Below are 115,343 nucleotides of genomic sequence, written 5' to 3'. Positions count from 1 at the left end.
CGCGCGCTTGCCGGACTCGATGCCGAGGACCGCGCCCTTCTCGCCGAGGCGGTCGGCGAGGGCTCCGGCGAAGAGGCCCACCCCACAGTAGAGGTCCAGCGCCATCTCGCCCTTGCGCGGGAGCAGACCCTGCATCACCGCGGTGACCAGGGTGTCGGCCGCCTTCGGGTGGACCTGCCAGAAGCCGCCGCTGCCGACCCGGTGGGTGCGGCCGTCGGCGCGCTCGCGGACGAACGCGCGGCCGTGGACGCGGTGGATGCCGCCGTCGTGCTCGTCCACGCGCATGACCGACACGGGCCTGTCGAGTTCGACCAGGGGGAGGCGGGCGCCCGGGCGCGGTTCCAGGATGACCATGCGGTCCTGGGAGCCCGTCGCGGCGATCGCCTCCACCGACGCCATGCCCGACCAGTCCCGCTCCTCGATGCCCAGCTCGCTGACGCCCGGCGCCGCGATCATGCAGTGCTCGATCGGCTCCACCTCGTGCGAGCGGTGCCGGCGCAGTCCCGCGTTGCCGTCGGCGTCGACGGCGTACTGCACCCGGGTCCGCCACTGCGGTACCTCGCCCGCCGGCAGCTTGTCGCCCTCGGCGGGCATCACCGTGCCGTCCCAGCCGGCCTCCTCGGGAGTGAGGCCCGCGAGCCGCTGGAGCTGTTCGGCGATCACCTCGCCCTTGAGGCGGCGCTGGACCCCCGGCTTGGCGTGCTGCCAGTCGCAGCCACCGCAGCGGCCGGGACCGGCGTAGGGGCAGGGTGCTGCGACGCGGTCCTTGGACGCGTCCAGGATGTCCACCGCGTCCGCGCGCAGGAAGCGGGCGCCCTCCTCGCCCTCGGTCACCCTCGCCACGACCCGCTCGCCGGGCAGCGCGTGCCGGACGAACAGCACCTGGCCCTCGGCGGTCCTGGCGATGCAGTGCCCGCCGTGCGCGACCGGTCCGACCTCGACCTCGTACTCCGTCCCCACCAGCGATTTCTTCGGTTCTGCCTGCATGGCGGGGTGACTCCAGATCAAGGGGGAGGGAAACGGCCCGAGCTGAGGGCCGACGACAGCCCACCAGTCTACGGGGTCGCCGGCACTCCCCCTCCCCCTCAGCTCCCGCTGTGCTCCTTGGGCCGGTGCTCCGCCGGACCACGCCGCACCGCACCCGGCGCGTTCCACTCCTGGCGCTTGCGGGCCCGGTTCTTGGCCGCCTCCGAGGACGCCAGCTGGTAGGGCACGGACGTCACCATCACGCCGGGCGTGAACAGCAGCCGGCCCTTCAGCCGCAGCGCGCTCTGGTTGTGCAGGATGTGCTCGTACCAGCGGCCGACCACGTACTCCGGGATGATCACGGAGACCGCGTCGCGCGGCGACTGGGCGCGCAGGCTCTTGACGTACTCGATGATCGGCCGGGTGATCTCGCGGTAGGGCGAGTCGAGGACCTTCAGCGGCACGTCTATGCCCCGGCGCTCCCACTCCTCGCGCAGCGCCTTCGTCTCGGCCGGGTCGACGTTGACGGTGAGCGCCTCCAGGGTGTCCGAGCGCATCAGCTTGGCGTAGGCGAGGGCGCGCAGGGTGGGGCGGTGGATCTTGGAGATCAGGACGACGGAGTGCACCCGGGAGGGGCGTACCAGGTCGTCGTCCGGTTCCTCGGGGGCGACGATCTCCTCGGCGACCCGGTCGTAGTGCTTTCGGATCGCGGTCATCGTGGCGTAGAAGATGCACATGCCGAGCAGCGCCACCCAGGCGCCGTGGGTGAACTTCGTGACCAGGACGACGACCAGCACCAGGCCGGTGAAGAAGGCGCCGAAGGCGTTGATCGCGCGGGAGCGCATCATGTGGCTGCGCTTGGCCGGGTCCTGCTCGCCGGCCAGGTGGCGGTTCCAGTGCCGGACCATGCCGGTCTGGCTGAGCGTGAAGGACACGAACACGCCGACGATGTACAGCTGGATGAGCCGGGTCGAGTCGGCGCCGTAGATGACCACCAGCATCGCGGCGGCGCCGGCGAGCAGCACGATGCCGTTGGAGAAGGCGAGCCGGTCGCCGCGGGTGTGCAGCTGGCGCGGCAGGTAGCGGTCCTGGGCGAGGATCGAGCCGAGCAGCGGGAAGCCGTTGTAGGCGGTGTTGGCGGCCAGGAAGAGGACGAGGGCGGTGGCGGCGGCGAGCAGTACGAACAGGAAGCTGCCCTTGCCGAAGACGGCCTCGGCGACCTGGGAGATCACCGGGTTCTGGACGTAGCCGGAGCCGATCGGCACGCCGTTGTGGATCAGGTCGGTGGCCGGGTTCTCGGCCATCCGGACCTTGGTGACGGCGGCGAGCGCGATGATGCCGCAGAACATCGTGACCGCCAGCAGGCCCATCATGGCCAGCGTGGTCGCCGCGTTCTTCGACTTCGGCTTGCGGAAGGCCGGGACGCCGTTGGAGATCGCCTCGACACCGGTGAGCGCGGCACAGCCGGAGGAGAACGCGCGCAGGAGCAGGAAGACCAGGGCGAAGCCCGCCAGGCCCTGGTGCTCGGCCTTGATGTGGTAGTCCGCGGTCGGGGCGCGCATCGTGTCCCCGAGGACCAGCCCCCGGAACGCTCCCCACGCGATCATGACGAAGACGCCGCCGACGAACACGTACGTCGGGATCGCGAAGAGCTTTCCGGACTCCTTCACGCCGCGCAGGTTCATCAGAGTCAGCAGCACGATCACGGTGACCGCGCAGAACACCTTGTGCTCGACGACGAAGGGGATCGCGGAGCCGAGGTTCTCGATGCCGGAGGCGATGGAGACGGCGACGGTCAGGACGTAGTCGACGAGCAGGGCGCTGGCCACGGTGAGGCCCGCCTTGGCGCCGAGGTTGGTGGTGGCGACCTCGTAGTCACCGCCGCCGCTCGGGTAGGCGTGCACGTTCTGCCGGTAGGAGGCGACCACCGTGAACATCAGCACGACGACCGCGACGGCGATCCAGGGGCTGAAGTGGTACGCCGACACGCCCGCGATGGACAGGACCAGCAGGACCTCCCCCGGCGCGTAGGCGACGGAGGACAGCGGGTCGGAAGCGAAGACGGGGAGTGCGATGCGCTTCGGCAGGAGCGTTTCGCCCAACCGGTCGCTGCGCAGTGCGCGCCCGATCAGGATCCGTTTGGGCACGTCGGTCAGTTTGGACACGAGAGAGGATCGTAGGCCTTCCACCTGGCAGGTCTCCAGCCGCGGGGCCGGATCTGCCTCACGGGTGAAAAAGGAGACGTAGGGAACTACGGATTCCGCAGCCTACGCCGGATCCGTGCCTAGATGGCAGACCCCGCCCGTCATCGCACTTCGGAGGTCATATGCCTGCTACCGCTGAGCTGATCGGCGCCACGCTCGCCCTCGTCGGCCTCGGAATCCTCACCGCCTGGAGCGTGCGCAGCATCACTCGCCGATGAGCCCGCCCGAGGGGTGCCCGGCCGGGACGGTGCATGTGTAGCTTGGGGCTCGGTCTGAGACCCTGATGGGGCTGAGCAGTAACTTTTGAACACTGGAAGGACGGTCGTGCACATCGTCATCATGGGCTGCGGAAGAGTGGGTTCCGCTCTCGCCCAGACCCTGGAGCAACAGGGGCACACGGTCGCCGTGATCGACCAGGACCCCACCGCCTTCCGCAGGCTCGGCCCGGGCTTCGGCGGCCGCCGGGTCACCGGAGTCGGCTTCGACCAGGACACCCTGCGCGAGGCGGGCATCGAGGAGGCCGGCGCCTTCGCCGCCGTCTCCAGCGGCGACAACTCGAACATCATCTCCGCGCGGGTCGCCCGCGAGATGTTCGGCGTGGAGAACGTCGCGGCCCGGATCTACGATCCCCGCCGTGCCGAGGTCTACCAGCGCCTCGGCATCCCGACCGTGGCCACGGTCCGCTGGACCGCCGACCAGATGCTGCGCCGGCTGCTGCCCTCGGGCGCCGAACCGCTGTGGCGCGACCCCACCGGCGGTGTGCAGCTCGCCGAGGTGCACGCCTCCCCGAAGTGGGTGGGCCACAAGATCAGCAAGCTCCAGGAGGAGACCGGTGTCCGGGTCGCGTTCCTGACCCGGCTCGGCGAGGCGATGCTGCCCACCTCGCAGACGGTCCTGCAGGAGGGCGACCTGGTGCACGTGATGATGCGGACGGACGACGTCGACAAGGTCGAGGCCGCCTTCGCCGGGGGCCCGGAAGAGGAGAGCGGTCACTGATGAGGGTCGCCATTGCCGGGGCCGGTGCCGTCGGTCGCTCCATCGCGGGCGAGCTGCTGGAGAACGGCCACGAGGTCCTGCTGATCGACAAGGCTCCGACCGCCATCTCGGTCGAGCGGGTCCCCCAGGCGGAGTGGCTGCTGGCCGACGCCTGCGAGATCACCTCCCTCGACGAGGCGGCGCTGCAGCGCTGCAACGTCGTGATCGCCGCGACCGGCGACGACAAGGTGAACCTGGTCGTCTCGCTGCTCGCGAAGACGGAGTACGGCGTTCCGCGCGTCGTCGCCCGGGTGAACAACCCCAAGAACGAGTGGCTGTTCAACGAGTCCTGGGGCGTGGACGTCGCCGTCTCGACGCCGCGCCTGATGTCGGCCCTGGTGGAGGAGGCGGTGTCGGTCGGCGACCTGGTCCGGCTGCTGCGCTTCAGCCACGGCGACGCCAACCTGGTGGAGCTGACACTGCCCGAGGAGTCGGCCCTGGCCGGCACCCAGGTCGGTGACGTGGAGTGGCCGGAGGACACCTCCCTGGTCACGATCATCCGCGGCACCCGGGTGCTCACCCCCTCCCGCGAGGACTCCCTGGAGGCGGGCGACGAACTCCTCTTCGTGGCCGCCCAGGCCCGTGAGGAGCAGCTGGAGGACCTGCTGTCGGTACGGCGGGAAGACAGCTGACGACACACACGGGAGAAGGGGGCCCTCCGCAGCGGAGGGCCCCCTTCTCCCGTGACCGGACTACTTGCGGTGGCGGCCGCCGGAGGCGTCACCGCTCTCCGCGGCCGGTGCCGCCTTGCGCTCCTCCTCGGCCTTCTCGGCCGCCTCCATCTCCGCGAACACGTCGATCGGCGCCGGCGCCTTCGCCAGGAAGACCCAGGTGAGCCAGACCGCGAGCAGGAACGGCGGGATCTTCAACGCGACGAGCACCCAGCCGAGCTGGGCGGTGTTGGCCCACCAGTACAGCGGGAAGAGGATCGCGCACTTGGCGAGCAGGATCAGGCCCCATGCCCAACTGGCCTTGGCGTACGCCTTCTTGCGGCCGGGGTTGCGGGTGCGCCAGGAGAGGTTCTCCTTGAAGACCGGGCCGAGGATCAGGCCGATCAGCGGGACCCCGCACAGGGTCGTGATGATGTACGCCAGCGCCAGGCCCAGCGTGTAGAGCATGCCGGGCAGGTAGAAGTCCTTGGCGTTGCCGGTCATCATCGCGAAGACGACACCGAAGGCGACGCCGAAGACCCCGCTGAAGGCGTGCTTGACGGTGTCCTTCATGGCGAGGCGGACCACGACCAGCACCACGGAGACCGCGAGGGCGGCGATCGCCGACCAGTGCAGGTCCTTGTTGATGGTGAAGATCGTGACGAAGAGCAGGCCGGGCAGGACCGTCTCGACCATGCCGCGGACACCGCCGAACGCCTCGAAGAGCGCGGCCTCGGTCACCGCCCGAGCGTCTTCCGGCCGGGCGTCCGCCGCCTGTGTGTCTTCGGTCGGCTTGTCGAGCGACGTCACCGGCTACTCCCTACCGAGGGGTCTCAGTTCGTACTTGGGATTGAACAGCACCCGGCGGCCCCGGCTCAGCGAGATCCGGCCCGATGCGATCAGCCTGCGCCCCGGTTCTATGCCCACGATGGAACGCCTGCCGAGCCACACCACGTCCAGCGCGGCGGAGCCGTCGAACAGCTCGGCCTCCAGGGCCGGGACTCCGGCACGCGGCCGCAGGGTTACCGTGCGCAAGGTACCAGTAACGGTGACGATCTGCCGGTCCTGGCAGTCGCCGATCCGGATGCAGCCCGTCGTGTCGGCGTCCTCGCGCAGCTCCTCGGACTCCAGGTCCTCCTGCGACGAGGAGAGCCGGTCGAGCATCCGCCGGAACCGGCCGACCGGCTTTTCGGAACGAGGGACAGCACTCATATCTGAAGCGTACCGGGGCCCGCCGACACCGCCGTAGCCCAGCCCACTCCACGACCCGAGTCACTTCCCGAACCGGCTCATACCTCGACCCGAGTCACTTCCCGAACCGGCTCACACCTCGAACCGGTACCCCGTCCCCCGGCTCCGTGATGCTCCATCCCCCCCGGGGGCAACCCCCGGACCCCCGGCCGAACCCGCGGCTCACTTCTCGAACCGGTAGCCCATCCCCGGCTCCGTGATGCTCCATCCCCCCGGGGGCAACCCCCGGACCCCCGGCCGAACCCGCGGCTCACTTCTCGAACCGGTAGCCCATCCCCGGCTCCGTGATGAAGTGCTTCGGGTGTGACGGGTCCGTCTCCAGTTTCCGGCGCAGTTGTGCCATGTACACGCGCAGGTAGTTGGTCTCCGTCCCGTACGACGGCCCCCACACCTCCTGCAGCAGCTGCTTCTGGCTGACCAGCCGGCCGGTGTTGCGGACCAGCACCTCCAGCAGGTGCCACTCGGTGGGGGTGAGTCTGACGTCCCGGCCGGCCCGGTTGACCTTCTTCGCGGCCAGGTCGACGGTGAAGCCCTCGGTCTCCACCAGGACGTCGTCCTCGTCGCCCCCGGCGACCGGCTCGGCGCGCCGCACCGAGGCCCGCAGCCGGGCCAGCAGCTCGTCCATGCCGAAGGGCTTGGTGACGTAGTCGTCGGCGCCCGCGTCGAGCGCCTCGACCTTCTCGTCGGAGGAGTGGCGGGCGGAGAGGACCAGGATCGGCACCCGGGTCCAGCCGCGCAGCCCCTTGATCACCTCGACGCCGTCCATGTCCGGCAGGCCGAGGTCGAGGACGACCACGTCCGGGTGGCGGGAGGCGGCCAGTTCGAGGGCGGTACGGCCGTCGGGAGCCGCGTCGACCTCGTACTTGCGTGCCTTGAGGTTGATCACGAGGGCACGCACGATCTGCGGCTCGTCGTCGACCACGAGCACACGCGTGGGGGGCTGGGGGGCACCCCCAGTCGGGCTCAGCATGAGGCCTGCCTTTCCGGTTCTGCTACGGATGCCGCTGCCGCGGTGGTGACCGATCCTGCCGCGCGGAGGCTGAGGACCATGGTGAGCCCGCCGCCGGGCGTGTCCTCGGCGTTCAGGGTGCCGCCCATCGCCTCCGCGAAGCCCCGGGCGACCGCGAGCCCCAGTCCCACCCCGGCGCCGCGCGGAGCGTCACCGTAGCGCTGGAAGGGCTCGAATATGCGTTCCTTGGCCTCGTCCGGCACGCCGGGCCCGCGGTCCACGATCCGTACCTCCACCCGGTCCGCGATGACGCTGGCGGAGACCAGCACGGACCGGTCGGGCGGGCTGTACTTGACGGCGTTCTCGACCAGGTTGGCCACCGACCTCTCCAGCAGCCCGGCGTCGGCCTCGACCATCGGCAGGGTCTCGGGGACGTCCAGGTCCACGCTGCCGTCCGGTACCCCGACCAGCGCCATCGGGACCACCTCGTCGAGGTCGGTCTCGCGGACGATCGGGGTGACGGTGCCGGTCTGCAGGCGGGACATGTCGAGCAGGTTGCCGACGAGGTGGTCCAGCCGGTCGGCGCCCTCCTCGATACCCTCCAGCAGCTCCGCCCGGTCCTCCTCGGACCAGTCCACGTCGTCCGAGCGCAGCGACGACACCGCCGCCTTGATCCCGGCCAGCGGAGTGCGCAGATCGTGGCTGACGGCGGCCAGCAGGGCCGTACGGATCCGGTTGCCCTCGGCGAGCGCGCGGGCCTGCTCGGCCTCCTCCTGGAGGCGCCTGCGGTCCAGGACGACGACCGCCTGGGCGGCGAAGGCGGCGAGCACCCGGCGGTCCTCGGCGGGCAGCACCCGGCCGGTCAGCGCGAGGGCCATGTGGTCGCCTATCGGCATGTCGACGTCGGCGTCCTCGGGGCGCTCCAGGGCGGGCCCGAATCCGGCGCGGCCCGCACAGGTCCACGGCTCGACGTCGCCCGCCCGCTCCAGGAGGGCGGCGGACTCCATGCCGAAGGTCTCCCGGACCCGTTCCAGGAGCTCCTCCAGGCTCGTCTCCCCGCGCAGCACGTTGCCCGCGAGGAAGGAGAGGATCTCCGACTCGGCGCGCAGCCGGGCCGCCTGGTGGGTGCGGCGGGCCGCGAGGTCCACGACCGAGGCGACGGCCAGCGCGACCCCGAAGAAGATCACGATGGCCACGATGTTCTTCGGGTCGGCGACGGTCAGCCGGTGCAGGGGCGGGGTGAAGAAGTAGTTCAGCAGCAGCGAGCCGAAGGCCGCCGAGGCCAGCGCCGGGAAGAGCCCGCCGAGCAGCGCCGCCGCGACCGTGAAGGTCAGGAACAGCAGCATGTCGTTGGCGAGGCCCAGGTTGACGGTGTTCAGCAGCACCGCCATGAAGACCGGGCCGGCCAGGCCGACCAGCCAGCCCGCGATGATCCGGCCCCGCCCGAGCCGGGCGCCCCGGGCCACCGGCAGCCCGCGGCCCTTGCCGGCCTCGCCGTGGGTGACGATGTGGACGTCCAGGTCGGGTCCCGACTCGCGGGCGACCGTGGCGCCGACACCGGGTCCGAGGACGTACTGCCAGGCCTTGCGGCGCGAGGAGCCGAGCACGATCTGGGTGGCGTTGACGCCGCGCGCGAAGTCGAGCAGGGCCGCGGGGATGTCCTCGCCGACGACGTGGTGGAAGGTGCCGCCGAGGTCCTCGACCAGGGTGCGCTGGACGGCGAGTTCCTTCGGGGAGGCCGAGGTGAGGCCGTCGCTGCGGGAGATGTAGACGGCGAGCACCTCGCCGCCGGCGCCCTTCTCGGCGAGCCGGGCGGCCCGCCGGATCAGCGTCCGCCCCTCCGGCCCACCGGTCAGGCCGACCACGATCCGCTCCCGTGACCCCCAGATCGCCGAGACCTGGTGCTCGCTGCGGTACTGCTTCAGGTACTCGTCGACCCGGTCGGCCACCCACAGCAGCGCCAGTTCGCGCAGGGCGGTGAGGTTGCCCGGCCGGAAGTAGTTGGACAGGGCCGCGTCGACCTTGTCCGACTGGTAGATGTTGCCGTGCGCCATCCGCCGGCGCAGCGCCTGGGGTGACATGTCGACCAGCTCGATCTGGTCCGCGCGCCGTACCACCTCGTCGGGCACCGTCTCGCGCTGGCGCACCCCCGTGATGGACTCGACGACGTCGCCGAGCGATTCGAAGTGCTGGATGTTGACGGTGGAGATCACGTCGATCCCGGCGGCCAGCAGTTCCTCGACGTCCTGCCAGCGCTTGGCGTTGCGGGAGCCGGGGATGTTGGTGTGGGCGAGTTCGTCCACCAGGGCGACGGCGGGGGCCCGGCGCAGTACGGCGTCCACGTCCATCTCCGTGAACAGGGCGCCCCGGTACTCCAGCTCCTTGCGCCGGCTCTGCTCCAGGCCGTGCAGCATCACCTCGGTCCGCGGCCGGTCGTGGTGCTCGACGAAGGCGACCACGCAGTCGGTGCCCCGCTCCACCCGCCGGTGCGCCTCGGAGAGCATGGCGTAGGTCTTGCCCACGCCCGGTGCCGCACCGAGATAGATCCGAAGCTTGCCGCGTGCCATGGTCCTATTGTCTTCCTGCAACTGCCGCCTACGCAGCGTCGACCTTACGGCCAACAATCCAGGCGAACGGGGCAGGGACCGCGGCGGCGGGCATCCTTGACACAACTCTGACGGGCGCCGGTGCCGCGGCGCCGGCGCCCGTGGCCTTCCCGTCCGCTCAGTTGGGATTGTCGCCGTGGGTGAGGGTCTCCCAGGCCACGAACAGGTTGTTGGTGCCCGCGGGGCGGTTGTCCAGGGTGAGCGCCTGGGTGTTGGTCATGGCGATGCCGAGGCGGTTGTGAAGGGCGTTGTAGCCGACCTCGGTGACGGGCCCGAGCCCCAGGTTCAGGGAGCCGCCGCAGAGCCAGCTCGGGACGGCGGTGCCCAGCTGGTACCTGGCCTGGAAGCCCAGCGCCTGCCGCAGCCGCTCGCCGACGTCCGTGCCGTACAGGTCCTGGCCCTGGATCCGGCTGGTCTCGGCGACGTGCGAGATCGCGGAGATGCCGTACCCGGTGTGCGTGAAGTCCCGGCACGTCTCCTGGGTGAGGCCGGTGACGAAGGTGGACTGGCCCTGCCAGTAGGAGACGATCTTGGCGGTGGTGTCCAGGTTCTGGCTGGGCACGGTCTTCGGCACCGATCCGTCGGAGGCCAGGTAGACGTAGGCGGCCGTGCGGGTGCGGAACTTCGCCATGGCCGTGTCGTACGACGTCCGGTCCTCCAGGAAGACGGAGATGCCGACGGCGGCCTCCATCATCGACAGCTCCCAGTTGCCGTTGGAGTTGGAGCCTTTGATGACCACCGGCAGATAGACATTGCGGAGCATGGTGGCGAAGCGGGCCTCGTTCGCCCAGGTGCCGGTGTACGTGTACCTGATGATCTCGGCGGCCCTGGGCCAGGAGGAGCCGGCCCAGCCCGTCTGCAGCGGCGCGTTGCTGTTGGTGTGGCTCGTGAGGGTGGCCGACCAGGCGTCCATGATCTGGATGGCCTTCTGGGCGTAACGGGCGTCCTTGGTGATGTACCAGGCGAGCGCGTCGGTGTAGGCGGCGATCGCGTCCTCGCGCTCGTCGGTGCAGCCGAGGTTCGGGTTCGAGTACGAGCCGCACTCGACCGTCGCCCAGGGGGTCGGCGTGCGGTTCAGGTCGGCGTACTTGCTCGCCATCATCTGGTCGTAGGCGGCCTTCCAGGGCTGGGCTCCGGCCAGCACCTCGGTGCGGGCGAAGTCCAGCTGGGCCCTGGAGACGGTGACTCCGGGGTGCGCGAAGGTGCTGGGGGCGGAGTGGGCGGCGGGGGCCGTCAGGGCGCCCAGGAGCAGGGCTCCCGCGGCCGCGAGCAGGGGGATGCGACGCACAGCGACTCCGTTCTCGTACGTTCTCGTATGTGAACGTGGAGCGCCTCTGTGAACATAGGCGTGATCCGAGACCGTAGGTACGGACCAGGCTTCCGTCAAGGTGTGAAGTAAGCGGGAGTCGTTCACACCGGAGCCCGCGCGCATGTGAAAGGGCCGCATCCCGCGCGGGATGCGGCCCTCGTCGCCTTACTGTTCTGCTACCGGACCTCGGTGATCTCCGGTCCGCGCTGGAGCTGGCCCATGCCGCCGGAGAAGCGTGAGGACTCCTCCTGCTGCTGGACACCCTCGGGAACCATCTGGGCGTCGTTGGGCAGCTTCAGGACGATCGGGTCACGGGGCGCCATCGGGCCCTCGCCACGGACCACCACGGTGTCCCGGAAGATCTGCTCAAGGAGCCCGGCCGCCTGCGGCTGCACCGCGCCCTGCCCCGAGATCACCCCGCGCAGGAACCAGCGCGGACCGTCCACACCGACGAACCGCACGACCTGGAAGCCGCCCGTGCCGTCCGGCAGTTGCACCGGCACCTGGGCGCGCAGCTCCCAGCCCAGCGGACCCTCGACCTCGTCGACGATGCCGCCCTGCTGGGTGATGCCGGTCGCGATCTCCTCGCGGACCTCGCCCCAGATGCCCTCGCGCTTGGGCGCGGCGAAGGCCTGCAGCTGGATGGCGCTGTCGCGCAGCACGACGGTCGCCGCGACGATCGCGTCGCCCGCGACCTCGACCCGCAGCTCCATGCCGTCCACACCGGGCACGAACAGACCGCCCAGGTCCACCCGGCCCTCGCCGGGCTCGCGCACCTCGGTGTCGTCCCACGGCCCGTCGGGCCGGGGCTCCGGCTCCAGACGAATGCGCTCGCGCTCGCCCTCTTCCTCGTCCGCCTCGGTGTCGACGCTGTCGACGACCTGCTCGGCCTCGCCGGCCGCGTCCTCGGCGGCACCCTTCTTCTTGCGACGTCCGAACACGTCACTGTCCTTCCCGGTCGGATACGACCGAAGCGTATCGATTCCCACCCGTCCGACCGCCCTCGGCGGCCTGACCGCTTGTGCCGCTCACGTCGCCCACCGCGGCATGACCGCCGGTGGACCCGAAGCCCCCCTCGGCCCGCGCCGAGCCGGGAAGTTCCGCCACCTCCTGGAAGCGGACCCTCTCGACCTGCTGGACGACCAGTTGGGCGATCCGGTCGAAGCGCTCGAACCGCACCGCCCGGCGCGGGTCGAGGTTCACCACGATCACCTTGATCTCCCCACGGTACCCGGCATCAATCGTCCCCGGGGCATTCACGAGAGCCACACCGCATCGGGCGGCGAGCCCCGAACGAGGGTGCACGAAGGCCGCGTACCCCTCGGGGAGGGCGATCGACACTCCGGTGGGCAGTACGGCCCGTTCACCGGGCTCCAGTTCGCGCGCCTCGGTGGTACGAAGATCGGCCCCCGCATCGCCGGGGTGCTCGTACGCCGGAAGCGGTACGTCGGGGTCGACGCGGCGGACGAGGACGCCGAGCGGGGTCGCCGTACGGGCCGGGGCCACGGGGTTTTCGGGGTTCACGGGTTCACCTCGAAGGCGCGGGTCCGCCGGGCCTGGTCCGGGTCCTTCATGGCGGCCTGGATCTCTTCCTCGCGGCCGTTGTCGACGAAGTGCTCGACCGGGACCTCGACGAAGAGGGCATCGGCGCGGACGGCGACGGGTCCCGCGGGGCCGTCCATGCGTCCGGTGGCGGTCGAGTAGATCTTCCGGCCGGCCACGGCCACCACCTCGGCCGCCAGGTGGAGTGTGGTGCCGACGGGCACGGGCCGTACGAAGTCGGTCTCCAGGCGGCCCGTCACGGCGATCTTCCGCAGCAGCCAGTTGAGCGAGCCCAGCGTCTCGTCGAGGGCGGTGGCGAGCACTCCGCCGTGCGCGAGGCCCGGGGCGCCCTGGTGGGCCGGGCGCACGGTGAACTCGGCGGTGAGGGAGACACCCTCGCCCGCCCGTGCCTCCAGGTGCAGCCCATGGGGCTGCTCATGGCCACACCCGAAACAGTGTTCGTAGTGTGCACCGATGAGCTCTCCGGGCGCGGGCGCGTCGGGGTGCCGCTCCGGTTTCCGGGCACTGGCGGGGGGCTGAAGAGCTGCGGAACTACCACTCACAGCCGCAGACCTTACCCGCGCGTCCGGTGAATCAGGACACCGTGCCAAGCTTGGCTCCATGCAGCTCTCCGCCACCCCGTACGAAGAACGCCTCACCGCCCCCCGGTCGTGGTGGTTCGTCAGCTTCCTCGTCGGCGTCTCGTTCGCTCTGATCCTGCTGCCGTTCGGCACCCTGCCGATGCTGGGCGGCCTGGTCGGCGGCACCGCGGCGGCGGCCGTGGTGGCCAGCTCGTACGGCTCCCCGCGCATCCGCGTGGTCGGCGACTCGCTGATCGCGGGCGAGGCGAAGATCCCGGTCTCGGCCCTGGGTTCGGCGGAGATCCTGGACCCGGAGGAGGCGCGCGCCTGGCGCACGTACAAGGCCGACGTCCGCGCCTTCCTGCTGCTGCGCTCGTACATCCCGAGGGCCCTGCGCGTGGAGGTCACGGACCCCGAGGACCCGACGCCGTACCTGTACCTGTCGACACGGGAGCCGGAAGCCCTGGCCGCGGCGATCGAGGCGGCGAAGGCCCCGCAGGGCTGAGCACGCGGCCGGAAGAGCCGCGACGCGCAGTGGTCCACCTGACCGGCGACGCGGGCGTCAGCCCCCGAAGTCCTCCGGTAGCTCCGCGATCGGCAGCGGTTCGGCCGGCTTCTCCAGCGGCGGCAGCTCCGGCAGTTCCTCCCAGGGCACCTGGATCCGTCTCAGGTCCGCCCGGATCCGCGCCGCGAGTTTTCTGGTGTCCCGGCGGTTCATGACCGCCCCGACCGCGGCGCCCACCATGAACGGCATCAGGTTGGGCAGGTCCCGCACCATCCGCTTCATGATCTGCTGGCGCAGCTCGCGCTTCATCTGGCCCCCGAGGGCCGTGTTGACAGTCGACGGCTTCATCACGTCGATCCCGCGCTCCCCCGACCAGGAGGACAGATACGCGGTGCTGCGGGCCTTCAGGTTCCCCGGCGGCCGCACGCCGTACACCTCGTGGAGCTCGGCGATCAGCTTCAGCTCGATCGCCGCGACCCCGGTGATCTCCGCGGCCAGCTCGGTCGGCATCGCCGGCGGCACCGGCAGCATCGCCGCCGCCCCGACACCGGCCCCGACCGCCGAGGTCGCGCCCGCCGCGCCCGCCACCAGTTTGTCGGCGAGCTGCTCGGGCCCGAGGCCCGGGAACTGCAGGCGCAGGGTCGCGAGGTCACGTACGGGGACACGCGGGGCGATCTCGATGATCCGGTCCGCGAGGTACGCCAGCCCCGCTTTCGCCCGGCTGCCGCCCCTACGGGCGCCTTCCCGGGCCATGTCCACGGCCTTGTCACGGATGACCGCGACCCGCCGCCTGGCGACGGGCGCGGGCCCGTCCGCCGCCGGGAGGTCGTCCCGGTCGGCCGCCGGTTCGAGCGAGGCTCCCGGATCGGATGAGCCCCGCTCGTCGTCGTCACGCGCGCCTGGGCCGTCGGACGGCCCCGAGTCCGCTCCCGGCAAGGGGAAGCGGCGCTTCCGAGGTGGGGTCGAGCCGGTCATGCCCGACCCGTCCTCAGTCGCAGTCGCGGCAGATCGGCTGACCGTTCTTCTCGCGGGCCAGCTGGCTGCGGTGGTGCACCAGGAAGCAGCTCATGCAGGTGAACTCGTCCTGCTGCTTGGGCAGCACCCGGACGGCCAGCTCCTCGTTCGAGAGGTCCGCGCCGGGCAGCTCCAGGCCTTCGGCGGCCTCGAACTCGTCGACGTCCACCGAGGACGTTGACTTGTCGTTCCTCCTGGCCTTCAGCTCTTCAAGGCTGTCCGAGTCGACGTCGTCGTCGGTCTTGCGTGGAGTGTCGTAATCGGTTGCCATGTCGCTCTCCCCCTCTGGGTGTCTGCGGTGTCTCCAGCGCACGTAACGCGTGAGAGGCCGGACTTGTGCCCGACCCGAGGCGGAGATTTTGCCTCACATCAAGGTCTGTTACTCAATCGACACCCAACCGGATCCCTCAAGAGTGATCAGGTTGAATGGCGATGGGGACCGTACACGGTTCTGTCGAGGCACTTCAAAGGCGCCTCACCCTGTACTTCCCGTGATCAAGACCCCTGAAAACAGGGATTTTCCCGCCTTTATTCCCCCAGTCATGATCACAGAGAGTAGATGGCCTGAATTCCGCCCTTGTGATCGATCACACAGAGGGGAATGTGCCACGCCGCCGGAAAATTCAGCGCAAAGCGAACATCCCCCGCGTGTGTCGCGATCTTGTAACGGCATCAGACCGGCAGTGTGACCCGCATCACTAGCCCACCGCCCTCCCGGGGCTGGGCCGCGATGTGCCCGCCGTGCGCCCGGGCCACGGACCGCACGATGGACAGGCCGAGGCCCACACCCTTGTCGCTGCCCGTGCGCTCGGTACGGAGCCGCCTGAAGGGCTCGAAGAGGTTGTCGATCTCGTACGCCGGCACCACCGGCCCGGTGTTCGCGACATAGAGCACCGCCTGCCCGTGCTGGATCTCGGTGTTGACCTCCACCCAGCCGTCCTCGGGCACGTTGTAGCGCACCGCGTTCTGCACCAGGTTAAGGGCGATCCGCTCCAGCAGCACGCCGTTGCCCTGGACCACGGCCGGTTTGCGCGCGCCCCGGATCGTCACGCCCTTGGCCTCCGCCTCGGACAGCACCTGGTCGACGGCCTGGGAGGCCACCTCGGCCAGGTCGACCGGTTTGCGCTCGACAATCTGGTTGTCGCTGCGGGCGAGCAGCAGCAGGCCCTCCACGAGCTGCTCACTGCGCTCGTTGGTGGCCAGCAGGGTCTTGCCGAGCTGCTGCAGTTCCACGGGCGCGCCCGGGTCCGAGAGGTGCACCTCCAGGAGCGTGCGGTTGATCGCCAGGGGCGTGCGCAGCTCGTGCGAGGCGTTGCCGACGAAGCGCTGCTGGGCGGTGAAGGCCCGCTGGAGCCGCTCCAGCATGTCGTCGAAGGTGTCCGCGAGCTCCTTGAGCTCGTCGTCCGGGCCGTCCAGCTCGATCCGGCGGGACAGGTCCGAGCCGGCCACCGCGCGGGCGGTGCGGGTGATCCGGCCGAGCGGGGACAGCACCCGGCCGGCCATCGCGTAACCGAACGCGAAGGCGATCACGGCCAGGCCCAGCAGGGCGAGCAGCGAGCGGCTGAGCAGGTTGTCGAGGGCCGCCTGGCGCTGGTGGTCCACGCACTGGGCGATCGCGTTGTTGAAGTCCTGCAGCGGCACGGAGCTGGCCGTGCTGGCCATGTTGATCGCGGGACAGTTGTCGCTGGAGACCTGCAGCTCCTGGAACTTCACGATCTTGAACAGCGGCTGGTTGCCGGTGCTGATCGCCTGGGCGGCGAGCAGGTAGATGATCGACAGCAGCAGAATGCCGGCGATCAGGAACATGCCGCCGTACAGCAGGGTGAGCCGTATCCGGATGGTCGGGCGCAGCCACGGGAAGGCAGGCTGCGGCCTTCTGGGGTCCCAAGTGGGCTTCGGGGGTGCCTGCGGGGGTGCGGGAGTGGTGGCCACGGTCATCAGATCCGGTAACCCGAGCCGGGGACGGTGACGATCACCGGGGGCTCGCCCAGCTTGCGGCGCAGGGTCATCACGGTCACCCGCACGACGTTGGTGAACGGGTCGGTGTTCTCGTCCCACGCCTTCTCAAGGAGCTGCTCGGCGGAGACCACCGCGCCCTCGCTGCGCATCAGCACCTCCAGCACCGCGAACTCCTTGGGCGCGAGCTGGACCTCCTTGCCGTCGCGGAAGACCTCGCGGCGGTTCGGGTCGAGCTTGATGCCGGCGCGCTCCAGGACGGGCGGCAGCGGCACGCTGGTACGGCGGCCGAGGGCGCGAACGCGGGCGATGAGCTCGCTGAACGCGAAGGGCTTGGGGAGATAGTCGTCGGCGCCGATCTCCAGGCCCTCCACGCGGTCGCTGACGTCGCCGGACGCGGTCAGCATCAGCACACGGGTGGGCATGCCGAGCTCGACGATCTTGCGGCAGACGTCGTCGCCGTGCACGAGGGGGAGGTCACGGTCGAGGACGACCACGTCGTAGTCGTTGACGCCGATGCGCTCCAGGGCGGCCGCACCGTCGTACACGACGTCGACGGCCATGGCCTCCCGGCGCAGTCCGGTGGCCACCGCATCGGCGAGCAGTTGCTCGTCCTCGACGACGAGTACGCGCACGTCGCTTGTCCTTCCTCTGTCCACTCGCGTAGCGCGCACCGGCGCACACGGGCAGGGGGCTGCATGGGGTGTGTGACCTCCATCCTGCCCTTTTCGGCCATAAGTCGGCAGTAAGACAGGGGCCGGGCAGCGAGATCGGAGGCCGCCGGGCGGGAATGCGAGATTTTCTCCTGCGGTTGAGGTTTCCACGGAGGGGAGCGGGGGGAGGACGGCATGTACACCCCGCGATCACGCTCTGCATGTGCCGCAGCACCATGCGGTACGTACACCGCCGCTACAGCAGAGTGGACGTTGGGGGTGTCCGGCACCGTCGCCGCCCAGCAGGGCAGCGCTGGGCACCCGCGAGAGACGTGATCGCCCCTTCCCGACGGCACACCCCCGTGCCACCGACCCACGACCCAGGACGAGGGGGCGCAGCATGGACGCATTCACTGCAGGACTTCTGCAGCGCATAAAGACGACCGAGTCCGACCTCACGAGGGCTCGTGACGAGGGTGACGACTTCCTCGTCGAAGTGGAGCAGGCCGAGCTCGACGACCTGCGCCGCCTCGCAGCCGAACACGGTGTGGAAGTCGCGACCAGCGTCTGACAGTCCCGCAGCACAGCAGCACACCACCGCGAGAACAGGGCCCCGGCGAATCCAGCGCCGGGGCCCTGCTCGTACCTGATCCCTTCCCTCGCCACGGCGTTCGAGTCCTCTCGGCGGCGGAGAAGAGATCTCTTTCGCGGCAGCACGCCGGCCGCTCGGGACGACGGCACCCGGTCTCCCGGGCAGGGGTCCGAAGCTCCCGGGGAGGCCGCGGAGAGGTGTTCGCGAGGCGCCCGGAGCCCGGCCCTCCACCCCAGCGGTCGCCCTCCCGGTTCCGCCCTCCGACCGGGCTCCCCCGCCGATCTCTTCCCGCCGCAACGGCGCTCGGCCGTCACGGCCGTGACCGGCGGTGCCCGTCCACCCCACCACGCACTCCTGCCGACTCCGCCACCGCCGAATCGGGCTCCTCCACCGGCGATCACCTCACGCCGCAACGGCGCTCAGCCGTCACGGCCGTGACCGGCGGTGCCCGTCCACCCCACCACGCACTCCTGCCGACTCCGCCACCGCCGAATCGGGCTCCTCCACCGGCGATCACCTCACGCCGCAACGGCGCTCAGCCCTCGCGGCGGTGACCGGCGGTTCCGGACCTCCTCAGCCCCCGCGTGCGGCGCCCCTCAGTCGTGCCACGCTCCGAAGTCCTCCAGGAGGCGCTGGAGGGGTTCGAAGACGCCGGGTGTCCCGGCGACCGTGAGGTCGCGTGAGAGGGCTTCTCCGGGGCGGCCACCGGTGCGGGCGCCGGCCTCGCGGGCGATCAGGTCCCCCGCTCCCCAGTCCCACGCGTTCAGTCCGCGCTCGTAGTACCCGTCCAGCCGGCCGCAGGCCACGTCGCACAGGTCGACCGCCGCCGACCCGCTGCGCCGTATGTCGCGGAGCAGCGGGATCAGCCGGGCCGCGACCTCGGCCTGGTGGGCGCGGACGCCGGAGACGTAGTTGAAGCCGGTCGACACCAGCGCCTGGTCCAGCGGCGGCGCCGGGCGGCAGCGCAGCTCGCGCTCGCCGTCCCAGGCCCCGGTCGCCCAGGCCCCGCCGCCGCGCACCGCGTGGTACGTCTCGCCGCGCATCGGCGCCGCCACGACGCCGACCACGGTCTCCCCGTCCTGCTCGGCCGCGATGGAGACCGCCCAGGTCGGCAGGCCGTACAGGTAGTTGACCGTGCCGTCGAGCGGGTCGATCACCCAGCGGATGCCGCTCGTGCCCTCCGTGGACGCGCCCTCCTCGCCGAGGAAGCCGTCGTCCGGGCGGTGACCGGCGATCAGGTCGGTGATCAGCTTCTCCGCCGCGATGTCCATCTCGGTGACGACGTCGATCGGGCTGGACTTGGTCCGGGCCACGGCGAGGTCGGCCGGGCGCCCGTCCCTCAGCAGCTCGCCCGCGCGTGCGGCCGCTTCCCGGGCGAGGTCGAGCAGGTCCGTGTGCAGGGCGTCGGTCACGGGGCTCCTCACGCGTAGGGGCTGTCGGCGCCGGCCGCGGCGGGCCGGGGTGCGCGGGCCGGGCAGCAGCCGGCCGGACAGAGGTGGTGGCTCGCGCCGAGCGTGCCGAGGGCGCACGGTGTGACCTGCCGCCCGCTCTCCACGGCAGCCCGCTCCAGGATCAGGTCGCGGATCGCGGCGGCGAACCTGGGGTCGTCCCCGACGGTCGCGGACCGCCGTACCGGAAGGCCCAGCTCCGCGGCCTTGGCCGTGGCCTCCGTGTCGAGGTCGTAGAGGACCTCCATGTGGTCGGAGACGAAGCCGATGGGGGCCATCACGACGGCCGGGACGCCGGCGCCGTGCAGCTCCTCCAGGTGGTCGCAGATGTCGGGCTCCAGCCAGGGGATGTGCGGGGCGCCGGAGCGGGACTGGTAGACGAGCCGCCAGGGGTGGTCGACGCCGGTGCGCTCGCGGACCGCGTCGGCGATCAGCTGGGCCACGTCCAGGTGCTCCTCGACGTAGGCGCCGCCCTCGCCGTGCGTCTCGACGGGGCCGGACGTGTCGGCGGACGCGGTCGGGATGGAGTGGGTGGTGAAGGCGATGTGGGCGCCCGCGCGGACGTCCTCGGGGAGTTCGGCGAGGGATGCCAGCACGCCGTCGATCATCGGTTCGAGGAAGCCGGGGTGGTTGAAGTAGTGCCGCAGCTTGTCGACCTTCGGCCCTTCGAGGCCCTCGGCCGCCAGCGCGGCCAGCGAGTCGGCGAGGTTCTCGCGGTACTGGCGGCAGCCCGAGTAGGAGGCGTAGGCGCTGGTGGCGAGCACCAGGACGCGGCGGCGGCCGTCGGCGACCATCTCGCGCAGGGTGTCCGTCAGGTACGGCGCCCAGTTGCGGTTGCCCCAGTAGATCGGCAGGTCGAGGCCGTGCTCGGCGAAGTCCTTGCGCAGGGCGTCCAGCAGGCCGCGGTTCTGGTCGTTGATCGGGCTGACCCCGCCGAACAGGAAGTAGTGCTGCCCGACCTCCTTGAGGCGTTCCTTCGGGATACCGCGCCCGCGGGTCACGTTCTCCAGGAACGGGACCACGTCGTCCGGGCCTTCCGGGCCGCCGAAGGAGAGCAGGAGCAGGGCGTCGTAGGGGGTGGCATCGAGCGCGTCTGGCATGAGCCGATCCTGCCACCCGGCACTGACGGCCCGGAAACAGGAGCGTGAAGAGTCGGATTCGGGAGGTTTATCCCTGGTGCCGGGCGGGTGCACCCGGGCCCTCTCGCTCGTAAGCTGTATCAGCCGCAGTCACGCCTTACCCAGTACAGCCGTCGGAGACCCCGTGCCCAGCCCTTATCGCGCCCTTTTCGCCGCCCCCGGCACCAAGGGCTTCTCCGCCGCCGGCTTCGTCGGCCGGATGCCGCTGTCCATGATGGGCATCGGCGTGGTCACGATGATCTCCCAGCTCAGCGGTCGGTACGGGCTCGCGGGCGCACTGTCGGCCACCATCGCGCTGTCCGCCGCGGCGATCGGGCCGCAGGTGTCCCGGCTGGTCGACCAGCACGGCCAGCGCCGGGTCCTGCGCCCCGCCACCCTGCTCGCGCTCGCCGCGGCGGCCGCGCTGCTGTTCTCCGCGCACTACGGGTGGCCGGACTGGGTGCTGTTCGTGTGCGCCGCGGGGATCGGCGCGGTGCCGAGCCTGGGCGCGATGATCCGGGCCCGCTGGGCCGCCCTCTACCGGGGCACCCCGCAGTTGCACACCGCCTACTCGTTCGAGTCGGTCGTCGACGAGGTGTGCTTCATCTTCGGGCCGATCCTCTCCATCGGCCTGTCCACGACCTGGTTCCCGGAGGCGGGCCCGCTGCTGGCCGCCGGTTTCCTCGCGGCCGGCGTCTTCTGGCTGACCGCCCAGCGCGACACCGAGCCCGAGCCGCACCCGCGCGGGCACCACGGCGACGGTTCGGCGCTGCGCGCACCCGGCCTCCAGGTGCTGGTGGCGACCTTCGTCGCCACCGGAGCCATCTTCGGGGCGGTGGACGTGGTGACTGTCGCCTTCGCCGACGAACGCGGCCACAAGGGCGCCTCCAGCGTCGTCCTGGCGCTGTACGCGGCGGGTTCCTGCGCGGCCGGCGCCGTCTTCGGGCTCATGCGGTTCGCGGGGAGAGCGGAGCGCAGGTGGCTGCTGGGCATATGTGCGATGGCCGTGAGTATGATCCCCCTCCTACTGGTCGGAAACTTGCCGCTTCTGGCCGTGGCGCTGTTCGTTGCGGGCCTGTCCATCGCACCGACGATGATCACGACGATGTCCCTCATCGAAAAGCACGTACCTCGCGCGAAACTCACCGAGGGCATGACCTGGGTGAGCACCGGCCTCGCGGTCGGGGTGGCGCTCGGCTCCTCGGTCGCCGGCTGGGTGATCGACGCGGCCGGCGCCCGTGCCGGGTACGGGGTTCCGGCCGTGTCCGGGGCCGTCGCGGTCGCGGTCGGTTTCCTCGGGTACCGCCGGCTCAGCAGGCCGGTCACGGGTCGGGGAGGCACCGTTGGGCAGCACAGCGAGCGGGAAGAGCGGCACGTGGCGTAACTGGGGAGGGAATGTCACCGTCCGTCCCGCGCGGGAGGTCACGCCCGCCTCCGTGGACGAACTCGCGGCGGCCGTACGGCAGGCGGCGGAGGACGGCCTGAAGGTGAAGGCGGTTGGCAGCGGCCACTCCTTCACGGCGATCGCCGCGACCGACGGTGTCTCGATCCGCCCTCAACTGCTGACGGGCATCCGCAACATCGACCGCAGGGCCATGACCGTCACGGTCGAGGCCGGTACCCCGCTCAAGAGGCTCAATGTGGCGCTGGCCCGCGAGGGCCTGTCGCTGACCAACATGGGCGACATCATGGAGCAGACGGTCTCCGGGGCCACCAGCACCGGCACCCACGGCACCGGCCGGGAGTCCGCCTCGCTCGCCGCCCAGATCAAGGAACTTGAGCTCGTCACCGCCGACGGCTCGGTGCTCACCTGCTCCGAGAAGGAGAATCCGGAGGTCTTCACGGCTGCCCGGCTCGGCCTGGGCGCCCTCGGTATCGTCACCGCGATCACCTTCGCGGTGGAGCCGGTCTTCCTGCTCGCCGCGCGCGAGGAGCCGATGCCCCTGGACCGGGTCCTCGCCGAGTTCGACCAGCTCCGCACCGAGAACGAGCACTTCGAGTTCTACTGGTTCCCGCACACCGGCAACACCAACACCAAGCGCAACAACCGCAGCGCGGGGCCGCCGCAGCCGGTGAGCCGGCTGGCCGGCTGGTTCGAGGACGAGTTCCTCTCCAACGGCGTCTTCCACGGCGCCCAGCTGCTCGGCCGTGCGGCGCCCGCCGTCGTGCCGACGATCGCCCGGATCTCCAGCACAGCACTGTCCGCGCGGACCTATACGGACATCCCGTACAAGGTCTTCACATCCCCGCGCCGGGTGCGCTTCGTGGAGATGGAGTACGCCGTTCCGCGCGAGGCGCTGGTGGACACGCTGCGGGAACTGAAGGCGATGGTCGAGCGTTCCGGTCTCAAGGTCAATTTCCCGGTCGAGGTCCGCACCGCCCCGGCCGACGACATCGCCCTGTCCACCGCCTCCGCCCGGGACAGCGCGTACATCGCCGTGCACATGTTCCGGGGCACGCCGTACCAGGCGTACTTCACCGCCGCCGAGCGCATCTTCGTCGCGCACGAGGGGCGCCCGCACTGGGGCAAGGTGCACACGAGGGACGCGGAGTACTTCGCGAAGGCCTACCCCCGCTTCGGCGAGTTCACGGCGCTGCGGGATCGGCTCGATCCGAACCGGCTGTTCCAGAACGACTATCTGCGGAGGGTCCTGGGCCAGTAGCCGGGGACCGGGCGGGCGCGGGGGGCGTCCTCGGCTCCCCGCTCACGGATGCGCCCGGAGGAGCGTGAACCCACCGGGCACCGGGGGCGCTTGCACCCTCCCCGCCCCACGCCGACCGCGCCCCGGGCGCGTTGAGGCCGACCCGCCCCGGGCCCTCCCCCGCGCCGGTCTCGTCACCGGAACCAGGCCTTTCGTGCGTTCCCGAACCTCGCCCACTCTTCCCGCACTTGTTCGATCGGCGGCGGAAGAAGGGGACGTACGAACGAAACCATTGGTTCCGTTTCTGAGGATTGCGTGAAGTGTGCCACGTTCAAGATCGCCCCCGGCGGGCAAACTACGGCCGGGAGGCGGTTGTTGCCAGAAGTTGGGCGGCGCGCCAATCCACGCACGTGGCCCGAATGGAGTACTGTTGCGAGCCCTGGGTCCGGTCTCCCGCCAGGGCGTCCGAGGCCTTGCAGGACCGCCGGGAGGGGGCTAGTTGCACAGGGTGATGGAGTTGGTCACTTAGCGTTGCGAATAGGTAACCGTGCCATAACGGCGGTCCAGGGCCCGTGCCCGACACGCCGGGCAACTCGGCAAGGTTGTGGCAGGCTGCACCCGGGCAGGCCACACTCGACTAGCGGAAGCAGCGACGCACGTGACGTCGGCAGGCACCACCCGGGAGGTCCCCATGCCCGAACTGCGTGTCGTGGCCGTCTCCAATGACGGCACACGGCTGGTGCTCAAGGCTGCCGACTCTACGGAGTACACCCTTCCGATCGACGAACGGCTCCGTGCCGCCGTGCGCGGCGACCGGCCCCGGCTCGGTCAGATCGAGATCGAGGTCGAGAGCCATCTCCGACCCCGAGACATCCAGGCGCGGATACGGGCGGGCGCGACGGCGGAAGAGGTCGCGCAGCTCGCCGGGATCCCCGTCGACCGGGTGCGGCGCTTCGAGGGTCCGGTACTGGCCGAGCGCGCCTTCATGGCCGAGCGGGCTCGCAAGACGCCCGTCCGCCGGCCCGGCGAGAATTCCGGGCCCCTGCTCGGCGAGGCCGTGCAGGAGCGACTGGTACTGCGCGGCGCCGAGAAGGACACCGTGCAGTGGGACTCCTGGCGCCGCGACGACGGCACCTGGGAGGTCCTGCTCGTCTACCGGGTCGCGGGCGAACCGCACTCGGCGAGCTGGACCTACGACCCGCCCCGGCGGCTCGTTCAGGCGGTCGACGACGAGGCACGCTCGCTGATCGGCGAGTCCGACGACCTCGCCGTACCGGAGCCCAGCTTTCCGTTCGTACCGCGCATCGCGCGGCTGCCGCGCGACCGTCCGCTGGACCGTCCCGGCGACCGGGACCGCGAGCGGCCGGCCCTGCCCGCACAGTCGTCCGAACCGGCCGAGGAGACGACCGGCGAACGCGACTCGCTGACCAGCCTCCTGGAGGCGGTGCCGAGCTTCCGGGGCGACATGGTGGTCCCGGAGCGCCCCGTGGAGATCCCGGAGGAGCCCGCTCCGGAACCCGCACAGGAGGAGCCTCCGGCCCCGGCGGCCTCGGCCGGCTCCGCCTACGCGGACGTCCTCATGCCCCGCTCCGTCGGCAGCCACCGCGACCGGCTGATCGGCGCCACCGACCGCCAGGCCGAGGCCGACGGCGTCCGCCCCGGCCGCCGGGCCGCGGTGCCGAGCTGGGACGAGATCGTCTTCGGGACACGGCGCAAGAAGCAGGAGTAAGCAAGCGGGATCAGGAACGGGTCGTACGGCCGTACGAAGAGGGGGCACGCGTGCGTGCCCCCTCTTCCCGTTCCGCTACTGCGGGTCGGGGCCGACCGCCACCGGGCGGGACGGGTCGGCGGACCATTCCGACCACGAACCGACGTACAGCGCCGCCTCGATGCCCGCGACGGCCAGCGCCAGCACCTCGTGGGCGCCGGAGACACCCGAGCCGCAGTACACGCCCACCTCGGCCCCCTCGGAGGCGCCCAGGCCCTTGAAGCGGTCGCGGAGTTCGGCGGCGGGCAGGAAGCGGCCGTCCGCGCCGACGTTCTCGGTGGTCGGCGCCGACACCGCGCCCGGGATGTGACCGCCGACCCGGTCGATGGGCTCCACCTCACCCCGGTACCGCTCCCCCGCGCGGGCGTCGAACAGCACCCCCGAGCGGGCCAGCGCCGCCGCCCCGTCCGCGTCGAGCAACTGCCTCGCACCCGGGACAGGTTCGAAGTCACCTTCGACCGGCGAGATCACGTCTGTCGAAAGAGCGCCCTCCCAGGACGGCAACCCGCCGTCGAGGACCCGCACGTCCGGGTGACCCGTCCAGCGCAGCAGCCACCAGGCGCGCGCGGCCGCCCAGCCCTGTCCGCCGTCGTAGACCACGACCGGCCGGCCCGCCGACACCCCCGCGCGGCGCATCGCCGCGCCGAAGACGGCCAGGTCGGGCAGCGGATGCCGGCCGTTCGCGCCGGGCGGCGCGGCGAGTTCGCCGTCCAGGCGCACATGAACGGCGCCCGGCAGATGCCCGGCCGCGTAGGCCGCCCGGCCGTCGAAGGGCGGCGTGCCGGGCGCGGTCAGCTGCCAGCGGACGTCCAGCAGTACGGGCGGGTTCGGCCCGGTCAGGTCGTCGGCGAGTTCGGTTGCGGTGATGATGGCTTCCATGGCCCCATCCTTACGCCAGGGGTGGCCGCATCGTCCAGGTACGACTACTCTGCTCGGCCGGACAGGCTCGATCACCGGGCGTACGGGATCGGGCACATGCTGTACAGCTGATGGACACCCGGCGGCAATCGACCGGAAACGGGCGAGAAACGGCAGATCAGGCATCCTCGCGGCGAAGCCGCCCCACGGCCGTGGACGCACGGCGCCACGGAGGGTGCGAGCATCGGCACGGGGCGTGTCCGCGACTGCGGCACAACCGGTCCGGACAGCGGAAGCGACACGGCCACCGCGAGGGGCCGAGGAGAGAGTGACGATGACCGAGGTACGGGGAGCGGCCGGTCCGAACGGCGACACGCACGCTCGGCGCGCGCCCGGCACCCCCTGCTGGGTGAGTCTGATGGTGCACGGCTTGACGGCGACCGAGGAGTTCTACGGAGCCCTGTTCGGCTGGGAGTTCGAGCCCGGACCCCAGCAGCTCGGCCCCTGTGTGCGGGCCCTGCTCGACGGCCGGGAGGTCGCGGGCATCGGGCAGCTCCCGCCGGACCTGCATCTGCCGATCGCCTGGACGCCCTACTTCGCCTCGGACGACGTGGATCTGACGGCGGAGACGGCCCGGCTGTGCGGGGGAACGGTGGGTGTCGGCCCGCTCGACGCGGCCGAGGCCGGGCGGATGGCCATCGCCTGCGACCCCTCGGGCGCGGTGTTCGGCATCTGGCAGGCCTCGGCCCACCTCGGCACCTCCCTGACCGGCGTCCCGGGCACACCCGTCTGGGACGAGTTGCTCACCTTCGAGACGTCGAGTATCGCCAAGTTCTACGAGACGGTGTTCGGATACGAGGAGGAGCCGGTGGTGTCCGCCGACTTCGACTACGTGACCCTGCACGTCGGGGGCCGCCCGGTGGCCGGCCTCCACGGCGTCGGCCTCTCGCTGCCCCGGGACCGGGGGCCGCACTGGCTGACGTACTTCGAGGTGGCCGACGCGGACGCGACCCTGCGGGACGTCCCCGAACTGGGCGGCCAGGTGCTGAAACCGGCCCGGGACAGCGCACACGGACGGGTCGCGACGGTGGCCGACCCGGAGGGCGCGGTCTTCTCGGTGATCCAGAGTCCGCGCTGAGCCGGCGCTACGGGACCGGCAGTACGTCGGGGGACAGTGCCGCGGCGCGGGCCGTGGCGCTGGTCATGCGCCTGCGGTGGTGGCGACGGCACAGGACCTCGTAACCGACCTTTCCGGCCGACCCGTTGACATCCCCCACGACCACCTGGGCGCCCTCGACGACCATCTCGCCGTCGACCGTGCGGGCGTTGTGGGTGGCGCGGGCGCCGCACCAGCACAGGGCCTCCACCTGGAGCACCTCGACCCGGTCGGCCAGTTCCACCAGCCGCTGGGAGCCGGGGAACAGCTTGGAGCGGAAGTCGGTGGTGATGCCGAACGCGTAGACGTCCAGGCCCAGATCGTCGACCACGCGCGCGAGCTGGTCGATCTGCTCCGGCGCCAGGAACTGCGCCTCGTCGGCGATGACGTAGTCCGCTCGGCCGCCCTGCGAGAGGTGGTCGACCAGGTACGCGTACAGGTCCTGGCCGTCCTCGACCTCCACGGCGTCGGTGACCAGCCCGAGGCGGGAGGAGAGCTTGCCGTGGCCCGCGCGGTCGTCGCGGCTGAAGATCATGCCGACGAGGCCGCGCGCCGACCGGTTGTGCTCGATCTGCAGAGCCAGCGTCGACTTCCCGCAGTCCATCGTTCCGGAGAAGAACACCAGCTCGGGCATGGGGAGTTGAGCACCTTTCGGTCAGTGGTGGGCCAGGGTGTCAGGAGCGTACTTCGAGCAGCGGCACAAGCTGCTCGGCGGGGGTCATGGAGCCGTGGTTGCCGACCATCGCCGACTCCTTGGGCTCCCGCTCGGAGGCGATGATCAGGACGTCGTCGTGCGCGGCCGCGACGACGTCGCCGATCCGCTCGTACACCCGCTCGTCGAACCGGTCCGGCGGGCCGAACCAGCCCGCCGTGATCGCCTCGTCCCGGGAGGCCACCCAGAACTGCTCGCCGAGCACCTCGCGCCAGCAGGTCAGGACGTCGCCCGCGGCACCGGGCACCGCGTAGACGTGCCGGGCCCGCCCCTCGCCGCCGAGCAGGGCGACGCCGGCGCGCAGCTCCCAGTCCTCGTCGAAGTCGATGCGGTGCTGCTCGTCGAACGGGATGTCGACCATGCCGTGGTCGGCGGTGACGTACAGCGCGCTGCGCGCCGGGAGCTGTTCGGCGAGCCGCTGGACGAGCCGGTCGACGTGCATGAGCTGGCCGCGCCAGGTGTCGGAGTCGACGCCGTAGCGGTGCCCCGCTCCGTCCAGTTCGGCGTAGTAGGTGTACACCAGGGAGCGGTCGGCGGCGGCGAGCTGGTCCGCCGCGAGGTCCATGCGCTCCTCGCCGGTCAGCCGTCCGTGGAACGTTCCGCCGCTGAGCGCGACCTTGGTGAGCGGGGTGCGCTCGAAGGCCGGGGAGGACACCTGGGCCGCGTGCACGCCGGCGTCCTGGGCGAGCTGGAAGACGGTGGGGTACGGCTGCCAGGCGGCCGGGTCGGTCCAGGGCTGCCAGCGCAGCTGGTTCATCAGCTGCTGGGTCTGCGGGTTGCGGACCGTGTAGCCCGGCAGGCCGTGGGCGCCGGGCGGCAGGCCGGTGCCGACGGAGGCGAGGGAGGTCGCGGTGGTCGCCGGGTAGCCGGCGGTGATCGGCCGGCCCGTGCCGCCGCGCGAGCTGCCGAGCAGCGCGGTGAGGAAGGGCGCCTCGTCCGGGTGGGCCCTGATCTGCTCCCAGCCGAGTCCGTCGATCAGGAAGACGCAGTTGCGGTCGGCGGGCGTCAGCTCCGTGATCGACGCGGTCATTCCGGGTACGGCCATGCCCGCGGCCAGGGTGGGCAGCAGGTCGGCGAGGGAACCGCTGCCGTACTCGGGCAGCGGTGCGGAGCCGAGGGCGAGCGGTTCGGGATGGTCCCAGGCGGCGTACGCCATCAGCGGGTGACGTCCGCGGTCGCCTCGGAGATGGCCTGCGCGAAGGCGAGCGCCTGGCGCACCGTCTCCGGGCCGTCCCCGGCCTCGCTGACCCGCAGGCTGAGGTCGTCCGCCGTGGAGCTGCCGGTGTAGCCGTGGTCGGCCTCGCAGTTGGGGTCGCCGCAGGCGGCGGGCTCCAGGTCGATGCGGGAGACGGCGCCCCAGCCGATGGTCAGCACGATCTCGCGGGGCAGGGTGCCCGGCGTGTACTGCTCCGGGTTGGCCACCACCCGGCTGACCACGACCGACGAGATCCGGCCGAGCTTGACCGACTCGGTGGAGGTGGTGGCGTACGGGGTCGGGGAGGTGCTGTCGGCGGCCTGCTCGTCGGTGTGGCTGACGATGAAACGGTTGCCGGTGAGGACGAGCACCGTCACATGCCGCCGCACCTCGTTCTGGTCGAACGTCGTCTCCTGGTGGACCAGGTACGACCGGATCGGCTCGCCGCCCACTGCGGCCTCCACCGCCTCGGCCACGAGGGCCGGGTAGTAGCCGCTGCGCTCGATCGCGACGCGCAGCCCCTGGGTCGTCGTACTGGTCTTGGCCATGGCGTCCATCCTAATCCGTGGTCAAGGGGACCCGGGCCAGTCGCGCACGACCGCGTCCGACGCCGCGCCCGTCGCGCGCGGCCGCGTCGAACGCCGCCGACGGGTAGGGGCGTTCCTCCCGGCCGGCGGGCGGTTCGGGGTCGGTTCAGTAGGCGGGCAGGGTGCGCGGGCCCAGATCGTCGCGGGCCGGCGGTGGCGCGAGGCGCACGGTGGCTCCCAGGACGCTCACGCCCTCCCGCGCGACCACGACCGGTTCCAGAGTGACCGCGACCACCTCGGGGTGGTCGTCGACCAGCCGGGAGACCCTGAGCAGCAGCTCCTCCAGGGCGGGGGTGTCGACGGGGGCCGAGCCGCGCCAGCCGAACAGCAGGGGCGCGGTCCGGATCGAACGCACCAGCGAGGTCGCGTCCCGGTCGGTGACCGGAACCAGCCGGTGTGCCATGTCCCCGAGCAGCTGCGAGGCGGCCCCGGCGAGGCCGAAGGAGACCACGGCCCCGGCAGCCGGGTCGATCACGGCCCGTACGACGGTGTCGACGCCCCGGGGCGCCATCCGCTGCACCACCGGCCGCAGCTCCTCGGGCGGCCCGAACAGCTGGCTCAACTCGTCGTACGCCCGGCGCAGTTGCTCCTCGTCCGCCAGGTCGAGCCGCACTCCGCCCAGGTCGGCGCGGTGGCGCAGGTGGGGGGCGGTGGCCTTGAGGGCGACGGGACAGCCGAGGGTACGGGCGGCTTCGACGGCGGCCTCGGGGGTGGGGGCGGGCAGCGCGCGGTGCACGCCGATGCCGTACGTGCCCAGGAGCCGGCAGGTCTCCTCTGCGCCGATGGTGAGCCCCTCCCCCCGCTCCAGCAGCGCGCCGATCAGCTCGGCGGCGCCTCTCTCGTCGATGTCGTCGTACTCGGGCACCTTCCCGGGCTCGGCGGCCGCCCGCCGCCACTGCCCGTACCTCACGGCCTCGGCGAGAGCACGCACGGCGCGTTCGGCGGCGGGGTAGGCGGGGATGAGGCGGGAGTAGGGGTGGGGGGCAGGGGGCTTCGCCGGTGCCACGGCGGGCAGGCGTTCCCCTCCCGCGGCGGGCAGGCGTTCCGCCCCCGCGGCGGGCCCTCGTTCCGCCCCCGCGGTAGGCAGGCGTTCCCCTCCCGCGACGGGCAGGCGTTCCGCTCCCCCGGCGGGCCCTCGTTCCGATCCCGCGGTAGGCAGGCGTTCCCCTCCCGCGGTAGGCAGGCGTTCCCCTCCCGCGGTAGGCAGGCGTTCCCCTCCCGCGGTAGGCAGGCGTTCCCCTCCCGCGGTAGGCAGGCGTTCCCCTCCCGCGGTGGGCAGGCGTTCCGCAGGGCGGAACGGGTGGGCACCGCCACCAGTGCCGGGTGCCATCGCACCGGCGGTGGGTGCGGTACGGCCCGCGGCCGAAAGCGCCTCCGCAAGCCCCCCGAGCTCCACGTGCACCACCAGCACAGGCTTCCCGGGAACCTCCTCGGCCGCCGACCGCAGCGCCTCCGCCAGCTCCGCGTCCCCGACCGTCCCCTCCCCGATCGTCGGAATCGCCGTGACGACCACCGCGTCGCACGACTGGTCCGCCAGCGCCCGCGACAGCGCCCGGTGGAAGTCCGCCGCGGTCGCCCCGGTCGTCAGGTCCAGCGGCCGGGCCGGGCGCAGCCCCTCCGCCAGGCAACGGTCGTACGTCAGCAGCCCGAGCGATTCCGAGTTCCCGAGAATCGCCACCCGCGGTCCCGCCGGCAGCGGCTGCCGCGCGAGCAGCAGCCCCGCGTCGACCAGCTCGGTGATCGTGTCGACGCGGATCACCCCGGCCTGCCTCAGCAGCGCGGACACCGTCGCGTGCGGCAGCCGCGTCGCCCGTACCGCGTGGCCCGGCGGGGCCTGCCCCGCGCCCTGGACCACGACCAGTGGCTTCGCGGTCCCCGTCCGCCGGGCGAGGCGGGTGAACTTGCGCGGGTTGCCGATGGACTCCAGGTACATGAGGACGACGTCGGTCTCGGGGTCGTCGTACCAGTACTGGAGGACGTCGTTGCCGGAGACGTCCGCGCGGTTGCCGGACGACACGAAGGTGGAGACGCCCGTGGTGCCGGTGACACCGCCGCCCCGCCGGTGCAGCCGGGACAGCAGGGCGATGCCGATGGCGCCGGACTGCGCGAACAGGCCGATGCGGCCCGGGCGGGGCATCTCGGGTGCGAGGGAGGCGTTCAGCCTGACGGCGTCCGCGGTGTTGATGATCCCGAAGGCGTTGGGGCCGATGATGCGCATGCCGTACGTGCGCGCCTGCCGGACGAGCGCGCGCTGGCGCTCGCGGCCGTCGGGGCCGCTCTCCGCGTAGCCGGCCGCGAGGACGACGAGTCCCTGGACGCCGTGTTCGCCGCACTCGGTGACGGCCTCGGGCACGCGCTCGGCGGGCACGGCGACCACCGCGAGGTCGACAGGGCCGTCGATGTCCCGCACCGAGCGGTGCGCGGGCACCCCGTCGACCTCCTTGAGGTCGTCCGGGAAGGCCTGGTTCACGGCGTGCAGGCGGCCGGTGTAGCCGGCGTCCCGGAGGTTGCCGAGGACGCTGCGGCCGACCCCGCCGGGCGCGCGGCCGACGCCGATCACGGCCACGGAACCGGGCGCCAGCAGCCGTCGTACCGAACGGGCCTCCGCACGCTGCTCCCGGGCGCGCTGCACGGCGAGGGAGCGGTCGGTGGGCTCCAGGTCGAACTCCAGGCGGACGACGCCGTCCTCGAAGCTGCGCTTCTGGGTGTAGCCGGCGTCCGTGAACACCTTGATCATCTTGCTGTTGGCGGGCAGCACCTCGGCGGCGAAGCGCCGGATCCCGCGCTCGCGCGCGACGGCCGCGATGTGCTCAAGGAGGGCGGAGGCCACACCCCGCCCCTGGTGGGCGTCCTGGACGAGGAAGGCGACCTCGGCCTCGTCGGCGGGCGCGGTGGCGGGCGTCCCGTCGGCGCCAATGCGGTCATAGCGTACGGTTGCGATGAACTCGCCGCCGATGGTGGCCGCGAGTCCCACCCTGTCCACAAAGTCGTGGTGCGTGAAGCGGTGGACGTCCTTGGCGGAGAGCCTGGGGTAGGGCGCGAAGAAGCGGTAGTACTTCGACTCGTCCGAGACCTGCTCGTAGAAGCTGACCAGGCGGTCGGCGTCATCAACGGTGATGGGCCGGATGCGTGTGGTACCGCCGTCGCGCAGCACCACGTCGGCCTCCCAGTGGGACGGGTACTCGTGCCGGTCCTGCGGGTCCGCCGGGGTCTGCATGGGCCCCAGAGTACGGCTCGCGTCCGACAACGGCGCGAGGCAGTCTGTGGAGGACGGAAGCCGGACCGAGGCCGCGGTCCGGCGACACACCCGGAGGGGCTCACACCCGCTCCGGGGATGCTTCACGATATGGAAAACTGGTCTAGACAACCCTGAACACCGAAGGGCAGCATCACATGGCTGAGCGCCGCGTCAACGTCGGCTGGGCCGAGGGCCTCCACGCCCGCCCCGCTTCCATCTTCGTCCGAGCCGCCACGGCCGCAGGCGTCCCGGTCACGATCGCCAAGGCCGGGGGCAACCCCGTCAACGCGGCCTCCATGCTGGCTGTCCTGGGGCTGGGCGCCCAGGGCGGCGAGGAAGTCGTCCTCGCCTCCGAGGCCGAGGGCGCGGACGTCGCCCTCGACCGCCTGGCCAAGCTGGTCGCCGAAGGTCTTGAGGAGCTCCCCGAGACCGTCTGAGCATCCAGCACCCGCACGTCCGGGGCCGCGCCGACTCCCACGGGGTCGGCGCGGCCCCGTCGTCCGCCCGGACCTGCGCCGCGATTCCCTGGCAGCCGGCCACGGCTTCACGACGGGGCGGCACACGGCTCCACGAAGTCCCCGAGCGTTTGTGAAGGCCCCGCCCAGTAGTTTGTGAAGGCCCCGGACCCGGCTTACGCCCGGCTTTACCGCGGGCACACGAAAGAGGCGCGAGCGTTAATTCCCGGCGCGCACGAATTCGGGCACAGAAAACAGACCCCCACCGAATAACACCTCTTTGTATACGGCGCGCTTGTTAATGCCGCAGGCCCGACATGTTTACGGGGTGTTGCGAAGTCCTCACACCGTTCGCCCGTTCGGTGGGGCCGGGGAAGCGGAGCCGGTGGGAGGCCGTCGAGCGCTCGGTGTGCAGTGCCGTGATCGCCCGGGCGCGCTCGCCGTCGCCGCGCGCCACCGCGTCCACGATGGCGCCGTGCTCCGTCCATGACTCCACGGGGTTGGCGGGTGTCTCCACCGTGTACATCCAGGTGATCTTGTGCCGCAGCTGGGTCAGCGTCGAGGTCAGGGCGTGGCTGCCGGAGGCCTGGGCGAGCGTCTCGTGGAACCAGCCGCCCAGGGAGCGCAGGTCCTCGCTGTTACCGCGCCTGGCCCGCTCCTGGCCCAGCCTGACCAGTCCGCGCAGCACCTTGAGGTGGGCCTCGGAGCGGCGCTGGGCGGCCCGAAAGGCGCCGAGCGGCTCCAGGAGCGTGCGCATCTCCAGCAGGTCGGCGGCCTCCTGCTCGCTCGGTTCGGCGACGCACGCGCCCGCGTGCCGGCGCGTCACCACGAAGCCCTCGGCCTCCAGGGTGCGCAGGGCCTCGCGGACCGGGACGCGCGAGACGCCGTAGCGGCGGGCCAGGAGTTCCTCGGTGAGCCGGCTGCCCCGCTCGTGGACCCCCGCGACGATGTCGTCCCGGATCGCCGTGCATACCGAGTGCGCCGGAATACGCATGACCGACCTCCGCCTTAATCCCCGTGAAACGCCGCCGAGTGGCGTCCGTTCCGTGACTCTATTGCAATGAGCGGGAATTTCCGACGGCGGGCCGGAATCCAGGGATATATTTTGGACAGCCGGGGCACGAAAACGACGAAAGCCCCGGCGCGGGGGTCGGGGCTTCGGAACATCTCACGAGTCGTTGTCGCCGGACTGGCAGCGGTTCGCCTCGCTGGTCGGGTACGGGTGCGTGGGGGTTGCTCGCGCAGTTCCCCGCGCCCCTTTCGGGGCGCGTCACGCGCAGCGCCCCGAAAGGGGCGCGGGGAACTGCGCAACCAGCCACGACGCATCCGCACGCATCGCGACCACGTCGGCCCAGGCGCGGCGCCCCTGTCCGGCTCCCGTCAGACGTTCACGCCGTGCTTGCGGAGATAGGCGACCGGGTCGACGTCGGAGCCGTAGTCCGGGGTGGTGCGGGCCTCGAAGTGGAGGTGGGGGCCGGTGGTGTTGCCGGTCGCGCCGGAGAGGCCGATCTGCTGGCCGGGGGTGACCTTCTGGCCCACCGAGACGCCGATGGAGGAGAGATGGCCGTACTGGGTGTACATGCCGTCGGCCATCTTGATGACGATCTCGTTGCCGTACGCCCCGCCCCAGCCGGTGGAGACGACCGTGCCGGTTCCGACCGCGTGCACCACGGTGCCGCTCGCGGCGTGGAAGTCGATGCCGGTGTGGGCGCCGGAGGACCACAGGGAGCCGCCGGTCTTGTAGCCGGTGGAGACGTAGGAGTCGCTGATCGGCGCGACGAAGGTGTTCAGGCGCTTGCGCTCGGCCGCACGGGCGGCGCGTGCCTTGGCCGCGCGCTCCTTCCTGGCCTGCTCGGCGGCCTTCTCGCGGGCGGCCTCCTCGGCCGCCTTGCGTTCGGCGACGGCCTTCTGGGCCGCGGCCTGGGCGTCGATCTGCTCGGCGACGGAGTCGCTGATCGTGATGACCGGGGTGAGGCCGGTCTGCTCGACGGAGTTCTCGGCGGCGAGCGCCGGGGCGGCGGAGACGGTGCCGATGACACCCGTGGTGGTGAGGGCCGCGATACCGGCGGCCTGCGCGGTGGTGCGCTTCACCCGGCCGGGACGACGGTGCTTCCCGGAGGCGCACATGAACGCCATGTAGAGGCTGGTCCTTTCCTTCCCTCTCGCCTACCGGGTTAGCTGACGGGTTCGGAGCAGGAAGGTCTCCTACGGGCCCCCTCGCGACACGCGCGGGCGCCCGATTCACCCCAGGGACTGCGTGGGTCCCCGGCTCCCCTGGCTCGCGCCGTACGGGGACTCGGCGATGGCTGTCCGGTGCCGCGGGCGCGGCGTACTGCCTGACGGACAGCCCGGAAGAACCTATGAGGGGCTGCTTTCAATACCCAAACGGATCACGGTTTTTGTAGCGCATCCCACAGGGCAGACAGGCAACCTCCGCCCCAATTCGGACATACGAGAGCCCTGGTGACCGACGGTCACCAGGGCTCCGCACGCGCGCGTGGAACCGCGTGGGGCTACTCCGCCGCGACGACCGTGACTTCGCCGATCCCGAGCGCCTCGACTGGCTCCTTGATCTGTGCCGCGTCCCCGACGAGGACGGTCACCAGACGGTCCACCGGGAAGGCGTTCACGACCGCCGCGGTGGCCTCCACCGTGCCGGTGGTGGCGAGTTGCCGGTAGAGCGTGGCCTGGAAGTCATCCGGCAGGTGCTGCTCGACCTGGTCGGCCAGGGTGCCGGCGACGGCCGCCGCCGTCTCGTACTTGAGCGGCGCCACCCCGACGAGGTTCTGCACGGCCACGTCGCGCTCGGCGTCCGTGAGGCCCTCGGCCGCGAGCGTGCGCAGCACCGTCCACAGGTCCATCAGTGCCGGGCCGGTGTTCGGGGTGTCCACGGAGCCGCTGATGGCGAGCATCGAGGCGCCGGTGCCGTCGGGGGCGGAACGCAGGACCTGCCCGAAGGAGCGGACGCCGTAGGTGTAGCCCTTCTCCTCGCGCAGGACGCGGTCCAGGCGGGAGGTGAGGGTGCCCCCCAGGCAGTAGGTGCCGAGCACCTGGGCGGGCCAGACGCGGTCGTGCCGGTCGGGGCCGACGCGGCCGATGAGCAGCTGGGTCTGGACGGCGCCTGGCCGGTCCACGATGACGACCCGGCCGGTGTCGTCGGCGGTGACCGGCGGGACCGGCCGGGGCTGGGCGGTGGAGCCGCGCCAGGCGCCCAGGGTCTCGCCGAGCAGCTCGTCCAGGTCGATGCCGGTCAGGTCGCCGACGACGACCACGGTGGCCGTGGCGGGTCGGACGTGCCGGTCGTAGAACGCGCGGACGGCAGCCGCGTCGATCTTCTCGACGGTGTCCTCGGTGCCCTGGCGCGGACGGGACATCCGCGCGGTCGACGGGAACAGCTCCTTGTAGAGCTCCTTGGCGGCCCGGCGGCTGGGGTTGGCCAGCTCGTGCGGGATCTCGTCCAGGCGGTTGCGGACCAGCCGCTCGACCTCGCTCTCGGCGAAGGCGGGCGCCCTCAGGGCGTCGGAGAGCAGCCCGAGACCCTTGGCCAGCCGGGAGGCCGGGACCTCCAGGCTGACGCGGACGCCGGGGTGGTCGGCGTGCGCGTCGAGGGTGGCGCCGGCCCGCTCCAGCTCGGCGGCGTACTCCTCGGCGGCGTGCTTGTCGGTGCCCTCGGAGAAAGCGCGCGCCATGATCGTGGCGACGCCGTCCAGGCCGGCCGGCTCGGCGTCCAGGGGCGCGTCCAGGAGCACCTCGACGGCGACGACCTGCTGGCCGGGGCGGTGGCAGCGCAGCACGGTCAGGCCGTTGTCCAGGGTGCCGCGCTCGGGGGCGGGGAAGGCCCAGGGCCTGGCCTCGCCCGGCTGCGGCTGGGGGTGGAAGTCCATGGTGGCGAGCTCGGTCACTTGGCCGTCTCCTCGTCGTTGTCGCCGGCTTCGACCGTGGCTTCGGCCTCGGGGTCCTCGGGTACGTCGGCGTCCTCCACCGCCTCCGGGGACTTGGGTTCGTAGACGAGCACCGCGCGGTTGTCGGGACGCAGGCGGGCCTTGGCGACCTCCTGGACCTCCTCGGGGGTGATCTGGAGAACGCGCTGGACGGCGGTCAGGGCGAGCTGCGGGTCGCCGAACAGGACGGCGAACCGGCACAGTTCGTCGGCGCGGCCCGCGACGGTGCCGAGCCGGTCCAGCCACTCGCGCTCCAACTGGGCCTGAGCGCGCTCCATTTCCTCGGGCGTGGGGCCCTCCGCGGCGAACCGGGCGAGCTCCTCGTCGATGGCGGCCTCGATGACCGGCACCTCGACGTCACCGGAGGTCTTCACGTCGAGCCAGCCCAGGGAGGGCGCCCCGGCGAGCCGCAGCAGCCCGAAGCCGGCGGCGACGGCCGTACGGTCGCGCCGCACCAGGCGGTTGTAGAGGCGGGAGGACTCGCCGCCGCCGAGGACGGTGAGGGCCAGATCGGCCGCGTCGGACGCGCGCGTGCCGTCCTCCGGGAGCCGGTAGGCGGCCATCAACGCGCGCGCGGGCACCTCCTCCACGACGACCTCGCGCAGCTGCTCGCCGATGACGTCGGGCAGCGAGCCGTCGCGCGGGGTGGGCTTGCCGTCGTGCGCCGCGATGGAACCGAAGTACTTCTCGATCCAGGCGAGTGTCTGCTCCGGGTCGATGTCGCCGACGACCGACAGGACGGCGTTGTTGGGCGCGTAGTAGGTGCGGAAGAACGCGCGCGCGTCCTCCAGGGTGGCCGCGTCCAGGTCCGCCATCGAGCCGATCGGCGTGTGGTGGTAGGGGTGGCCCTCCGGGTAGGCGAGCGCGGTCAGCTTCTCGAAGGCGGTGCCGTAGGGGACGTTGTCGTAGCGCTGGCGGCGCTCGTTCTTGACGACGTCCCGCTGGTTCTCCATCGACTCGTCGTCGAGGGCGGCGAGCAGGGAGCCCATGCGGTCGGCCTCCAGCCAGAGGGCGAGCTCCAGCTGGTGGGTGGGCATGGTCTCGAAGTAGTTGGTGCGCTCGAAGCTCGTGGTGCCGTTGAGCGAGCCGCCGGCGCCCTGGACGAGCTCGAAGTGGCCGTTGCCCGTCACCTGGGCGGAGCCCTGGAACATCAAGTGCTCGAAAAGGTGAGCCAGGCCGGTACGGCCCTTGACTTCGTGCCGGGAACCGACGTCGTACCAGAGGCAGACCGCCGCGACCGGGGTCAGGTGGTCCTCGGAGAGCACCACGCGCAGACCGTTGGCCAAGCGGTGCTCGGTCGCTGCCAGGCCTCCGGAGCCTGTCTCGGCCGTGGTCGTGTGACCCATGGGCATGTACGTCCCTTCGCTCGCGGACGCGGTCTCGAACCGCGGTTTTTCTGCCGGTCCTGCCACTGTATGCAAGCGTGCGGGGACCCGGCGAAGTTCCCGCACGACGTACGCCCACAGCGGATCGTGCGCGCGGATCGCGTAGCCTGCGTCCCACCCGCCCTGTGACGGCTTCCGACACCGGGGCGGTCCGCGGCGCCCGGGCTCTGGCCCGGGTTGTCAGTGCCGCGGTCCACAATGGTCTGCGTCAGATCCGTTCACGCATGAGCAAGGAGCCGGCAGCGATGGCCCGCCGCAGCACGAAGACCCCGCCGCCCGACGACGCGTTCGAGGAGAGGATCCTCGACATCGACGTCGTGGACGAGATGCGCGGCTCCTACCTTGAGTACGCGTACTCGGTCATCTACTCGCGCGCCCTGCCGGACGCCCGCGACGGCCTCAAGCCGGTGCACCGGCGGATCGTCTACCAGATGAACGAGATGGGGCTGCGCCCCGAGCGCGGCTATGTGAAGTGCGCGCGCGTGGTCGGCGAGGTGATGGGCAAGCTGCACCCGCACGGCGACTCGTCGATCTACGACGCGCTGGTGCGCATGGCCCAGCCGTTCTCGATGCGCGTCCCGCTGGTCGACGGCCACGGCAACTTCGGCTCGCTGGGCAACGACGACCCGCCGGCCGCCATGCGGTACACCGAGTGCCGGATGGCCGAGGCGACCAGCCTGATGACCGAGTCGATCGACGAGGACACGGTCGACTTCGCGCCCAACTACGACGGCCAGGAGCAGGAGCCGGTGGCGCTGCCCGCCGCCTTCCCGAACCTGCTGGTCAACGGCTCGTCGGGCATCGCGGTCGGCATGGCGACCAACATGCCGCCGCACAACCTCGGCGAGGTGATCGCGGCCGCCCGCCACCTGATCCGCTACCCGAACGCGGACCTGGACACGCTGATGAAGCACGTCCCGGGCCCCGACCTGCCCACCGGCGGCCGGATCGTCGGCCTGGAGGGCGTCCGGGACGCGTACGAGACGGGCCGCGGCACCTTCAAGATCCGGGCCACGGTGGCGGTGGAGACGGTGACGGCCCGCCGCAAGGGCCTGGTCATCACCGAACTGCCGTTCACGGTCGGCCCCGAGAAGGTCATCGGCAAGATCAAGGACCTGGTCAACGCCAAGAAGCTGCAGGGCATCGCCGACGTCAAGGACCTCACCGACCGCGAGCACGGGCTGCGCCTGGTCGTCGAGATCAAGAACGGTTTCGTGCCGGAGGCGGTCCTGGAGCAGCTCTACAAGCTGACGCCGATGGAGGAGTCCTTCGGTATCAACAACGTGGCGCTGGTGGACGGCCAGCCGCTCACGCTGGGCCTGAAGGAGCTTCTTGAGGTCTACCTCGACCACCGCTTCGACGTGGTCCGCCGGCGCAGCGAGTTCCGCCGCGGCAAGCGTCGCGACCGGCTGCACCTGGTGGAGGGCCTGCTCACCGCCCTCGTCGACATCGACGAGGTCATCCGGCTGATCCGCTCCAGCGAGAACAGCGCGGAGGCCAAGCAGCGGCTGATGGAGCGGTTCTCGCTGTCGGAGATCCAGACGCAGTACATCCTCGACACGCCCCTGCGCCGCCTGACCAAGTACGACCGCATCGAGCTGGAGGCGGAGAAGGACAAGCTCACGGCGGAGATCGCCGAGCTGACCCGGATCCTGGACTCGGACGCGGAGCTGCGCAAGCTGGTCTCGGCGGAACTGGCCGCGGTGGCCAAGAAGTTCGGCACCGAGCGGCGCACGGTCCTGCTGGAGGCGTCGGGCGCCGCGGCGGCCGTGGTGCCGCTCCAGGTGGCCGACGACCCGTGCCGGGTGCTGCTGTCCTCGACGGGCCTGCTGGCGCGCACGATGAACGGCGAGCCGTTCCCGGAGGACACCGACGGCAGGCGCGCCAAGCACGACGTCATCGTCTCGGCGGTTCCCGCGACCGCGCGCGGCGAGGTCGGGGCGGTGACCTCGACGGGCCGCCTGCTGCGCATCAACGTCGTGGACCTCCCCCAGCTCCCGGAGACCGCGACCGCCCCCAACCTCGCGGGCGGCGCGCCGCTCTCCGAGTTCCTCTCGATTCAGGACGGCGAGTCGGTGGTCTGCCTGACCACGCTTGACGAGTCCTCGCCGGGTCTCGCCCTCGGCACCGAACAGGGCGTGGTCAAGCGTGTGGTCCCCGACTACCCGTCCAACAAGGGCGAGTTGGAGGTCATCACCCTCAAGGAGGGCGACCGGATCGTCGGCGCGGTGGAGCTGCGCACCGGCGAGGAGGACCTGGTCTTCATCACGGACGACGCACAACTGCTGCGTTACCAGGCCTCCCAGGTGCGCCCGCAGGGCCGCCCGGCGGGCGGTGTGGCGGGCATCAAGCTCACGGAGGGCGCGAAGGTCATCTCCTTCACGGCCGTCGACCCGGCGGCCGACGCGGTCGTCTTCACGGTGGCCGGCTCGCGCGGCACGCTCGACGACTCGGTGCAGACCACGGCCAAGCTGACCCCGTTCGACCAGTACCCGCGCAAGGGCCGGGCCACCGGTGGCGTGCGCTGCCAGCGGTTCCTGAAGGGCGAGGACTGCCTGTCCTTCGCCTGGGCGGGCCCGGTCCCGGCGAAGGCGGCCCAGAAGACCGGCACCCCGGCCGACCTCCCGGAGATCGACCCCCGCCGCGACGGCTCCGGCGTGTCGCTCGCGAAGACGGTGTCGGTGGTGGCGGGTCCGGTCTAGGCCTCGTCCCCGTCGTCGGGGCCTTCCGCCAGGCCCTGTACATACCGCAGGACGCCCCACATGCCGTGTTCGTCGGCGTGTGGGGCGTCGTTCGTGCACGCCTCCAGCTCCTTGCGCAGCGCGGCCGCGTCGATGCCGGAGCCGATCAGTACGAGTTGCGTGAGCCGCTCCTCGCCGGGTCCCCAGGCTTCGGGGTAGAACCGCAGAAACCGGCCCACGGCATGCACGGCGTACCGGTTGCGCGTGTCGTACGGCCCGAAGTCGACGTACCCCTTGATCCGGTAGAGCCCCTCGGGCCGGCCGTCGAGGAAGGTCATCAGCCCACGGGGGTCGAGGGGCAGCTCGGAGGCGAAGGACAGGCTGTCGTAGGCGGTGTGCAGGTGTCCCTCGTGGGTGCCGTCGTCGTCGTGGCCGTGGCGGTCGTGCAGGTCGTCGAAGGACAGCTGTCCGATGCGCTCCTCGCCGGGGCGGCAGTCGAACAGGAACTCGGGGTCGATCCGGCCGTAGGTCGCCGGGACGACGGCGGCCCCGCGGTCGCTGAGCGACCGCACGAGCCCGAGGACGCGCTCGCCGCCCGCCGCGGCCTGGTCGAGCTTGTTGACGACGACCAGGTCGGCGAGAGCCAGATGCCGGTCGATCTCGGGGTGCTTCGCGCGCGTGCCGTCGAACTCGGCGGCGTCGACGACCTCGACCAGGCCGCCGTAGACGATCCCGGGATGCTCGCTGGCGAGCAGCATCCGGACGAGTTCCTGGGGTTCGGCGAGACCGCTGGCCTCGATCACGATGACGTCGACACCGGTGGCGGGGCGCGCAAGGCGCTCCAGGTAGACGTCCAGTTCACCGGGGTCGACGGCACAGCACAGGCACCCGTTGCCGAGGGAGACGGTCGAGTCGCCGAGGGCCCCGGCCACGGCCATCGCGTCGATCTCGATGGCCCCGAAGTCATTGACGATCGCCCCGATCCGGCTGCCCCCGCTGCGATGCAGCAGGTGGTTGAGGAGCGTGGTCTTCCCGGACCCCAGGAATCCGGCGAGGACGACTACCGGGATCTGCCGGGAGGTGGGGCGCTGCTCCAACGGGGGGCCTCTTTCGCGTGGGCGGTGGTGGCGGGCCTCCAGGATAGGAAACGGCCGGGCCACGCCCGTGCCCCGTTCCGGCCGGCGGTGGCGGCGTCCGTCGAGCTCGTCGTCGCCGAGGGTGCCGAGCAGCACGAGGCCGGACGCCGTGGCGTGGGCGGGCAGCCGCGAGCCGATGCCGCCACCGATGGTCATGACACGTTTGGTGTGGACCCTGGCGATGTAGACGATGTCCGGCAGATCGAGGGTGGCCATGGAACAGGACTCGTCGGCCTCGTCGACCAGATCGCGCATCAGGGGCTTCGCGATCTCGTCGACTCCGAGGGACTCGAAGTAGCTCCATCCCAGTTCGAGGATGCGCGGGGTGAGCGAGAAGTGCCGGCCGTCGGTGCGCATGTAGCCGAGTGCCTTGAACGTCAGAAGGATGCGCCGGACGGACGCACGCGTGGAGTCGGTGAGCTGCGCGACCTCGCTCACCGTGAGACGCGGACGCTCCCGCCGAAGACGCGCAGGACAGCGATGGCCCGCTCCAGCTGCTCCAGGCGCGGCTCGTCGGACTCGGTGCTCATGGCTGAAGCGTAGGCGACCGACCGGGCCCCCAGCGCCCAGGTGTTCGCCACGGGCCCACTCGCGGCCGTCCGCGGCAGACCGGGACCTGCCGCGGACCCCCGTCATCCTCGGCCGTCGGCGGGGGCGAGGACGATGTCGAAGCGGACCTGTGTCCAACTGCCGTCGACGGCGCGTCCGTCCGGTGCCGGGGTGCCCGCCGGTCGGCGCTCGAAGTCCTTGACCAGGGACTCCTTGACGCCGAAGACGCTGTCGGAGTCGAGCAGTTCGTCGCCCCGCACGAAGATGTGGGTCACCAGGGTCCGCCGCCCTGGTGCCTCGACCATGAAGTGGAGGTGCGAGGCCCGCATCGGCGAGCGACCGGTCGCCTCCAGCATCCTGCCCACGGGGCCGTCGTGCGGGATCGGGTACGGCGTCGGCGTGACGCCCCAGAAGCGGTAGCCCCCGTCGGCCTCCGTGAACAGGTGCGCCCGGGCCGCCACCCGGTCGTCGTCGTACTGGACGTCGTAGAAGCCGTCCTCGTCCGCCTCCCAGACCTCGATCTTCGCTCCGGGGACCGGGGTGCCGTCGATGTCCCGGACGGTCCCCTCGACCAGGCACGGTTCGCCGGCGGCCCCCAAGGACATGTCCCCGCCGGGCTCGATCCTCGGGGACCCCTCGACGAAGAAGGGACCGAAGACGGTGGCCTCGGTGGCGTCGCCGTAGGCCTCGTTGTTGATGGCGATGGTCTGCATGGACGCCCCGAGGGTGTCGGAGAGCAGGATGAACTCCTGGCGCTTGTCATCGGTGAGCCGGCCGGCGGCGGTGAGGAACTCGATGCCCTTGCTCCACTCCTCCTCGCTGGGGCGGACCTCGCGCAGGAACGCGTGGAGGTGCTTGACGATCCCCTGCATCAGCTCCTTCAGGCGGGGGTTCTCGCAGCCGTCGAAGGAGCGTTGCACCCGCGCGATCAGGTCTTCCTCGCGGGCCGCCTGCTCCGGCGGGACGTCGTGGGCGGGGGTGGTCGGGAGGGTCATGCGGGGTCACTTCCTTCCCAGGCCGCGCGCAGCAGCGCGGTGAGGTTCTCCGCGGTGACGGGAGTGGGGTTGCCGGCGGGGACGGCGGCGAGGACGGGCGCCACCGCTCGGGCGATGCCGTCCTCGGGCATGCCGTGGTCGCGCAGCGCGCGGGGGGCGTGGAGCGTCTCGCGCAGTGCGGCGAGCCCCGCCACCGCGGTGGGGCTGCCGAAGGCCTCGGCGATGCGCCGCTCGGCCTCCGGCACGGACGGGGCGTTGAAGGCGAGGACGTGCGGCAGAACCACCGCGTGGGTCTGGGCGTGCGGCAGGTTGAACATGCCGCCCAGCACATGGCAGATCTTGTGGTGCAGGCCCGAGCCGGCCGAGGCGAAGGCGACGGCGGCCAGGTAGGCGCCGTACAGGGTCTGTTCCCGTCCCTCCAGTCCGGTCGGGTCGGCGGCCACGGCGGGCAGACCCCGGGCCAGGCCCCGGATGCCCTCCGTCGCCAGGGCCCGGTCGATCGGGTCGACGCGTGGGCCCCACATGGAGTCGACGCAGTGGGCCAGGGCGTTGAGGCCGCTGGCCACGGAGAGCTCGACCGGCAGGCTGAGGAGCAGCGAGGCGTCGTAGACGATCGAGCGCGGCAGGACCCGCGGGTCCACGCCGGTGGTCTTCACGTCGCCCTCGGTCAGGCCCCAGACGTTCGTCGCCTCCGAGCCGGCGTACGTGGTGGGGACGGCCACCACGGGCAGGCCGGTGGTCAGCGCGACCGCCTTGGCCAGGCCGGTCGTGGAGCCGCCGCCGACGCACACCAGCGCGTCCACGGCACTCTCCGCGGCGGACCTGCGGGCCCGTTCGGCCACGTCGACCGGCACGTGCATGACGACCTCGTCGTGGCGCACCGCGACCGGCAGGTCCGCGCCGACACGGTCGGCGTGGGACGCCTCCGCGGGGGCGGCGATGAGCATCACCTTCGACGCCTTCAGCGCCGCCACCTCGGCCGCAACCGCGGCCGGTGCGTCGCCCGGGGCGAAGACGACCCGCTGGGGCAGGGTCTCGTGGCGGAATCGCACTGGTCAGGCCTTCCCGAGGAGCTGGGTGAGGGCGTCGCGCAGCGCCGCCTCGGGGTCGTCGGCGAGGCTCGTCGAGCGCCAGGCGACGTGCTTGTCGGGGCGCACCAGGATCGCGCCGGACTCCTCGACCTCGCGCAGCTTGGCCCAGTCGTAGTAGAGGTCCGTCACCTCACGGCCGGGGCCGATCACCACGGTGCCGAGCGGGATGCCGAGGTCCTGCGCGACCTTGCCGGCCGCGGCGGCCCAGTCCTCGCCGGCGATGCCGGTGAGCAGGGTCCAGCGGGTGTACGGCGCCAGGTCCATCAGGGCGAGCTTGGTGACGTGGTCGCCGACCCAGGCGTGCGGGAGGTGCGCGCCGGGGCTGGTGGACATGACGTGGTAGAGGTCCTCGTCCCGGCTGGGGGCGGGGCGGCTGCCGTCGGAGACGACGGCGGCGGACTCGTAGAACTGGCCGAGTTCGACACCGTGCGCGTTGAACTCGTAGTTCTTGGTCTCCATCGCCGTCACGAGGGCGGCCCGCTTGGCCGCGCCCTCGGGGGTGTTGGCCTTCCGCTCCTCGATCAGGACCCGCATCTCGTCCTCGTCCTTGGCGTCGAGGACGCCGAGGGCCTGGAAGATGTCGATGAACTCGCGGCTGGACTTGTTGGCCCGGGTGACGATCCGCTTCGCGACGGGCGCCCGCTCCGCCGAGTACGTCTCCAGCAGCGACGGGTCGGCGTGTCCGCGCAGTACGGCGGCGAGCTTCCAGGCCAGGTTGTAGGAGTCCTGGACGCTGGTGTTCGAACCCAGGCCGTTGCTCGGCGGGTGGCGGTGGACCGCGTCACCGGCGCAGAAGACGCGGCCCTTGTGGAGGTGGGTGGCGTACATCTCGTTGTTGCCCCAGAGGCTGGTGCCGGTGATCTCGACTTCTAGGTCCGGGATGCCCAGCAACTGGCGCACGATCCGGATCGCCTCGGCCTCGTCGACCACCGGGGGCTCGGAGTCGATGTCGTAGCCCCACACGATGAGCCACTCGTCCCAGGGGCGGACCATCCGGACCAGGCCGGCGCCGATGCCGCCGACCTCGGCGCCCGGCTGGATCACCCAGTACAGGACGGAGGGCCGGTGGCCGACGTAGGACGCGATGTCGGCCCTGAAGGTGATGTTCATCGAACCGGCGATGTCCATCGCGCCCTCGTAGGGCAGGCCGATGTCCTCGGCGACCCGGGAGCGGGCGCCGTCGGCGCCGATCAGGTACTTCGCCCGGATGTCGTACTCCTGGCCGGTGAGCCGGTCGCGGACCCGGACCGTGACGCCCGTGTCGTCCTGCGTGTGCGAGAGGTACTCGGTGGAGAAGCGGGTCTGGGTGCCGCGGACGGTGGCGTTCTTGACGAGGATCGGTTCGAGATACGTCTGCGGGATGTCGACGGTGAGGCAGGGCGAGGCCAGCCGGTAGTCCGCCTCCCGGTCGGGGCGGGTGCCCCAGGTGTGGATACGGCCGATCTCCTCGCCCGCGATGGAGGTGCAGAAGACGGTGTCACCGACGAGAGCGTGCTCGGTGGCGTCGGCCAGCACCTGGTCCTCGATGCCCATGTCGCGGAAGATCTCCATCGCCCGCTGGTTGGTGATGTGCGCCCGAGGCGTGTTCGCGGTCCACCGGTACTTGGTGATCACGATGTTGGCGACACCCAGGGTCGACAGGAACAGGGCCGCCGAGGCGCCGGCCGGGCCGGAGCCGACGATCAGGACATCGGTCTCCACGTGCGACGATGCCGGAAGTTCGGTCTCGCGCTGACCGTCGTTGAAGTCGGGCATGGGCCCTCACCTTCTTCTCGCGGGGTTCTGAGGGCAGCGTGCGCCCGGTCCCGGTCGGCTACGGCGGAAGAGGGTGGCGGACGGCCGAAATCGGTATGCCGCGGGTCTTCAGCCGCGCTTCGCGGCCGTACGGCGCAACTCGCCGGCGGTGATGCCGAAGCGGGCGTGGAAGGTCTGCGAGAAGTGGGCGACCGAGCTGAAACCGCAGGTGGTCGCCACGGTCGCGGTGCGGGCCGCACCGGCGCCGGCGCCGGTGAGCAGGGCGTAGGCCAGTTCGAGGCGCCGTCCGAGCACGTAGCGCGGGAACGTCGTGCCGGCGTCCGCGAAGACGCGGGTGAGCTGACGGACGCTGATGCCGATCGCGTCCGCGACCTCGGAGGCGGACAGGCGCGGATCGTGCAACCGGTCCTCGACGCGGGCACAGGCCAGCGCCCGGTGGACGACGGGTGGCCGGGTGGTTCCGTCGCCCACGAGTGCGGAGGCGAGATCGACGATCGTCTGCTCGTCGGGCCGGGTCGGGGTCTCCACGCCGACGGCGCGTCCGACGAGACGGGTGATCGCGCGACCGTAGGGGTTCCGCTCGGCGCGCCGGACGATGAGCGGTTCCCCGGCCCGCACGCCGTCCGGCAGCGCGCGGCGGTCCACACGCACCGCCAACTCGTCCAGACCGTGGCCGAATCCGCGCACGAAGCTTCCGTCCGCGTCGCAGACCAGAACGTCGCCGGGCCGGATGACCCGCCATCTGCCGGCCTGCTGGAACTGCGCTTCCCCGCGCAGCGAGACGTAGATGGCGACGGATCCCGTGGGCCGCCGTTCGATGAGGTCGGCGGAGCGCTCGACGACGTGGGCCGTGGTGCGGACCCGCGCCAGATGGACCCGCCCGAGGTCGAGGTTGTCCTCGCGCGCCTGGAAGTCCTCGCCGCCCGGAGTGCGGCACTTCAGGGCGATCAGAGCGGCGGCGTTGTGCTCCTCCCAGGCCCGCAGCCGCTCCGCCGACGGCACGTGCGCCGTCGAGAAGGCTTGCGCCGGGCGGGGTGCCGCGGGTGCTGGGTGCATGGCTCCCAGGGTAGGACCGGTTCCTCAGGCGAAGAAGGCGATGAAGCGCCGCGGAACGGCGTCCGGCCCGGCGTCGGGGTTCTGGATCGCGGTGCGCATCACGTGGCGCGGGGGCACTGTCACGGCCGGGAGCATCTGAGTGACCATCGCGACACCCGTGCGCTGAACGCATGAGCGTGCGGCCATCGCACGAGCTGGGCCGGGTTGTGTCGAGACCTCTCGACCGGGGACCGCCGCACCCGCGCCCGACGCGTCGGCCGGTCCGTCAGGACCTGAGCATCCGGCGGATGACGTCGACGGTCCGGCCCAGGTGCGGCTCCGTCCGGTCCGACCGGTGGGCGACGGAGAGGTCGACGGTGGCGGCCGGACGGACCAGCGGCCGGTAGGCGACACCTGCCAGGGCGAGCGCGGTCACCGGCTCCGGTACGACCGCGAGGCCGAGCCCGCCTGCCACGAGGGTGACCAGCGTGGAGGTCTCGCCGACCTCGTGCCGGATGCGCGGGGCGACACCGGCGTCCCGGAGCAGCCCGAGCACCACGCCGTACATCACGGAGCGCCGGTCGGCGGAGTGCACGATGAGGTCGGTACGCCCCAGCTCCGCCACCCGGATCTGTCTGCGCCGCGCCAGCGGGTGGTCGACGGGCAGCGCCACCACCAGCCGGTCGCGCCGCAGCAGGGTCACCGTCAGCGAGATGTCGGCGACCGGCGGCCGCAGCAGGGCGATGTCGATCGCGCCCGCGCGCAGCGCCTCGACCTGGTCGGGTGCGAGCATCTCGCCCCTGAAGGCGAAGTCCACGCCGGGCAGCTCGGCCGCGAGATGACGGGACAGCGTCGGGAGCAGGCTGTACGTCGCCGAACCGACACAGCCGATCGCGAGGTGCCCGACCGCCCCGGCCGCGACCCGGCGGGCCTCATGGCCCGCCTCGTCGACGTCGGCGAGGATCGCGCGCGCCCGGGCGAGGTAGGCGCGGCCGGCCTCGGTCAGGCCGACCCGGCGGGTGGTGCGGTGGAACAGCTCGACGCCGAGTTCGGCCTCCAGCCGCCGGATCGCCTGTGAGAGCGGCGGCTGCGCCATGTGCAGCCGCTCGGCGGCACGGCCGAAATGGCCCTCCTCGGCGACGGCGACGAAGTAGGCGAAGTGACGCAGGTTCACCATTGATACTTCCTGCATCTCAATTGGGTCGAATATCGATCCTTCACGGTATCAAGGCGTGCGCCTACCGTGATGGCCATGACTGCATTCGTCTATGCCGCCGCCCGCACGCCGTTCGGGCGTTTCAACGGCGCCCTCGCGGACGTCCGCCCCGACGATCTGGCGGCGAGCGCGATCAACGGCGTACTCGCCAAGACCCCCGGCCTCGATCCCGCCACGATCGGCGAGGTCGTGTGGGGCAACGCCAACCAGGCGGGCGAGGACAACCGCAACGTCGGCCGGATGGCCGCCCTGCTGGCCGGGCTCCCGGTCTCCGTGCCCGCCACCACCGTCAACCGGCTGTGCGGCTCCTCGCTCGACGCCGCGATCATCGGGTCGCGGACCATCGAGGTGGGAGACGCCGACGTCGTGCTCGTCGGTGGAGTGGAGTCGATGACCCGGGCGCCGTGGGTGCTGCCCAAGCCGGATCGCGCCTTCCCCGCCGGCAACGTCACCGCGGTCTCCACCACCCTGGGCTGGCGCCTCGTCAACTCCCGTATGCCGCAGGAGTGGACGGTCTCGCTGGGCGAGTGCAACGAGCAGCTGCGGGAGCGCTTCGGCATCCCGCGCGAGCGCCAGGACGCGTTCGCCGTCCGCTCCCACCAGCGGGCCGCCGCGGCCTGGGACGAGGGGTTCTACGACGACCTGGTGGTGCCCGTCGAGGGTGCCGGACTCGCCCGCGACGAGGGGATCCGGGCCGGTTCCACGGTCGAGAAGCTGGCCGCGCTGAAACCGTCGTTCCGCAAGGACGGCACGATCACCGCGGGCAACGCCTCCCCGCTCAACGACGGCGCATCCGCCGTGCTGCTGGGCTCCGAGGCGGCGGCGGACGCCGTCGGGCGGGCGCCGCTGGCCAGGATCGCCGGCCGGGGCGCGAGCGCGCTGGAGCCACAGGCGTTCGGGTTCGCGCCGGTAGCGGCCGCGGAGCGGGCGCTCGCACGGGCCGGGATCAAGTGGGACCAGGTCGGCGCGGTGGAGCTCAACGAGGCGTTCGCGGTGCAGTCCCTCGCCTGTGTCGACGCCTGGGGCATCGACCCGGAGATCGTCAATGTCAAGGGCGGTGCCATCGCGATCGGGCATCCGCTGGGCGCCTCCGGGGGCCGCATCCTCGGGACGCTCGCGAAGGTGCTGGCCGAGCGCGGCGAGCGGTACGGCGTGGCGGCGATCTGCATCGGCGTCGGGCAGGCGCTGGCCGTGGTGCTGGAGAACGTCGAGACCGCGGCGGTGGGCCGATGAGCCGGGCCGAGGTGCTGGAGAACGTCGACGAGGCGGTGGCCGGAATCAAGGACGGCTCGACCGTCCTGGTGGGCGGCTTCGGCATGGCCGGCATGCCCTTCGACCTCGTCGACGGGCTCATCCGGCAGGGTGCGAAGGACCTGACGATCGTCAGCAACAACGCCGGCAACGGCGAGGTCGGCCTGGCGGCGCTGCTCAAGGCCGGGCGGGTACGGAAGGTGATCTGCTCCTTCCCCCGGCAGAGCGACTCCTACGTCTTCGACGAGCTCTACCGCGCGGGCAGGATCGAGCTGGAGGTCGTCCCGCAGGGCAACCTGGCCGAGCGGCTGCGCGCGGCCGGCGCGGGCATCGGCGCGTTCTACTGCCCGACGGCCGTGGGCACGCCGCTGGCCGAGGGCAAGGAGGTCCGCACCATCGACGGACGCGACCACGTCCTGGAGTACCCGGTCAAGGGCGACGTCGCCCTCATCGGGGCCCACCGCGCCGACGGGATGGGCAACCTCGTCTACCGCAAGACCGCACGCAACTTCGGTCCCGTCATGGCCACCGCCGCCGCCCTGACGATCGTCCAGGTCACCGAGGTCGTGCCTGTCGGCACCCTGGACCCCGAGGCCGTCGTGACACCGGGCATCTACGTCGACCGGGTCGTGCCCGTCCAGCCGCGTCAGTACCTGACCCGAGGAGCCCGCTGATGGCACTCACCCCCGACGAGCTCGCCGCCGTCGTCGCCCGCGACATTCCGGCCGGTTCCTACGTCAACCTGGGCATCGGCCATCCGACCAAGGTCGCCGACCACCTGCCGGCGGACTCCGGCGTCGTGCTGCACACCGAGAACGGCATGCTCAACATGGGCCGGGCCGCCCGGGGCGACGAGGTCGACCCGGACCTGACCAACGCCGGAAAGGTACCGGTGACCGAGCTGCCGGGCGCGTCGTACTTCCACCACGCCGACTCCTTCGCGATGATGCGCGGCGGCCATCTCGACGTCTGCGTGCTCGGCGCCTACCAGGTCGCCTTCAACGGGGACCTGGCCAACTGGCACACCGGGCGCGCCGGCGACATCCCGGCTGTGGGCGGCGCGATGGACCTGGCCATCGGCGCCAAGGACGTCTACGTGATGATGACGCTCTTCGCCAAGAACGGCTCCCCCAAGCTGGTGCCGGCCTGCACCTACCCGCTCACCGGGCGGGCCTGCGTGAGCCGGGTCTACACCGACCACGGGATCTTCGACCTCGCCGGCGGCGAGGTGAGGATCCTGGAGACGTACGGCACCACTCCCGAAGATCTCTCGGCTCGTCTCGGGCTCAAGCGCGTCGCCTGACACACGAGCCGTCCGGGGCCGACTCGGGGCCGGTCCCGGTCCCCGGCCACGGCCCCTACGCGGGAGTACCGCCCCCCGTGCGCGCCCGCCGCGCGGGGCCGGACACCGTAACGACCCGGCGAGAGAATGCCATGGGGGTCGAACCGGTCCGTACCGGAGCCTTCCGGCCGTCACCTGGGAAAGCCGCTCTTCGGCGCGTCAGGTCCAGGGCGCCGCGAGGACGAAGGAGCGGCTGGCCCGGTACGCGGCGGTGTTCTCGGAAGGGTCGAGCCACAGTTGGAGGTCGTCCCGGTGGCGGAGGTAGCGGCCGGGATAGTTGTACGACTCCAGGGAGACCGAACCGGCGGCGGAGCCGGAACGCGCGCAGAAGGTGGCGTCCTTCTGGAAGAGGGCGGATCCGTCGTTGGCGTCCAGGCGGATACGGAAGGCGTAATGCCGTACGTAACGGCCCGTGGCGTCCCTGAGGGAGTAGCAGCGCGGATCGGCCAGACCGGGAACGAAGGTGAAGGTGGCTGCCTGCCGGGTGGTCACGGCGCTGTCGGCGCCGACCGGCCCCAGGATGCCGAACCGGCCGGACTGGCTCACGTAGTCGCCGGGGTCGTCGACCGAGCGCAGGGCGTGCAGCCCGTCGAACAGAGCCTCGACCGTCGTCGCCGGGGCTGGCGTCGGCGTCGGTTTCGGCGTCGGTGTCGGTGTCGGCGTCGTCGAGGCGGACGTTCCCTGCGACGGCGGCTCGGACGAGGCGGCGGGTGACGGCGAGACCGCGGCGGCGGGGCTTCCGGTCGGCTCCTGGGATCGTACGACCATGTACCAGGCCACTCCGGCGGCCGCGAGGACCGCGGTGCACACGGTCGCTGCCACGGGCTTGGCGGCCAGCTTGCCGATCGTGTGCGCCGTACGGCCCGGCCCCTTCGCCGTCCGCGCGCCCGCGCCGGCGGTCGCCCCGCCCGGGTCCGCCGCCGGCGCCCTGTTCTGCACCAGGCCGGCCAGGCCGATGGGCACCGGCACCAGCGCGAGGCCGCCCAACAGCCCCTCCGGCGGTATCAGGTCGGACGCGCCGGCCAGACACCGGGGACAGTCCCGGACGTGACGTGCCAGCCGCTTGCGCCACAGCGCGGACGGCCGGCCGTCCCATGAGGCGAGCACGGGTGCCAGGTCCGTACAGCGTGGCGAGGCGGTCAGGGCTCGTACCACGGTCCGCGCGGTCTGCAGCCGCTCCTTGACCCGCTGGACCCGCACCGCGGCATGCTGCGGGGTGAGACCGCAGGCCGCCGAGAGCTCACCGCGAGTGAGTTCACCGGCGGCCTCCATCCACCACAGGGCGAGCACCTCGCGTTCCTCGTCCTCAAGCCATCGGGTCGCCTCCACGGCTTCCCGCCGCTGGCCCGAGAGCGCCAGCCGAAGAATCGCCAGATCGGCGAAGTCGGCCTGCGGGGCCGCCTCGTGGGCGGTCTCGTCCAAGGATTCCGGCTGGTTACAGGTCCGCCCCCGGCGCCACCGGTCACGGATCTGCCGCACGGTGATGGCGACGAGCCAGGACCGGAACCGATCCGGTTGCTCCAGTCCGGGCAACCCGTCCAGGACCCGCATCATCGTGTCCTGGACCACGTCGTCGACATCGCTGTGTCCGTTCAGCGCCCGCCCGACGATGTTGTAGACCAACGGCAGACAGTCCCGCACGAGTTGTTCCGAAGCCTGCCGGTCCCCGGCCCGCGCCGCCAGGACGACGGCGAGCTCCGGCCGTTCCTGCCTGCCCTGCGAACGCACCCGCCCCACCTGTCCTGTTCGCCGCGCCGATGTGTCAAGGCTCGACAGTGTGTCAGGGCCGGATCAGGAGGATCCCCGTGGGTCGATGGGACCTCGCCATGTTTGATCTACACGCCGCCCACGCGCTCCTCACCGACCCCGACGTCACCGCCCTCACCGCCCTCACCGCCCAGGCACGTGAGACACACGTACAGCGCAGCACCCGTGGGGTGTCGGCACCGGCACCCCTCCCGTTCCCTCTTCTTCTCTTGTCCCTCTTGCAGAAGGGCTGGCTCTGCCACATTTCGTCGTCCACGAGTCGTTCGAGGCCCCAGGGGCTTACGAGGACTGGGCCCGCGCCCGGGGCCACGAGATCGGGTCCTTCCCCGTCTCCCTCACCGTCGAGGGCCGCCGGCACCCCTTCCTCGCCGGCCTCGGCGCGAAGGCTGCCCCCGCCAGTCGTCGCCTACAGCCGGTACGTGTACGGCTTCCAGTGCCACCTGGAGTTCACCCCGGACCGAGATGAACGCCAGGCTCATGACGTTCGTCGACCGCCTCGCCGCGGACTACGCCGGCCGCTGACCGGAACGGGCGCGGCCCGGCGCCCGGAGCAGAGAACACATGGCGCCCTCCGCGGCCTCCGTCAACATTGATCGAGTCAACCTATGCGGAAACGGCTACGGTGACGGCCATGCGCGATCAACACCCCGTTCCCGGCAGTCCCGCGCGGCGGCTGAGCACCAAGGAGACCGCCGAGCTGCTCGGCGTGAAGCCCGAGACCGTGTACGCCTACGTGAGCCGGGGCCAGCTCAGCAGCAGACGCGAGCCCGGGGGCCGCGCCAGCACCTTCGACGCCCGGGAGGTGGAGGCGCTCGCCCGGCGCCACAGGCGGGAGGCAGCCGGGAGTCCGGGCTCCGGCGGCGATCTGTCGGTGCGCACCCGGATCACGCTGATCGACAGGGACCGGTACTTCTTCCGTGGCGTCGACGCCACGGAGCTCGCCGCGCACCACTCCTACGAGGAGGTGGCGGAGTGGCTGTGGACGGGCCGCATGACGCGGGGCGCGACCCTCACCGCGCCGGAGGCCGGCGTCGCGGTCGCCCGCCGGGCTGTCGACGCGCTGTCCGAGCACACCTCGCCCACCGACCGGCTGCGCGTCGCCACGATCGCCGCGGCCGCCGAGGACCCGCTGCGCTTCGACCTGTCCGAGGAGTCCGTCCTCGGCACCGCGCGCGTGCTGATCCCCACGCTCGTCGCCGCGCTTCCCGTGCAGCGCCGGGCAGGGCATGACGACGGCCCGCTGGCCCACCGCCTGTGGCGCCGACTGACCGGCATCGAACCCGGCGACGCCGCGCTGCGCGTCCTGGACACGGCGCTCGCGCTGCTCGCCGACCACGACCTGGCCGCCTCCACTCTCGCGGTCCGGGTCGCCGCCTCCGCGCGCGCCCACGCGTACGCGGCCGTGTCAGCGGGGCTCGGCGTACTCGAAGGCGCCCTGCACGGCGCCTCCAGCGGCCTCGCCCACCGGATGCTGCTCGACGTCCTCGACCAGGGCAGCGCCGTCACGGTGATCGCGGACGAACTCCGCGCGGGCCGCCGTATCCCCGGCCTCGGCCACCGCCTCTACCAGGGCGAGGACCCCCGCGCGCGTGCCCTGTTCGCACTGCTGGAGGAGGTCCCCCGCGCGGAGCCCGCCCTGCTCGCGGCCAGGGACATCGTCGCCACGACCGCCCGGCACGCCCCGCTGCACGCCAACGTCGACCTGGCGCTCGCCGTGTTCACGGCCTCCTGCGGCATGCCCGCCACCGCCGGCGAGACGATCTTCGCCGTCGCCCGGACGGCGGGCTGGATCGCCCACGCCCTGGAGGAGTACGGCGAACGCCCGCTGCGCATGCGCCCCAGCGGCCACTACATCGGCCCGAAACCGCCCCAGCCCCTGCCGGAATAACCCCTTCGGCCACCCCTTCGGAGGCGCGAACGGGCGGGCCGGAAGCCACTCCGGGGAAAGTCAGGTTAGGCTCACCTCTGTGAGTAGGTGCGCAACCGTCTCCCGGATGCTCGACGAGCCTGTTTCCGGTACCGCCGCCACCGCGACGACGTGGCTGCTCCTGGAACAACCCGGCCCGTGGGGTCCCAAGGCGCTCACTTCGAGCCATCTGGACCCCGCGCTGGGCCGCGCCCTGGAGGCCGCCGCCGAGGGGACCGGCGTACGGATCGCGCTGATCCGCCGCCCCGGCCGCCACGCCGACCCCGGCACCCCCGCGCCACGGCAGGTGTACGTCGCCCACACGGTCCCCGGGAACGTCTGGCTGCACAGCGCCACCACCCGCGACCCGCACCGGCTGCTCGGTCTCGACCTCGCCGCGCTCGGCGCGGGCGACCACCGTTCGTTCGGCGCGGCGCTCGACGGCCGGCCGCACCGGGGCAGCCCGCTCGCGCTCGTCTGCACCAACGGCAAGCGGGACCGCTGCTGTGCCCTGCTGGGCCGCCCGCTCGCCGCCGAGCTGGCCGCGTCCGGGGTACCGGGCACCTGGGAGGTCACCCATCTGGGTGGTCATCGCTTCTCGCCGACGGTGCTCGTCCTGCCGTACGGCTATGCGTACGGCCGCGCCGAGGCTCATTCCGTCAAGGAGGTCCTGCACGGCATTCAGGAGGGCCGTGTGGTGACGGAGGGGTGCCGCGGCTGCTCCGCCTGGGAACGGCCCGGACAGGCGGCCGAACTGGCCGTGCGGGAGGCGGTCGGCGAGTACACCGCGGGCGTGCTGAGCGTCGTACGGACCGAGGGCGCGGCCCCGCGCTGGGAGGTCACCGTCGCCCACGCCGACACCCGCCGCTGGCGGGTCTGCGTGGCCCAGGGCGCCTCGCTGCCGCCGCGCGCGGAGAGCTGCGGGGCGTCGGTGCTGGGGTCGCCGGCCCGGATGGACGTGGTGTCGCTGCGGGAGCTGCGGACGACGACGGCGCTGGCGAGCTGACCCGGACTCTCCCAAGAACTGGTCAAGAGATCCATGCCACACCCCCTTAAGTCCGGCGCACCCGCGCACGTACCGTCATGGGTATGAGCCCCACACCCCCTGTGCGCCGTCTGCGTCCCCGGCTGCCCCGGAAGGTGTTCTCACAGATCCTGTTGATGCAGCTGGCGATCGCCGCAGGGGTCGCCGTGCTCGCGACCGGGCTCTTCCTGGCGCCCCTGAGCAAGCAGTTGGACCAGGAGGCGATGCGCAGGGCGCTGGCGATCGCCGAGACCACCGCCCAGGACCCGCAGATCGCCGAGGGCGTGCTGACCACCAGGCCGAGCACGAGCGGGCCGGTGCAGCGGGAGGCCGAGAGGATCCGTAAGGCCACCCACGCCGAGTACATCGTGGTGATGGACCGGCGGGGCGTGCGCTGGTCGCACACCACCCTCTCGGAGATCGGCGGGCATGTCTCGACCGACCCCAGCGAGGCGCTGGCCGGCAAGGAGGTCATGCAGATCGACAACGGCACCCTGGGCCGCTCCGCGCGCGGCAAGGTGCCGCTCTACGACTCGAAGCACCGGATCATCGGGGCGGTCTCGGTCGGCATCGCCTACGACAGCGTGCGGGCGCGCCTGCTCAGCACGATCCCCGGGCTGTTCGCCTACGCCGGCGGTGCCCTCGCAGCCGGCGCGCTGGCCGCCTGGCTGATCTCCCGGAGGGTCCAGCGGCAGACCCGCGACCTGGCCTTCTCCGACATCTCGGCGCTGCTCGCGGAGCGCGAGGCGATGCTGCACGGCATCCGGGAAGGCGTCGTCGCCCTCGACGCGGCGGCCGCGTCCGGCTGCTCAACGACGAGGCGAGACGGCTCCTGGGCATCGGTGACGAAGCCGTCGGCCGGTCCCCCGACGAGGCGCTCGGCGCGGGCCGCACGACCGATGTGCTGGCCGGCCGGGTGACCGGCACGGACCTGCTCACCGTGCGCGGCCAGCGGGTCCTGGTCGCCAACCGCATGCCCACGGACGACGGCGGCGCCGTCGCCACCCTGCGCGACCGCACCGAACTGGAACAGCTCGGCCGTGAACTCGACTCCACGCGCGGTCTGATCGACGCCCTGCGCGCCCAGGACCACGAGCACGCCAACCGCATGCACACCTTGCTCGGGCTGCTGGAGCTGGAGATGTACGACGACGCGGTGGAGTTCGTCGGCGAGGTGGTCGGCGACCACCGGGTCACCGCGGAGCAGGTCACGGAGAAGATCCAGGACCCGCTGCTGGCTGCCCTGCTGGTCGGCAAGGCGACCGTCGCGGCCGAACGCGGCGTCGCCCTGTGGGTGTCGGACCGCACCTGGCTCCCGGACCGCCTGATCGACCCCAGGGGCCTGGTCACGGTCGTGGGCAACCTGGTGGACAACGCGCTGGACGCGGTCGCCGGTACACCGCACGCGCGCGTGGAGGTCGAGTTGTGCGCGGAAGGCCGGGCGATCGTCCTCAGGGTGCGTGACACGGGGCCCGGGATCCCGGCGGCACAGCGGGAGCTGGTCTTCACGGAGGGCTGGTCGACCAAGAAGCCGCCCGCACACGGCAAGCGCGGCATCGGGCTCCCTCTGGTGCGCCGGCTCGCCGAACGGCAGGGCGGCAGCGCGACCGTGGGCGAACCGGAGGGTGGGGGCGCCCAGTTCACGGTCGTGCTCCCCGAGGCCCTGACCGAACCGGGGCTGGAGCCGGCACCGGCGCTCGCACCGGCCGACGAGGAGGCCCGATGATCGAGGTCCTGGTCGTGGACGACGACACCCGGGTGGCCCGGGTCAACGCCGCCTACGTCGAGAAGGTGCCCGGCTTCCATGTGGCCGGCGCGGCCCACAGCGCGGCACAGGCGCTGCGTCAGCTGGAGGCCCTGCCCCGTCTCGACCTCGTCCTGATGGACCACTACCTGCCCGACGACACGGGCCTCGCGGTGGTCCGGGAGATGCGCCGGCGCGGCCACCAGACCGACGTGATCATGGTGACGGCGGCCCGGGACGTGTCGACCGTGCAGGCCGCGATGCGGCAGGGCGCGCTGCAGTACCTGGTCAAGCCGTTCGCGTTCGCGGGGCTGCGCGCCAAGCTGGAGGCGTACGCGCGGTTGCGGCGCACCCTGGACGGCGGCGGCGAGGCCGAACAGGCCGAGGTGGACCGCATCTTCGGCGCCCTGTCCGCGCCCTCCGAGCCGGGGCTGCCCAAGGGGCACTCCCCCACCACCGCCGAACTGGTGCGCCAGTCCCTGATGAGCGCCGAGGGCCCGCTGTCGGCCCAGGAGATCGCCGAGCGGACGGGGGTCAGCCGCCAGACCGCCCAGCGCTATCTGAAGCTCCTGGAGCGCACGGGACGGGCGCGGCTGACCCTCAAGTACGGCGACGCGGGCCGCCCCGAACACCGTTACGTGTGGGCGACCCGCGGCTGAGGCGTGTTACTTGGCGGCCTCGACGAACTCCGTGGTGTACGTCTTGCTGAGGTCGACATCGGCGTTCTGGATGTTCGTGTTGAAGGCCTTGAGCACCTTCTCCACGGTCTCCGGACCGTTCTCCGGCATGACTCCGTCGTCGGTGAACATCGGCAGAGTGCTCTCGATGGACTGCGTGTAGAGAGCCTTGTCGCCCTGGGCGTAGTCGGCGGGCATCTTGGCCGCGATCTCGGAAGCGCTGTGCGTGGACATCCACTTGAGCGTCTTGACGAATGCGTTGACCATCTTCTGGACGGTGTCCTTGTGACCGTTGACCCAGTCCGTCTGCATGTACAGGCTCGACGACGGGTACGGCCCGCCGAGCGCCTTCTGGGACCCCTCCGGCGTCCGCATGTCCACCAGGACCTTGCCCGCCTTCTTGTCCAGGATCGTCGCGACGGTCGGGTCGGTGGTCATGCCACCGTCGATGGAACCCTGCTGGAGCGCCGAGATGAAGGTCGCGCCCGCGCCGACGGCGACCGGAGAGAAGTCGCTGACCTTCACCCCGTTCTTGACGGCGAGGTACTTGGTGAGGAAGTCGGTCGACGACCCGAGGCTGGTGATGCCCAGCTTCTTGCCCTTGAAGTCCTTGGGCGAGGTGATGTCACCGGCCGCCTTGGTGGAGACGACCTCCACCTCGCCGGGAGCGCGGGAGAACTGCACGACGGACTCCACCGCCTTGCCCTTGGTCTGCAGGTCCAGCGTGTGGTCGTAGAAGCCCACCGTCCCCTGGACCTGGCCGGCGACGAGCGCCGTCTCGGCCTGCACACCGGCCGGCTCGGTCAGCAGTTCCACATTGAGGCCCTCGGCGTCGAAGTAGCCGAGCCGCTGGGTGAGCATCGCGGGCAGGTAGATGACCTTGTCCAGGCCACCCACCATGATCTTGACCTTCGTGCCCTTGCCCGAGCCGGTGGAGGCCGTGCTCGCCGCGTCGTTGGCGCAGGCGGTGAGGGAGGAGAGGGCGAGCAGGCCGGCGGCGGCCAGGGTGCTGTATCTGGCGGACTTGCGCATGACGGTTCACGTCCTTGTGAGAGGTGGTGCGGAGCGGAGAAGAGGGGTGCGGGCTCAGTCGTCGGAACCCGACGGCCTCCACCGGAAGATGCGGCGCTCGGCGAAGGTGAGGAGTCCTTCGGCGGCGAGCGCGACGACGGCGAGGATGGTCATCGCGGCATACACACCGGCCGCGTTGAAGGTGCCCTGCGACTGCGCGACGAGCAGGCCGATCCCCTTGGTGGCACCGATGTACTCGCCGACGATGGCGCCGATGAGGGCGAAGCCGAAGCTGACGTGGAGGCTGGTGAAGATCCACGAGGTGGCCGACGGGATGACGACCTGGAGGGTCACCCTGCGGTCGCTCGCGCCGAGGATCCGCGCGTTGGCGACCAGGTTGCGGTCGACCTCACGGGCGCCCTGGAAGGCGTTGAAGAACACCGGGAAGAACACCAGCACGACGGCCGAGGCGACCTTGGAGGACGCGCCGAGGCCGAACCAGATCACGAAGATCGGGGCGAGCACGATCCTGGGGATCGAGTTGAGCACCTTGATGTATGGACCAAGGACATCGGCGAGGAAGCTGATCCGTCCCAGCGCGATACCGAAGACCACACCGGCGATGACACCGATGACCCAGCCGAGCAGAGCCTCGTAGAGCGTGTACCAGATCTGCTCGCCCAGGGGACCGAGGGCGGTGCCATGGGTCACCCAGGTCCAGATCTGGTCCCAGATCTTCGACGGCATCGAGAAGTTGAACGGGTCGATGACCTTGGCTCGGGACAGGACCTCCCACAGGCCGAGGACGGCCACCAGGAGCAGGACGCGCACGGCGAGCACGATCGCCTTGCGTCTGCGGGCGGCCTGGGCCCGCGACCTGGCGCGGTCCGGCGCCGCCTTGGCCGTCTCGACGACCGGTGTGCTGAGGGTGTCAGGCGACATGAGCGGCGCCCCTCTCACGGGTGATGCGGACCTCTTCGCCGAGGGACTCCCAGATCTCGCGGTAGATCTCGATGAACCGCGGCTCCAGACGCACCGACTCGACCTTGCGGGGGCGGGGCAGGTCGATCTCGAAGACCCGCTTCACGGTCGCGGGCCCGGCGGTCATGACGACGACCTTGTCGGCCAGCGCGATGGACTCCTCCAGGTCGTGGGTGACGAAGACCACCGAGGCGCCCGTGCCCTCCCACAGCTCAAGCAGCTCGTCCGACATCAGGGCCCGGGTCTGCACGTCGAGCGCGGAGAACGGCTCGTCCATGAGCAGGATCTCGGGGTCGTTGACGAAGGTCGCGGCGAGCGCAACGCGCTTGCGCTGACCACCGGAGAGCTGGTGCGGGTAACGGTCCTCGAAGGCGGCCAGCCCGACCTTGGCCAGCCAGGCGCGGGCCTTCTCCTTGGCCTCCGCCTTGGGCACGCCCCGGAAGCGGGGGCCGGCCATCACGTTGGAGAGGACGGTCCGCCAGGGGAAGGTGGCGTCCTGCTGGAAGACGAAACCGACCTTGTCACCGACGCCGGCGACCGGCTCGCCGGCCACCAGCACCTCGCCCTCACTGGGCTCCTCCAGCCCGCTGACCAGGGTCAGCGTGGTGGACTTGCCGCACCCCGTCGGCCCTACGACGGCCACGAACTCGCCGCGCCCCACGGTGAGGTCGAGGTCGCGGACGGCCGTGTGCAGACCCCCCGACGGGGTCTTGAAGATCTTGCTCGCACCCCGCAGCTCGATGGCGGGGCTGGTGTCTGCGCTCATGGGCCGGGACGGTAGGTGTGGCCCGCACCACGGCAGCAGTCTTCTGGGCGCAAGCCGTTCTTTTGCTCGCAAGCACCTGTTGTGCTCTTTTTGCTCGCGCTACAACTGCGGAGCCGAAACACGGGCTTAACGCTCGCCGGCCTTGAAGGAGAGGCCTGATGATTGACGTCCTGGTGGTCGACGACGACTTCCGCGTCGCTGAGATAAACGCCAAGTACGTGGGGAAGGTTCCCGGCTTCCGGGTGGCCGCCCGCGCGCACAGCGCTGCCCAGGCCCTGGCCGCAGTGGGCCGCGGCACCATCGACCTGGTCCTGCTGGACCACTACCTGCCGGACCAGACCGGCCTCGAACTCGTCCACCAGATGCGGGAACAGGGCCACGGCACCGACGTCATCATGATCACGGCGGCCAGCGATGTGACGACCGTCCAGAAGGCGATGCGCCTGGGCGCCCTGCACTACCTGGTCAAGCCGTTCACCTTCGCCGCCCTGCGCGCCCGCCTGGACTCCTACGCGGCCCTGCGCCGTACCGTCGACCGGGTAGGCGGCCGGGGCCTGACCGGCCAGGAGCAGGTCGACCGGATCTTCGGCGCCCTGCGCACCTCACCGGCGCCGTCCGCGCCCGGCCTGCCCAGCGGCCACTCCGAGCCCACGACGGACCTCATCTGCGGCGTCCTGCACCGCGCCGGCCATCCGCTCTCCGCCCACGAGGTGGCTGCCGAGACCGGCCTCAGCCGCTCCACCGCCCAGCGCTACCTCCGCCATCTGGAACAGGCCGGCCGCCTCCGGCTCTCCCTGAAATACGGCGACACGGGCCGCCCCGAACACCGCTACGCCTGGGTCGCGCCGTAGCTCTTCCGGGGCGCTCTAGACGGCCCCTGCCCCTGTCAGCGACCGCACCTCGGTCTCCGCGTGCCGGGCCTCGTCCGGAACCTCGTCCGAGGTGACCGTGCCGAGCCAGCCGGCCAGGAAACCGAGCGGAACGGAGACGATCCCCGGGTTCTGCAACGGGAAGTACTGGAAGTCCACCCCGGGGAACAGCGCGCCCGGGCTCCCGGACACCACCGGAGACAGCACGACCAGCCCCAGCGCGGGTACCAGGCCGCCGTATACGGCCCATACGGCGCCGCGTGTCGTGAAGTTCCGCCAGAACAGCGAGTACACCAGCGCCGGCAGGTTCGCCGAGGCCGCCACCGCGAAGGCGAGCCCCACCAGGAAGGCGACGTTCATGTCCCGGGCCAGCAGGCCGAGGGCGATCGCCACGACACCGATACCGACCGCCGCCGTGCGCGCCACCGCGACCTCGCTGCGCTGCCTGGCGTGCGGCCTGCGCAGCGTGGCGTACAGGTCGTGGGCGACGGACGCCGAGGAGGCGAGGGTGATCCCGGCGACCACGGCGAGGATCGTCGCGAAGGCGACGGCGGCGACCACCGCGAACAGAACCGTTCCGCCTGTGGAGCCCGCACCACCGCCCAGGTCGAGCGCCAGCAGCGGAACCGCCGTGTTCCCCGACGCGCTCGACGCCCGCACCGCGTCCGGCCCGACCAGGGCCGCCGCCCCGAAGCCGAGCACGATCGTCATCAGGTAGAAGCTCCCGATCAGCCCGATCGACCAGACCGCCGAACGCCGTGCCGCCCGCGCGGTCGGCACCGTGTAGAAGCGGGACAGGATGTGCGGCAGGCCCGCCGTGCCCAGCACCAGCGCCAGTCCCAGGCTGATGAAGTCCAGCCGGGCGCTCCAGCTCCCGCCGTACCTGAGCCCCGGCACCAGGAACTCCTTTCCGTGCCCGCTGCGCTCGGCGGCCGTGAGCAGCAGCCGGTCGACGTCTCCGTGGAAGCGCAGCAGCACCAGCACGGTCAACGCCACAGTCCCGCTCAGCAGCAGGACCGCCTTCACGATCTGGATCCATGTCGTGGCCCGCATGCCTCCCAGCGACACATAGATCACCATCAACGCGCCGACGCCGATGACCGTCCACGCCTGCGCCGCCTCGCTGGTCCGCCCGAGCAGCAGCGCGACCAGGCTGCCCGCTCCCACCATTTGCGCCACCAGGTAGAGAACGGACACGGTGACCGATGACGTTCCCACCGCGATCCGCACCGGCCGCTCGCTCATCCGCGCCGCGATCACATCGGCCAGCGTGAACCGCCCGCAGTTGCGCACCAACTCAGCCACCAGGAACAGCACGACCAGCCACGCCACCAGGAAGCCGACCACATACAGCAGCCCGTCGTAGCCGAAGAGCGTGATGAGCCCGGTCACCCCGAGGAAGGAGGCCGCCGACATGTAGTCGCCCGCGATGGCAAAACCATTCTCCATCGGCGAGAAGAGCCGACCGCCGGCATAGAACTCCTCCGCCGAGCCGTGCCGCCTCCGGCTCACCCACGTCGTGATCCCGAGCGTCACGGCGACAAACGCGCTGAACAGCAGCAGCGCCAGGGTCTGATGGTGGCCGGTCATGCCGCACCGCCCCGCGCGCCCCTGGTCAGCTCCTGGGTGTCCCAGCGCAGCTCCAGCGCGGCACGGTCCCTGCGCAGCCGCGCGTGCCGGGCGTAGGCCCAGGTGAACAGGAACGTGGTGAGGAACTGCCCGAGCCCCGCGACCATCGCCACGTTCACCGCTCCGGCGACGGGCCGCGCCATCAGCCCCGGCGCCGTCGTCGCGGTCACCACATATCCCACGTACCAGGTGAGGAAGACGGCGGTCCCCGGCACCACGAACCTCCGGTACCGGCTGCGCACCTCCTGGAAGGCCGCGCTGCGCTGCACCTCCAGATACACGTCACGGGCGTGAACCGCCGCAGCGTCCCGCTCCGTTCGCGCGCCCGGTACCGCGGGAGTCTGCCTCCCGGTGCCGTCCAGCTCGCCCCAGCCGGAGGCCAGCGCGTCGTACCAGGGGTCCTCGTACCTGACTTCTCGGGAGGCCGCGTCGTACTCGCCCTGGTTTTCGTACCGCCCGGCCGAACCCTCGGAGCCGTCCCCGCCGTCGCGGTGACGCCCGTTGCTTGACTGCATGCCCAAGGATGGACAGATCGGGAAGATCCCCGACTCTTCTTCCCCTGGCTCTTCACCCCATCAGGTGACTCAATCCGCTGGTGGCCGCACCAATCCCTTCCCGTAGGCGTAACGCACCGCCTGGGCCCGGTCCTTGAGCCCCGTCTTGGCGAACAGGTTGTTGATGTGCGTCTTCACGGTCGCGGTGGAGACGTGCAGGCTCCGGGCGATCTCCTGGTTGGTGAACCCCTCGGCGATCAGCACCAGGACCTCGGTCTCCCGCGCGGTGAGCCCGTCCGGCGCCTCCATGGCCACGGGTGCCGGTTCGGGCTGCGACAGCCGCTCCAGCAGCCGCCGTTGGATGCTCGGCGACAGTCCCGCGTCCCCCGAGAGCACGCTCTCCACGGCGCGCACGATCTCGTCGCCGCCCGCGTCCTTGGTCAGGTAACCACGGGCACCGGCCCGCAACGCCGGGAACAGCGACTCGTCGTCCGCGAACGTGGTCAGCACCACGACCTGGGTCCCCGGGTACTCCGACCGGATCCGCCGGGTCGCCTCCACACCGTCGCAGCGCGGCATCCTCAGGTCCATCAGCACCACGTCCGGGGCCAGTTCGGCGACCAGCCGGACCGCCTCCTCCCCGTCACCCGCCGCTCCGACCACCTCCACGCCGGGCAGCAGACCGAGGAGCATCACGATCCCCTCCCTGACCACGGTCTGGTCATCGGCGACCACGACCCGTGCGGGCTTCTTCTCCCCCTCCGTCTCCGTCATACGGGCACCCTCAACCTCACCTCGAACCCCTCGTCGTCCCGCCCTGCCTCCAGCGACCCGCCCAGCAGCTCGGCCCGCTCACGCATACCCAGCAGACCGTACCCGCTGCCGGAGCCGGTGAGTTCGCCAGGACGACCGCCCGAGTCCCGCACCTTCAGCATCACTTCATGATCGCTGTAAGCCAGCCGTACCTGGACCTTGGCGCCGTGGGCGTGCTTGCGGACATTCGTCAACGCCTCCTGGGCGACACGTCGTACGGTCTGCGACGCCTCAGCGGGCAGGGACCTGCGATCACCCGTGACGGTGACCTCGGCGCCGTCGGTCGAACCGGCGAGTTCGGTCAGGAACTCCTCCAGCGGGGTGAGCTCGCCACGCAGGGCGGACAGGGCCTGGCGGGTCTCGGCGAGCCCGTCGCGGGCCATTCCGCGGGCGGCCACCACCCGTTCCAGGATCTGCTCCCGGTCGGCTCCGCGCTCGATCAGCAGCCGCGCGGCCTCCAGGTGCACCATCTGGGCGGAAAGGCTGTGCGCCAGCACATCATGGATCTCCCTGGCGATCCTGGCCCGCTCCGCCAGTGCCGCCGACTCGGCCTCGGCCGCTCTCGCGGCGCGCTCCTGGGCGAGCAGCCGCTGGGCGTGGCCCCTGGCCTCTGCGTCGAGTCTCATGACGTAACCGGCGAGAGCCATGCCGGCGACCGTGGCCGCGGTGGTCAGCCATACGTCGTTGTTGAACGCGGAGTACGAGGCCAGGGCCACCGATGCGACGGGCAGGGCGATCGCGACCGGCAGCCGCTCCAGGGCGGAGATGCCGCAGCCGCACCAGATCACGAGGGCCGGTCCCCGGAAGCCGGTGGTCTCCGCCACGACCGCGACGCCCAGGAGCACAGTAATGAGCACCAGGGAGGGGAGGAGCCGGTGGGCGTAGGTGGTCCGGAAGAACCCCCAGGACACCACGGCGGTCACGGCGACCCCCGCCACCGCCGCGGCCACACCCCAGCCGTGGACGTGCGACTGGTTGAAGGCGCTCCACACCAGCAGGGCGAGGACGAGCAGTCTCACGCCCCAGGCGAGGGAGCGCCTGGGGCGGGAGACACCCTCCCGGCTCAGCGCTTCTCGCGGGGGCCAGCGCGTCCAGGCGTTCTCCGTCACACGCCTTCCCTCCTGGTGACCCGGGCCATGCCGTCACCGTACGCCCGGGTGGGGCCGCTCGCGGACGCGGTGGAGGGGAGCGACTGGGCACGCCAGACGAGGATGCCGGCGCGGACCAGCAGGGTGACCGCCAGTCCGAGCATGAGAGCCGCGCTGTCCTGATGGACGCCGATGGCGGCTCCGACGGCGTAGAGACCGACGCGCACAGCTATGCCGGCGAACCAGACGAGCCCGCTCGCCTTGGTGCTCCTGGTCCACACGGCGCCGTCGGTTTCCGTCCACACCCGGGTGGTCCAGGCCCACGCTGCGCCCATGACCAGTCCCACCAGCATCTCGGTGGCGAGCAGGAGGGCGGACGCGGTGCGGTGGTGGGCGTCGAGTATGCCGGGTTCGCGCAGCGCCACGACCGCGAGGATCACGGGCACCAGCCACCAGCGCCGGCCTGTGCTGATCGGGCGGGCGCGAAACTGCCGCGCGATCACCACGACGACGACGGCCACGATCAGCAACGCGTTGACGAGCCCGGACATCAGAGCCTCCGTGAGCGGGAAGGGGCGGTGCCGGGAGCGGGAGCTGCCGACGCCTTCGACGCTACGGAAATGCGCAGGTCAGCAGATCGGAGCGGGGGTGGATCACGGGTGGATTCCAGCGCGTGGGATCTCTCCACCCCCGGGTGGAGACCCCCCACGGAACTGCGCGGGCCCCGCCGGCCCGCGGGGCAGACCTCCGGAGAGCCGACGGGCCTCGGACTGGCCGACAGGGCTCGGCGGGCCGACAGGCCTCGGACTGGCCGACAGGTTCGGCGGGCCGCAGGGCAGACCTCCGGCGAGCCGACAGGCCTCGGACTAGCCGACTGGCTCGGCGAGCCGACAGGCCTCGGATTGGCCGACAGGGCTCGGCGGGCCGACGGTGGGCATGGCATCCCGCAGAATCGACCGATCGGCGCCCGGCCGGACGGCCGACGAGGTCCTGCGGCCCCGGCGGACAGGCCGGAAGGCCCGGCCGGACAGCGGACACCCGCCGCCGCCCGGCCCACCGCCCTGCCCTGCCCTGCCCTGCCAGCCGCCGGCCTACCGCAGCGAGGCGCACCGGCCGCCACGTCGGCCAGAGCCGAGCGCAGCGGCTACGCGTCGATCCGGGACCGGTCCAGCGTCGCCGCCGAGCTGGAGATGAACTCCTTGCGCGGAGCAACGTCGTTGCCCATCAGAAGGTCGAAGACCTGCTCGGCCGCATCGAGGTCGGAGAGGTTGATGCGGCGCAGGGTGCGGTGGCGCGGGTCCATCGTCGTCTCCGCCAGCTGGTCGGCGTCCATCTCGCCGAGACCCTTGTAGCGCTGGATGGAGTCCTTGTACCGGACGCCCTTGGTCTGGAACTCCATCAGCTTGTCGCGCAGCTCGCGGTCCGAGTACGTGTACACGTACTTGTCCTGGCCCTTCTTGGGCTGGACGATCTCGATCCGGTGCAGCGGCGGGACCGCGGCGAAGACCCGGCCGGCCTCGACCATGGGCCGCATGTACCGCTGGAACAGCGTCAGCAGCAGGCAGCGGATGTGGGACCCGTCGACGTCGGCGTCGGTCATCATGATGATCTTGCCGTAGCGGGCGGCGTCGATGTCGAAGGTGCGCCCGGAGCCCGCCCCTATGACCTGGATGATCGCCCCGCACTCGGCGTTCTTGAGCATGTCCGTCACCGAGGACCGCTGGACGTTGAGGATCTTGCCGCGGATCGGCAGCAGCGCCTGGAACTCGGAGTTCCGGGCGAGCTTGGCGGTACCGAGCGCGGAGTCGCCCTCGACGATGAAGAGCTCGCTGCGCTCGACGTCGTCGCTGCGGCAGTCGGCGAGCTTGGCGGGCAGGGACGAGGACTCCAGGGCCGTCTTGCGGCGCTGCGCGTCCTTGTGCTGGCGGGCCGCGATGCGGGTCCGGGCTGCGGCGACCACCTTTTCCATGACCACGCGGGCCTGGGCGGCGGCGTCCCGCTTGGTGGAGGTGAGGAACGCCTTCAGTTCCTTCGAGATCACGCTGTTCACGATCCGGCGGGCCGCCGAGGTGCCGAGGACCTCCTTGGTCTGGCCCTCGAACTGCGGCTCCGCGAGCCGGACGGTGACGACCGCCGTGAGGCCCTCCAGGGCGTCGTCCTTGACGATGTCGTCCTCGGCGACGCGCAGCAGCTTCTTGGCGCGCAGCGCCTCGTTCAGGGTCTCGCGGATGGCCTGCTCGAAGCCGGCCACGTGGGTGCCGCCCTTGGGCGTGGCGATGATGTTGACGAACGACCTCACGGTCTGGTCGTAACCGGTGCCCCAGCGCAGCGCCACGTCGACGCCGAGTTCGCGGGTGACCTCGGTGGGGGTCATCTGGCCGTGTTCGTCGAGAACCGGGACGGTCTCCTTGAAGGTGCCCTGTCCGGAGAAGCGGAGGACGTCACAGACCGGCTTGTCGGTGGCCAGGTACTCGCAGAACTCGCTGATACCGCCGTCGAAGCGGAACGACTCCTCACCCTTGCTGCCGCCCTCGCCGAGGCCGTACTCGTCGCGGACGACGATGGTCAGGCCGGGCACCAGGAACGCGGTCTGGCGGGCACGCTGGTGAAGCGTGTCCAGGGCGAGCCTGGCGTCCTTGAGGAAGATCTGGCGGTCGGCCCAATAGCGCACACGCGTGCCGGTGCGCGTCTTGGGCACCCTCTTGGTCTTGCGCAGTCCGCTCTTGGCCTCGAACTTGGCGTCCGGACCGTCGCCGGCGAAGGCACCCGGCACACCGCGGCGGAAACTGATGGCGTGCACCTGACCGCCGCGGTCGACCTCGACGTCGAGCCGCGCGGAGAGCGCGTTGACCACGGATGCGCCGACGCCGTGCAGACCGCCGGAGGCCGCGTAGGAGCCGCCGCCGAACTTGCCGCCGGCGTGCAGCTTGGTCATGACGACCTCGACGCCGGACAGGCCGGTCTTGGGCTCGACGTCCACGGGGATGCCGCGGCCGTTGTCCCGGACCTCGACGGAGCCGTCGTCGTGGAGGATGACGTCGATGTGGTCGCAGTAGCCGCCGAGAGCCTCGTCCACGGCGTTGTCGATGATCTCCCACAGGCAGTGCATCAGACCGCGACTGTCGGTCGATCCGATGTACATGCCGGGACGCTTGCGCACGGCTTCAAGGCCCTCAAGGACGAGCAGGTGCCGCGCGGTGTAGTTGGAGCCGTCCCGGTCTGCTCCTGTCAGCAGCGCTGTGGACGGCACGGACGTATCGGCGGTCACGCGGTTCGCTCCTCGCTGAATTTCGATGGGGCCCCTTTTGGGTAAGGGCCGGCTTCGGTCGCCGCTCAGAGGGTACCGAGGCCTGGTAGAGCCGTTGTAACGCCACCCTCGTCATGAACTCACACTAGTCCAAGGTCGTATACGTGTTCGATCCCTCGATGGAGTGAAGTACATATCACGTTCCCTTCGAGGCATGAACCATTTAGGCTCCGGGCACGTCCTCACAAACAACCGGCAACCCGGCCGGGAGGATGAGACCGATGAACCGCGCGAACCCGTAAGCACCGAAGACGACGCAATACGGCACATTCGCCGCCAACCGGCAGCAGACGGCCACCTCGAAAGATTTTTTTTCGAGGAGAAGCCCCGAGCGGGAACGTTTTCGGGCTGGTTGGATGTTGACCCTGGTACGACAGCTCGTCGAGCTAGAGAAGAGGCGACGTGACTACTGTTCTGACCCCCGCGAGCCACCTGACGGCCGCCGATCGCTGCGACCGCTGCGGCGCCCAGGCATACCTGCGCGTCGTGCTGCTCAGCGGCGGAGAACTGCTCTTCTGCGCCCACCACGGTCGCAAGTTCGAGCCGGAACTCAAGAAGATCGCCGCTGAGATACAGGACGAGACGGAGCGGCTGACCTCCGCTCCGGCCGCCGCTTCCGAAGATGAGCGCTGACCTCTCGCATCCACGACGAGCCAGCTCCGGCAAGGCCGGTGAAGGGCGGCCGCTTCCCTGGGGAGCGGCCGCCCTCGTCGTATGCGCACAGAGGCTCTCAGGAGCGCTTCTGAGCCCCGCGTGAGCCGCCGAGGGCACCTCCGGGACCGAGCGCCCGTACGACCTCCGAGACGCGCGTGTAGACGCCAGGGCTCCCCCGTCTGCCGCAGCCGCTCCCCCATGACACAAGCCCGATCAGCTTCTTGCCGGCGACCAGCGGCCCTCCGCTGTCGCCCTGGCAGGCGTCCGGGCCACCGCGGGTCTCGCCCGCACACACCATCGAGTCCGCCCGGTAGGTGCCGTCGGCGCCGCCGGGATAGGCACGCTCGCATGTCTCGTCGGGCAGCACATGGAGCCGCGCCGCGTACAGCCGGCGCGAGTAGTCTCCACCGCCCGTGATGTCCCCCCACCCCGAGACCAGGGCGCTGGTGCCGGGTGCGTAGGCGGTGTCCCCGTCGGGAGCCATCGTGATCACCGCGTCGCCCGGCAGGGGCTCGGCAAGGGTGAGGACGGCGAAGTCACCGGTGTTGGCGTCGGGGTCGTAGCCGGGATTGACCCGGGCGACGGTGACGGGGATCTCCTGGCCCTGCGACGCGAGCAGATCCGTCCGGCCCGCGATGACCTTGAGGTCGCGGACCGGGTCGGACGCTCCGCCGATGACCTCGTCGGCGAGGCAGTGGGCGGCGGTCAGCACCGTGGTCCGAGCGATCGCCACCCCGCCGCAGAACTGACCGGCCCGCGTACCCCCGAACCGGTCACGGCTGGACAGTGCGACCGTCCAGGGGGCCTGGGAGACGTCGACGGGGAAGCCGCCGACCACGATGCTGTCGGCGACGGCGGGAGGCGTGGTGGCCAGCGGTATGGCCGTGGCTACGGCCGCCAGGATCAGCGGCCGGATCAGGGCCGGGGCAACAGAACGGCGCATGCACGCTCCTCACTCTGGGTGGGACTGGGACACCCAGAGTCATCCAGCGCACCGCGACCCGCAGCACGAAGGCCCGGCCTCCGCGGCGGGAGACCGGGCCTTCGACGCCGTACGACGGCGACCTAGTCGAGGTAGTCGCGCAGCACCTGGGAGCGCGACGGGTGGCGCAGCTTCGACATGGTCTTGGACTCGATCTGACGGATGCGCTCACGCGTGACGCCGTAGACCTTGCCGATCTCGTCGAGGGTCTTCGGCTGACCGTCGGTGAGACCGAACCGCATGGAGACGACACCGGCCTCGCGCTCGGACAGGGTGTCCAGCACCGAGTGCAGCTGCTCCTGGAGGAGCGTGAAGCTGACGGCGTCCGCGGGGACGACCGCTTCGGAGTCCTCGATGAGGTCACCGAACTCGCTGTCGCCGTCCTCACCCAGGGGGGTGTGCAGGGAGATGGGCTCACGGCCGTACTTCTGGACCTCGATGACCTTCTCCGGGGTCATGTCGAGCTCCTTGGCCAGCTCCTCCGGGGTGGGCTCACGGCCCAGGTCCTGGAGCATCTGGCGCTGCACGCGCGCGAGCTTGTTGATGACCTCGACCATGTGCACCGGGATACGGATGGTGCGGGCCTGGTCGGCCATGGCGCGGGTGATCGCCTGACGGATCCACCAGGTGGCGTACGTGGAGAACTTGTAGCCCTTGGTGTAGTCGAACTTCTCGACCGCGCGGATCAGACCGAGGTTGCCCTCCTGGATGAGGTCCAGGAAGAGCATGCCGCGGCCGGTGTAGCGCTTGGCCAGGGAGACCACCAGACGGAGGTTGGCCTCCAGGAGGTGGTTCTTGGCGCGGCGGCCGTCCTCGGCGATGATCTCCAGCTCGCGCTTGAGCTTGGGGGCCAGCTTGTCGGCGTTGGACAGCTTGTCCTCGGCGAACAGACCGGCCTCGATGCGCTTGGCGAGCTCGACCTCCTGCTCGGCGTTGAGCAGGGGGACCTTGCCGATCTGCTTGAGGTAGTCCTTGACCGGGTCGGCGGTGGCACCGGCCGCCGCGACCTGCTGCGCCGGCGCGTCGTCCTCGTCCTCGTCGGACAGGACGAAGCCCGCGCTCTCGGCGCCCTCGGGCTCCTCGGTGCCCGCCTTCGCCTCCTCAAGGACCTCGTCCTCAAGGATCTCGGCGTCGTCCTTCTTGGCGGCGGTCTTCTTGGCCACCGTCTTCTTGGCGGCGGCGGTCGCGGTCTTCTTCGCGGCCACCTTCTTGGCGGTGGGGGCGGCTTTCTTGGCGACGGCCTTCTTCATGGGCGCCGCCTCCTCGGCCGGATCGTCGGCGACGGCGGTGGGCGCCACGGCCGGGGCGGCCGGGGCAGTGGCCTTCCTGGTGGTCACCGTCTTCGCCGCGACCGTCTTGGTGGCGGTGCGCTTGGCCGGACTCTTCGCTGCGACGCTCTTACGGGTGCGCTTGGGCTCCGCGGCACTGACCATCAGCGTCACACCCTCTTCCTCAAGGATCTGGTTGAGGCTGCGCAGTACGTTCTTCCACTGAGTGGCCGGAATCTGGTCAGCTTCGAAGGCCCGACGCACATCGTCGCCGGCGATCTGCCCCTCAGCCTTTCCCCGCTCAATGAGAGCCATGACAGAGACGGACTCGGCGATCTCCGGCGGGAGCGTACGGGATGTGCTGGCCGACACGAACAACCTCTCGGAACGTTGGAAAACGGCTTCCGGCCCCGTCCGGGACGGACTGGAGCCGACCGCCGGCTTGGGGATGGGCCGACGGCGCGGGCGGGGGCCGGGAAGATGCACAGCGCCATGAATGGCGTCCGTATTCCCTCCGCGGCTGTCACCTCTTAGGTCATCGCGTTGTCCGCAAGAGCGTTACGCCCAATCTACGTGGCCCGAGTCACACCCCGTAAGCGCTCAAAAACGGTCAGACGTGGGCAGAAGTAGTCGTTGATGATCTCTCCGGGCCGTTCGGGCCGATGCCGAGCCTGTTCACACGGCCGGTCACCGCCCACCACGTCGGCCCCGCCTAGCCCACCGCCGGACCCCGCCGGAGCCCTGAGGGATCCGGCGGGGTCCGGCGGCGGCCGGCGGAAGCGGGTTCCCGGACCGACGACGCCCCGAGAACACGGCACTGACGGAGAGCACCGCTCTTGACGCGGGTCAGTGCTCGCGCGGGGCGGGCACCACGCGCTCCACCTCGGGGTGGATGGCCAGCAGCTGTCGCATCGCCGACTCCGCCGCGGTTCCGTCGCCGGCGCCGAGCGCGTCGACGATCCGCGCGTGCTGGGCCAGGGACGTCTCGTTCGGCCGGTCACAGCCGGTGACCGGGCCGCCGGACACCTGGAGGGCCGCCGACACGATGCCGGAGAGGTGCTCCAGCATGCGGTTGCCGGCGACCTGGATGAGCAGCGAGTGGAATTCGGCGTCGGCGCGCGAGAAGGTCAGCGCGTCACCCTGTGCCATGGCGTGGCTCATGATCTCGACCATGTCGCACAGGCGCTGCTGGACATCCTCGCGGCCGTGCCCGGCGGCGAGGCGGGCGGCGAGCGGCTCGATCGTCCAGCGCAGCTCGCTGAGCTCACGGCGCTGGTCGTCGCGCTGCGGCCCGAAGGCCCGCCATTCGATGATGTCCGGGTCGAGGAGGTTCCAGTCACTGACGGGACGCACGCGCGTGCCGACGTTCGGGCGGGCGCTGACCAGCCCCTTGGCCTCCAGGACCCGGAGGGACTCGCGGACGACGGTGCGGGAGACCTCGAATCGCTGGCCGATCTCCTCGGGGACCAGGGGGCGGTCCGCACCCAGGTCGCCCGAGACGATCATCTGACCCAGCTGCTGGACGAGTTGACCGTGCAGTCCGCGACCGCGGCTGCCCGCGGCGCGTCGGCCCACACGGCCCAGCTCCGGATCCGCGCCCTCCCAGGACGGCGTACCGACACGGTCGGTGGCGGGGACCTCCGCATAGGGGTAGCGGTCGAGTTCGCCCGGGCCGACCAGACCAGAGTCTGCGGAGCGGGCGGCGGTCATCATGGTGTGCGCAAGGGTACTCACGGATCCTTTGTCGGCGCTGCCTCCAACTCCCTTGAGGTCTTTGGTGAAAAGCACACGAAAGGGTGATCGCTCACCGCGTCGCAATTGACGCCTTATCGGAAAGAAACGGCCTTTCTGCGGGGAGTTGTGCGCAGGGTGGGATCGCAAGCGTCCGGTCCCCGGTCATCGGAGCCTGGCCCGCAGGGCGCTGAACAGATACGCGCAGAGCAGCGCGGCCAGCGACAACGCCAGTGCACCGCCCACCGGTTGGACCAGCACCCGGACCGCTCCGACCAGATAGCGCTCTCCCCCGAAGGGCCACTTCAGCAGGAACATCTCCCGCAACCTCATCGGGAGTCCGGCGGCCACCCGTACCCCCGTACCCTGTACAGCCTCGTGTACGACGGGCACGACGAGCACGGGCACGGCGAGCACCGCGGCGAGACCCCCCGTGGTGGACCGGAAGACGCCTGCCGCCAGTACACCGGCCCAGGCACAGCCGACGATCAGCCCGAACCAACTCGTGGTCAGCAGGAGCCAGTCGGCGGGAACCTGTGCGAGCTCCCGACCGTAGACGAGGTAGAGCACCTCGGCGTCGCAACCCACGGTGAGGAACGAGAGCAGCACCGCGGTACCCCCGGAGACCAGCAGTTTCGCGGTGAGCAGCCCCAGTCGGCGGGGCACGGTGCCGCGGTCCGCCGCCAGCGCGGGGTGGCGGAACTCGTCTCCGAAGGCCAGCGCGCCGATCAGTCCCGCTCCAAGTGCCGCCGGGGGCAGCGGCAGCTCCCGCGGCCAGGCCGCGAAGAGCCGGGCCTGCGGGGTGTGCCCGGCCCTGGCCAGCAGTACGGCGGTGAGGGCGGACACGAGCAGTACGGCACCACAGGTGAAGAAGCCGGCACCGATCCCGGCAGCCCGGCGGAGTTCGTAGCGCAGGGGGCGCAGGGGGCTGGGCGCCGGGCGGACGGAGATGGGGGGCGGAAGCGGGGACGGCGCGCCCAGGTCGTCAGCGGCCCCGTCCTGGAGCGGGGGCCCCACCGGGGCCGGGGCGGACTCGTCGTCGGCTGCCCGGACCCTATGCGGCTCCGGCTGCCGATGACCGCCGGACAGCCGGGCGCCGGGTGTTTCGCCGGGTCCGGAGCGAGTGGGCGGTCGTGTTGCGCGCACCTCGGCGGATACGTCGCGGTGCGGCGGCTCATCGGCGGCGGCTTCGACGGAAACGGCCTGCGTCGGCGACTGCGGGGCCGGAGCTTCGAGGGGTAGCCCGCGGGCGGCGGGCTGGGTGGTGGCGGCTTCGGTGGGTACCGCGTGGGTCGGTGACTTGGCCGTCAGGGCGTCGACGGACATGGCGGTCTCGACGGACACCGTACGGGGCAGCGGCTGGGCGGAAGTGCCGGCCGGTGGCTGGGCCGGGACGGCGGGCGCCGTCCTGGTGACCCCCGCAGGACCGGAGGCCTCGGTGGAGCCGAGGGAGGCCGACGGCTTGGCGAGCCCGGGAGCCGTCGAAGCTTTGGCGAGCCCGGGGGCGGTCGAAGGCTTGGCGGCCGCCGGAGCGGACAACTGGTCGGCGGGACGCACGGGAGTGGAGAACTCCCCGTCCGGGGTCGCGGGCACGGCCGTGACGGCCGGGTCGTCGGTGAGCCCCGTGGCGGTGACACAGGGCTGCGGTTCAGCCGCGCCAAGGGGTTCCGCGGCGGCAGTCGGCCGGCTTCGACTCGGCTCCTGGTCGGCGGTGCGCAGCCGCTGCGCGAGGCTCGGGGCGACCGCGGGCTGCGGGCCGCCCCGCTCCGCCCTCGACTGCGGGGCGACCGCGGGTGTGTCCGTGTCCGTGCGCCGGTCCGCGCGCGGCGCGCCCTGCCGACCGTCGACAGGCGCCTCTCCGACGGCTCGCTGGGGATACGCCGGGCGGGCACCGTCCACCGCGCTCCGCTCACCCAGGCTCACACCATGGGGCCGCTCGCGGGTAGACCCGTCCTCGTCCGTGGCGGTCGGCTCCCGACGCTCCGGCCCCTGCCGCGCGTCCTCCGGCACCTCGTGGGTCGACAGCTCCGCCGCGGCGGCGCCCGGCCCCATGTCACCTGTCTCGTCCGCCAGTTGGTGGACCAGGATGCCGTGACGGAAGGCGGCCTCACCGACTTCGGCGGTCGTACTGCCGTACACGGAGAGGCGGTTGCCGCCTTCCCTCACGACCTCCACCGAGCGGTGGGCGGTGCGGGCCTCCTTGCCGAGCACGGCGGCGAGCCGGTCGGCATGCGGGCTGCGGACGGCCACGCGTGGGCGGAGCCGGGTGCGGGCGAACTCCCTGGCCTCCTGGTCCGCCACGAGCCTGCCCGCCTTCAGGGTGACGACCCGGTCGGCGGCGCGGGCGGCCTCCTTCGGGTCGGCGGTGGTGAACAGCACCGTGCCGCCCTGCACCGCGTGGGCCCGGAGCATGCGGTGCAGCCAGTGGGCCTCACGGGTGGACAGGCCGTCCGCGGGCTCGTCCAGGACGAGGGTGTGCGGGTCGGGGAGGAGAGCGCAGGCCAGGCCGAGCCGGCGGTCCATGCCGTGCGACAGCGTGCCCAGGCGCTCCTCGCTCAGGCTGACGAGCCCGACCGCTTCGAGCACGTCGTCGGCGCGCCGGGCCGGTACCCCGGTCGCCGCGCACAGCATCCGCAGGTGACCGCGGACGGAACGGGACGGATGACCGGGGACGTCACCGAGGAGTACGCCGACCTCGCGCGAGGGGTGGGCGATGCGGTGCAGGGGGCGACCCCTGAAGTAGGTCAGCCCACGCCCCTGTTGGAGTTCGAGCATCAGTCTGAGCACCGTGGTCTTGCCCGCGTTCGCCTCACCCAGGAGTGCGGTGACGCGGCCCGCGCCCGCTTCGAAGGTCACGTCGTCGACGGCGGGCGGGTGCGCCTTGCGGGGGTTGCTGGTCAGTCCGAAGGCCTGGATCACCTTAGGGAAGATAGCGCGGAATGACCGTTTTTCCGGGTATAGAAGGGTTTAACCTTTACCGAGTTCGCGCTGTCGGACGGTCACACCTCGGGCCGCAGCATCGGCGGATTGAGCAGGGTGGCCCCGCCGGCCCGGAAAAGCTGGGCCGGGCGGCCGCCCTGGCGGGTGGTCGTACCGCCGGTGGGGACGAGGAAGCCGGGGGTACCGGTCACCTTGCGGTGGAAGTTGCGCGGGTCGAGCGCCACGCCCCACACCGCCTCGTAGACGCGACGCAGCTCGCCGACCGTGAACTCGGGCGAACAGAACGCGGTGGCGAGGGACGAGTATTCGATCTTGGAACGGGCCCGCTCCACACCGTCGGACAGAATCTGGGCGTGGTCGAAGGCGAGCGGCGCGACCGGCTCGCCGTCCCGGCCGTAGCCGCCCTGCGCGAGCAGTTCCTCCACCGGGGCCCAGCGCGCGTTGCTGGCGTCGCCGCCCGCGCGCGGCGCGGGCAGGTCGGGGGCCAGGGCGAGGTGGGCCACGCTGACCACCCGCATCCGAGGGTCACGCTTGGGGTCACCGTAGGTCGCCAGCTGCTCCAGGTGGGCTCCGCCCTCCTGGGCGGGGGCGTCGGGGTCGTGGGCCCGCAGCCCGGTCTCCTCCGCGAGTTCCCGCGCCGCCGCCTGTGAAAGATCCTCGTCGGCCCGCACGAAGCCGCCCGGCAGCGCCCAGCGCCCCTGGAAAGGCGACTCCCCTCTGCGCACGGCCAACGCGCACAGGGCATGGCGACGCACGGTCAGCACGACCAGATCCACGGTGACGGCGAACGGCGGAAAGGCTGACGGGTCGTAGGGCATGCGGTGATCATAGTCGTCTGCCTGACGATAAACACTCCCTTCGGTGGCCACTCCGACGGCTGATCCACTTCGCTCCGGTATGCGCCCCGAATCATTCCGGCGCGCGTTCTCCACTCGGTCGTCCTTTCGCCACGGCCGTGACGTCGTACCGGCTCGTCCTTCTCCGGGCAGCTCACACTCCTAGCTGCAGGCCGGCCGCGGCCTCCTCGACCATGGCCAGGCCGAGCCGGCTGACCCGCACCGAGAAGGGCGCACCGGCGACCCGCAGTCCGGTCAGGCCGAGCTCGCCCAGGGGCGCGCTGTGGGCCGGGCGGAGGGTGACGGTCCCTGCCGGGGCGTCGGGGCGGATACCGGCGAGCGCGGTGAGGAGGAGAACCCCGGCAGCGGCGGCGGTGGCCGCCGGACGGCAGGCCGCGGGATGCGGAAGAGGGGCGCTCCCCTCGGAACGCTGCTCGCCGGCGAACATCTCCGGCAGCCGGTGACCGAAGTGCTCGGCCGCCGCAAAGAGACCGCGCAGCAGCCCGCCCGCCTCCTTCTCGTAGCCCGCAGCGACCAGTCCGGCGACGGCGAGCGCCGTCTCCTGGACGCGGACGGCACCGGACCGATGGCCGAACGGACTGTGTCCCGCCTCCTTGGCCCCCAGGCCGCGCAGCCCCCACCCCGAGTCCATGGCCGGTCCGCCGAGCAGTCGCGCGAGCTGTTCGGTCTGCACCCTGTCGAGCAGTCCGACGGCGTGTTGGCCCGCGCCGAGCAGGCCGGTGTCGAGAAGGTGCACGGCGGTGGCGCCGAGGTGGGTCAGAGGGCGGCCGTCCGGGGTCAGGGCCGCGGCAGGACGCCCGCCTCCTCGGTCCTCGACCCAGAAGTCCGCCCGGAAAGCCTTCCTCAGCTCCGCCGCCCACTCCCGCAGCCCGGCACCACCTGGCCGGTCGCAGGCGTCCAGGAGATCGGCACCCAGCAGGGCGGCCCGGTGGGCATGGGCCTGGGTCTCGCCGCGCGCGGGGCCGCCGGGCTGCGGGTCGCAGAGGTAGGTCCGATCCTCCGCCATGGTGCGCAGCCAGGTCAGACAGCGCTCGGCGGCGGGCAGCAGTTCCCGTGTCTCCTGCTCCGGGAGCCCCCAGCGACGGGCCTCCGCCAGCAGGACGGGGAAGAGCAGGGTGGCCTCCGTACCCGTGCAGCCCGGCGGCAGGTGAGCTCCGGCGTCGCGGCGCGGGCCGGGGATCATGCCCGTCTGCGGCCCCGGGCCGCCGAGTTGGGTGCGGGCCAGGGTACGCAGCGTGCCTGCGGCGAGGCGGGTACCGAGGGGCAGGGTCATCCGGGCGGCGGCGAGAGCCTCGGCCGGGGCCAGACCGCAGCGCCAGGGCGCCCCGGCGGCGAGGTAGCTGTCAAAGGGGTGCGCGGGGTCGCGGAGCAGCAGCGCCTGAAGGTCGTCGATGCTCGTCCTGAGCAGCGACGTGGCCCTCGGGTCGTCGCCCGTGGCCCTGGCCGGTGCCAGCGGGCTGGTCGCGGCACGTCCCACGGCACGCAGGGGGGCCGCGCCGTCCGTTCGCACTCGCAGCTCCACGCTCGCCGTGGCACCCGGCGGCAGCTCGAACTCCCAGCGCAGCAGTCCCGCCGAGGCCAGCGCGTCTGCGGGCGGCGGGTCGGCCGTGACCGACGCGTTGCCGGTGGGGGTGGTCCAGCGGAGGCCGGAGTCGTGGACGCTGGCCGGGAGTTCGGGCCCCGGAATGCCGGAGGCGACGGCGCTCAGATCGGCCAGATCCGTGCCGAGGGCCACCTCCAGCGGCAGGCGCAGGGGGTGGAGTGCGCAGTTGCGCAAGGTGATGCGCTCCGTGCCGTCGGCGTGCCGGATTCGTTCCACGACGACGTCCGGATCCGGTCCCGCCGCCGGGGAGACCCGGACCGTGCCGACGAAGCGGGCGGAGTCCGCTCCCTTCATCCGGGCCTGGACGGCGAGTGGTTCGCGGCCCGCGACACGGACCTGGCAGCGCGCGAGAAGCCGCCGGCCCGCGCGGTAGAACCCCTCCAGGCCCTGGCCGGTCAACTGACCGTGTTCCGTGGAGAGGGCGAGGCAGGGCAGCGCGACGCAGATCAGGGCGGTGTGCGTGGGCGGCAGCCCGCCGACGCGTCCCGCGACCGGAGGAACCGGTCGGGCAGGGGCGGGCCGGGGATCGCGGCCCCGTGGCTGCGCGGGGCCGCCTTCCGGCGACGGGGGCCAGGGCGGCCCGTCCCGCAGTCGTCGGTTGTCGGCGGCGGTGGAGGGCGAAGTCGGCTGATGCATGGGGAGGCTTCTTCTGCGCGCTGTGCGCCTGCGATGTGCCGGGCGCCGGACTGAGGGCTCCAGGGGGACAGGGGACGGGCGGCGGTACGGCCCGTCCAGGCGTTCCGCCACTCAGGTGAACGGAGACGGACTCCTCCTGGTCACGCCCCCGCCCGCCGAAGCCGATCGGATGCCGGCGCGGTGCTGAGTCGTTTACACCGGTCGGCCTGCCGCTGCGGCAGCGAACACCCAGGCCCGGCAGGCCGATCCGGTGCCCGCCGGAGGTCGGTCGGTCAGAGCGCCACTCGCCTCCGATGCGGCCCCGGGCCCAGCCGCGCACAACACCGGCCCAGATCCGCCCGACCACCGTCCACGGCCGTCCCCCGTTCATCCGTCCCCCTCGTTGCGGCCGTTCCCGGATCGCCTGCCCTCCTGTGCGGCTCGGCCGTCCGCGGTCGCACTGCGCTCCGCTTGCTCCGCCGCTCGCGTGCGTGTGCGTCCCGCGCCTGGCGTGGACGAACCAGGGCGGCTGTGCTCCGAGTGCACCTGTCGCGGCCTGGTGCTCGCTGGCCTCGACCGTCGGTGGTCGGCGGGGCCTGCCGTGCGCGGAGGGCGGGGACGGGAGGCCGCGGCCGACGCTCGGTCACTTTCAGCTTCGGCTTTGGTTTCGGCGTCGGTTTCGGCTTCGGTTTCGGATTCGGTTTCGGATTCGGGGTGAAGCGGGTCGGCGTCATCGACCGCTGCTGTGCCGTCCACCCGCGCGGGGTCCGTGCGGCCCATGCGTTCCGTGCGCAGGCAGCGGCGGATCGACTCCGGATCCAGACCCTCGTTGCAGGCCTGGTGGAGCAGGCGGGCGAAGAGGTAGTCGGGGTCCGCGCCCAGGGCCATCGCCAGGGCCTCCCGTGCCTCCAGGTCGTCACCGGTCGACCAGGCGACCCAGCCGGCAAGGGTGAGGGGAGCGGCGGCATGTTCGCCGTACGGGCCGACGCAGCGGCGGGCCAGGGCTCGCCACAGGCGCAGGGCCGGTCCGGCCTCGTCGCCTTCCATCCAGGCGGCCGCGCGGTCGCGGGTCGTGCGGTCCTGCAGGCCGAGAATGAGCGTCGCCGCCTCGTCGTGGGAGACGAGGGCGTCGTCGCTGAGGTCCGCCTGGTGGCTGCCGGACACGGGGGCGGCAGCGGCGTAGCGGTGGATGACCCGCTCGGCGAGGGCCAGGGTCTCCTCGGCCACGTCCGCGCGGAGGGCTCCGTCGAGGATGCGGGGCACCAGTGCCATTCCGGCGCTGTCGAGGGCGACCTCCTGCTCCAGCACGGCGCCGGTCTCCCAGGGGAGCAGCCGGGCCCGGAGCTCGCGCAGGCTGCCGCGCACCTGGATCCCGGCGTAGGTGGCGGCGGCCGCGAGCACGGAGGTGCCGGGCAGGCCCATGGGGGCGCCCTCGGGCGGACAGCATTTTTCCGTCGGACAGCAGTACGACCAGAAGCGGCCGTCCGAGACGCACAGTGCCTCGATCACGGGCACGTCGAGCCGACCGCACTCGGTGCGCAGCAGCTGGGCCAGCGGCGTGAGCCGGCGCATCACGTCCCGGCCCGATTCGCCGGGCGCCGGTTCCTGGCAGACGTAGGCGACCATCTGCTCGGGCCGGGCTCCCCGGCGCTCGCCGCCGGTCACCAGGCCCTGTGCGAGCTGGCGTGCGGCCGACTCCCAGTCGTCCTTGCCGGCAGGGATGCCGAGCCGGGCCCGTCCGCCGAAGCGGCCGCGGCCGGCGCGGTCGTGCAGGGCCACCAGCACCATGCTGTCTTCGGGGCGGTACCCCAGTAGATAGGGCAGCGCGTCGGCCAGTTCGGCCGGGGTGCGCAGGGTGACCTGGGTGTCGTGGGCGGATCGCCCGAGAGGGACCGCGCCTCGGGTGATGTCGCCGTTTTCGGAGGGTCCGGTGGTTTCGCCGTGATTCGTCATGCGCAGACGATCTCGCGGATCTTGTGATTCCGGTTGGCCTGTGGATAAGTCAAATCAGGGACACGACAAAGCCATCTCCAGTATCCACAGGCTCGCCCGGCTGTCGGTCCCGTCCTGTTGTATGGGACGCATGGAGCACACGAGCAACGCGGAACTCCGGGCTCGGGCGGACGCCGTCCTCGCCCGTCTCGTCGGGGACGACACGGGCGCCGCCCGGCTGCGCGAGGACCAGTGGCGGGCGATCGAGGCGCTGGTCGCGGACCGGCGTCGGGCCCTGGTCGTCCAGCGCACGGGCTGGGGCAAGTCCGCGGTGTACTTCGTGGCGACCTCGCTGCTGCGAGCCTCGGGCAGCGGCCCGACAGTGATCGTCTCCCCGTTGCTCGCGCTCATGCGCAACCAGGTGGAGGCCGCGGCCCGGGCCGGTATCCACGCCCGCACCATCAACTCCTCCAACACGGAGGAGTGGGAGTCGGTCCAGGCGGAGATCGCGGCCGGCGAGGTCGACGTCCTGCTCGTGTCCCCGGAGCGGCTCAACAACCCGGACTTCCGCGACCAGGTTCTGCCCGAGCTCGCCGCGGCGACCGGACTGCTCGTCGTGGACGAGGCCCACTGCATCTCGGACTGGGGCCACGACTTCCGCCCCGACTACCGGCGGCTGCGCACCATGCTGGCCGACCTGCCGCCGGGTGTGCCGGTGCTGGCGACCACCGCCACGGCCAACGCGCGCGTGACCGCCGACGTGGCCGAACAGCTCGGGACCGGTGCCGCCTCGGACGCTCTGGTACTGCGCGGTCCACTGGACCGGGAGAGCCTCAGCCTGAACGTGCTGCGGCTGCCGGACGCCGCGCACCGAATGGCCTGGCTCGCGGACCATTTGCACGAACTGCCGGGTTCCGGCATCGTCTACACGCTCACCGTGGCCGCCGCCGAGGAGGTCACCGCGTTCCTGCGGCAGCGCGGGCACACCGTGGCGTCGTACACGGGGAAGACGGAGAACGCCGACCGGCAGCAGGCCGAGGACGACCTGCTCGGCAACCGGGTCAAGGCGCTGATCGCCACCTCCGCGCTCGGCATGGGCTTCGACAAGCCCGACCTCGGGTTCGTGGTGCACCTCGGCTCCCCCTCTTCCCCCATCGCCTACTACCAGCAGGTGGGCCGTGCGGGCCGCGGTGTCGAGCACGCCGAGGTGCTGCTGCTGCCGGGCCGGGAGGACGAGGCGATCTGGGACTACTTCGCCTCGCTCGCCTTCCCGGCGGAGGACTTGGTGCGCCGCACCCTGGACGTCCTCTCCCGGGCCGGCGGCCCCATGTCGCTGCCCGCGCTGGAGCCGCTGGTGGAGCTGCGCCGCTCCCGACTGGAGTCCATGCTGAAGGTGCTCGACGTGGACGGCGCGGTCAGGCGGGTCAAGGGCGGGTGGGTCGCGACCGGGCAGCCGTGGGCGTACGACGCGCAGCGGTACGCCTGGGTGGCCCGGCAGCGCCAGGCCGAGCAGCAGGCGATGCGCGAGTACGCGGCCACGCCGGACTGTCGGATGGAGTTCCTGCAGCGCCAGCTGGACGACGAGGGCGCGAAGCCCTGCGGCCGCTGTGACAACTGCGCGCGGCCCCGCTTCACGGCCGACACCTCCGTCGCCGCGCTGGATGCCGCACGGGTCGACCTGGGCCGCGCGGGTGTCGAGGTGGAGCCCCGCCGGATGTGGCCGACCGGCCTGCCGGCGATCGGCATCGATCTCAAGGGGCGCATTCCGGCCGGTGAACAGGCTTCGTCGGGACGGGCCTTGGGACGGCTGTCGGACATCGGCTGGGGCAATCGGCTACGACCGCTGCTCGCCCCCCAGGCCCCCGACGCGGCCGTGCCGGACGATGTCGCCCGTGCCGTGGTGGAGGTGCTGGCCGACTGGGCGAAGGGGCCCGGCGGTTGGGCCCCGGGTGCGGCCGAGGCACAGCCGCGTCCCGTGGGCGTCGTCACCGTCGCCTCGCGCTCCAGGCCCCTGCTGATCCACTCCCTGGGCGCGCGCATCGCGGAGGTCGGCAGACTGCCCCTGCTGGGTTCCGTGGAGTACGCGGGCGAGGCGCCACGGGTCCCGCGCAGCAACAGTGCCCAGCGTCTGAAGGCCCTCGACGGTGGGCTGACCGTGCCGTCGGGCCTCGCCACCGCTCTCGCCGAGATCCAGGGACCGGTCCTGTTGGTGGACGACTTCACCGAGACGGGCTGGACCCTGGCGGTCGCGGCACGCATGCTCCGCAGGTCCGGGGCGCGGGGGGTGTTGCCGCTGGTCCTCGCTGTTCAGGGCTGACCGGACGCCATTGTTCGCATCCGGCGCGGGGCGCGGCGTACGAACGTGCCGCGCTCGAACGTCCCAGGGGTCGCCGGGTGCCTCATCGGGTAGGGATATAAGCCACACACCCTCAGATAACAGTCGGTGGCCCCATTTGCTCGTTGCCGCATCCAAGTTCGACAGGAAGAATTGAGGTCCGCTCCCCGCACGGCTCGTCCGTGATCCGGTTGGGCTTTGCTGCGGTGCGCGCGGCCCCGAATCAGATCTCGCCCGCTGTGTGGGCGCGTAGCCGAAGGGAGGAACGTGACCTTCGGATTCGCTCCGTCCTCGGCGGCCTCGTTGTCGACGTCCGCGTCCGCCGCGTCCGCCAGTCGTCTGCTTGAGCCCGCGGAGTGGGCCGACGCCGGAATACCGCTGCTGCGCAATCCCCGCGAAGTCGTCAGCGGACTACATGCCCGGCATCGCCCCCGTCCGGGCACCGCGGTCGTCGCCGTCCTCGATCCGGAGGAACGGCTGTGCGCCAGTGCCTCCTTCGGCCGGCGCTCGGCCCCGGCCGACGGCTGGATGTTCCGCAACGCGCTCCTGGCCCAGTTGCGCAGGGTCATCCCACACGATCTGCGCCGCCGCACCCCGGTGCGGACCGCCGTACTGCTCTACTGCCGCGACGGGGACGCGCGTTGGACGGAGGAGGACGGTGCCTGGATGTGGGGGCTGCGGGACGCCTGCACACTGCACGGGCTGCGCTGCGGGGCGTACATCACGCTGACGCGCGACGGCTGGCAGGTGCTCGGCGAGGGCCGCGGCGGGCGGCGACCCAACGCCGACTCGCCCCCCGAACCCTTCGCACTGTCGGAGGCCCCACCGATGTCGCCGCGTACGGGAGGCGCCGTCTCCGAGGTACTGCGCCGCGCGGCCGCCCGCTGAACCCCGGCCCCCGCAAGGGGGCGCCCTGGCCGGGCGCGCTCCGCCGGGCACAGCGTCACGGACATCGCGTCACGGCAGGCTCGGCGGCCGCGCTCGGTTCCACGCCGCAGCGGCCCTCCCGCCGCCCCGTGGCCAGTCACCTGACTGATCCGGCCCGGTGCCCGCGCACCGGATCGTCTCGTCTGCCGGACGGCCGCTCCGCGACGGGCAGCGGGCCTCGCCCGTCGCCCGGGCATGCCAAAGGCACCACTGTGCGAGTCACCGCCGCGGCTCCTTCGGTACTTCCGGAGTCCAGAGGCGCCGGAGACAGCTCAGACGCCCGCGCCGAGCACCGAGTTGATGCGCTGCGGGTCGCCGCAGACGATCAGCAGGGCGCCCGCCCGGGAGAGAGCCAGCGGCAGGGCGGTGGCGGCGACGGTGTCGGGGCCGCCGTTGACGGCGACGACGACCACGGAGCGGGTCGCGGCACGGGAAGCGACGGCGGAGTCCGCGTAGAAGACGTCGTCGCCCGCGTCGTGCTGGGCCCAGTAGGAGGCTTCGCCGAAGGACAGCTCGTGATCGGCCCACGGGTGCTGCGCGCCGGTGGTGATCACCAGCACGTCGCCGGGGGCACGACCCGATTCGAGGAGCAGGTCCACTGCTTCTTCGGCCGCGTCGAGAGCGCTCTCGACCGAGGCCGGGATCAGCTGGATCTGCGGGGCCGCCGCTGCCGCGGCGGGGACGGCCGGACCGGACTGGCCTGGCTTGGCCACGTCACGCGGCGTGCGCTGTACCGGCGCCGTGGGCCGCAGAGGGCCGGGACGACCGGGACGCGACGGAGCCGCGGGGCGGGGGCCGGGAACGGGACGAGGGGTCGGCGCGGTACGGCCACTGGCCGGAGTGGCGCGGGGACCCTGGGCACTCTCGTGAATCTGAGGCTCCTCGGGAATGAGAGGCATGAGCTGATATTTATCAAACGTTGGTACAGGTCACGTGAACCGGGTGGCACAACAGTGCGACTGGAACGTCAAAAATCGAAGCCGAGCTGACCCTCGATCTCCGGAACGCTTCCCTCCGCCCAGCTGCGGACCTTCTTGAGGTGCCGCCACTGGGGCAGCGCATCAAGATACGCCCACGACAACCGGTGGTACGGGGTGGGGCCCCGCTCCTCCAGTGCGGCCTTGTGCACGGGCGACGGGTACCCGGCGTTGTCCGCAAATCCGAAGTCTGCATGGTCGATACCCAGTTCGGCCATCATTTTGTCGCGCTGAACTTTGGCGATCACCGAGGCCGCGGCCACGGCGACACACGATCGGTCACCCTTGATGACCGTGCGCACCTGCCACGGGGCACCGAGGTAGTTGTGCTTGCCGTCGAGGATGACCGCGTCGGGACGGACCGGAAGGGTCTCCAGGGCACGGACCGCCGCCAGCCGCAGCGCGGCCGTCATCCCGAGGTCGTCGATCTCCTCCGGCGAGGCGTGCCCCAGGGCATAGGCAGTGACCCACCCTCGCAGCGTTCCGGCGAGTTCCGTGCGCCGCTTGATGGTCAGCAGCTTGGAGTCGGTGAGGCCCTCGGGCGGTCGGCGAAGACCGGTGACCGCGGCGCAGACGGTGACGGGACCGGCCCAGGCACCGCGCCCCACCTCGTCGACACCGGCAATGACCTTGGCTCCGGTCGTGGCGCGAAGGGAGCGCTCGACGGTGTGAGTAGGTGGTTCGTACGGCATGGCGCCCTTAGGGTACGCCGCACCGATCCCCGAGCGACACCCCGGCTTCCCGGACTGCGCCGAAGACCGCCTGAGCCGCCGCTCACGCCCCGCGCGACAGCAGCAGCGGAAGCATGAACCGGTCGATCATCTCTTCGATCTCCTGGTCGCTCCATTCGCTTCCAGAAATCTTGTTGCGGTACATCATCATCGCCGGAATGGCGTCGATGACATAGCCGTTGGCCGCGTCGGCGCGCACCTCCCCCCGCTCGATACCACGGGTGACGATGTCACCGATCAGCCGGATCGTCGGCCCCACGACCCCGTCGAAGATCACGCCATGGAACCGCTCGACCTGCAGGGGATCGCATTCGTGAATCACCGACCGCAGCGCGAAGCCAGGGCGCGAGAACATCGCGTCCCGAGCCTGCCGGCACAGGGCCAGCAGGTCTTCGCGCACACTTCCACGGTCGGGGGCCTCCTCCAGACGCGGCAGACCCGCCTGCAGCGCGTCGGCGACCAGCTCCTCCTTGGAGGGCCAGCGGCGATAGACCGCCGCCTTCCCGGTCTGGGCGCCGGCGGCGACACCTTCCATGGTGAGGCCGTTCCAGCCGACGGTGCTGAGCTGGTCCAAGGCGGCGTCCAGGATCGCGCGTTCGAGGACCGCACCGCGCCGACGAGGGGAGGCCGCCCGAGCGGGAGCGGCAGTCCAGCGCGAGGTAACCATCTGAGTTTCTCCAGCGAGCAAAGGGAGGCGGGAATTCCGGAGCGGGGAACGCGGCGCGCGACGGCAAAGGGGGACGCGGCACACGACGCGCAGTTAAGTGAACGCTTGCGTTCTCTAGCGGGGACTCACTACCGTTGGCGGGGCAGTGAACGCTGGCGTTCACTAACACCTTCGTGGGGGATCCATAGTGACAACCTCTCAACTGATACCGGACCAGAAACCGGGTGCGGCCCGTCGACAGGGACGCCCCGGCATCGCGCTCACCGTGATTGCCGCCTGCCAGCTCATGGTGGTACTCGATGCGACGATTGTGAACATCGCGCTCCCGCACATTCAAGACGCGCTCAAGTTCAGCACCACGGATCTCACATGGGTGGTCAGCGCCTACACCCTCACCTTCGGTGGCCTGCTGCTCCTCGGCGCGAGGGCCGGTGACATCCTCGGCAGGCGCCGGGTGTTCATGACCGGCATCCTCCTGTTCACCTTCGCCTCGCTCCTCGGCGGTCTCGCCCAGGAACCCTGGCAGCTGCTCGCCGCCCGCGCCCTCCAGGGCATGGGGGGCGCGATCGCGTCGCCGACCTCGCTGGCGCTGATCACCACGACGTTCCCCGAAGGTCCTGAGCGGAACCGGGCGTTCGGCGTGTTCGCGGCCGTCTCCGCGGGTGGTGGGGCCATCGGTCTGCTGGCCGGCGGCATGCTCACCGACTGGCTCGACTGGCGCTGGGTGCTCTTCGTCAACGTACCGATCGGACTGCTGATCGTCGCCCTCACCCCGCAGTACATCAACGAGTCCGAGCGGCATCCCGGCCGGTTCGACATCGCGGGTGCACTGGCCTCCACCCTGGGCATGGCTTCCCTGGTGTACGGCTTCATCCGGGCCTCGGAGGACGGCTGGCGGGACGGCCTGACGCTCGGGTCGTTCGCCGCCGCGGTGGTGCTGCTGCTGGGCTTCGTCCTCATCGAGACCCGGGCGAAGGAGCCCATCACCCCGCTGAGGATGTTCGCCGATCGGAACCGCTCCGGCACCTACGTGATCATGCTCAGCCTGGCCGCCGCGATGTTCGGCATGTTCTTCTACATCGTGCTGTTCGTGCAGAACGTGCTGGGCTACAGCCCGATCAGGGCCGGTCTGGCCTTCCTGCCCGTGACGGTGGCCATCGCCGTCGGCGCCGGGCTCTCGCAGCGGTTCCTGCCCGTCCTGGGCCCGAAGCCGTTCATGATGACCGGTTCGGCGCTCGTGGTCGTCGGACTGACCTGGCAGTCGTTCATCAAGCCCGACAGCTCCTACGTCGGCGGAGTGCTCGGACCCATGCTGGTCTTCGGGTTCGGCATGGGCCTGAACTTCGTGACGGCGACCGTCACCGCGGTCTCCGGTGTCGCCCAGCATGAAGCAGGAGCAGCTTCCGGACTGCTCAACGCCATGCAGCAGGTGGGCGGTTCGCTTGGCCTGTCCATCCTGACCACGGTGTTCGGCTCGGCCAGCAAGGACGAGGCGAAGAAGCAGCTGCCGAAGTTCCTTGCCGACGGTTCGCCGGAACAGAAGGCGGAGTTCGCCAAGACCCGTCAGCTGCCCGCGCCTTGGGGACACGAGGTGCTCGCACACGGCATCTCGACCGCGTTCGTCCCTGCCGCCGTCATGGCCGGGCTCGGCCTGCTCACCGCAGTGCTGGTGATCAAGGTCCGCAAGAGCGACCTCGAAGCCCTCGCAGGAACGGCCGGCCCGGGGGTGGGCTGACCCGAGCGAATCCGCGCAGAGCCGCGGATGGCCGGACCTCCGCCAGGGGACAGACGGCAGAGGCAGAGGCCCGGCCATCCGCATCGCGTCCGTCGGCGCCACGATCGCCGACACGGCGCACAGCGCCAGAAGAGCCGACCCCACCCCCACGACCCGCACCTCCCCCGCGACGACGCCTCCCGCCGCCTCCTGGCGCTTGCGCCGAGTGGGACGGGCTGCCGGGAAAACGCCTGACGGTCACGTAGAGTTCCCGCCGGGCACGGAGAGTCTCCTATGTGGACCCCAGGGTTCACCATGGACCGGAGATACCGGGGCCTGGACCGGGCACGGACCGACGCGGCCTGGGCACGGCACGCTTCGAGGGTTCCCGGAAACCGCGCCCGCCACGAGACGTCGGCGCAGGCCTCGTCGCACGCCCCCGGTGCCTCCGATCCCCTCCGCCGCCCCCGAGGCATCGGGGGCGGCGCGGTCTCGCGAGGTTCCGCACGAGCCGGATGTGAAGGGGCGCCGAACGGCGGCGTCGTCGCAGACGGTCCGTGCCCGGCGTCAGCCGTTCACCCGCCGAGGCCGATCCCCGTCCCGGCCGGCACCCATTCCGGCAACGCCTCCGTCCGCTCCGCCCATGGGGCCGGCGGTCCTCCCGCCGTGCCGCCCGCGAGCACGCCGCCCACGATGGCGCAGGTGGTGTCCACATCGCCGCCCACCTGTGCGGTCGCCCAGAACGCCGTCTCGTAGTCACCGAGGGCGCGTGCCGCCGACCAGAGGGCGAAAGGGACGGTGTCATGGGCGGTCGTACGCCGTCCGCAGCCCAGGACGGCCGCGACGGTGCCCGCGTCGTCGTAGTCGAGCATGTCGCGGGCGCGCCGCAGGCCCTGGCCGACCGCGCTCCTGGGGACCAGGGCGACGACCCCGTCCAGGAGTGCCTGGGGGCTCGGCGGACCGCCGGGCGCGGCTGCCAGCGCCGCTGCGGCCGCCACGGCCATGGCGCCGACCACGGCCTCCCGGTGCTGGTGGGTGGGGTAGGCCGAGATCTCGGCCTGATGGGTGGCCTGCTCCGGATCATCCGCGTACCAGGCACCCAGGGGTGCGATCCGCATCGCCGCACCGTTGCCCCAGGATCCCTGTCCGTTGAAGAGCCCGGCGGCGAGCTCGCGCCAGTCGCCGCCCTCCCGGACCAGGCGCAGCAGGCGGTTGACAGCGGGGCCGTAGCCCCGGTCGAAGTCGTGGTGGGCGGCGAAGGAGTGGGCCAGCGCGTCCTGGTCTACGCGGTGGTGGGCGGCCAGGACGGCGACGACGGAGCAGGCCATCTCGGTGTCGTCGGTCCACTGCCAGGGGGCCGGAGGCAGCTCTCGTCGCTTCAGCAGCGGGTAGTTCTCCGGCACGAAGAACTGCGAGCCCAGCGCGTCGCCGACGGCGAGTCCGCGCAGGCTGGAAAGGGCGCGCTCCAGGCGCCCGGGGGTCGGGGAATCAGTGGAGGAGGTCATCGCGGCCAGCCTAACCGCCCATCCAGTAGTGCTCCGGGTCCCGCCAGCGGTCGAAGGGCTGGTTGAGCGTGTACTTGCCGTCGTCCCCGAGAACGAGCATCCGCATCTCGGCGTTCCCGGGGTTGGAGAGCGACTCGAACTCCGCGACCGTCCAGTGGAACCAGCGCATGCAGAACAGCCGCATCGCCAGGCCATGGGTCACCAGAAGCACGTTGGGCGGGTGGTCCGGCGCCTCGAAGCTGCGGAACAGGCTCTCCAGGAAGCCACCGACGCGGTCGTACACGTCGGCCCCGGACTCCCCCTGCGGGAAGCGGAAGAAGAAGTGCCCGTACGCGTCCCGGTACGCCTTCTGCAGCCGCACGTCGTCGCGGTCCTGCCAGTTTCCCCAGTCCTGCTCGCGCAGCCGGGGTTCCTCGCGCACGCGTATGAGATCCGGGTCCAGGTGGAAGGCGCGGAGGGTCTCGTGCGTACGGCGGTAGGGGGAGACGTACACGCTGACGCGCTCCTGGCCGAAGATCTCCCGGATGCGCTTTCCGGTCTCTTCCGCCTGTCGCCAGCCCCGCTCGGTCAGGGCCAGCGCGTGGTCGGGTTCCCGCTCATACACGGAGTCGTCGACATTGCCGGTTGACTCGCCGTGCCGGACAAGGACGATGCGCCGTGGTCGTGCCATGCCAAAACCCTAGATCGAGTGACGGGAAGTCGAGCACCCGGATGGGCTCCATACAGCGCAGGTCACACCAAACGAGGGTTTGATTTTCAAACGATCCAACTCGGTTCGAGCTCCACGATGTCACCCGTGAGGGCCGCGATGTCGGCTTCCGTCTGGGCGCGCAAGGCCAGCCGCTCCACCCGTTCGGTGCGGTACTTGCCGTGCTCGGCGGCCGACCGCCACATCGAAAGAATCATGAACTCGTGCTCCGGAGCCTCCGCGAACATCCCACGGATCATGCCGGGTGAGCCGGCCATCGCCGGGTTCCAGACCTTCTCCTGCATCAGCGTGAAGTGCTCGACGCGCTCCTCGTGCACCCGGCAGAGGGCCACCCGGACCAGGTCGCTGTCCGTGAACCGCGGTTCGAAGCCGGTCTTCACGTCGAACCGGTACTCGAACAGCTTGACCTGCTGGTCCTTGTACGTGCCGGACTGGGACGCGGCCAGGCGGTCGTGCGAGCGCGCCATGAAGGAGTCGTAGAAGGCACGGCTCTCCCAGAAGGCGAAGATGTGCGCCACTCCCGGACGCTGCCGACTCCAGCCCCCGCCCTGTCCCCGAAATCCCGGCTCCCCCAGAAGCCCCGCCCATTTCCGCTGCCCCCGCTCGAAGCCCCGGCGGTCAACCACGGTGCAGCGAATCCACTTGACCAGCACCGCGCCATCGTAAGGCCATGGGGCGTGGCGTCGGTCACGCTCTGGCGGAGATCACCCGCGCATGCGCCCCCGCGCGCGTGGCACGATGGACAAACAGCCTTGGCAAACCATCAGTTGGGGCAGTGACCTCTAGGGGGAAGGGGACGCGTGGTGAGCGGTTTCAGCAAGGCGATCCGCAAGGTCGAGGTCGCGGTGAAGTGGGATCCGAGCCCTTCCGGGCAGCCGCCCACCGATCTCGACGTCCTCGCCGGGACGTTCACGACGGCTGACCCGTACGGGACTCCGGCCTATCTCGTGCACTTCGACAGCCGTTCACCCGACGGCACGATTTTTCTCAACCGGGACAGCCAGGACGGCAAGGGCTTCGGCTGGGACGAGGTGATGACGCTCGAACTGGAGCGGCTCGACAGCCGGTACGCGCGCGTGGTCGTCGGAGTGGTCATCCAGCAGCGGCCCACGCACCGGACGTTCGTGAATGTCCTGAACCCGGCCGTCCGGGTCCGGGAGGGCTACAACGTACTGGCTGAGGACGACTTCGGTTCCGTCCTCGGGGCGACGGCGGCCACCGTCGCGGAGTTCGTGCGCGACGGGTCCGGCGACTGGAGCTTCCGGCCCGGGCTGCACGGCTTCGAGGACGACCCGGTGGTCTTCACCCGGGAGATGGGCGGGCTCGGCCGCCCCTGACGGCGTAGGACCGCCCGGAACAGGCAAACGGTAAGGGGCGCCGGCCATGGCCGGCGCCCCTTACTTCACTCACATCGACTCGTCAGCTGCAGCCGCTGGTCGAGCCGCAGCCCTCGCAGATGTAGCAGGAGCCGGCCCGCTGCATCTTCGTACCGCAGGAGAAGCAGAGCGGGGCGTCGGCCTGGATGCCCAGCTGCATCTCCACCAGCTCGGCGCTGGTGTGCGCCTGCTTCGGGGCGGGCTTGACCACCTCGGCCTTGGGAGCGGCGACGGCCTTCAGCTCCTGGGCACGCGGCGCGGACTGGGCCAGGCCCTCGACGTCGACCTCGTCATCGTCGAGGGACGGCTCGTACGAACCGGTCTCCAGGTGGCGCTGACGCTCCTCGGCGGAGTGGATGCCGAGCGCTGAGCGCGTCTCGAACGGCAGGAAGTCCAGCGCCAGGCGGCGGAAGATGTAGTCGACGATCGACTGCGCCATCCGCACGTCCGGGTCGTCCGTCATGCCGGCCGGCTCGAAGCGCATGTTGGTGAACTTCGAGACGTACGTCTCCAGCGGCACGCCGTACTGGAGGCCGACGGAGACCGCGATGGAGAACGCGTCCATCATGCCCGCGAGGGTCGAGCCCTGCTTGGACATCTTCAGGAAGACCTCGCCGAGGCCGTCGTCCGGGTAGGAGTTGGCCGTCATGTAGCCCTCGGCACCGCCGACGGTGAAGGACGTGGTGATGCCGGGACGACCCTTCGGGAGGCGCTTGCGGACCGGGCGGTACTCGATGACCTTCTCGACCGTCTCGCGGATGGTCGCCTCGGTCTTCCCGGCGATCTCCTCCTTCTCCTTCTCCTTGGTCTTGGCGGAGAGGGGCTGGCCGACCTTGCAGTTGTCGCGGTAGATCGCGAGCGCCTTGACGCCGAGCTTCCAGGCCTCGAAGTAGATCTCCTCGACCTCCTCGACGGTCGCCGTCTCCGGCATGTTGACCGTCTTGGAGATGGCGCCGGAGATCCAGGGCTGGATCGCGGCCATCATGCGGACGTGCCCCATCGGGGAGATGGCGCGCTCGCCCATGGCGCAGTCGAAGACCTCGTAGTGCTCGTGCTTGAGGCCGGGAGCGTCGATCACATTGCCGTTGTCGGCGATGTGGGCGACGATCGCCTCGATCTGCTCCTCCTGGTAGCCCAGGCGGCGCAGGGCCTGCGGGACCGTGCCGTTGACGATCTGCATCGAGCCGCCGCCGACCAGCTTCTTGAACTTGACCAGCGCCAGGTCGGGCTCGACGCCGGTGGTGTCGCAGGACATCGCGAGACCGATGGTGCCGGTGGGGGCGAGGACGGACGCCTGGGAGTTACGGAAACCGTTCTTCTCACCGAGGCGCACCACGTCCTGCCAGGCCTCCGTGGCGGCGGCCCAGACCGGGGTGTCCAGGTCGTCCATGCGGACGGCCACGGTGTTGGCGTCGGCGTGCTGCTGCATGACGCGGTTGTGGGCGTCGGCGTTGCGGGCGTAGCCGTCGTACGGGCCGACGACCGCGGCGAGCTCGGCGGAGCGCTTGTAGGCTGTGCCGGTCATCAGGGAGGTGATGGCACCGGCGAGGGCGCGGCCGCCGTCGGAGTCGTAGGCGTGGCCGGTCGCCATCAGCAGGGCGCCGAGGTTGGCGTAGCCGATGCCGAGCTGGCGGAAGGCGCGGGTGTTCTCGCCGATCTTCTGGGTCGGGAAGTCCGCGAAGCAGATGGAGATGTCCATCGCGGTGATGACCAGCTCGACGACCTTGGTGAAACGGTCGACCTCGAAGGACTGGCTGCCCTTGCCGTCGTCCTTCAGGAACTTCATCAGGTTCAGCGAGGCGAGGTTGCAGGACGTGTTGTCCAGGTGCATGTACTCGCTGCAGGGGTTCGAGCCGTTGATCCGGCCGGACTCCGGGCAGGTGTGCCAGTGGTTGATGGTGTCGTCGTACTGGATGCCCGGGTCGGCACAGGCCCAGGCGGCCTCCGCCATCTTGCGGAACAGGCTCTTGGCCTCGACCTCTTCGATGACCTCGCCGGTCATCCGGGCGCGCAGACCGAACCGGCCACCCTGCTCGACCGACTTCATGAACTCGTCGTTCACGCGGACCGAGTTGTTGGCGTTCTGGTACTGGACGGAGGTGATGTCCTCGCCGCCCAGGTCCATGTCGAAGCCCGCGTCACGGAGGGCGCGGATCTTCTCCTCTTCCTTGACCTTGGTCTCGATGAAGTCCTCGATGTCGGGGTGGTCTACGTCGAGGATGACCATCTTGGCGGCGCGGCGGGTGGCACCGCCCGACTTGATGGTGCCGGCGGAGGCGTCGGCGCCGCGCATGAAGGAGACCGGGCCGGAGGCGTTGCCGCCGGAGGAGAGCAGTTCCTTGGAGGAGCGGATCCGGGAGAGGTTCAGACCGGCGCCGGAGCCGCCCTTGAAGATCATGCCCTCTTCCTTGTACCAGTCGAGGATCGACTCCATGGAGTCGTCGACGGACAGGATGAAGCAGGCGGAGACCTGCTGGGGCTGCGGGGTGCCCACGTTGAACCACACGGGGCTGTTGAAGCTGAAGATCTGGTGCAGGAGGGCGTACGCCAGCTCGTGCTCGAAGATCTCGGCGTCGGCGGGCGAGGCGAAGTACTTGTGGTCCTCACCGGCCTTCCGGTACGTCTTCACGATGCGGTCGATCAGCTGCCTGAGGCTGGTCTCGCGCTGCGGGGTGCCCACGGCACCGCGGAAGTACTTGCTGGTGACGATGTTGACCGCGTTCACCGACCAGAAGTCGGGGAACTCGACGCCACGCTGCTCGAAGTTGACCGAGCCGTCGCGCCAGTTGGTCATGACGACGTCACGGCGCTCCCAGCTCACCTCGTCGTACGGATGCACGCCGGGGGTGGTGTGGACGCGCTCGATACGCAGTCCCTTGCCGGCCTTGGTGGCCTTCGCGCGGGAACTCCGTGCCGGACCGCTCGCCGTCTCTGTCATGCCGCCTCCCTGTACGGGCTAAAACGCCCTGAAATGCCACGATGTTCCCGTGACACACTGTTCTGTTTTCGCGTCGCGGGCGCCTTCGGCCGTCGCCCGCGACAAGTCCTGGATCACCGTCCGACCATCCGGAGCCGGGCCCTCCGCCCGGTTCCGGTCCGCCCGTCAGCCGGCGATGTGAACGGGTGCGGGCGCCGGTGCGGCCCCGCCTGGCCCGTGCTCGTCCTCCTGGCCCCCCGCTGCCGCGTCTTCGTCGTCCGCGGCGGGGTCCTGCGCGGCCTGCCTGAGCTCCGCGATCGCGGCCTCGAAGTCCTCAAGCGAGTCGAACGCCCGGTAGACGGAGGCGAATCGCAGGTAGGCGACCAGGTCGAGCTCCTGCAACGGGCCGAGTATGGCCAGTCCCACGTCGTGGGTGGTCAGCTCGGCGCTTCCGGTGGCCCGCACCGCCTCCTCGACCCGCTGGCCGAGCTGGGCGAGCGCGTCCTCGGTGACAGGCCGCCCCTGGCATGCCTTGCGCACACCGTTGATGACCTTGGTACGACTGAACGGCTCGGTGACTCCGGACCGCTTCACCACCATGAGCGAGCACGTCTCCACGGTCGTGAAACGACGGGAGCAGTCCGGACACTGGCGGCGCCTGCGGATCGACGTGCCGTCGTCGGTCGTCCGACTGTCGACCACGCGGCTGTCGGGGTGCCTGCAGAAGGGGCAGTGCATGATCTCCAACCCTCCTCACAGCAGACTCAATAGCCTCGCTGGGCCACATGGGCCCCTCGAAGCAGCCCCAAGCATAGGCGATCTCAGAGAGACCGGGGACCCGGGGGACCACAACTTGTGGGCTGCTGTAGCAATCCAACCACTAGATGTGGTGATTGGCTGATACATCGCCAGGTTGCGCGTGTCGCACACGTACCGCTATGGCGGATACGGAGATACCGTGGGCGCCACACGGAGGTCACGTGCGACTCCGGCGCAGATGGGGAGGGACATCCCGGTCGGCGGCGGTCCGGATGGCACACTGGGCACACCCACAAGGCCATCGGTCCGGCGGTGAAGAGTACAGCAATGGGCCCTTTTGCCTGCCGGATAGCACGTGAGCCATACACCCAGACATGTGATCGCGTACGGTGAACCGCGTTTTTTCACTCGAACGTGTGTTTGGCGCAACCTTTCGAAAGCAACTACCGTTGTCCAGCAGGGAGACCATCGAGAGGGGCCGACGTGACCACGACCGCAGACAGTGCCACCATTACCGCCCAGGACCGCTCCCAGGGCCGACTCGACCCGGTGCATGCCATGAACGAAGCCGTGAATCCCGAGGGACTCAAGCGTTCCCTTCCGGGCCGACCTCCAGGCATCCGGGCGGACAGCTCGGGCCTCACCGACCGGCAGCGCCGGGTGATCGAGGTGATCCGGGACTCGGTGCAGCGGCGGGGCTACCCGCCGTCGATGCGGGAGATCGGACAGGCCGTCGGCCTGTCGAGCACCTCCTCGGTGGCGCACCAGCTGATGGCACTGGAGCGCAAGGGCTTCCTGCGCCGCGACCCGCACCGCCCGCGCGCGTACGAGGTGCGCGGCTCGGACCAGGCCGTGACCGTGCAGCCCACGGACACCGCCGGGAAGCCCGCCGCGTCGTACGTGCCGCTCGTCGGCCGGATCGCCGCGGGTGGGCCGATCCTCGCCGAGGAGTCGGTCGAGGACGTCTTCCCTCTCCCCCGGCAGCTGGTCGGTGACGGCGAGCTGTTCGTGCTCAAGGTCGTCGGCGATTCCATGATCGAGGCCGCGATCTGTGACGGTGACTGGGTCACCGTCCGCCGCCAGCCGGTCGCCGAGAACGGTGACATCGTCGCCGCCATGCTCGACGGCGAGGCAACCGTCAAGCGCTTCAAGCGCGAGGACGGCCACGTCTGGCTCCTCCCTCACAACGCGGCCTACGAGCCGATCCCCGGCGACGACGCGACCATCCTGGGCAAGGTCGTCGCGGTGCTGCGGCGAGTGTGACGCCTGCGGCGGGCGGTCCTCTCGCCCGCCCTCCGATCGGGCCCCGGGACCTCTGCGCCGGTTCCGGGGCCCTGCACTGTCCGGGCCTCGGCGACGGTCCGCCGTGGATCAATGGGCCGGCCCGACCGGCGCCGGTCGGGCCGGCCCATTGATCACTCCGGCTCCGCCTCCGCGCCCGCCTGCCGCGCCGCCGCGTCGATCGCCGCCAGCGACCTACGGGCCTGGTTACGGTCGGTGGTGTACCAGAAGTCGGGCAGTGAGGACTTGAGGTAGCCGCCGTATCGTGCGGTGGCCAACCGCTGGTCGAGCACGGCGACCACGCCGCGGTCCCCGGACGCGCGCACGAGCCGGCCGGCGCCCTGGGCCATCAGGAGCGCGGCGTGGGTGGCGGCGACCGCCATGAATCCGTTGCCACCGGCGTCCTCGACGGCCTTCTGGCGGGCGCTCATCAGCGGGTCGTCCGGCCGCGGGAACGGGATCTTGTCCATGACGACCAGCTGGCAGCTGGGGCCGGGGACGTCGACGCCCTGCCAGAGCGACAGCGTGCCGAAGAGGCATGTCCTGGGGTCCGCCGCGAAGTTCTTGATCAGTTCGCCCAGAGTCTCCTCGCCCTGCAGCAGGATCGGGAACTCGGGAATCCGGACCCGCAGCTCCTCCGCGGCCTGCTGGGCGGCCCGCATCGAGGAGAAGAGGCCGAGGGTGCGGCCGCCGGCGGCCTGGATCAGCTCGGTCAGTTCGTCGAGCATGTCCGCGCGGTCGCCGTCCCGTGCGGGGCGCGACAGATGCTTGGCGACATAGAGGATGCCCTGTTTCGGGTAGTCGAAGGGCGAGCCGACGTCGACCCCCTTCCACTTCGGGAGGTCGTCGCCCTCGGTGCCCTCCGGCGCGAGGCCCAGGGAGGCGCCGACGCCGTTGAAGTCACCGCCGAGCTTGAGGGTCGCCGAGGTGAGGACGACCGAGCGGTCCGCGAAGAGCTTCTCCCTGAGCAGGCCCGACACGGACATCGGAGCGACCCGGAGGGAGGCGCCGAAGCGGTCGTGCCGTTCGTACCAGACGACGTCCCACTCGGAGCCGTTCACGATCCGCTCCGCCACGTCGTGCACGGTCTCCACGGAGGCCAGCGCCTGCTTGCGGACCGCGTCCTCGTCCTGGACCGACTTGTCGCGGGTCGTACCGAGTGCGGAGATCACGGTGCGGGCTGCGTCCCTGAGTGCCGCCAGGGCATAACCGAGGTCCTCCGGGATCTCTTCCAGGCGGCCCGGCAGGGCCAGCTCCATGAGCCGCTCGAAGCCCTCGGCGGCGGTCTGGAGCTGGTCGGCGGCCTTCTCGTCGACCAGCTTGGCGGCGCGCCGGACCGCACGGTTGACCTGGCCGGGGGTGAGTTCACCGGTGGCGACGCCGGTGACCCGGGAGACCAGTTCGTGCGCCTCGTCCACGATCAGCACCTCGTGCTGCGGGAGTACCGGGGCGCCCTCGATGGCGTCGATCGCGAGCAGGGCATGGTTGGTGACGACCACCTCGGCGAGCTTCGCGCGCTCCCGGGCCATCTCGGCGAAGCACTCGGCGCCATAGGCGCACTTGGTGGCGCCTAGGCACTCCCGGGAGGAGACCGAGACCTGGGCCCACGCCTTGTCGGAGACGCCCGGCGTGAGGTCGTCGCGGTCGCCGTTCTCCGTCTCGTCGGCCCAGTCGCGCAGTCGCAGCAGGTCCTGGCCGAGCTTGCTGGTGGGCGCGGCCGCCTCGAACTGGTCGAAGAGGCCCTCCTCCTCGTCCTGCGGCATGCCCTCGTGCAGCCGGTGCAGGCACAGGTAGTTCGACCTCCCTTTGAGCATGGCGAACTCCGGGCGCCGGCGCAGCAGCGGGTGCAGGGCGTCGACGGTGCGCGGCAGATCCCGCTCGACGAGCTGTCTCTGCAGGGCGAGGGTCGCCGTCGCCACGACCACCCGCTCTCCGTGCGCGAGCGCGGGCACCAGATAACCGAGCGACTTTCCGGTGCCGGTGCCGGCCTGGACCAGCAGATGGGATCCGTCGTCGATCGCCTCGGCGACCGATTCGGCCATGGTCACCTGGCCGGGGCGCTCCGTACCGCCGACAGCTGAGACAGCGGCATGCAGGAGTTCAGGGAGTGAGGGCTTCGTCATAGCGCGACCACCCTACGACCCGGCACTGACAATCGGGCGATCAAGGCGGGGACGGGGGGTGGGATCACGCCGAAGGCTCCTGGACGGGCAGGCCAAAGGGGAAGGGCGGCCGGCGGCCGGGCCGCTCGGAATTCTTTCGTACGGCCGGGAACTCGATCGGTCGCCGCTTCGTACTACATGTGTACGCGCCATCACTCAGCGCTACATCAGATGACGTAGGGACCGGTCCCGGATCATGAGGGCGGCCCGTTTGCCAGGCAGGTCGACCTCGGCGGCGTAGCGGAAGCCCGCATTGAGAAAGGCGGCCACGGAGGGGGTGTTATGAAGATCGGGTTCCGCGACGACGCGCGCACAGGCGGGTCTGTGGTCGAGTACGAGATCGGCCACGGCTCTCAGCAGGGCGGACCCCAGTCCCCGGCCCCGGTCGGCCACATCGCCGACGAGGAGGTGGAGGCCGGTGTCGTGCGGGCGGGCCGGATAGTGGCGGGCGAGCGGGTCGAGGTCGGCTCGATAGACCTCCCAGTAGCTCATCGGAGTGCCGTCGAGCATGCCCAGGCATGGCACGCTGCGTCCGTCTCCGGCGAGCTGCGCACGCAGATGGTGCTCCGTCTGCGCCCGTGAGCCGGCCAGCTGCCAGAACGCGGCCACCGCGGGGTCGTTCATCCAGCCGCTGATGATCGGCAGGTCGCGTTCGACGTGGACCGGCGTCAGGTGGAAGAGGCCGACGGGGGTCTCGACGGGGCCCCAGGTGCCGACCTGGTCGAGCAGGTCGAGCGCCTCCGGAGGGCTGAGCGGGCCGGGCCGGTCGTGGGGCAGTCCCGGGGCTCGTTCGTCGGTGCCGGGCGCGGCGATCAGGGCGAGGAGTTCGTCGGGCAGGCGGAGGTCCAGGGTGTCCTCGCAGTCCCTGACGTCCTCGGCGGGTCCGGGGCGGCCGGGGCGGCCAGAGGGTCCGGGGTGCACCGGGACGGGGCCTGTGTCGGCGCTCGCGTCGGTGGGAGGCATGGTGCGCTCCTCTCAGGAGACGAGGTGGGTCATGTTCCTCGGTCGGTGACGGTGTCGGTGGGGTCAGGAGAGTGACGAGTGGAGGGGGTTGGCGATGGTGACGTAGACGGACTGGGTGTCGACCGGGCCCACGAGCTCGTCGAGGCCGTGCAGTCGGGTCAGCAGGTTGGCCTTGCAGCGCAGGACGGGTGAGTCGAGCAGGCGGCCTGGCAGGGAGGTGCGCAGCCGGGCGGGTCCCGCGGCGGCGTCGGTGAGGAACCGGCGGAACGCCGCGAGCAGGAGGCGCTCGTCGGCGAGCCGCTGGGAGCCGAACGCGCCGATCAGGCCGAGCACGTTGTTGATGCCGAGGTAGTAGGCGAAGCGTTCGTCGGTGACCTCGTCGGAGACGAAGGTGTCGCTGTGCTCGCCGATGCCGGGCAGCCGGGCGTCGAGGTCGGCTCGCCGGGACTCGCGGAAGTAGTAGCCCTGGTTGTCGCGGTAACGCCCGCCGGCGGGCCAGCCGTCGGCGTCCAGCAGGAGCAGGGTGTTCTGCTGGTGCGCCTCCAGGGCGATGCCGACCTCGCTGTCGAGCCAGAGCACCGGGCGGACGACCTGCTCCAGGTAGCGCAGGAACCACTCGGCGCTGACGGCGCCGACGGGTCGTCCGGTGCGTTCGGCGAGCCGGGAGACCACCCGGGCCAGCCGGGAGCGGTTCGGGCGCGGGCTGCCGTTCGCCGCCGGGGCGTCGAGGGGCCGAGGCGTGACCAGACCGGCGACGCAGGCCACGTCGTCGGCCGGGGCGAAGGGGTTGTGCCGGATCACCACGTCGAGTCCGGGTACGGGCCGGCCGTCCAGGCCGTCGACAGCCAGCCAGGCGGGGTCGCGGACGATGTCGAAGGCGGGGTGGGCGGCCTGCCACTGCTTGGCGAGGCCGGTGCGCAGCAGGCGGTGCACCTCGACGCCACGGTGGAGTTCCTTGCGGAGGTTCTCCCGGCGGGAGTTGGTGATGCGCAGGCCGAGCGACAGCTTGAGCATGGCGGGGGCGCCGGTGCGGTGGACGGTGCGCACGGAGGAGGTGGGACACCAGGAGGCGCCGAGCGGGCCCAGGTCGCGGAGGAGTCCGGCGTCGAGGAGGGCGGCGGTCTCCTCGCGGAGGGTCACCTCGCGGGCCTGCCAGGGGTGCAGGGGCAGGGCGGCGGCGCAGCCGTCGGGCAGGGGCAGGGCCGTGCCGGCCAGGCGTTCCATGAGGTGCGGCGCGGGGACGGGACGGCCTCGCTCGGTCCAGGCCGAGTCGGTGGCTAGCAGGGAGGAGGCGACCGCCATCCAGTGCAGGGGGAAGGAGCCGCGCAGCTCCGGTGAGTAGCGCCGGGCTTCGGAGTCGGTCAGGCCTTCTCGGCTCTTCGGGGTCGGGTGCAGCGGGTGCCCGAGGAGAAGTGCCTGTTCGGCGGCGAGGAAGTGGTCGGAGCCGTCGGCGGGGTGGGTGCGCCGGTCCGCCATGAAGGTGACCGTGCGGCGCAGGGAGTCGGCGACCCGGGCCACGAGATCGCCGCCGTCAGGGGCGGCCCACACACCGGGGGTGCCGTCGGCAGCGTGGCCGGTGCTGCCCTCGGCTCGGCCGGCAGTGCCCTCGGCTCGGCCGGTGCTGCCCTCGGCTCGGCCGGCAGTGCCCTCGGCTCGGTCGGCAGCGCCCGCCGCCGGTCCTGCGGTCGCCTCGCGGGTGAGCAGGGCGGCGAGGGTGACCGCGTCGACGGGTGGGGCGGTGTCGGGGGCGCCGGCCAGGCGGGGCGGGCCGAAGCGGTGCCAGCCGGTCGGGGACCAGTGGTGGACCGGGGTGATCAGCGCCGTACCGCTGGCGGGCAGCGGGATGCGGAGGGTGCCGGTGGTGGGCGTGGGCAGGTTCGTCTCGCGTACCCAGCAGCGGAGCAGGTTCTCCACGGCGGCGGCCTGGGCGGCGAGGTGCGCATCGGGGTGTGCGAGGAGGTCTCCCGAGTCGTCGCGGGGTCGCTCGGGCCGGGCGGTGTGCCCTCGCTGCGGGGGGACCGACTCGGCGAGCGGAACGGGGCGTCCCTGTGGGCCTTGGTCTCCGTTGTCGTCGGGGATGGGGGTGGCGTTCAAGGAGGGTTCCTCGGGGGCTCGGGCGATGCGGTGTCCGGCGTCGCGTCGGCGAACCGGGCTGGTCGGGTGGTGAATCGAGTGCTGGATGTCCTGATGAGAGGGGTGTGGATGATGTGCGGTTCGGTGCATGGGGCGGTCGGTGGGCTCCGGGGTCATCGACCGGTGGGTTCGTCCGAGGTGCACCGGTCGGCCGGCCTGCTGCCGGCGGTTCGGCGGACAGGTCCCGGCCGGGTTTTCTGGGGCTTCTGGGGCTTCTTGACCTTCTGTATCGCCTGGGCCTTCTGGATCTTTCTGGCCTTCTTGACCTTCTGTGCGGTTCGCGCGGCCCGTTCGGGTCGGGTGCGTCGGCCGGCTGGGGCTTTCCCGGTGCGCCGGTCAGTCGGCCGGCTCCTTGCGTTCCTCGGGTCGTCGGAGCCGGGTGCCGTGGGCGGCCGGGTCGCGGGCGACGGCCGCCACGGCGTCGGCGAGGCGGTCCAGTACCGCGGCCGCCTGTTCGTCGGTGATGGTCAGCGGCGGCAGCAGGCGTACGACACCGGCGTGGCGGCCGCCGAGTTCGACGATCAGGCCCCGCTCCAGGCAGGCGCGCTGGACGGCCGCGGCCAGTTCGGGGGAGGCGGGGCGGGGCCCGGGCAGGGCTTCACCGACCCACCCGCTCGCCGCACCGCCCCACGCCCGCGGCTCATCACCGGCTGCCTGGGCTTCCGCCCCGCCGGTGGCCTCCTTGACCTCGCTCGCGCGCGCCGCCGCCCCCGTGAGCTTCTCCCCCTCCGGGTCCACCAGCTCCACCCCGATCATCAGGCCCCGTCCCCGCACATCCCCCACGCACGTGAAGTCGTCCTGGAGGCGGCGCAGTTGGGACAGCATGCGGGTGCCGAGAAGGCCCGCTCGTTCGGCGAGGGCGTTCTCCCGGACGTGGGCGAGGGTGGCGGTGCCCGCGGCCATGGCGAGCTGGTTGCCACGGAAGGTGCCGGCGTGGGCGCCGGGTTCCCAGACGTCGAGGTCGTCGCGGTAGACGACGACGGCGAGGGGGAGGCTGCCGCCGATGGCCTTGGACAGGACCATGACGTCGGGGGTGACGCCGCTGTGCTCGACGGCCCAGAAGGCGCCGGTCCTGCCCACCCCGGTCTGGATCTCGTCGGCGATCAGCGGGATGGACCGGTCGGCGGTGAGCCGGCGCATCCGGCGGAGCCAGTCGTCCGGCGCGGGAATCACCCCGCCCTCGCCCTGGACGGGTTCGAGGATCATGCCGGCGGGGAGGGGAACGCCGGACTTGGGGTCGTCGAGGACGGTCTCGGTCCAGCGGGCGGCGAGTTCGGCACCGCGGGGGCCGCCGACGCCGAACGGGCAGCGGTAGTCCTGGGGGTAGGGCAGCCGGGCGACGCGGACGTCGCCGGCCCCGCCGGAGGCGGCCAGGGCACCGGTGGTCATCCCGTGGTAGGCGCCGGTGAAGGCGAGGATGCCGGTACGGCCGGTCGCGGCCCGGACGAGTGTGAAGGCGGCCTCGACGGCGTCCGTGCCGGCGGGTCCGCAGAACTGGACGCGGGCATGGTCGGCGAGGCCGGGCGGCAGGGTGCGGAACAGTTCGGTGACGAAGGCGTCCTTGACGGGGGTGGCCAGGTCGAGGACGGAGAGCGGGGCGCCGGAGTCGAGGACCTTGCGGATCGCTTCCAGCACGACGGGGTGGTTGTGTCCGAGGGCGAGGGTGCCGGCACCGGAGAGGCAGTCCAGGTAGCGGCGTCCGTCGGCGCCCTCGATGGTCAGGCCACGGGCCCGCACCGGCACGATGGGCAGGGCGCGCGCGTAGGTACGCGCCCGCGACTCACGCGCCGACTGGCGTCTGAGGATCCCCTCGTGCGCCGCGCGCGCTCCCCCCGACGTCCCCCCGGTCACCGACTCCGTCACGGCCACGGCTCGCTGTCCTCCCCGCTGTCCAGAGGCGAGTTGATCGGCGGGCACCGGGCACAGGCAGCGGGACCCCCACCGCTACCAACCCCGGACCGGCCGGCTGGTTACGGGTCGCCTCAAGATCCTTGCCGCGGGCTTGCCTTTCCCGATCCGGCCATGGTTCACCCCGCTGGACACGGACTCACCCCTGAGCGCTCCGCCCGGGCGTCCGACGATGTCTTGACGTGAGGATCGAGCGATTAAAAACTTGGGCCGGTCATTTAGATACATGACGCAAGTTCTCTGACTTGAACATCGGTGAGCCCGACCGTGGACCGGAGGCAGTCGCCCCATGAGCACGAAGATCCGTGAACTGATCGTCACCCCGATCGCCTTCCGCGACCCACCGCTGCTCAACTCCAGTGGCGTCCACGAGCCGCTCGCCCTGCGGATCGTGCTCCAACTCGTGCTGGAGGACGGCACGGTAGGGCTCGGCGAGGCCCCCGGCGGCACAGCCCGGCTGGAGCGGCTCGAAGCGGCGGCGCGGCTGGTGGTGGGCATGGACGTCTTCGACGTGACCGCGGTCACCGCGACTATCGACACGGCTCTGTTCCCGGCCGTGCCCAGCTCGCACGAACGCGGGTGGACCACCAGTGCGGTGGAGGTGGCCTGCCTCGACGCCCAGGGCAGGCTGCTCGGGCGCCCGGTCAGCGACCTGCTCGGCGGCCGGGTCCGGGACTCGGTGCCGTTCGCGGCCTACCTGTTCTACAAGTGGGCGGAGCACCCCGCGCTGGACGGCCGCCCGGCGGTCGGCGACGGCTGGGGCGCGGCGCTGGACCCGGCCGGGGTCGTCGAGCAGGCCCGGCTGATGCAACAGCGGTACGGGTTCCGGTCGTTCAAGCTGAAGGGTGGCGTCTTTCCGCCGGACGAGGAGATCGCGGCGATGCGGGCGCTCGCCGAGGCGTTCCCCGGGCAGCCGCTGCGGCTCGACCCGAACACGGCCTGGACGGTGGAGACGTCGCGGTACGTGGCACGGGAGCTCGAAGGCGTCATCGAATACCTGGAGGATCCGACCGCGACCATCGAGGGCATGGCGGCCGTGGCGAAGGAGTCGCCGCTCCCCCTCGCCACCAACATGTGCGTGATCGCCTGGGAGCACCTCCGGCCGGCGGTCGAGCGGAACGCGATCCAGGTGCTCCTCACCGACCACCACTACTGGGGCGGGCTGCGTCGCACCCGGGAACTCGCCGCCGTCTGTGAGGCGTTCGGACTGACCCTGTCCATGCACTCCAACTCGCATCTGGGCATCAGCCTGGCCGCCATGACCCATGTCGCGGCGGCGATCCCCAACCTGGACCACTCCTGCGACACCCACTACCCGTGGAACAGCGCCGACGACGTGATCCGACCCGGTGTGCTGGAGCTGGCCGACGGAGCGGTCCGCGTCCCCACCGGTCCCGGGCTCGGCGTCGAACTCGATCACGAGGCGCTCGACCGGCTGCACCGGCTGTACCTGGAGTCGGGCATACGCACTCGCGACGACACCGGTTACATGCGGCGCGTCGATCCCACCTACGAACTGCGGTTGCCTCGCTGGTGAGGGCCGTAGCGAAACCGTTGCCCTTCCGTCGGGAGCGGCACACAGCGAGCGCATAGTGTGTGGCGCTGAAGTTCCTTGCCAACAGGGGGAGTCACCACCATGCCATCCATGCGGCCGTCGTTCGCCCTTCGAGGTGGAAGGGGCGCGGCCCGTGCGCCGGCGGCCGTCGCCCTCGCCTCGGCGCTGGCGCTGACCGCCACCGCCTGCAGCGGCTCCGGCGACGACAACGCGAGCGGCCCGGCGTCCGCGTCCGCCACGGCCGGCACGGGTGACGGCAAGATCAAGATCCCTGACGACATCAAGAACAGGCTCAAAGAGCACGGGATCGACATCGACAAGTGGAAGAACGGCGCCTGGAAGAACTGGGACAAGGACGACTGGCTGCGCGAGGCCAACGACTTCATCAACCCCATCATCAAGGACCTGTGGGACCCGAAGCGGATGCGGGACGCCGACGATCCCGACAAGGACAAGGGTGTCGACGACAACGACCTCTCCGGAGACCAGGGGGTGACCGACCCGACGCCGGAGCCGGTCCGGGCGACGGCGGTGCGGCCGGCTTATCACGCGAGCGCGGCGACGGCAGGGAAGGTCTTCTTCGACTCTCCCGAGGGCACGATGGTCTGCTCCGCGACGGTCGTCGAGGATCCGGCGCACCCCGGCAAGTCCGACCTGGTGTGGACGGCGGGGCACTGTGTGCACGCCGGCAAGAACGGCGGCTGGTACCGCAACATCGCTTTCGTGCCGTCGTACAACGACAAGGGGCTGACCGGTTCGGCGCTGGCGGCGGCGACCCGTTCGGAGATCGCGCCCTACGGCGTCTGGTGGGGTGACGGGGCGCAGACCTCGCAGCAGTGGATCGACCAGGGCGGTGAGACGGGCGGCCACGGGGCGTCGTACGACTACGCCGTGATCCATGTGACGCCCGAGCAGGGTAATGGCGGCAAATCGCTTGAGGAGACGGTCGGTTCGGCGTTGCCGGTGGACTTCGACGCGCCTGCGGTGCCGAAGGTGTCGAGCATCACCGCCACCGGGTATCCGGCGGCGAAGCCGTACGACGGGTCGTTGCTGTACCAGTGCGCGGACAAACCGGGGCGGCTGTCGGTCGATGCGTCGGCGCCGACGATGTACCGGATCGGCTGCACGATGACCGGTGGGGCGTCCGGTGGGGGCTGGGTGGAGACGGGTGCCGGCGGCAAGCCGGCGCTGGTGTCCAACACGTCGATCGGGCCGGTGAGTTCGGGGTGGCTGGCCGGGCCTCGGTTCGGGGATGTGGCCAAGGGTGTGTATGAGGGGGTCAGCAAGGAGTTTGCTGACCAGTGAGGGGCGAGTGACGCCTTCGCGCCGCGGTGCATCGGGTGCGTGGGCGGCTGGCTCATCCTCGTGGCTGGTCGCACAGTTCCCCGCGTCTCCAGGTAAGTAAAGGCCCGCCCCCTTGGGGGCGGGCCTTTCACCTACGGACTACGGGCTGTCACGCGGCCGGAGCCGGGATGTACGGCGTGAGTTCTGCCGCCAGTTCCTCGTGGACGCGGACCTTGAGGAGGGTGCCCTCGGCGGTGTGTTCCTCCGAGAGGACCTCGCCCTCGTTGTGGGCGCGGGCCACCAGCTTGCCGTGGGTGTACGGGACCAGTGCCTCGATCTCGACCGACGGGCGGGGCAGATCGTTGTCGATCAGGGCGAGGAGTTCCTCGATGCCCAGGCCGGTGCGGGCCGAGACCGCGAGGGAACGCTTCTCGTTGCGGAGCAGGCGCTGGAGGACCAGCGGGTCCGCCGCGTCCGCCTTGTTGATCACGACGATCTCGGGCACGTCGGTGGCGCCGACGTCCCTGATCACCTCGCGCACGGCCGCCAGCTGCTCCTCCGGGACCGGGTGCGAGCCGTCGACCACGTGCAGGATCAGGTCGGAGCCGCCGACCTCCTCCATGGTGGAACGGAACGCCTCGACCAGGTGGTGGGGCAGGTGGCGGACGAAGCCGACGGTGTCCGTCAGGGTGTAGAGACGGCCGCTCGGGGTCTCCGCACGCCGGACCGTCGGGTCCAGGGTCGCGAACAGGGCGTTCTCGACCAGGACGCCGGCGCCCGTGAGGCGGTTGAGCAGGGAGGACTTGCCGGCGTTGGTGTAGCCCGCGATGGCGACGGACGGCACCTTGTTGCGGCGGCGCTCCTGGCGCTTGATCTCGCGGCCGGTCTTCATCTCCGCGATCTCCCGGCGCATCTTCGCCATCTTCTCGCGGATCCGCCGCCGGTCCGTCTCGATCTTGGTCTCACCGGGACCACGCGTGGCCAGGCCGCCGCGACCGCCACCCATCTGCCGGGACAGCGACTGACCCCAGCCTCGCAGCCGCGGCAGCATGTACTGCATCTGCGCGAGCGCGACCTGCGCCTTGCCCTCGCGGGACTTGGCGTGCTGGGCGAAGATGTCCAGGATCAGGGCGGTCCGGTCGATGACCTTGACCTTGACGACGTCCTCCAGCTGGATCAGCTGACCCGGGCTGAGCTCACCGTCGCAGATGACCGTGTCGGCGCCGGTTTCGAGGACGATGTCGCGCAGCTCCAGGGCCTTGCCGGAGCCGATGTAGGTGGCCGCGTCGGGCTTGTCGCGGCGCTGGATGACGCCGTCGAGGACAAGCGCGCCCGCCGTCTCGGCGAGGGCGGCCAGCTCCGCGAGGGAGTTGTCCGCGTCCTGCACGGTGCCCGAGGTCCACACCCCGACCAGCACGACCCGCTCCAGGCGGAGCTGTCGGTACTCGACCTCGGTGACGTCCTCAAGCTCGGTGGAGAGGCCCACCACGCGGCGCAGGGCCGCGCGCTCGGAGCGGTCGAACTGGTCGCCGTCCCGCTCTCCGTCGATCTCGTGGCTCCAGGCGACGTCCTCTTCCATCAGGGCATCGGCCCGAAGACCGTCGGGGTAGTCCTGCGCGAGGCGCCTGGTGTCCTGGGAAGGGGAAGAAGAGGAGGTCATTGGGTCCTTACGTCGATGGGATGCCGAAACCGGCTTCGATGTCTCAACGTACGAGTACCCCGGGAGATTCCCCGCGACCCGTACCGTGCCGGCCCCACGATGGTCGCACGGTACGCGCAGTCCCGGCACCGTGTTATTCCGGGGGCCGGCCCGCCGTTACTTCCTCGCCTGCTTCTTCGGGGCCGGGACCTGCTTCCAGTCCGGGTGGCCGGGCATCGGCGGGGTCTTCGCGCCGTACAGCCAGGCGTCGAAGAAGCCCGTGAGGTCGCGGTTGGCGATCGCTGAGGCCAGCTGGACGAAGTCGGCGGTGGTCGCCGTGCCGTCCTTGTGGCGCTGGACCCAGACCCGCTCCAGGCGCTCGAAGGCGGGTTTGCCGATCTCCTGGCGCAGGGCGTAGAGGGCGAGGGCGGCGCCGTCGTAGATGTTCGGGCGGAAGATGCTGATCTTCTGGCCGGGCTCGGGGGCCTTGGGCAGGGCGGGCGGTCCGCCGGCGGCGCGCCAGCGGTCGGAGGCGCCGTACGCGGCCTTCATGCGGTTGATCATGGGCTGATGGCCCTTCTCCTCCGCGTACAGCTCCTCGTACCAGGTGGCGTGGCCCTCGTTGAGCCAGACGTCGGACCACACGCGCGGGCTGACGCTGTCGCCGAACCACTGGTGGGACAGCTCGTGCACCATGATCGACTCGATGTACCACTTGGGGTAGGCGGGCTCGGTGAACAGGTTCTTCTCGAAGAGGGAGAGGGTCTGGGTCTCCAGTTCGAAGCCGGTGGACGCCTGTGCCATGAGCACGCCGTACGTCTCGAACGGGAAGGCGCCGACCTTGCTCTCCAGCCAGGCGATCTGGTCCGGGGTCTTCGCCAGCCAGGGTTCGAGCTTCTTCGCGTCGGCGCTCGGCACGACGTCCCGGACGGGCAGTCCGTGCGGTCCCGCGCGGTGCAGTACGGCGGAGCGGCCGATGGAGACCTGGGCCAGCTCGGTGGCCATGGGGTGCTGGGTGCGGTAGGTCCAGGTGGTCGTGCGGCCGATCCGGGCCGCCTCGGTGGGCAGACCGTTGGCGACGACGGTGTAGCCGTTCGGGGCGGTCACGTGGAAGGTGAACATCGCCTTGTCGGACGGGTGGTCGTTGCACGGGAAGACCAGGTGGGCGGCGTCGGCCTGGTTGGCCATGGCGAGCCCGTCGGTGGTGCGCACCCAGCCGCCGTCCTGGTCCTTGGCGGAGACGGGGTCGCTGGTGTGCTTGACCGTGATCCGCGTCCAGTCCCCCCGGCGCAGCGGCCGGCCGGGCGTGACGACGAGGTCCTCACCGGCGCTCTCGAAGGCGGCGGGACGGCCGTCCACCTCGACGGACTCGATCTTGCCGTGTGCGAAGTCCAGGTTGAGCCGGTCCAGGTCGGTGGTGGTCCAGGCGTCGATGGTGGTGACGGCCTGGAGCGGCTTGTCGTTGCTGCCGGGATAGGTGAAGGAGAGGTCGTACGAGGCCACGTCGTACCCCGGGTTGCCGAGGTACGGGAAGAGCCGGTCGCCGACGCCGAGCGGGACCGGCGGGGCGCTGGCGCCGAGGAGGGCGACGGAGACGGCGGAGGCCAGCAGGGCGGCGGCCCGCCGGCGCCGGAGCGGGCCGGCGGCACGCCTGAGCGGGCCGGCGGTGGTACGCCGGAGTGGTCCGGTACGTCCCGTCAGCGCGCGGGTGCGAAGGGTGAGCGGCATGAACCACCGCTACCAGCGCACCCCACCCTCAGGACGACGACGCGCGACCGATCCACTCGAACGAGTAGGTCACTGGTGTTGCGCTCGGCCGACGTCGTACACGCCGGGCACGTTGCGCATGGCGCGCATGAGGGCGGGCAGGTGGGCCGCGTCGGGAAGCTCCACGGTGTACGTGTGCCGCACGCGCTGCTGGCTGGGGGGTTCCACGGTCGCCGAGACGATCTCGGCGCCCTCCTGGGCCATCGCCTCGGTGAGGTCGGCGAGCAGATGCGGGCGGCCGAACGATTCGGCGACCAGGGTGACCCGGCAGGCCGTGCTGTCGCCCCAGCTCACGGCCACCTCGGGGCGCCCGGTGCCCTTCATGTGGAGCACCGAGGCGCACTCCACGCGATGCACGGTGACCACTCCCCCGCGTACGGCGAAGCCGGCGATCTCGTCGGGCGGGACGGGGGTGCAGCAGCCGGCGAGCCGTACGGTCGCGTCCGGGCGGGCGGCGACCACGGCGCTGGCGGTCCGGGGGGCGGTGCTCGGGGCACCGCCGGAGACCGACGGGTCGGGTACGGGTCGGCTGGGCGCGGGGGCCGGCAGCTCCTCGGTGCTGTCCGGGTGGGCGGCGAGCCAGCGCTGGATGGCGATCCGGGCCGCCGGGGTGTGGGCGTGCTCCAGCCACTCCCGGGAGGGCTCGGAGGCCGGGTCCTGGCCCATCAGGAGCTGGACGGTGTCGCCGTCCACGAGGACCGTGCTGAGGGTCGCGAGGCGGCCGTTGACGCGGGCGCCGATACAGGCGTGGGCGTCCTCGCCGTACTGGGCGTACGCGGCGTCGACACAGGTCGCGCCCTCGGGGAGGCCGAGGGTGCCGCCGTCGGGGCGGAAGACGGTGATCTCGCGGTCCTGGGCGAGGTCCTCGCGCAGGGTGGACCAGAAGGTGTCGGTGTCCGGAGCGGCCTTCTGCCAGTCGAGGAGACGGGAGAGCCAGCCGGGGCGGGTGGGGTCGGCGCGCTCGCCGTCGACCAGAGAGTCGGAGGCCTCCGCCGCGGGAGCGTCGGCGGCCGGGGCGTAGGGGTTGCCGAGGGCGACCACGCCGGCCTCGGCGGTCCTGTGCATCTGGTGGGTGCGGATGAGGACTTCGGCTACCTGTCCGTCGCCGCGGGCGACCGCCGTGTGGAGCGACTGGTACAGGTTGAACTTCGGTACGGCGATGAAGTCCTTGAACTCCGAGACCACCGGGGTCATACAGGTGTGCAGTTCGCCGAGGACGGCGTAACAGTCCGCGTCCTCGTTGACCAGGACGAGGAGCCGGCCGAAGTCGGCGCCGCGCAGCTCGCCGCGTTTGCGGCTGACGCGGTGGACGGATACGAAGTGCCGGGGCCGGATGAGGACTTCGGCGGGGATGTCGGCCTCGCGCAGCACGCCGCGAACCTCGTCGGCGATCTCGGCGAGCGGGTCGCCGGGGCGGGCGGCGTTCTCGGCGATCAGCTCCCGGGTGTGCTCGTACTCCTCGGGGTGCAGGATGGCGAAGACCAGGTCCTCCAGCTCGGTCTTCAGCGCCTGCACGCCGAGCCGCTCGGCGAGCGGGATGAGGACGTCACGGGTCACCTTGGCGATGCGTTCCTGTTTCTCTCGGCGCATCACGCCGAGGGTGCGCATGTTGTGCAGGCGGTCGGCGAGCTTGATCGACATCACCCGGACGTCACTGCCGGTGGCCACGAGCATCTTGCGGAAGGTCTCGGGCTCGGCGGCGGCCCCGTAGTCGACCTTTTCGAGTTTCGTCACCCCGTCGACCAGATAACGGACCTCCTCGCCGAACTGTTCCCGTACCTGGTCGAGCGTCACATCGGTGTCCTCGACGGTGTCGTGCAGCAGAGACGCCGTCAGGGTCGTGGTCTCGGCACCGAGTTCGGCGAGGATCAGGGTGACCGCCAGGGGGTGGGTGATGTACGGCTCGCCGCTCTTGCGCATCTGGCCGCGGTGCGAGGACTCGGCCAGCACGTAGGCACGGCGCAGCGGTTCGAGGTCGGCGTCGGGGTAGTGGGCGCGGTGCGCCTCGACGACATGGCCGATCGCGTCGGGGAGTCTGCCGCGCGCGGCGTTGCCGAGCAGCGCGGCCCGGCCGAGCCGACGCAGGTCGATCCGGGGGCGGGCCTTCCTGCGGACCGCCGCCTCGGCCGCTACTGGACCGGGCGTCGCAGGGTTCGTGGCCTCCGCACTCATGGGCACCTCCGGCTCGTGGACCGGTGGACGGGGCCCCAGGGCATACGCGGCTCAGGGATTGGCGACGTTCCCCCGTCCGTGCCGGTGCTTGATGCTACCGAGCCCATCACCTCCGATTGACCGGCTCCCGCCCAGCGTGAAACGGATCACCCCATCGAGCGACGATTTCGAGGTTTACGATTTTGCGCCACCTGTTCGGGGGGTGGCTGACGATTCTCACCGTCGGGGGCAACACGGGCCGTGGATCCGGATGTCGAACGACCGTCCGGACCACGGTTTCCGACGTGCGGTCAGCTCAACGGACGGCGTTTTCCAGCCAGTCGGCGTCGATCTCGCCCTCGGCGACGATCACGGCGGGGCCGGTCATCTCGATCTCGCCGTCGGGCCGCTCGGTGATGACGAGCCGCCCGCCGGGCACGTCCACGGTGTACGTCGCCGGGGCGCCGGTCACCGAAGGGTCGGCGCCGTCGCGGCGGGCGGTGGCCACGGCGACCGCGCAGGCGCCGGTGCCACAGGAGCGGGTCTCGCCGGAACCGCGCTCGTGCACGCGCATCGCGACGTGACGGGGGCCGCGGTCGACCACGAACTCGACGTTGACCCCTTCGGGGTAGGCCGACGGCGGGCCGAAGGGGGGCGGGGTGCAGAGGTCACCGGCGTCGGCGAGGTCCTCGACGAAGGCGACGGCGTGCGGGTTGCCCATGTTCACGTTCCGCGCGGGCCAGGTGCGGTCGCCGACGCTCACGGTCACGTCGCCCTCGGGGAGGCGGGCGCTGCCCATGCCGACGGTGACGTCTCCGTCCTTGGCGATGTGCACGGTCCTGACGCCGCCGCGGGTGGCGACGGCGAGGTCGCCCTCCGTGGTGTGGCCGGCGTGCTGGAGGTAGCGGGCGAAGACGCGGACGCCGTTGCCGCACATCTCGGCGATCGAGCCGTCGCCGTTGCGGTAGTCCATGAACCACTCGGCGTCGGCGGCCATCCCCTTGGCCTCGGGGTGCGCGGCGGACCGTACGACGTGCAGCACGCCGTCGGCGCCGATGCCTGCGCGGCGGTCGCAGAGGGCAGCCACGGCGGCCGGGGTGAGGTCCAGGGCGTTGTCGGGGTCCGGGACGATCACGAAGTCGTTCTCGGTGCCGTGGCCCTTGAGGAAGGGGATGCTCATTCTTCGAGGGTAAGGGAGGGTTGCGTGGTGGTTCGGGTGCGGGTGCGTGGGGGCCGGCCACGCCCGCGCGGCGGCAGCCGCATGTCCGACACAGCCCCGCGCCCCTGACGGGGCGCTCCAGTGAGGGGCGTTTTCAGCGCAGGCGCGCCACGCGCCACACCGCCAGTACGACCACGATCGCCACCAGGGCCACGTAGCCGATCACCACGCGCCAGTCGGGCCTGCGGCCTGAGCCCTTCGCCGGGATGCCCGGAAAGGTATAGCCCACCCTGCGGGCGGCCGTCATGCCCCAGCCCGCCGCGCAGGAGCAGATCAGCAGGCCCAGCATCGCGATCACCGCGCCGCTGTCGCCGAAGTCGAAGGCCAGCGGGAAGGCGAACATCAGGGAGCCGACCGCGGCCAGGCCGACGATGGGGGCCAGCTGCCACAGGCGCAGGCGGCGCTGCGGGCGGAGCTCGACCTCGACCTCGGGGCCGCTCGCGAACATCTCCTCCGGCTCGGGGCCGTCGGCGGTCACGCCGTCGCCCACCGTGTCGTCCGGACCGTCGGAGCTCAGCCGGTCCTCGGCCTCGTCCATGTCACTGGGCCCGACGACGACATGCTCGCTGTCTTGTGCGGTGTCGCGAGGGCCGGCCTCCATCGCCACGCGCCCTCCCAACCTAGGACTCCACTTGCGAT

At 71.4% G+C, this 115,343-nt stretch carries 90 protein-coding genes, 1 pseudogene and 1 riboswitch (1 of these 92 only partly in view); of the genes and pseudogenes, 26 read left to right on the top strand and 65 right to left on the bottom strand.

Annotated features, from left to right (window positions below; translation table 11 throughout):
* Positions 1–987, bottom strand: partial view of a class I SAM-dependent RNA methyltransferase gene (locus OHB00_RS37165; RefSeq protein WP_406441472.1) — the 5' portion only. The gene continues 342 nt to the left of window position 1, outside the view; only the first 987 of its 1,329 coding nucleotides appear in the window; it begins with the start codon at positions 985–987; its stop codon lies off the left edge, out of view.
* 98 nt (positions 988–1,085) lie between these two features.
* Positions 1,086–3,131, bottom strand: coding sequence for an APC family permease (locus tag OHB00_RS37160; RefSeq protein WP_406441470.1), 2,046 nt, complete (start codon positions 3,129–3,131; stop codon positions 1,086–1,088).
* A gap of 363 nt (positions 3,132–3,494) precedes the next feature.
* Here OHB00_RS37160 and OHB00_RS37155 point away from each other — a divergent pair, with 363 nt between their 5' ends.
* Both OHB00_RS37155 and OHB00_RS37150 read left to right on the top strand, forming a co-directional pair.
* Complete coding sequence (locus OHB00_RS37155) at positions 3,495–4,166, top strand: TrkA family potassium uptake protein (RefSeq protein ID WP_189262390.1); 672 nt, start codon at positions 3,495–3,497, stop codon at positions 4,164–4,166.
* The gene (locus OHB00_RS37150; RefSeq protein WP_089104281.1) at positions 4,166–4,837 is read left to right on the top strand and encodes a TrkA family potassium uptake protein; all 672 of its coding nucleotides are present in this window, start codon (positions 4,166–4,168) and stop codon (positions 4,835–4,837) included. Before OHB00_RS37155 ends, OHB00_RS37150 begins: the two co-directional genes overlap by 1 nt.
* Before the next feature lie 60 nt (positions 4,838–4,897).
* Here the strand turns inward: OHB00_RS37150 and OHB00_RS37145 are convergent, their stop codons facing one another.
* The 8 genes from OHB00_RS37145 to OHB00_RS37110 form a co-directional block, all read right to left on the bottom strand.
* Positions 4,898–5,665, bottom strand: a complete 768-nt coding sequence (locus tag OHB00_RS37145; protein WP_406441469.1) for a DUF3159 domain-containing protein — start codon at positions 5,663–5,665, stop codon at positions 4,898–4,900.
* A 3-nt stretch (positions 5,666–5,668) separates the two neighbouring features.
* A complete protein-coding gene (locus tag OHB00_RS37140; RefSeq protein ID WP_406441467.1) occupies positions 5,669–6,067 on the bottom strand; it encodes an OB-fold nucleic acid binding domain-containing protein in 399 nt (132 codons plus the stop codon).
* A 289-nt stretch (positions 6,068–6,356) separates the two neighbouring features.
* Entirely contained in the window at positions 6,357–7,076 is a 720-nt protein-coding gene (locus OHB00_RS37135) for a response regulator (RefSeq protein ID WP_406441465.1), read from the bottom strand.
* Positions 7,070–9,622: an ATP-binding protein gene (locus OHB00_RS37130; RefSeq protein ID WP_406441463.1), complete on the bottom strand. Its 2,553-nt coding sequence runs from the start codon at positions 9,620–9,622 to the stop codon at positions 7,070–7,072. Before OHB00_RS37130 ends, OHB00_RS37135 begins: the two co-directional genes overlap by 7 nt.
* Before the next feature lie 157 nt (positions 9,623–9,779).
* Entirely contained in the window at positions 9,780–10,949 is a 1,170-nt protein-coding gene (locus OHB00_RS37125) for an alginate lyase family protein (protein WP_406441462.1), read from the bottom strand.
* A 197-nt stretch (positions 10,950–11,146) separates the two neighbouring features.
* On the bottom strand, positions 11,147–11,911 hold the full coding sequence (locus OHB00_RS37120; protein WP_406441460.1) for a DUF3710 domain-containing protein: 765 nt from the start codon (positions 11,909–11,911) through the stop codon (positions 11,147–11,149).
* A gap of 1 nt (position 11,912) precedes the next feature.
* Positions 11,913–12,494 carry a dUTP diphosphatase gene (gene dut, locus OHB00_RS37115; protein WP_406441458.1) on the bottom strand — a complete coding sequence of 194 codons (582 nt, stop codon included), beginning with the start codon at positions 12,492–12,494 and terminating at the stop codon, positions 11,913–11,915.
* Entirely contained in the window at positions 12,491–13,075 is a 585-nt protein-coding gene (locus OHB00_RS37110; RefSeq protein ID WP_406441457.1) for a PaaI family thioesterase, read from the bottom strand. The genes dut and OHB00_RS37110 overlap by 4 nt, the downstream gene beginning before the upstream one ends.
* A 58-nt stretch (positions 13,076–13,133) precedes the next feature.
* Here OHB00_RS37110 and OHB00_RS37105 point away from each other — a divergent pair, with 58 nt between their 5' ends.
* The gene (locus tag OHB00_RS37105) at positions 13,134–13,598 is read left to right on the top strand and encodes a DUF3093 domain-containing protein (RefSeq protein ID WP_406441455.1); all 465 of its coding nucleotides are present in this window, start codon (positions 13,134–13,136) and stop codon (positions 13,596–13,598) included.
* A gap of 57 nt (positions 13,599–13,655) precedes the next feature.
* Here OHB00_RS37105 and OHB00_RS37100 read toward each other — a convergent pair whose 3' ends face one another.
* From OHB00_RS37100 to OHB00_RS37085, 4 genes are all read right to left on the bottom strand, one after another.
* Entirely contained in the window at positions 13,656–14,573 is a 918-nt protein-coding gene (locus OHB00_RS37100; protein ID WP_406441453.1) for a hypothetical protein, read from the bottom strand.
* Between the two features lie 13 nt (positions 14,574–14,586).
* Positions 14,587–14,883: a DUF4193 domain-containing protein gene (locus OHB00_RS37095; RefSeq protein WP_003997302.1), complete on the bottom strand. Its 297-nt coding sequence runs from the start codon at positions 14,881–14,883 to the stop codon at positions 14,587–14,589.
* Between the two features lie 401 nt (positions 14,884–15,284).
* A complete protein-coding gene (locus OHB00_RS37090; protein WP_406441452.1) occupies positions 15,285–16,544 on the bottom strand; it encodes a sensor histidine kinase in 1,260 nt (419 codons plus the stop codon).
* 5 nt (positions 16,545–16,549) lie between these two features.
* Positions 16,550–17,203, bottom strand: a complete 654-nt coding sequence (locus OHB00_RS37085; RefSeq protein WP_003993508.1) for a response regulator transcription factor — start codon at positions 17,201–17,203, stop codon at positions 16,550–16,552.
* A gap of 418 nt (positions 17,204–17,621) precedes the next feature.
* Between OHB00_RS37085 and OHB00_RS37080 the strand changes: the two genes are divergently transcribed.
* The gene (locus OHB00_RS37080; RefSeq protein WP_406441450.1) at positions 17,622–17,792 is read left to right on the top strand and encodes a hypothetical protein; all 171 of its coding nucleotides are present in this window, start codon (positions 17,622–17,624) and stop codon (positions 17,790–17,792) included.
* Positions 17,793–18,409: 617 nt separating this feature from the next.
* Here OHB00_RS37080 and OHB00_RS37075 read toward each other — a convergent pair.
* Positions 18,410–19,225: an inositol monophosphatase family protein gene (locus OHB00_RS37075; RefSeq protein ID WP_406441448.1), complete on the bottom strand. Its 816-nt coding sequence runs from the start codon at positions 19,223–19,225 to the stop codon at positions 18,410–18,412.
* 8 nt (positions 19,226–19,233) lie between these two features.
* Positions 19,234–20,361 (bottom strand): ferrochelatase, encoded by a 1,128-nt coding sequence (locus OHB00_RS37070; protein WP_406441446.1) that lies wholly within the window; start codon positions 20,359–20,361, stop codon positions 19,234–19,236.
* 163 nt (positions 20,362–20,524) lie between these two features.
* Here OHB00_RS37070 and OHB00_RS37065 point away from each other — a divergent pair, with 163 nt between their 5' ends.
* The 3 genes from OHB00_RS37065 to sepH all read left to right on the top strand — a co-directional run bounded on the left by OHB00_RS37065 (position 20,525) and on the right by sepH (position 24,750).
* Positions 20,525–21,763, top strand: a complete 1,239-nt coding sequence (locus OHB00_RS37065; protein ID WP_406441444.1) for an MFS transporter — start codon at positions 20,525–20,527, stop codon at positions 21,761–21,763.
* Entirely contained in the window at positions 21,723–23,042 is a 1,320-nt protein-coding gene (locus OHB00_RS37060; RefSeq protein WP_406441442.1) for a D-arabinono-1,4-lactone oxidase, read from the top strand. Before OHB00_RS37065 ends, OHB00_RS37060 begins: the two co-directional genes overlap by 41 nt.
* A gap of 670 nt (positions 23,043–23,712) precedes the next feature.
* Positions 23,713–24,750 (top strand): septation protein SepH, encoded by a 1,038-nt coding sequence (gene sepH, locus OHB00_RS37055; RefSeq protein ID WP_406441440.1) that lies wholly within the window; start codon positions 23,713–23,715, stop codon positions 24,748–24,750.
* Positions 24,751–24,825: 75 nt separating this feature from the next.
* On the opposite strand, the gene OHB00_RS37050 is transcribed toward sepH, so the two are convergent.
* Positions 24,826–25,668, bottom strand: a complete 843-nt coding sequence (locus OHB00_RS37050; RefSeq protein WP_406441438.1) for a sulfurtransferase — start codon at positions 25,666–25,668, stop codon at positions 24,826–24,828.
* Between the two features lie 313 nt (positions 25,669–25,981).
* Between OHB00_RS37050 and OHB00_RS37045 the strand changes: the two genes are divergently transcribed.
* A complete protein-coding gene (locus OHB00_RS37045) occupies positions 25,982–26,785 on the top strand; it encodes a VOC family protein (RefSeq protein WP_406441436.1) in 804 nt (267 codons plus the stop codon).
* Between the two features lie 7 nt (positions 26,786–26,792).
* On the opposite strand, the gene OHB00_RS37040 is transcribed toward OHB00_RS37045, so the two are convergent.
* The 4 genes from OHB00_RS37040 to OHB00_RS37025 form a co-directional block, all read right to left on the bottom strand.
* Entirely contained in the window at positions 26,793–27,437 is a 645-nt protein-coding gene (locus tag OHB00_RS37040) for a thymidine kinase (RefSeq protein WP_406441434.1), read from the bottom strand.
* Positions 27,438–27,477: 40 nt separating this feature from the next.
* Entirely contained in the window at positions 27,478–28,671 is a 1,194-nt protein-coding gene (locus OHB00_RS37035) for an alkaline phosphatase family protein (RefSeq protein ID WP_406441432.1), read from the bottom strand.
* Positions 28,671–29,267, bottom strand: a complete 597-nt coding sequence (locus OHB00_RS37030) for a DUF5998 family protein (protein WP_360517266.1) — start codon at positions 29,265–29,267, stop codon at positions 28,671–28,673. The genes OHB00_RS37035 and OHB00_RS37030 overlap by 1 nt, the downstream gene beginning before the upstream one ends.
* A gap of 136 nt (positions 29,268–29,403) precedes the next feature.
* Complete coding sequence (locus OHB00_RS37025) at positions 29,404–32,514, bottom strand: GNAT family N-acetyltransferase (RefSeq protein WP_406441430.1); 3,111 nt, start codon at positions 32,512–32,514, stop codon at positions 29,404–29,406.
* A 176-nt stretch (positions 32,515–32,690) separates the two neighbouring features.
* On the opposite strand from OHB00_RS37025, the gene OHB00_RS37020 reads away from it, so the two are divergent.
* Entirely contained in the window at positions 32,691–32,972 is a 282-nt protein-coding gene (locus tag OHB00_RS37020; protein WP_406441428.1) for an HPr family phosphocarrier protein, read from the top strand.
* Positions 32,973–33,288: 316 nt separating this feature from the next.
* Here the strand turns inward: OHB00_RS37020 and OHB00_RS37015 are convergent, their stop codons facing one another.
* The 4 genes from OHB00_RS37015 to OHB00_RS37000 all read right to left on the bottom strand — a co-directional run bounded on the left by OHB00_RS37015 (position 33,289) and on the right by OHB00_RS37000 (position 38,283).
* A complete protein-coding gene (locus OHB00_RS37015) occupies positions 33,289–33,984 on the bottom strand; it encodes a GntR family transcriptional regulator (protein ID WP_406441426.1) in 696 nt (231 codons plus the stop codon).
* A 386-nt stretch (positions 33,985–34,370) separates the two neighbouring features.
* A complete protein-coding gene (locus OHB00_RS37010; protein ID WP_406441424.1) occupies positions 34,371–35,126 on the bottom strand; it encodes a M23 family metallopeptidase in 756 nt (251 codons plus the stop codon).
* Positions 35,127–35,138: 12 nt separating this feature from the next.
* A riboswitch (cyclic di-AMP (ydaO/yuaA leader) is annotated at positions 35,139–35,302 on the bottom strand.
* Positions 35,303–35,503: 201 nt separating this feature from the next.
* A complete protein-coding gene (locus tag OHB00_RS37005) occupies positions 35,504–36,892 on the bottom strand; it encodes a M16 family metallopeptidase (RefSeq protein WP_406441423.1) in 1,389 nt (462 codons plus the stop codon).
* The gene (locus OHB00_RS37000; protein ID WP_406441421.1) at positions 36,889–38,283 is read right to left on the bottom strand and encodes a M16 family metallopeptidase; all 1,395 of its coding nucleotides are present in this window, start codon (positions 38,281–38,283) and stop codon (positions 36,889–36,891) included. The genes OHB00_RS37005 and OHB00_RS37000 overlap by 4 nt, the downstream gene beginning before the upstream one ends.
* Before the next feature lie 278 nt (positions 38,284–38,561).
* Here OHB00_RS37000 and OHB00_RS36995 point away from each other — a divergent pair, with 278 nt between their 5' ends.
* The gene (locus tag OHB00_RS36995) at positions 38,562–41,018 is read left to right on the top strand and encodes a DNA topoisomerase (ATP-hydrolyzing) subunit A (protein ID WP_406441419.1); all 2,457 of its coding nucleotides are present in this window, start codon (positions 38,562–38,564) and stop codon (positions 41,016–41,018) included.
* Here OHB00_RS36995 and OHB00_RS36990 read toward each other — a convergent pair.
* The 6 genes from OHB00_RS36990 to OHB00_RS36965 form a co-directional block, all read right to left on the bottom strand.
* Positions 41,015–42,094 carry a CobW family GTP-binding protein gene (locus OHB00_RS36990; protein WP_406446156.1) on the bottom strand — a complete coding sequence of 360 codons (1,080 nt, stop codon included), beginning with the start codon at positions 42,092–42,094 and terminating at the stop codon, positions 41,015–41,017. The genes OHB00_RS36995 and OHB00_RS36990 overlap by 4 nt on opposite strands.
* A 671-nt stretch (positions 42,095–42,765) precedes the next feature.
* On the bottom strand, positions 42,766–43,677 hold the full coding sequence (locus OHB00_RS36985; protein WP_406441417.1) for an intradiol ring-cleavage dioxygenase: 912 nt from the start codon (positions 43,675–43,677) through the stop codon (positions 42,766–42,768).
* Complete coding sequence (locus OHB00_RS36980) at positions 43,674–44,729, bottom strand: maleylacetate reductase (RefSeq protein ID WP_406441415.1); 1,056 nt, start codon at positions 44,727–44,729, stop codon at positions 43,674–43,676. Before OHB00_RS36980 ends, OHB00_RS36985 begins: the two co-directional genes overlap by 4 nt.
* A gap of 3 nt (positions 44,730–44,732) precedes the next feature.
* Positions 44,733–46,523, bottom strand: coding sequence for an FAD-dependent oxidoreductase (locus OHB00_RS36975; protein WP_406441414.1), 1,791 nt, complete (start codon positions 46,521–46,523; stop codon positions 44,733–44,735).
* A gap of 108 nt (positions 46,524–46,631) precedes the next feature.
* On the bottom strand, positions 46,632–47,579 hold the full coding sequence (locus OHB00_RS36970; RefSeq protein WP_406441412.1) for a helix-turn-helix domain-containing protein: 948 nt from the start codon (positions 47,577–47,579) through the stop codon (positions 46,632–46,634).
* Between the two features lie 265 nt (positions 47,580–47,844).
* A complete protein-coding gene (locus OHB00_RS36965) occupies positions 47,845–48,735 on the bottom strand; it encodes a LysR family transcriptional regulator (protein WP_406441410.1) in 891 nt (296 codons plus the stop codon).
* A 75-nt stretch (positions 48,736–48,810) separates the two neighbouring features.
* Between OHB00_RS36965 and OHB00_RS36960 the strand changes: the two genes are divergently transcribed.
* The 3 genes from OHB00_RS36960 to OHB00_RS36950 are packed head-to-tail and all read left to right on the top strand — an operon-like array spanning position 48,811 to position 51,328.
* Positions 48,811–50,007 (top strand): thiolase family protein, encoded by a 1,197-nt coding sequence (locus tag OHB00_RS36960; RefSeq protein ID WP_406441408.1) that lies wholly within the window; start codon positions 48,811–48,813, stop codon positions 50,005–50,007.
* Positions 50,004–50,699, top strand: a complete 696-nt coding sequence (locus OHB00_RS36955; protein WP_406441406.1) for a 3-oxoacid CoA-transferase subunit A — start codon at positions 50,004–50,006, stop codon at positions 50,697–50,699. Before OHB00_RS36960 ends, OHB00_RS36955 begins: the two co-directional genes overlap by 4 nt.
* On the top strand, positions 50,699–51,328 hold the full coding sequence (locus tag OHB00_RS36950) for a 3-oxoacid CoA-transferase subunit B (RefSeq protein WP_406441404.1): 630 nt from the start codon (positions 50,699–50,701) through the stop codon (positions 51,326–51,328). The genes OHB00_RS36955 and OHB00_RS36950 overlap by 1 nt, the downstream gene beginning before the upstream one ends.
* Positions 51,329–51,526: 198 nt before the next feature.
* On the opposite strand, the gene OHB00_RS36945 is transcribed toward OHB00_RS36950, so the two are convergent.
* Positions 51,527–53,095: a sigma-70 family RNA polymerase sigma factor gene (locus tag OHB00_RS36945; protein WP_406441402.1), complete on the bottom strand. Its 1,569-nt coding sequence runs from the start codon at positions 53,093–53,095 to the stop codon at positions 51,527–51,529.
* A gap of 670 nt (positions 53,096–53,765) precedes the next feature.
* On the opposite strand from OHB00_RS36945, the gene OHB00_RS36940 reads away from it, so the two are divergent.
* The 4 genes and pseudogenes from OHB00_RS36940 to OHB00_RS36925 all read left to right on the top strand — a co-directional run bounded on the left by OHB00_RS36940 (position 53,766) and on the right by OHB00_RS36925 (position 58,467).
* Positions 53,766–55,022: a citrate/2-methylcitrate synthase gene (locus OHB00_RS36940; protein WP_406441401.1), complete on the top strand. Its 1,257-nt coding sequence runs from the start codon at positions 53,766–53,768 to the stop codon at positions 55,020–55,022.
* Between the two features lie 79 nt (positions 55,023–55,101).
* Positions 55,102–56,046, top strand: a complete 945-nt coding sequence (locus OHB00_RS36935) for a sucrase ferredoxin (protein ID WP_406441399.1) — start codon at positions 55,102–55,104, stop codon at positions 56,044–56,046.
* A gap of 83 nt (positions 56,047–56,129) precedes the next feature.
* Positions 56,130–57,790 (top strand): annotated as a pseudogene (locus tag OHB00_RS36930) (ATP-binding protein).
* Positions 57,787–58,467, top strand: a complete 681-nt coding sequence (locus tag OHB00_RS36925) for a response regulator (RefSeq protein ID WP_406441397.1) — start codon at positions 57,787–57,789, stop codon at positions 58,465–58,467. The pseudogene OHB00_RS36930 and the gene OHB00_RS36925 overlap by 4 nt, the downstream one beginning before the upstream one ends.
* A gap of 6 nt (positions 58,468–58,473) precedes the next feature.
* Here the strand turns inward: OHB00_RS36925 and OHB00_RS36920 are convergent, their stop codons facing one another.
* Genes OHB00_RS36920 through OHB00_RS36910 form a run of 3 tightly spaced genes read right to left on the bottom strand, consistent with a single transcriptional unit; the run spans position 58,474 to position 61,243 of the window.
* On the bottom strand, positions 58,474–59,517 hold the full coding sequence (locus OHB00_RS36920; protein ID WP_406441395.1) for an ABC transporter substrate-binding protein: 1,044 nt from the start codon (positions 59,515–59,517) through the stop codon (positions 58,474–58,476).
* A 54-nt stretch (positions 59,518–59,571) separates the two neighbouring features.
* The gene (locus tag OHB00_RS36915) at positions 59,572–60,438 is read right to left on the bottom strand and encodes an ABC transporter permease (RefSeq protein ID WP_406441394.1); all 867 of its coding nucleotides are present in this window, start codon (positions 60,436–60,438) and stop codon (positions 59,572–59,574) included.
* A complete protein-coding gene (locus tag OHB00_RS36910; protein ID WP_406441393.1) occupies positions 60,428–61,243 on the bottom strand; it encodes an ABC transporter ATP-binding protein in 816 nt (271 codons plus the stop codon). Before OHB00_RS36910 ends, OHB00_RS36915 begins: the two co-directional genes overlap by 11 nt.
* Positions 61,244–61,401: 158 nt before the next feature.
* Between OHB00_RS36910 and OHB00_RS36905 the strand changes: the two genes are divergently transcribed.
* On the top strand, positions 61,402–62,094 hold the full coding sequence (locus tag OHB00_RS36905; protein ID WP_406441392.1) for a response regulator: 693 nt from the start codon (positions 61,402–61,404) through the stop codon (positions 62,092–62,094).
* Between the two features lie 15 nt (positions 62,095–62,109).
* Here the strand turns inward: OHB00_RS36905 and OHB00_RS36900 are convergent, their stop codons facing one another.
* From OHB00_RS36900 to OHB00_RS36875, 6 genes are all read right to left on the bottom strand, one after another.
* The gene (locus OHB00_RS36900; RefSeq protein WP_406441390.1) at positions 62,110–63,702 is read right to left on the bottom strand and encodes a cation acetate symporter; all 1,593 of its coding nucleotides are present in this window, start codon (positions 63,700–63,702) and stop codon (positions 62,110–62,112) included.
* Positions 63,699–64,256 carry a DUF485 domain-containing protein gene (locus OHB00_RS36895; RefSeq protein ID WP_406441388.1) on the bottom strand — a complete coding sequence of 186 codons (558 nt, stop codon included), beginning with the start codon at positions 64,254–64,256 and terminating at the stop codon, positions 63,699–63,701. The genes OHB00_RS36900 and OHB00_RS36895 overlap by 4 nt, the downstream gene beginning before the upstream one ends.
* Positions 64,257–64,325: 69 nt before the next feature.
* On the bottom strand, positions 64,326–65,009 hold the full coding sequence (locus OHB00_RS36890) for a response regulator (protein ID WP_406441386.1): 684 nt from the start codon (positions 65,007–65,009) through the stop codon (positions 64,326–64,328).
* Entirely contained in the window at positions 65,006–66,157 is a 1,152-nt protein-coding gene (locus tag OHB00_RS36885; RefSeq protein WP_406441384.1) for a sensor histidine kinase, read from the bottom strand. Before OHB00_RS36885 ends, OHB00_RS36890 begins: the two co-directional genes overlap by 4 nt.
* Entirely contained in the window at positions 66,154–66,687 is a 534-nt protein-coding gene (locus tag OHB00_RS36880; RefSeq protein ID WP_406441383.1) for a DUF1453 domain-containing protein, read from the bottom strand. Before OHB00_RS36880 ends, OHB00_RS36885 begins: the two co-directional genes overlap by 4 nt.
* 593 nt (positions 66,688–67,280) lie before the next feature.
* Positions 67,281–69,404 (bottom strand): type IIA DNA topoisomerase subunit B, encoded by a 2,124-nt coding sequence (locus tag OHB00_RS36875; protein ID WP_406441381.1) that lies wholly within the window; start codon positions 69,402–69,404, stop codon positions 67,281–67,283.
* 441 nt (positions 69,405–69,845) lie between these two features.
* Here OHB00_RS36875 and OHB00_RS36870 point away from each other — a divergent pair, with 441 nt between their 5' ends.
* Entirely contained in the window at positions 69,846–70,076 is a 231-nt protein-coding gene (locus OHB00_RS36870; protein WP_406441379.1) for a hypothetical protein, read from the top strand.
* Between the two features lie 97 nt (positions 70,077–70,173).
* On the opposite strand, the gene OHB00_RS36865 is transcribed toward OHB00_RS36870, so the two are convergent.
* The 7 genes from OHB00_RS36865 to OHB00_RS36835 all read right to left on the bottom strand — a co-directional run bounded on the left by OHB00_RS36865 (position 70,174) and on the right by OHB00_RS36835 (position 82,046).
* The gene (locus OHB00_RS36865; protein ID WP_406441377.1) at positions 70,174–71,040 is read right to left on the bottom strand and encodes a serine protease; all 867 of its coding nucleotides are present in this window, start codon (positions 71,038–71,040) and stop codon (positions 70,174–70,176) included.
* Between the two features lie 122 nt (positions 71,041–71,162).
* Positions 71,163–72,719, bottom strand: a complete 1,557-nt coding sequence (locus OHB00_RS36860) for an RNA polymerase sigma factor (RefSeq protein ID WP_406441375.1) — start codon at positions 72,717–72,719, stop codon at positions 71,163–71,165.
* Between the two features lie 474 nt (positions 72,720–73,193).
* A complete protein-coding gene (locus OHB00_RS36855) occupies positions 73,194–74,081 on the bottom strand; it encodes a FadR/GntR family transcriptional regulator (protein WP_406441373.1) in 888 nt (295 codons plus the stop codon).
* 162 nt (positions 74,082–74,243) lie between these two features.
* Entirely contained in the window at positions 74,244–76,997 is a 2,754-nt protein-coding gene (locus OHB00_RS36850; RefSeq protein WP_406441371.1) for an ATP-binding cassette domain-containing protein, read from the bottom strand.
* An 80-nt stretch (positions 76,998–77,077) separates the two neighbouring features.
* Positions 77,078–77,836, bottom strand: a complete 759-nt coding sequence (locus tag OHB00_RS36845) for an NUDIX domain-containing protein (RefSeq protein WP_406441369.1) — start codon at positions 77,834–77,836, stop codon at positions 77,078–77,080.
* Positions 77,837–78,008: 172 nt separating this feature from the next.
* Entirely contained in the window at positions 78,009–80,114 is a 2,106-nt protein-coding gene (locus OHB00_RS36840) for a glycogen debranching N-terminal domain-containing protein (RefSeq protein WP_406441367.1), read from the bottom strand.
* 366 nt (positions 80,115–80,480) lie between these two features.
* Entirely contained in the window at positions 80,481–82,046 is a 1,566-nt protein-coding gene (locus tag OHB00_RS36835; protein ID WP_406441365.1) for a DUF4192 family protein, read from the bottom strand.
* A 130-nt stretch (positions 82,047–82,176) separates the two neighbouring features.
* On the opposite strand from OHB00_RS36835, the gene OHB00_RS36830 reads away from it, so the two are divergent.
* Positions 82,177–84,342 carry a RecQ family ATP-dependent DNA helicase gene (locus tag OHB00_RS36830; protein WP_406441363.1) on the top strand — a complete coding sequence of 722 codons (2,166 nt, stop codon included), beginning with the start codon at positions 82,177–82,179 and terminating at the stop codon, positions 84,340–84,342.
* Between the two features lie 285 nt (positions 84,343–84,627).
* On the top strand, positions 84,628–85,248 hold the full coding sequence (locus OHB00_RS36825; RefSeq protein ID WP_406441361.1) for a hypothetical protein: 621 nt from the start codon (positions 84,628–84,630) through the stop codon (positions 85,246–85,248).
* A gap of 311 nt (positions 85,249–85,559) precedes the next feature.
* Here OHB00_RS36825 and OHB00_RS36820 read toward each other — a convergent pair whose 3' ends face one another.
* From OHB00_RS36820 to OHB00_RS36810, 3 genes are all read right to left on the bottom strand, one after another.
* Positions 85,560–86,186, bottom strand: coding sequence for a hypothetical protein (locus tag OHB00_RS36820; RefSeq protein ID WP_406441359.1), 627 nt, complete (start codon positions 86,184–86,186; stop codon positions 85,560–85,562).
* 68 nt (positions 86,187–86,254) lie between these two features.
* Positions 86,255–86,956: a ribonuclease HII gene (locus OHB00_RS36815; protein ID WP_406441357.1), complete on the bottom strand. Its 702-nt coding sequence runs from the start codon at positions 86,954–86,956 to the stop codon at positions 86,255–86,257.
* Positions 86,957–87,038: 82 nt separating this feature from the next.
* Positions 87,039–87,662 carry a TetR/AcrR family transcriptional regulator gene (locus OHB00_RS36810; RefSeq protein ID WP_406441354.1) on the bottom strand — a complete coding sequence of 208 codons (624 nt, stop codon included), beginning with the start codon at positions 87,660–87,662 and terminating at the stop codon, positions 87,039–87,041.
* Positions 87,663–87,849: 187 nt separating this feature from the next.
* Here OHB00_RS36810 and OHB00_RS36805 point away from each other — a divergent pair, with 187 nt between their 5' ends.
* On the top strand, positions 87,850–89,397 hold the full coding sequence (locus OHB00_RS36805; RefSeq protein ID WP_406441353.1) for an MFS transporter: 1,548 nt from the start codon (positions 87,850–87,852) through the stop codon (positions 89,395–89,397).
* A 554-nt stretch (positions 89,398–89,951) separates the two neighbouring features.
* On the opposite strand, the gene OHB00_RS36800 is transcribed toward OHB00_RS36805, so the two are convergent.
* The 3 genes from OHB00_RS36800 to OHB00_RS36790 all read right to left on the bottom strand — a co-directional run bounded on the left by OHB00_RS36800 (position 89,952) and on the right by OHB00_RS36790 (position 92,243).
* Positions 89,952–90,881, bottom strand: coding sequence for an ADP-ribosylglycohydrolase family protein (locus OHB00_RS36800; RefSeq protein WP_406441351.1), 930 nt, complete (start codon positions 90,879–90,881; stop codon positions 89,952–89,954).
* A gap of 10 nt (positions 90,882–90,891) precedes the next feature.
* Entirely contained in the window at positions 90,892–91,551 is a 660-nt protein-coding gene (locus OHB00_RS36795; RefSeq protein ID WP_406441349.1) for a histidine phosphatase family protein, read from the bottom strand.
* A gap of 86 nt (positions 91,552–91,637) precedes the next feature.
* A complete protein-coding gene (locus OHB00_RS36790; RefSeq protein ID WP_406441347.1) occupies positions 91,638–92,243 on the bottom strand; it encodes a YdbC family protein in 606 nt (201 codons plus the stop codon).
* A gap of 150 nt (positions 92,244–92,393) precedes the next feature.
* Here OHB00_RS36790 and OHB00_RS36785 point away from each other — a divergent pair, with 150 nt between their 5' ends.
* Positions 92,394–92,927: a TerD family protein gene (locus OHB00_RS36785; protein WP_406441346.1), complete on the top strand. Its 534-nt coding sequence runs from the start codon at positions 92,394–92,396 to the stop codon at positions 92,925–92,927.
* 82 nt (positions 92,928–93,009) lie between these two features.
* Here the strand turns inward: OHB00_RS36785 and OHB00_RS36780 are convergent, their stop codons facing one another.
* Positions 93,010–95,904 carry a vitamin B12-dependent ribonucleotide reductase gene (locus OHB00_RS36780; RefSeq protein ID WP_406441344.1) on the bottom strand — a complete coding sequence of 965 codons (2,895 nt, stop codon included), beginning with the start codon at positions 95,902–95,904 and terminating at the stop codon, positions 93,010–93,012.
* Between the two features lie 165 nt (positions 95,905–96,069).
* The gene (gene nrdR, locus OHB00_RS36775; protein ID WP_406441343.1) at positions 96,070–96,621 is read right to left on the bottom strand and encodes a transcriptional regulator NrdR; all 552 of its coding nucleotides are present in this window, start codon (positions 96,619–96,621) and stop codon (positions 96,070–96,072) included.
* Positions 96,622–97,125: 504 nt separating this feature from the next.
* Here nrdR and lexA point away from each other — a divergent pair.
* Positions 97,126–97,905, top strand: a complete 780-nt coding sequence (gene lexA / locus OHB00_RS36770) for a transcriptional repressor LexA (RefSeq protein ID WP_181804556.1) — start codon at positions 97,126–97,128, stop codon at positions 97,903–97,905.
* A 152-nt stretch (positions 97,906–98,057) separates the two neighbouring features.
* Here lexA and OHB00_RS36765 read toward each other — a convergent pair whose 3' ends face one another.
* The 4 genes from OHB00_RS36765 to OHB00_RS36750 all read right to left on the bottom strand — a co-directional run bounded on the left by OHB00_RS36765 (position 98,058) and on the right by OHB00_RS36750 (position 105,050).
* Positions 98,058–100,046: an ATP-dependent DNA helicase gene (locus OHB00_RS36765; protein ID WP_406441341.1), complete on the bottom strand. Its 1,989-nt coding sequence runs from the start codon at positions 100,044–100,046 to the stop codon at positions 98,058–98,060.
* 201 nt (positions 100,047–100,247) lie between these two features.
* On the bottom strand, positions 100,248–101,048 hold the full coding sequence (locus tag OHB00_RS36760) for a GNAT family N-acetyltransferase (protein ID WP_406441339.1): 801 nt from the start codon (positions 101,046–101,048) through the stop codon (positions 100,248–100,250).
* 63 nt (positions 101,049–101,111) lie between these two features.
* Positions 101,112–103,142, bottom strand: coding sequence for an IucA/IucC family protein (locus tag OHB00_RS36755; protein ID WP_406441337.1), 2,031 nt, complete (start codon positions 103,140–103,142; stop codon positions 101,112–101,114).
* Positions 103,143–103,517: 375 nt separating this feature from the next.
* Positions 103,518–105,050, bottom strand: coding sequence for a diaminobutyrate--2-oxoglutarate transaminase family protein (locus OHB00_RS36750; protein ID WP_406441335.1), 1,533 nt, complete (start codon positions 105,048–105,050; stop codon positions 103,518–103,520).
* Between the two features lie 328 nt (positions 105,051–105,378).
* Here OHB00_RS36750 and OHB00_RS36745 point away from each other — a divergent pair, with 328 nt between their 5' ends.
* Together OHB00_RS36745 and OHB00_RS36740 are read left to right on the top strand one after the other, a co-directional pair.
* Entirely contained in the window at positions 105,379–106,626 is a 1,248-nt protein-coding gene (locus OHB00_RS36745) for a glucarate dehydratase family protein (RefSeq protein WP_406441333.1), read from the top strand.
* Between the two features lie 99 nt (positions 106,627–106,725).
* Entirely contained in the window at positions 106,726–107,949 is a 1,224-nt protein-coding gene (locus tag OHB00_RS36740; RefSeq protein ID WP_406441331.1) for a trypsin-like serine peptidase, read from the top strand.
* A 148-nt stretch (positions 107,950–108,097) separates the two neighbouring features.
* Here the strand turns inward: OHB00_RS36740 and hflX are convergent, their stop codons facing one another.
* The 5 genes from hflX to OHB00_RS36715 form a co-directional block, all read right to left on the bottom strand.
* On the bottom strand, positions 108,098–109,588 hold the full coding sequence (gene hflX / locus OHB00_RS36735) for a GTPase HflX (RefSeq protein ID WP_406441329.1): 1,491 nt from the start codon (positions 109,586–109,588) through the stop codon (positions 108,098–108,100).
* Between the two features lie 156 nt (positions 109,589–109,744).
* The gene (locus tag OHB00_RS36730) at positions 109,745–111,295 is read right to left on the bottom strand and encodes a M1 family metallopeptidase (RefSeq protein WP_406441327.1); all 1,551 of its coding nucleotides are present in this window, start codon (positions 111,293–111,295) and stop codon (positions 109,745–109,747) included.
* A gap of 69 nt (positions 111,296–111,364) precedes the next feature.
* Positions 111,365–113,506 (bottom strand): RelA/SpoT family protein, encoded by a 2,142-nt coding sequence (locus OHB00_RS36725; protein WP_406441326.1) that lies wholly within the window; start codon positions 113,504–113,506, stop codon positions 111,365–111,367.
* A gap of 295 nt (positions 113,507–113,801) precedes the next feature.
* Positions 113,802–114,665, bottom strand: coding sequence for a diaminopimelate epimerase (dapF, locus tag OHB00_RS36720; protein WP_406441324.1), 864 nt, complete (start codon positions 114,663–114,665; stop codon positions 113,802–113,804).
* Between the two features lie 133 nt (positions 114,666–114,798).
* Positions 114,799–115,305 (bottom strand): hypothetical protein, encoded by a 507-nt coding sequence (locus OHB00_RS36715; protein WP_406446155.1) that lies wholly within the window; start codon positions 115,303–115,305, stop codon positions 114,799–114,801.
* Positions 115,306–115,343 lie beyond the last annotated feature (38 nt).

It is taken from the genome of Streptomyces sp. NBC_00631 (genome assembly GCF_045206895.1).
Lineage (GTDB): Bacteria > Actinomycetota > Actinomycetes > Streptomycetales > Streptomycetaceae > Streptomyces.
Note: the sequence above shows the minus strand (reverse complement) of the source record. Positions and strands in the feature narration are given on the sequence as shown.

Bases quoted from the DNA above. Each gene is read 5' to 3' on its own strand.
- OHB00_RS37150 (WP_089104281.1), top strand. From the start codon at position 4,166: ATGAGGGTCGCCATTGCCGGGGCCGGTGCCGTCGGTCGCTCCATCGCG.
- OHB00_RS37140 (WP_406441467.1), bottom strand. From the start codon at position 6,067: ATGAGTGCTGTCCCTCGTTCCGAAAAGCCGGTCGGCCGGTTCCGGCGG.
- OHB00_RS37135 (WP_406441465.1), bottom strand. From the start codon at position 7,076: ATGCTGAGCCCGACTGGGGGTGCCCCCCAGCCCCCCACGCGTGTGCTC.
- OHB00_RS37130 (WP_406441463.1), bottom strand. From the start codon at position 9,622: ATGGCACGCGGCAAGCTTCGGATCTATCTCGGTGCGGCACCGGGCGTG.
- OHB00_RS37105 (WP_406441455.1), top strand. From the start codon at position 13,134: ATGCAGCTCTCCGCCACCCCGTACGAAGAACGCCTCACCGCCCCCCGG.
- OHB00_RS37100 (WP_406441453.1), bottom strand. From the start codon at position 14,573: ATGACCGGCTCGACCCCACCTCGGAAGCGCCGCTTCCCCTTGCCGGGA.
- OHB00_RS37095 (WP_003997302.1), bottom strand. From the start codon at position 14,883: ATGGCAACCGATTACGACACTCCACGCAAGACCGACGACGACGTCGAC.
- OHB00_RS37080 (WP_406441450.1), top strand. From the start codon at position 17,622: ATGGACGCATTCACTGCAGGACTTCTGCAGCGCATAAAGACGACCGAG.
- OHB00_RS37070 (WP_406441446.1), bottom strand. From the start codon at position 20,361: ATGCCAGACGCGCTCGATGCCACCCCCTACGACGCCCTGCTCCTGCTC.
- sepH (WP_406441440.1), top strand. From the start codon at position 23,713: ATGCCCGAACTGCGTGTCGTGGCCGTCTCCAATGACGGCACACGGCTG.
- OHB00_RS37050 (WP_406441438.1), bottom strand. From the start codon at position 25,668: ATGGAAGCCATCATCACCGCAACCGAACTCGCCGACGACCTGACCGGG.
- OHB00_RS37045 (WP_406441436.1), top strand. From the start codon at position 25,982: ATGACCGAGGTACGGGGAGCGGCCGGTCCGAACGGCGACACGCACGCT.
- OHB00_RS37040 (WP_406441434.1), bottom strand. From the start codon at position 27,437: ATGCCCGAGCTGGTGTTCTTCTCCGGAACGATGGACTGCGGGAAGTCG.
- OHB00_RS37035 (WP_406441432.1), bottom strand. From the start codon at position 28,671: ATGGCGTACGCCGCCTGGGACCATCCCGAACCGCTCGCCCTCGGCTCC.
- OHB00_RS37030 (WP_360517266.1), bottom strand. From the start codon at position 29,267: ATGGACGCCATGGCCAAGACCAGTACGACGACCCAGGGGCTGCGCGTC.
- OHB00_RS37025 (WP_406441430.1), bottom strand. From the start codon at position 32,514: ATGCAGACCCCGGCGGACCCGCAGGACCGGCACGAGTACCCGTCCCAC.
- OHB00_RS37020 (WP_406441428.1), top strand. From the start codon at position 32,691: ATGGCTGAGCGCCGCGTCAACGTCGGCTGGGCCGAGGGCCTCCACGCC.
- OHB00_RS37015 (WP_406441426.1), bottom strand. From the start codon at position 33,984: ATGCGTATTCCGGCGCACTCGGTATGCACGGCGATCCGGGACGACATC.
- OHB00_RS37010 (WP_406441424.1), bottom strand. From the start codon at position 35,126: ATGGCGTTCATGTGCGCCTCCGGGAAGCACCGTCGTCCCGGCCGGGTG.
- OHB00_RS37000 (WP_406441421.1), bottom strand. From the start codon at position 38,283: ATGCCCATGGGTCACACGACCACGGCCGAGACAGGCTCCGGAGGCCTG.
- OHB00_RS36995 (WP_406441419.1), top strand. From the start codon at position 38,562: ATGGCCCGCCGCAGCACGAAGACCCCGCCGCCCGACGACGCGTTCGAG.
- OHB00_RS36985 (WP_406441417.1), bottom strand. From the start codon at position 43,677: ATGACCCTCCCGACCACCCCCGCCCACGACGTCCCGCCGGAGCAGGCG.
- OHB00_RS36975 (WP_406441414.1), bottom strand. From the start codon at position 46,523: ATGCCCGACTTCAACGACGGTCAGCGCGAGACCGAACTTCCGGCATCG.
- OHB00_RS36970 (WP_406441412.1), bottom strand. From the start codon at position 47,579: ATGCACCCAGCACCCGCGGCACCCCGCCCGGCGCAAGCCTTCTCGACG.
- OHB00_RS36965 (WP_406441410.1), bottom strand. From the start codon at position 48,735: ATGGTGAACCTGCGTCACTTCGCCTACTTCGTCGCCGTCGCCGAGGAG.
- OHB00_RS36960 (WP_406441408.1), top strand. From the start codon at position 48,811: ATGACTGCATTCGTCTATGCCGCCGCCCGCACGCCGTTCGGGCGTTTC.
- OHB00_RS36955 (WP_406441406.1), top strand. From the start codon at position 50,004: ATGAGCCGGGCCGAGGTGCTGGAGAACGTCGACGAGGCGGTGGCCGGA.
- OHB00_RS36950 (WP_406441404.1), top strand. From the start codon at position 50,699: ATGGCACTCACCCCCGACGAGCTCGCCGCCGTCGTCGCCCGCGACATT.
- OHB00_RS36940 (WP_406441401.1), top strand. From the start codon at position 53,766: ATGCGCGATCAACACCCCGTTCCCGGCAGTCCCGCGCGGCGGCTGAGC.
- OHB00_RS36925 (WP_406441397.1), top strand. From the start codon at position 57,787: ATGATCGAGGTCCTGGTCGTGGACGACGACACCCGGGTGGCCCGGGTC.
- OHB00_RS36920 (WP_406441395.1), bottom strand. From the start codon at position 59,517: ATGCGCAAGTCCGCCAGATACAGCACCCTGGCCGCCGCCGGCCTGCTC.
- OHB00_RS36915 (WP_406441394.1), bottom strand. From the start codon at position 60,438: ATGTCGCCTGACACCCTCAGCACACCGGTCGTCGAGACGGCCAAGGCG.
- OHB00_RS36910 (WP_406441393.1), bottom strand. From the start codon at position 61,243: ATGAGCGCAGACACCAGCCCCGCCATCGAGCTGCGGGGTGCGAGCAAG.
- OHB00_RS36905 (WP_406441392.1), top strand. From the start codon at position 61,402: ATGATTGACGTCCTGGTGGTCGACGACGACTTCCGCGTCGCTGAGATA.
- OHB00_RS36900 (WP_406441390.1), bottom strand. From the start codon at position 63,702: ATGACCGGCCACCATCAGACCCTGGCGCTGCTGCTGTTCAGCGCGTTT.
- OHB00_RS36895 (WP_406441388.1), bottom strand. From the start codon at position 64,256: ATGCAGTCAAGCAACGGGCGTCACCGCGACGGCGGGGACGGCTCCGAG.
- OHB00_RS36890 (WP_406441386.1), bottom strand. From the start codon at position 65,009: ATGACGGAGACGGAGGGGGAGAAGAAGCCCGCACGGGTCGTGGTCGCC.
- OHB00_RS36880 (WP_406441383.1), bottom strand. From the start codon at position 66,687: ATGTCCGGGCTCGTCAACGCGTTGCTGATCGTGGCCGTCGTCGTCGTG.
- OHB00_RS36865 (WP_406441377.1), bottom strand. From the start codon at position 71,040: ATGCGCCGTTCTGTTGCCCCGGCCCTGATCCGGCCGCTGATCCTGGCG.
- OHB00_RS36845 (WP_406441369.1), bottom strand. From the start codon at position 77,836: ATGCCCTACGACCCGTCAGCCTTTCCGCCGTTCGCCGTCACCGTGGAT.
- OHB00_RS36840 (WP_406441367.1), bottom strand. From the start codon at position 80,114: ATGCATCAGCCGACTTCGCCCTCCACCGCCGCCGACAACCGACGACTG.
- OHB00_RS36835 (WP_406441365.1), bottom strand. From the start codon at position 82,046: ATGACGAATCACGGCGAAACCACCGGACCCTCCGAAAACGGCGACATC.
- OHB00_RS36830 (WP_406441363.1), top strand. From the start codon at position 82,177: ATGGAGCACACGAGCAACGCGGAACTCCGGGCTCGGGCGGACGCCGTC.
- OHB00_RS36820 (WP_406441359.1), bottom strand. From the start codon at position 86,186: ATGCCTCTCATTCCCGAGGAGCCTCAGATTCACGAGAGTGCCCAGGGT.
- OHB00_RS36815 (WP_406441357.1), bottom strand. From the start codon at position 86,956: ATGCCGTACGAACCACCTACTCACACCGTCGAGCGCTCCCTTCGCGCC.
- OHB00_RS36810 (WP_406441354.1), bottom strand. From the start codon at position 87,662: ATGGTTACCTCGCGCTGGACTGCCGCTCCCGCTCGGGCGGCCTCCCCT.
- OHB00_RS36800 (WP_406441351.1), bottom strand. From the start codon at position 90,881: ATGACCTCCTCCACTGATTCCCCGACCCCCGGGCGCCTGGAGCGCGCC.
- OHB00_RS36795 (WP_406441349.1), bottom strand. From the start codon at position 91,551: ATGGCACGACCACGGCGCATCGTCCTTGTCCGGCACGGCGAGTCAACC.
- OHB00_RS36780 (WP_406441344.1), bottom strand. From the start codon at position 95,904: ATGACAGAGACGGCGAGCGGTCCGGCACGGAGTTCCCGCGCGAAGGCC.
- nrdR (WP_406441343.1), bottom strand. From the start codon at position 96,621: ATGCACTGCCCCTTCTGCAGGCACCCCGACAGCCGCGTGGTCGACAGT.
- OHB00_RS36765 (WP_406441341.1), bottom strand. From the start codon at position 100,046: ATGACGAAGCCCTCACTCCCTGAACTCCTGCATGCCGCTGTCTCAGCT.
- OHB00_RS36760 (WP_406441339.1), bottom strand. From the start codon at position 101,048: ATGCCTCCCACCGACGCGAGCGCCGACACAGGCCCCGTCCCGGTGCAC.
- OHB00_RS36745 (WP_406441333.1), top strand. From the start codon at position 105,379: ATGAGCACGAAGATCCGTGAACTGATCGTCACCCCGATCGCCTTCCGC.
- OHB00_RS36740 (WP_406441331.1), top strand. From the start codon at position 106,726: ATGCCATCCATGCGGCCGTCGTTCGCCCTTCGAGGTGGAAGGGGCGCG.
- hflX (WP_406441329.1), bottom strand. From the start codon at position 109,588: ATGACCTCCTCTTCTTCCCCTTCCCAGGACACCAGGCGCCTCGCGCAG.
- OHB00_RS36730 (WP_406441327.1), bottom strand. From the start codon at position 111,295: ATGCCGCTCACCCTTCGCACCCGCGCGCTGACGGGACGTACCGGACCA.
- OHB00_RS36725 (WP_406441326.1), bottom strand. From the start codon at position 113,506: ATGAGTGCGGAGGCCACGAACCCTGCGACGCCCGGTCCAGTAGCGGCC.
- dapF (WP_406441324.1), bottom strand. From the start codon at position 114,665: ATGAGCATCCCCTTCCTCAAGGGCCACGGCACCGAGAACGACTTCGTG.
- OHB00_RS36715 (WP_406446155.1), bottom strand. From the start codon at position 115,305: ATGGAGGCCGGCCCTCGCGACACCGCACAAGACAGCGAGCATGTCGTC.